General features: G+C 69.2%; 93 protein-coding genes, 1 tRNA gene and 4 pseudogenes (2 of these 98 running past the window's edge). 53 read left to right on the plus strand and 45 right to left on the minus strand.

Annotation, left to right across the window (positions count from 1 at the left end; genetic code table 11):
* The 4 genes in view from ABD209_RS00660 to crcB are tightly spaced (at most 50 nt apart) and all read left to right on the plus strand, a layout consistent with a single transcriptional unit that may run on beyond the window.
* Positions 1–1,005, plus strand: partial view of an ABC transporter ATP-binding protein gene (locus ABD209_RS00660; RefSeq protein ID WP_344060648.1) — the 3' portion only. 795 nt of this gene lie to the left of the window's left edge; only the last 1,005 of its 1,800 coding nucleotides appear in the window; its start codon lies beyond the left edge, outside the window; it ends in the stop codon at positions 1,003–1,005.
* Positions 1,002–3,002 carry an ABC transporter ATP-binding protein gene (locus tag ABD209_RS00665; RefSeq protein ID WP_344060651.1) on the plus strand — a complete coding sequence of 667 codons (2,001 nt, stop codon included), beginning with the start codon at positions 1,002–1,004 and terminating at the stop codon, positions 3,000–3,002. Before ABD209_RS00660 ends, ABD209_RS00665 begins: the two co-directional genes overlap by 4 nt.
* Before the next feature lie 50 nt (positions 3,003–3,052).
* Entirely contained in the window at positions 3,053–3,496 is a 444-nt protein-coding gene (locus ABD209_RS00670; protein ID WP_344060654.1) for a CrcB family protein, read from the plus strand.
* Complete coding sequence (gene crcB, locus ABD209_RS00675; RefSeq protein WP_344060657.1) at positions 3,493–3,864, plus strand: fluoride efflux transporter CrcB; 372 nt, start codon at positions 3,493–3,495, stop codon at positions 3,862–3,864. The genes ABD209_RS00670 and crcB overlap by 4 nt, the downstream gene beginning before the upstream one ends.
* Before the next feature lie 128 nt (positions 3,865–3,992).
* Here crcB and ABD209_RS00680 read toward each other — a convergent pair whose 3' ends face one another.
* From ABD209_RS00680 to ABD209_RS00715, 8 genes are all read right to left on the minus strand, one after another.
* A complete protein-coding gene (locus ABD209_RS00680; RefSeq protein ID WP_344060660.1) occupies positions 3,993–5,909 on the minus strand; it encodes a M3 family metallopeptidase in 1,917 nt (638 codons plus the stop codon).
* Between the two features lie 100 nt (positions 5,910–6,009).
* On the minus strand, positions 6,010–7,716 hold the full coding sequence (locus tag ABD209_RS00685) for an MptA/MptB family glycosyltransferase (RefSeq protein ID WP_344060663.1): 1,707 nt from the start codon (positions 7,714–7,716) through the stop codon (positions 6,010–6,012).
* A gap of 6 nt (positions 7,717–7,722) precedes the next feature.
* Positions 7,723–8,637: a glycosyltransferase family 2 protein gene (locus tag ABD209_RS00690; RefSeq protein ID WP_344060666.1), complete on the minus strand. Its 915-nt coding sequence runs from the start codon at positions 8,635–8,637 to the stop codon at positions 7,723–7,725.
* A gap of 11 nt (positions 8,638–8,648) precedes the next feature.
* Positions 8,649–9,524 (minus strand): DUF5926 family protein, encoded by an 876-nt coding sequence (locus ABD209_RS00695; protein WP_344060669.1) that lies wholly within the window; start codon positions 9,522–9,524, stop codon positions 8,649–8,651.
* An 8-nt stretch (positions 9,525–9,532) separates the two neighbouring features.
* A complete protein-coding gene (locus tag ABD209_RS00700; protein ID WP_344060673.1) occupies positions 9,533–10,132 on the minus strand; it encodes an ATP-binding protein in 600 nt (199 codons plus the stop codon).
* A gap of 85 nt (positions 10,133–10,217) precedes the next feature.
* Positions 10,218–11,681, minus strand: a complete 1,464-nt coding sequence (locus tag ABD209_RS00705; protein ID WP_344060676.1) for a flavin-containing monooxygenase — start codon at positions 11,679–11,681, stop codon at positions 10,218–10,220.
* 12 nt (positions 11,682–11,693) lie between these two features.
* A complete protein-coding gene (locus ABD209_RS00710; protein WP_344060679.1) occupies positions 11,694–12,755 on the minus strand; it encodes a PfkB family carbohydrate kinase in 1,062 nt (353 codons plus the stop codon).
* A 19-nt stretch (positions 12,756–12,774) separates the two neighbouring features.
* Positions 12,775–12,963, minus strand: coding sequence for a DUF5302 domain-containing protein (locus ABD209_RS00715; protein ID WP_324388361.1), 189 nt, complete (start codon positions 12,961–12,963; stop codon positions 12,775–12,777).
* A gap of 277 nt (positions 12,964–13,240) precedes the next feature.
* Here ABD209_RS00715 and ABD209_RS00720 point away from each other — a divergent pair.
* The 4 genes and pseudogenes from ABD209_RS00720 to ABD209_RS00735 form a co-directional block, all read left to right on the plus strand.
* Positions 13,241–13,486, plus strand: a pseudogene (locus ABD209_RS00720) (2Fe-2S iron-sulfur cluster-binding protein); the annotation flags it as partial.
* Positions 13,487–13,650: 164 nt separating this feature from the next.
* A complete protein-coding gene (locus tag ABD209_RS00725) occupies positions 13,651–14,568 on the plus strand; it encodes a catechol 2,3-dioxygenase (RefSeq protein ID WP_344060682.1) in 918 nt (305 codons plus the stop codon).
* 96 nt (positions 14,569–14,664) lie between these two features.
* The gene (locus tag ABD209_RS00730) at positions 14,665–15,102 is read left to right on the plus strand and encodes a GlcG/HbpS family heme-binding protein (protein WP_344060685.1); all 438 of its coding nucleotides are present in this window, start codon (positions 14,665–14,667) and stop codon (positions 15,100–15,102) included.
* 33 nt (positions 15,103–15,135) lie between these two features.
* Complete coding sequence (locus ABD209_RS00735) at positions 15,136–16,233, plus strand: NADH:ubiquinone reductase (Na(+)-transporting) subunit F (RefSeq protein ID WP_344060688.1); 1,098 nt, start codon at positions 15,136–15,138, stop codon at positions 16,231–16,233.
* A 25-nt stretch (positions 16,234–16,258) separates the two neighbouring features.
* Here ABD209_RS00735 and ABD209_RS00740 read toward each other — a convergent pair whose 3' ends face one another.
* A complete protein-coding gene (locus ABD209_RS00740) occupies positions 16,259–16,666 on the minus strand; it encodes a PIN domain-containing protein (protein ID WP_344060691.1) in 408 nt (135 codons plus the stop codon).
* Positions 16,659–16,892: a hypothetical protein gene (locus tag ABD209_RS00745; RefSeq protein ID WP_344060694.1), complete on the minus strand. Its 234-nt coding sequence runs from the start codon at positions 16,890–16,892 to the stop codon at positions 16,659–16,661. Before ABD209_RS00745 ends, ABD209_RS00740 begins: the two co-directional genes overlap by 8 nt.
* Before the next feature lie 170 nt (positions 16,893–17,062).
* Here ABD209_RS00745 and treY point away from each other — a divergent pair, with 170 nt between their 5' ends.
* Positions 17,063–21,190 (plus strand): malto-oligosyltrehalose synthase, encoded by a 4,128-nt coding sequence (treY, locus tag ABD209_RS00750; protein ID WP_344060697.1) that lies wholly within the window; start codon positions 17,063–17,065, stop codon positions 21,188–21,190.
* A gap of 24 nt (positions 21,191–21,214) precedes the next feature.
* Here treY and gdhA read toward each other — a convergent pair.
* A pseudogene (gdhA, locus tag ABD209_RS00755) lies at positions 21,215–22,533 on the minus strand (NADP-specific glutamate dehydrogenase).
* Between the two features lie 15 nt (positions 22,534–22,548).
* Between gdhA and ABD209_RS00760 the strand changes: the two are divergent.
* The 22 genes from ABD209_RS00760 to ABD209_RS00865 all read left to right on the plus strand — a co-directional run bounded on the left by ABD209_RS00760 (position 22,549) and on the right by ABD209_RS00865 (position 62,459).
* Positions 22,549–23,109 (plus strand): aldehyde dehydrogenase family protein, encoded by a 561-nt coding sequence (locus ABD209_RS00760; protein WP_344060970.1) that lies wholly within the window; start codon positions 22,549–22,551, stop codon positions 23,107–23,109.
* A 133-nt stretch (positions 23,110–23,242) separates the two neighbouring features.
* Positions 23,243–23,983 (plus strand): PP2C family protein-serine/threonine phosphatase, encoded by a 741-nt coding sequence (locus tag ABD209_RS00765; RefSeq protein ID WP_344060700.1) that lies wholly within the window; start codon positions 23,243–23,245, stop codon positions 23,981–23,983.
* Positions 23,980–25,608, plus strand: a complete 1,629-nt coding sequence (locus tag ABD209_RS00770; RefSeq protein WP_344060703.1) for an FHA domain-containing protein — start codon at positions 23,980–23,982, stop codon at positions 25,606–25,608. The genes ABD209_RS00765 and ABD209_RS00770 overlap by 4 nt, the downstream gene beginning before the upstream one ends.
* A 23-nt stretch (positions 25,609–25,631) precedes the next feature.
* Positions 25,632–27,206: a serine/threonine-protein kinase gene (locus ABD209_RS00775; RefSeq protein ID WP_344060706.1), complete on the plus strand. Its 1,575-nt coding sequence runs from the start codon at positions 25,632–25,634 to the stop codon at positions 27,204–27,206.
* 123 nt (positions 27,207–27,329) lie between these two features.
* Positions 27,330–33,497: an Ig-like domain-containing protein gene (locus ABD209_RS00780; RefSeq protein ID WP_344060709.1), complete on the plus strand. Its 6,168-nt coding sequence runs from the start codon at positions 27,330–27,332 to the stop codon at positions 33,495–33,497.
* 40 nt (positions 33,498–33,537) lie between these two features.
* Positions 33,538–34,506 carry an AAA family ATPase gene (locus tag ABD209_RS00785; protein ID WP_324385523.1) on the plus strand — a complete coding sequence of 323 codons (969 nt, stop codon included), beginning with the start codon at positions 33,538–33,540 and terminating at the stop codon, positions 34,504–34,506.
* Entirely contained in the window at positions 34,475–35,692 is a 1,218-nt protein-coding gene (locus ABD209_RS00790) for a DUF58 domain-containing protein (RefSeq protein WP_344060717.1), read from the plus strand. Before ABD209_RS00785 ends, ABD209_RS00790 begins: the two co-directional genes overlap by 32 nt.
* 53 nt (positions 35,693–35,745) lie before the next feature.
* A complete protein-coding gene (locus ABD209_RS00795; RefSeq protein WP_344060720.1) occupies positions 35,746–38,013 on the plus strand; it encodes a transglutaminaseTgpA domain-containing protein in 2,268 nt (755 codons plus the stop codon).
* A 144-nt stretch (positions 38,014–38,157) separates the two neighbouring features.
* Positions 38,158–44,229 (plus strand): Ig-like domain-containing protein, encoded by a 6,072-nt coding sequence (locus tag ABD209_RS00800; protein ID WP_344060723.1) that lies wholly within the window; start codon positions 38,158–38,160, stop codon positions 44,227–44,229.
* Between the two features lie 9 nt (positions 44,230–44,238).
* Positions 44,239–45,210 (plus strand): AAA family ATPase, encoded by a 972-nt coding sequence (locus tag ABD209_RS00805; RefSeq protein WP_344060726.1) that lies wholly within the window; start codon positions 44,239–44,241, stop codon positions 45,208–45,210.
* A gap of 6 nt (positions 45,211–45,216) precedes the next feature.
* Entirely contained in the window at positions 45,217–46,476 is a 1,260-nt protein-coding gene (locus ABD209_RS00810) for a DUF58 domain-containing protein (RefSeq protein WP_344060729.1), read from the plus strand.
* Positions 46,473–48,797 carry a transglutaminase-like domain-containing protein gene (locus ABD209_RS00815; RefSeq protein ID WP_344060732.1) on the plus strand — a complete coding sequence of 775 codons (2,325 nt, stop codon included), beginning with the start codon at positions 46,473–46,475 and terminating at the stop codon, positions 48,795–48,797. The genes ABD209_RS00810 and ABD209_RS00815 overlap by 4 nt, the downstream gene beginning before the upstream one ends.
* Entirely contained in the window at positions 48,794–50,221 is a 1,428-nt protein-coding gene (locus ABD209_RS00820) for an RDD family protein (RefSeq protein WP_344060735.1), read from the plus strand. Before ABD209_RS00815 ends, ABD209_RS00820 begins: the two co-directional genes overlap by 4 nt.
* 1 nt (position 50,222) lies before the next feature.
* Positions 50,223–51,080, plus strand: a complete 858-nt coding sequence (locus ABD209_RS00825; RefSeq protein ID WP_344060738.1) for a PP2C family protein-serine/threonine phosphatase — start codon at positions 50,223–50,225, stop codon at positions 51,078–51,080.
* On the plus strand, positions 51,077–52,594 hold the full coding sequence (locus ABD209_RS00830; protein WP_344060741.1) for an FHA domain-containing protein: 1,518 nt from the start codon (positions 51,077–51,079) through the stop codon (positions 52,592–52,594). Before ABD209_RS00825 ends, ABD209_RS00830 begins: the two co-directional genes overlap by 4 nt.
* Positions 52,591–54,237 carry a serine/threonine-protein kinase gene (locus ABD209_RS00835; protein ID WP_344060744.1) on the plus strand — a complete coding sequence of 549 codons (1,647 nt, stop codon included), beginning with the start codon at positions 52,591–52,593 and terminating at the stop codon, positions 54,235–54,237. Before ABD209_RS00830 ends, ABD209_RS00835 begins: the two co-directional genes overlap by 4 nt.
* Entirely contained in the window at positions 54,237–55,007 is a 771-nt protein-coding gene (locus ABD209_RS00840; RefSeq protein ID WP_324385512.1) for an FHA domain-containing protein, read from the plus strand. Before ABD209_RS00835 ends, ABD209_RS00840 begins: the two co-directional genes overlap by 1 nt.
* Positions 55,004–59,413 carry a type VII secretion EssC family protein gene (locus tag ABD209_RS00845; protein WP_344060749.1) on the plus strand — a complete coding sequence of 1,470 codons (4,410 nt, stop codon included), beginning with the start codon at positions 55,004–55,006 and terminating at the stop codon, positions 59,411–59,413. The genes ABD209_RS00840 and ABD209_RS00845 overlap by 4 nt, the downstream gene beginning before the upstream one ends.
* A 217-nt stretch (positions 59,414–59,630) precedes the next feature.
* On the plus strand, positions 59,631–59,912 hold the full coding sequence (locus tag ABD209_RS00850; protein WP_344060753.1) for a WXG100 family type VII secretion target: 282 nt from the start codon (positions 59,631–59,633) through the stop codon (positions 59,910–59,912).
* An 87-nt stretch (positions 59,913–59,999) separates the two neighbouring features.
* Positions 60,000–60,884, plus strand: a complete 885-nt coding sequence (locus ABD209_RS00855) for a hypothetical protein (protein ID WP_344060756.1) — start codon at positions 60,000–60,002, stop codon at positions 60,882–60,884.
* Between the two features lie 8 nt (positions 60,885–60,892).
* Positions 60,893–61,549 carry a hypothetical protein gene (locus ABD209_RS00860; RefSeq protein ID WP_344060759.1) on the plus strand — a complete coding sequence of 219 codons (657 nt, stop codon included), beginning with the start codon at positions 60,893–60,895 and terminating at the stop codon, positions 61,547–61,549.
* A 256-nt stretch (positions 61,550–61,805) separates the two neighbouring features.
* On the plus strand, positions 61,806–62,459 hold the full coding sequence (locus tag ABD209_RS00865; protein ID WP_344060762.1) for a hypothetical protein: 654 nt from the start codon (positions 61,806–61,808) through the stop codon (positions 62,457–62,459).
* Between the two features lie 283 nt (positions 62,460–62,742).
* Here the strand turns inward: ABD209_RS00865 and ABD209_RS00870 are convergent, their stop codons facing one another.
* Positions 62,743–62,922: a hypothetical protein gene (locus tag ABD209_RS00870; RefSeq protein ID WP_344060764.1), complete on the minus strand. Its 180-nt coding sequence runs from the start codon at positions 62,920–62,922 to the stop codon at positions 62,743–62,745.
* Between ABD209_RS00870 and ABD209_RS00875 the strand changes: the two genes are divergently transcribed.
* On the plus strand, positions 62,921–63,214 hold the full coding sequence (locus ABD209_RS00875; protein ID WP_344060766.1) for a hypothetical protein: 294 nt from the start codon (positions 62,921–62,923) through the stop codon (positions 63,212–63,214). The genes ABD209_RS00870 and ABD209_RS00875 overlap by 2 nt on opposite strands.
* 2 nt (positions 63,215–63,216) lie before the next feature.
* Positions 63,217–64,248 (plus strand): serine hydrolase, encoded by a 1,032-nt coding sequence (locus tag ABD209_RS00880; RefSeq protein WP_344060769.1) that lies wholly within the window; start codon positions 63,217–63,219, stop codon positions 64,246–64,248.
* Between the two features lie 15 nt (positions 64,249–64,263).
* On the opposite strand, the gene ABD209_RS00885 is transcribed toward ABD209_RS00880, so the two are convergent.
* From ABD209_RS00885 to ABD209_RS00895, 3 genes are all read right to left on the minus strand, one after another.
* Positions 64,264–66,129: a SelB domain-containing protein gene (locus ABD209_RS00885; RefSeq protein WP_344060772.1), complete on the minus strand. Its 1,866-nt coding sequence runs from the start codon at positions 66,127–66,129 to the stop codon at positions 64,264–64,266.
* Positions 66,129–67,451 carry an L-seryl-tRNA(Sec) selenium transferase gene (gene selA, locus ABD209_RS00890; protein WP_344060775.1) on the minus strand — a complete coding sequence of 441 codons (1,323 nt, stop codon included), beginning with the start codon at positions 67,449–67,451 and terminating at the stop codon, positions 66,129–66,131. Before selA ends, ABD209_RS00885 begins: the two co-directional genes overlap by 1 nt.
* Before the next feature lie 78 nt (positions 67,452–67,529).
* Positions 67,530–67,625, minus strand: a tRNA-Sec gene (locus ABD209_RS00895).
* Positions 67,626–67,661: 36 nt separating this feature from the next.
* Here ABD209_RS00895 and selD point away from each other — a divergent pair.
* Entirely contained in the window at positions 67,662–68,642 is a 981-nt protein-coding gene (gene selD, locus ABD209_RS00900; RefSeq protein WP_344060778.1) for a selenide, water dikinase SelD, read from the plus strand.
* A gap of 93 nt (positions 68,643–68,735) precedes the next feature.
* Here the strand turns inward: selD and ABD209_RS00905 are convergent, their stop codons facing one another.
* Positions 68,736–69,101, minus strand: coding sequence for a hypothetical protein (locus ABD209_RS00905; protein ID WP_344060781.1), 366 nt, complete (start codon positions 69,099–69,101; stop codon positions 68,736–68,738).
* Between the two features lie 505 nt (positions 69,102–69,606).
* Here ABD209_RS00905 and ABD209_RS00910 point away from each other — a divergent pair.
* The 3 genes from ABD209_RS00910 to ABD209_RS00920 are packed head-to-tail and all read left to right on the plus strand — an operon-like array spanning position 69,607 to position 71,123.
* A complete protein-coding gene (locus ABD209_RS00910) occupies positions 69,607–69,849 on the plus strand; it encodes a hypothetical protein (RefSeq protein ID WP_344060973.1) in 243 nt (80 codons plus the stop codon).
* A gap of 6 nt (positions 69,850–69,855) precedes the next feature.
* Positions 69,856–70,389: a hypothetical protein gene (locus tag ABD209_RS00915; protein ID WP_344060784.1), complete on the plus strand. Its 534-nt coding sequence runs from the start codon at positions 69,856–69,858 to the stop codon at positions 70,387–70,389.
* On the plus strand, positions 70,380–71,123 hold the full coding sequence (locus ABD209_RS00920) for a hypothetical protein (protein WP_344060787.1): 744 nt from the start codon (positions 70,380–70,382) through the stop codon (positions 71,121–71,123). The genes ABD209_RS00915 and ABD209_RS00920 overlap by 10 nt, the downstream gene beginning before the upstream one ends.
* Before the next feature lie 4 nt (positions 71,124–71,127).
* On the opposite strand, the gene ABD209_RS00925 is transcribed toward ABD209_RS00920, so the two are convergent.
* The 3 genes from ABD209_RS00925 to ABD209_RS00935 form a co-directional block, all read right to left on the minus strand.
* Complete coding sequence (locus tag ABD209_RS00925; RefSeq protein WP_344060790.1) at positions 71,128–71,790, minus strand: response regulator; 663 nt, start codon at positions 71,788–71,790, stop codon at positions 71,128–71,130.
* A 5-nt stretch (positions 71,791–71,795) separates the two neighbouring features.
* Entirely contained in the window at positions 71,796–73,109 is a 1,314-nt protein-coding gene (locus ABD209_RS00930; protein WP_344060792.1) for a sensor histidine kinase, read from the minus strand.
* Between the two features lie 134 nt (positions 73,110–73,243).
* Positions 73,244–73,960: a D-alanine--D-alanine ligase family protein gene (locus tag ABD209_RS00935; protein ID WP_344060795.1), complete on the minus strand. Its 717-nt coding sequence runs from the start codon at positions 73,958–73,960 to the stop codon at positions 73,244–73,246.
* 158 nt (positions 73,961–74,118) lie between these two features.
* Here ABD209_RS00935 and ABD209_RS00940 point away from each other — a divergent pair, with 158 nt between their 5' ends.
* Together ABD209_RS00940 and ABD209_RS00945 are read left to right on the plus strand one after the other, a co-directional pair.
* Positions 74,119–75,813 (plus strand): hypothetical protein, encoded by a 1,695-nt coding sequence (locus ABD209_RS00940; RefSeq protein ID WP_344060798.1) that lies wholly within the window; start codon positions 74,119–74,121, stop codon positions 75,811–75,813.
* Positions 75,810–76,916, plus strand: a complete 1,107-nt coding sequence (locus ABD209_RS00945) for a glycosyltransferase (RefSeq protein ID WP_344060801.1) — start codon at positions 75,810–75,812, stop codon at positions 76,914–76,916. The genes ABD209_RS00940 and ABD209_RS00945 overlap by 4 nt, the downstream gene beginning before the upstream one ends.
* A gap of 67 nt (positions 76,917–76,983) precedes the next feature.
* Here ABD209_RS00945 and ABD209_RS00950 read toward each other — a convergent pair whose 3' ends face one another.
* The 7 genes from ABD209_RS00950 to ABD209_RS00980 form a co-directional block, all read right to left on the minus strand.
* Positions 76,984–79,461, minus strand: a complete 2,478-nt coding sequence (locus ABD209_RS00950; protein ID WP_344060976.1) for a glycogen/starch/alpha-glucan phosphorylase — start codon at positions 79,459–79,461, stop codon at positions 76,984–76,986.
* 235 nt (positions 79,462–79,696) lie between these two features.
* Positions 79,697–81,163, minus strand: coding sequence for a UDP-N-acetyl glucosamine 2-epimerase (locus tag ABD209_RS00955; protein ID WP_344060804.1), 1,467 nt, complete (start codon positions 81,161–81,163; stop codon positions 79,697–79,699).
* Positions 81,164–81,184: 21 nt separating this feature from the next.
* Complete coding sequence (locus ABD209_RS00960) at positions 81,185–82,270, minus strand: sugar phosphate nucleotidyltransferase (RefSeq protein ID WP_344060808.1); 1,086 nt, start codon at positions 82,268–82,270, stop codon at positions 81,185–81,187.
* 67 nt (positions 82,271–82,337) lie between these two features.
* Positions 82,338–83,279, minus strand: a complete 942-nt coding sequence (locus ABD209_RS00965) for a DUF808 domain-containing protein (protein ID WP_344060811.1) — start codon at positions 83,277–83,279, stop codon at positions 82,338–82,340.
* A 79-nt stretch (positions 83,280–83,358) separates the two neighbouring features.
* A complete protein-coding gene (locus ABD209_RS00970) occupies positions 83,359–84,747 on the minus strand; it encodes a tryptophanase (protein ID WP_344060814.1) in 1,389 nt (462 codons plus the stop codon).
* A 91-nt stretch (positions 84,748–84,838) separates the two neighbouring features.
* The gene (locus ABD209_RS00975; protein WP_344060817.1) at positions 84,839–86,011 is read right to left on the minus strand and encodes a DNA glycosylase AlkZ-like family protein; all 1,173 of its coding nucleotides are present in this window, start codon (positions 86,009–86,011) and stop codon (positions 84,839–84,841) included.
* Positions 86,008–87,051: a MauE/DoxX family redox-associated membrane protein gene (locus ABD209_RS00980; RefSeq protein ID WP_344060820.1), complete on the minus strand. Its 1,044-nt coding sequence runs from the start codon at positions 87,049–87,051 to the stop codon at positions 86,008–86,010. Before ABD209_RS00980 ends, ABD209_RS00975 begins: the two co-directional genes overlap by 4 nt.
* A gap of 93 nt (positions 87,052–87,144) precedes the next feature.
* On the opposite strand from ABD209_RS00980, the gene ABD209_RS00985 reads away from it, so the two are divergent.
* The 4 genes from ABD209_RS00985 to ABD209_RS01000 are packed head-to-tail and all read left to right on the plus strand — an operon-like array spanning position 87,145 to position 91,163.
* The gene (locus ABD209_RS00985) at positions 87,145–87,600 is read left to right on the plus strand and encodes a DUF2871 family protein (RefSeq protein ID WP_344060823.1); all 456 of its coding nucleotides are present in this window, start codon (positions 87,145–87,147) and stop codon (positions 87,598–87,600) included.
* Complete coding sequence (locus ABD209_RS00990) at positions 87,597–89,228, plus strand: DHA2 family efflux MFS transporter permease subunit (RefSeq protein ID WP_344060826.1); 1,632 nt, start codon at positions 87,597–87,599, stop codon at positions 89,226–89,228. The genes ABD209_RS00985 and ABD209_RS00990 overlap by 4 nt, the downstream gene beginning before the upstream one ends.
* Before the next feature lie 10 nt (positions 89,229–89,238).
* A complete protein-coding gene (locus tag ABD209_RS00995) occupies positions 89,239–90,552 on the plus strand; it encodes a sensor histidine kinase (RefSeq protein WP_344060829.1) in 1,314 nt (437 codons plus the stop codon).
* Positions 90,549–91,163: a response regulator gene (locus ABD209_RS01000; RefSeq protein ID WP_344060832.1), complete on the plus strand. Its 615-nt coding sequence runs from the start codon at positions 90,549–90,551 to the stop codon at positions 91,161–91,163. The genes ABD209_RS00995 and ABD209_RS01000 overlap by 4 nt, the downstream gene beginning before the upstream one ends.
* Before the next feature lie 73 nt (positions 91,164–91,236).
* On the opposite strand, the gene ABD209_RS01005 is transcribed toward ABD209_RS01000, so the two are convergent.
* Both ABD209_RS01005 and ABD209_RS01010 read right to left on the minus strand, forming a co-directional pair.
* Complete coding sequence (locus tag ABD209_RS01005) at positions 91,237–91,635, minus strand: VOC family protein (protein ID WP_324387123.1); 399 nt, start codon at positions 91,633–91,635, stop codon at positions 91,237–91,239.
* Positions 91,636–91,638: 3 nt separating this feature from the next.
* A complete protein-coding gene (locus tag ABD209_RS01010; RefSeq protein WP_344060841.1) occupies positions 91,639–92,454 on the minus strand; it encodes an AraC family transcriptional regulator in 816 nt (271 codons plus the stop codon).
* 215 nt (positions 92,455–92,669) lie between these two features.
* Between ABD209_RS01010 and ABD209_RS01015 the strand changes: the two genes are divergently transcribed.
* The gene (locus ABD209_RS01015; protein ID WP_344060844.1) at positions 92,670–93,158 is read left to right on the plus strand and encodes a mycothiol transferase; all 489 of its coding nucleotides are present in this window, start codon (positions 92,670–92,672) and stop codon (positions 93,156–93,158) included.
* Here the strand turns inward: ABD209_RS01015 and ABD209_RS01020 are convergent.
* The 3 genes from ABD209_RS01020 to ABD209_RS01030 form a co-directional block, all read right to left on the minus strand.
* Positions 93,076–94,041, minus strand: coding sequence for a Gfo/Idh/MocA family protein (locus ABD209_RS01020; protein WP_344060847.1), 966 nt, complete (start codon positions 94,039–94,041; stop codon positions 93,076–93,078). The genes ABD209_RS01015 and ABD209_RS01020 overlap by 83 nt on opposite strands.
* 95 nt (positions 94,042–94,136) lie before the next feature.
* The gene (locus ABD209_RS01025; protein ID WP_344060850.1) at positions 94,137–94,622 is read right to left on the minus strand and encodes a VOC family protein; all 486 of its coding nucleotides are present in this window, start codon (positions 94,620–94,622) and stop codon (positions 94,137–94,139) included.
* A 24-nt stretch (positions 94,623–94,646) separates the two neighbouring features.
* Positions 94,647–95,072, minus strand: coding sequence for a helix-turn-helix transcriptional regulator (locus ABD209_RS01030; protein WP_324387128.1), 426 nt, complete (start codon positions 95,070–95,072; stop codon positions 94,647–94,649).
* 59 nt (positions 95,073–95,131) lie between these two features.
* On the opposite strand from ABD209_RS01030, the gene ABD209_RS01035 reads away from it, so the two are divergent.
* Complete coding sequence (locus ABD209_RS01035) at positions 95,132–95,737, plus strand: hypothetical protein (RefSeq protein ID WP_344060854.1); 606 nt, start codon at positions 95,132–95,134, stop codon at positions 95,735–95,737.
* Here ABD209_RS01035 and ABD209_RS01040 read toward each other — a convergent pair.
* Both ABD209_RS01040 and ABD209_RS01045 read right to left on the minus strand, forming a co-directional pair.
* Complete coding sequence (locus tag ABD209_RS01040; protein ID WP_344060857.1) at positions 95,649–97,301, minus strand: ABC-F family ATP-binding cassette domain-containing protein; 1,653 nt, start codon at positions 97,299–97,301, stop codon at positions 95,649–95,651. The genes ABD209_RS01035 and ABD209_RS01040 overlap by 89 nt on opposite strands.
* Before the next feature lie 102 nt (positions 97,302–97,403).
* A complete protein-coding gene (locus ABD209_RS01045; protein WP_344060860.1) occupies positions 97,404–97,835 on the minus strand; it encodes a hypothetical protein in 432 nt (143 codons plus the stop codon).
* Between the two features lie 180 nt (positions 97,836–98,015).
* Here ABD209_RS01045 and ABD209_RS01050 point away from each other — a divergent pair, with 180 nt between their 5' ends.
* The 3 genes from ABD209_RS01050 to ABD209_RS01060 all read left to right on the plus strand — a co-directional run bounded on the left by ABD209_RS01050 (position 98,016) and on the right by ABD209_RS01060 (position 101,101).
* Complete coding sequence (locus ABD209_RS01050; protein ID WP_344060863.1) at positions 98,016–98,507, plus strand: VOC family protein; 492 nt, start codon at positions 98,016–98,018, stop codon at positions 98,505–98,507.
* On the plus strand, positions 98,504–99,658 hold the full coding sequence (locus tag ABD209_RS01055) for a WD40/YVTN/BNR-like repeat-containing protein (protein WP_344060866.1): 1,155 nt from the start codon (positions 98,504–98,506) through the stop codon (positions 99,656–99,658). The genes ABD209_RS01050 and ABD209_RS01055 overlap by 4 nt, the downstream gene beginning before the upstream one ends.
* A 99-nt stretch (positions 99,659–99,757) precedes the next feature.
* Positions 99,758–101,101, plus strand: coding sequence for a GntP family permease (locus ABD209_RS01060; protein ID WP_344060869.1), 1,344 nt, complete (start codon positions 99,758–99,760; stop codon positions 101,099–101,101).
* A gap of 33 nt (positions 101,102–101,134) precedes the next feature.
* Here the strand turns inward: ABD209_RS01060 and ABD209_RS01065 are convergent, their stop codons facing one another.
* From ABD209_RS01065 to ABD209_RS01095, 7 genes and pseudogenes are all read right to left on the minus strand, one after another.
* Positions 101,135–102,214: a LacI family DNA-binding transcriptional regulator gene (locus ABD209_RS01065; RefSeq protein WP_344060978.1), complete on the minus strand. Its 1,080-nt coding sequence runs from the start codon at positions 102,212–102,214 to the stop codon at positions 101,135–101,137.
* A 55-nt stretch (positions 102,215–102,269) separates the two neighbouring features.
* Positions 102,270–103,166 (minus strand): annotated as a pseudogene (locus tag ABD209_RS01070) (carbohydrate ABC transporter permease).
* Between the two features lie 44 nt (positions 103,167–103,210).
* Positions 103,211–104,093: pseudogene (locus ABD209_RS01075) on the minus strand (carbohydrate ABC transporter permease).
* 76 nt (positions 104,094–104,169) lie between these two features.
* Complete coding sequence (locus ABD209_RS01080) at positions 104,170–105,099, minus strand: type 2 periplasmic-binding domain-containing protein (RefSeq protein WP_344060871.1); 930 nt, start codon at positions 105,097–105,099, stop codon at positions 104,170–104,172.
* 32 nt (positions 105,100–105,131) lie between these two features.
* Entirely contained in the window at positions 105,132–106,568 is a 1,437-nt protein-coding gene (locus tag ABD209_RS01085) for a family 43 glycosylhydrolase (RefSeq protein WP_344060874.1), read from the minus strand.
* Positions 106,569–106,745: 177 nt separating this feature from the next.
* Complete coding sequence (locus tag ABD209_RS01090; RefSeq protein ID WP_425564521.1) at positions 106,746–107,231, minus strand: SufE family protein; 486 nt, start codon at positions 107,229–107,231, stop codon at positions 106,746–106,748.
* Positions 107,228–108,151, minus strand: coding sequence for a sulfurtransferase (locus ABD209_RS01095; protein ID WP_344060877.1), 924 nt, complete (start codon positions 108,149–108,151; stop codon positions 107,228–107,230). The genes ABD209_RS01090 and ABD209_RS01095 overlap by 4 nt, the downstream gene beginning before the upstream one ends.
* A 189-nt stretch (positions 108,152–108,340) precedes the next feature.
* Between ABD209_RS01095 and ABD209_RS01100 the strand changes: the two genes are divergently transcribed.
* Entirely contained in the window at positions 108,341–109,303 is a 963-nt protein-coding gene (locus ABD209_RS01100) for an N-acetylglucosamine-6-phosphate deacetylase (protein ID WP_344060880.1), read from the plus strand.
* A 120-nt stretch (positions 109,304–109,423) separates the two neighbouring features.
* On the opposite strand, the gene ABD209_RS01105 is transcribed toward ABD209_RS01100, so the two are convergent.
* From ABD209_RS01105 to ABD209_RS01115, 3 genes are all read right to left on the minus strand, one after another.
* Entirely contained in the window at positions 109,424–109,942 is a 519-nt protein-coding gene (locus ABD209_RS01105) for a TrmH family RNA methyltransferase (RefSeq protein WP_344060883.1), read from the minus strand.
* Positions 109,943–110,317: 375 nt separating this feature from the next.
* The gene (locus ABD209_RS01110) at positions 110,318–111,073 is read right to left on the minus strand and encodes an urease accessory protein UreH domain-containing protein (protein ID WP_344060886.1); all 756 of its coding nucleotides are present in this window, start codon (positions 111,071–111,073) and stop codon (positions 110,318–110,320) included.
* 52 nt (positions 111,074–111,125) lie between these two features.
* A complete protein-coding gene (locus ABD209_RS01115; RefSeq protein WP_344060889.1) occupies positions 111,126–111,623 on the minus strand; it encodes a thioredoxin family protein in 498 nt (165 codons plus the stop codon).
* 172 nt (positions 111,624–111,795) lie between these two features.
* On the opposite strand from ABD209_RS01115, the gene ABD209_RS01120 reads away from it, so the two are divergent.
* Positions 111,796–112,623, plus strand: coding sequence for a response regulator transcription factor (locus ABD209_RS01120; protein ID WP_344060892.1), 828 nt, complete (start codon positions 111,796–111,798; stop codon positions 112,621–112,623).
* Positions 112,613–113,644 (plus strand): sensor histidine kinase, encoded by a 1,032-nt coding sequence (locus ABD209_RS01125; protein ID WP_344060894.1) that lies wholly within the window; start codon positions 112,613–112,615, stop codon positions 113,642–113,644. Before ABD209_RS01120 ends, ABD209_RS01125 begins: the two co-directional genes overlap by 11 nt.
* Here ABD209_RS01125 and ABD209_RS01130 read toward each other — a convergent pair.
* Together ABD209_RS01130 and ABD209_RS01135 are read right to left on the minus strand one after the other, a co-directional pair.
* The gene (locus ABD209_RS01130; RefSeq protein ID WP_344060897.1) at positions 113,622–114,035 is read right to left on the minus strand and encodes a type II toxin-antitoxin system VapC family toxin; all 414 of its coding nucleotides are present in this window, start codon (positions 114,033–114,035) and stop codon (positions 113,622–113,624) included. The genes ABD209_RS01125 and ABD209_RS01130 overlap by 23 nt on opposite strands.
* Positions 114,032–114,280 (minus strand): FitA-like ribbon-helix-helix domain-containing protein, encoded by a 249-nt coding sequence (locus ABD209_RS01135; RefSeq protein WP_344060900.1) that lies wholly within the window; start codon positions 114,278–114,280, stop codon positions 114,032–114,034. The genes ABD209_RS01130 and ABD209_RS01135 overlap by 4 nt, the downstream gene beginning before the upstream one ends.
* Positions 114,281–114,295: 15 nt before the next feature.
* On the opposite strand from ABD209_RS01135, the gene ABD209_RS01140 reads away from it, so the two are divergent.
* Both ABD209_RS01140 and ABD209_RS01145 read left to right on the plus strand, forming a co-directional pair.
* A complete protein-coding gene (locus tag ABD209_RS01140; RefSeq protein WP_344060902.1) occupies positions 114,296–114,583 on the plus strand; it encodes a hypothetical protein in 288 nt (95 codons plus the stop codon).
* A 230-nt stretch (positions 114,584–114,813) separates the two neighbouring features.
* Positions 114,814–115,343: the 5' portion of a DMT family transporter gene (locus tag ABD209_RS01145; RefSeq protein WP_344060904.1), read on the plus strand. The gene runs 172 nt beyond the window's last position; only the first 530 of its 702 coding nucleotides appear in the window; its start codon is at positions 114,814–114,816; the stop codon falls past the right edge of the window.

Here is a 115,343-nt window from a genome sequence, read left to right on the forward strand (position 1 = left end):
AACGGTCAGATGGAGGTCGGCGCGCTCACGGCCTTCATGACCTATCTGATGCAGATCCTGATGTCGGTGATGTTCGGGGTGATGATGTCGATGATGATCCCCCGCGCGAGCGTCTCGGCGGGCCGCATCACCGAGGTTCTCGATGCCGTCCCGACGATCGTGGACCCGCCCGCGCCGATCCCGATCGACCCGGAGCCTGAGCTGGCTGCTGAAGATGACGCGTCGGTCGATCCGGTGGCTGAGACGGGCGCGCCACCGCCGCCCATCGGCGTGGAGTTCCGCGGCGTCAGCTTCAGCTACCCCGGTGCCGACCACCCCGTCCTGACCGGTGTCTCCTTCGTTGCCGAGCCGGGCCGGACGACCGCGGTCATCGGCTCGACCGGTGCCGGCAAGACCACGCTCGTCTCGCTGGTTGCCCGCCTCTACGACGTCACCGAGGGCGCGGTCCTCGTCGGCGGGCTCGACGTGCGCGATGTCGCCCAGGAGGATCTCTGGCGTCATCTCGGCCTGGTCCCGCAGAAGCCTTTCCTCTTCAGCGGCACCGTCGCGAGCAACCTGCGCTATGGCGATGCCGACGCAACTGACGAGCAACTCTGGGAGGCGCTGCGCATCGCCCAAGCGGCGGACTTCGTCCGAGCCATGCCGGGCGGACTCGACGCGCCGATCGCCCAAGGGGGCACGAACGTCTCCGGCGGGCAGCGCCAGCGCCTCGCGATCGCCCGAGCACTCGTGCGGCGGCCCGCGATCTACCTCTTCGACGACTCCTTCTCGGCGCTCGACCTCGCCACCGACGCCCGCCTGCGCGCTGCGCTGCGCTCCGTCACCCACGATGCCGCGGTCATCGTTGTCGCGCAACGCGTTTCGACAATCATCTCGGCGGATCAGATCATCGTCTTAGAGGACGGGATGATCGTCGGGAGCGGGCAGCATACGGAATTGATCGAGACCTGCCCGACGTATGCCGAAATCGTGGCGTCCCAGGCCGTCATGGAGGACGCCGCATGAGCGACGTCATCAAGTCGGAGGAGGAGAAGGCCGCCGATGCGCGGCGCGGCCCGGCAGGAGCCGCCCAGCGCAGCGGCCCGCCGCACATGCGGATGGGCCAGCCGGCCGAGAAGTCGAAGAACTTCTTGCCCTCGGCCAAGCGCCTCCTCGGTATCTTGCGCCCCCAGCGCACGCTCGTCTGGGCGGCCATGGCCTTCGCCGTCGTCTCGGTCTGCCTCTCGGCGGTCGGGCCCAAGATTCTCGGCCGAGCCACCGACCTGATCTTCGCCGGCCTCTTCGGGCGGCAGATCCCCGCGAACCTCACGGTCGAGCAGTTCGCGACCATGCTCCGAGCCCGGGGTGAGGACAAGGTCGCCACCATGGTCGAGGCGATGGATCACGTCATCCCGGGGCAGGGCGTCGATTTCGGCGCGGTGGCTCGGGTGCTCCTGCTTGCGCTCGGGTTCTATGCCGTCGCCAGCCTGCTCAGCTGGGCCCAGGCGCGGATCATCGTCGAGGTCGTCAACGGCAGCGTCTACCGGCTGCGGCGGCAGGTCGAGGAGAAACTCGGGCGACTTCCGTTGTCCTACTTCGACTCTCAGCCGCGCGGGGAGTTGCTCAGCCGGGTCACCAACGACATCGACAATATTGCCCAGAGCCTGCAACAGACCCTCAGCCAGCTGATCACCTCCCTGCTGACCGTCATCGCGATGCTGGCGATGATGGTCTGGGTCTCGCCCCTTCTCTCCTTGCTCGCGCTGGCGACGATCCCGCTGTCCATCGGCGTCACGGCCGTGATCGGCAAGCGCTCACAACGATATTTCGTCCAACAGTGGAAGAGCACCGGAGAGGTCAACTCGATCGTCGAAGAGACCTTCACCGGCCACGGCCTGGTCAAGGTCTTCGGCCGTCAGGACGAGGTCGGCGCCCGCTTCGCGGAGAAGAACGACGCGCTGCGCGACGCCGGCTTCGGCGCCCAGTTCGTCAGCGGCCTGATCATGCCGATGATGATGTTCGTCGGGAACCTCAACTATGTGGCGATCGCCGTCGTTGGCGGTGTCCGCGTCGCGAACGGCTCGATGAGCATCGGCGACGTCCAGGCCTTCATCCAATATTCGCGCCAGTTCACCCAGCCGCTGACGCAGGTGGCGTCGATGGCCAACCTGATGCAAAGCGGAGTCGCTTCTGCGGAGCGGGTTTTCGAGGTGCTCGATGCTCCCGAGCAGGAGCCGGACCCCGCCGATCCGGTCCGGGTGGACGACCCGCGCGGCCGCGTCGCCTTCGAGGACGTCAGCTTCGCGTATGCCGCGGACCGCCCCCTCATCGAGCACCTCGATCTCGTCGTCGAGCCGGGTCAAACGGTGGCAATCGTCGGTCCGACCGGCGCGGGCAAGACCACCCTGGTCAACCTCATCATGCGGTTCTACGAACTCGACGGCGGCCGGATCACCCTCGACGGCGTCGACATCACCGAGATGACGCGCGACAACCTGCGCAGCGAGATCGGGATGGTTTTGCAGGACACCTGGCTCTTCGCCGGCACCATCCGCGACAACATCGCCTATGGGAAGCCGGGGGCCACGGAAGGGGAGGTGCTCGCGGCCGCCCAAGCGACCTACGTCGATCGCTTCGTGCACTCGCTGCCGGACGGCTACGACACCCTGCTTGACTCCGAGGCGAGCAATATCAGCGCAGGGGAGAAGCAGTTGCTCACGATCGCGCGGGCGTTCATCTCCGACCCCGCGCTGCTGATCCTCGATGAGGCGACGTCATCGGTCGACACCCGCACCGAGTTGCTCGTCCAACACGCGATGGCCGCCTTGCGCAGTGACCGGACCAGCTTCGTCATCGCCCACCGGCTCTCCACGATCCGCGACGCCGACCTGATACTGGTGATGGAGGACGGCCGGATCGTGGAGCAGGGCGGTCACGCCGACCTGCTGGCTGCCGGGGGACCTTTCGCCCGCCTGTATGCCGCGCAGTTCGCCGGCGCCATGGCCGAGGCCGAAGCGGGCTAGCCTCGAGCCATGGCCGGCTGCCTTCCGCAACAATCGCGCCTGGACTGTCCGTGACGACTGCCGGTCAGGGCTCGCGGGCGCACCCGGCCTATCGGCAACCGGGCATACTGGCCTTGGTCGCAGCGGGGGGCGCGGCCGGCACGCTGGCGCGCGCGCTGGTGGAGCAGCTCTTCCCCGCCCGGGCGGGGCAGTGGCCGTGGGCCACCTTCGTTATCAACGTCACCGGGGCCTTCCTTCTCGGGCTATTGCTGCAGACCCTCGCGCTCGGCGGCCCGGACACGGGGTGGCGGCGTTCGGCTCGCCTTGGCCTGGGGACGGGGGTGTTGGGTGGCTTCACGACCTATAGCACCTTCGCCGTCGAGACCATTCGGTCACCGGCTCTCCTCGCCATCACGTATGCCGTGGCGACCGTCCTTCTCGGCGGGCTCGCGGCGGCGGCCGGAATGCGGGTCGCGCAGCGGCGGGCTCGGCCAGGCGGGGTGGCCGCGGGATGAGTCTGCTGCTGGTGTGCGTGGCCGGCGGGCTGGGGGCCATTGCGCGGTTCACCGTCGACGGGCTGATCTGTCGGCACCGGCGTGGCGCCCTACCGCTGGGCACCCTGGTGATCAACATCGGTGGCTCTTTCCTTCTCGGCTTGGTCACCGGACTGGCGGTGCGGCATGCGGGCTTCCCAGCGGCAGTGGAAAGCGCTGTGGGGACGGGGTTTTGCGGTGGATTCACGACCTTCAGCACCGCCTCGGTCGACGTGCTAAGCCTGTGGGAGGCCGACGGTCCGCGGCCGGGGATCACGTATGCCGTGCTCACCCTCGCCGGGTCCGTGCTCGGCGCCGCCTTGGGCTGGTGGGCCGGCTCGATCGGCTGATGGCGGCCGTGTTTTGCCGGGTGCTACCGACCGGCGCACAACGGGCCGAGCGCTCCACACCTCTGCCCAAGGCCAACCCCTGCACGGACCGGCGATGGCCGGCTGCCCGTGCCTGGGCCAGCCGAGCGTCAGCCGGCGAGCCAGGCTCCGAAGGCGTCGAAGGAATAGGGCCGGCCCAGGAAGGCGGCGACCAGGTCGGCCGCATCGCGCGAGCCGCCGGGGGCGAGCACGTGGTCCCGATAGCGGCCGGCAACCCGAGTGTCGAAAAGCGCGGCGGGGTCGAAAGCCGTGAAGAGATCCTTGGCGATGACCAGGCTCCACATATAGGTGTAGTAGCCCGAGCCATAGCCGTCCAGATGCCCGAAGGAGGCCTGGAAGTGGGTGTCCGGGAGGCGGGCATACGCGTCATACGTCCGCTGCAGCTCCGCGACGCGCGCCGTGTGATCGGCCGGCCGCTCGAGGTGGAGATAGTAGGACGTCGCCGCATAGAACATCTGGGTGCCGGCCTGCAGTCCCTTGCCGAACTCGTGCGCCTCCACCATCCGCGCCACCAGATCCGCCGGTATGGGCGTGCCCTCGGCATCGCGGGCAAAAGTCGCCAGCACTCCCGCGTCCCACGCCCATTGCTCCAGCAGCTGCGAGGGGGCTTCGACGAAATCCCACTCGGTGGCCACGCCGCTGAATCGCACCCACTGCTGATCGCCGCCGAGCACGTGATGGATCAAGTGGCCGAACTCGTGGAAGAGGGTCACAACGTCCTGATGCTCCATCAACCCGCGCGAGAAATTGCAGACCAGCGCACCCTCGGGCAGGTTCCGACTCGAGACCCCCGAGACGAGATCAAATTGCGCAGCGTGCTTGAACTTCCCCTCTCGCGGATGGAGGTCGAGATAGATCCGGCCGATCGGCGCCTGGTCGCGCAGGACGTCGTAGGCGGTGACGTCGGGGTGCCAGACGGGCGCGTCGGGCCGCTCGGCATACGTGATCCCGAAGAGCCGGCCGGTCACATCGAGTAGCCCGGCCCGCACCGCGGCGAAGTCGAAGTAGCCGCGCACCGCCGCCGCATCCACGTCGAATCGTTCGCGCCGCACGAGCTCGAGGACGTAGGCGGAATCGGCGCTCGTGATCGACTCGATCGCGGCGTCATCGCGCTGGGCACGCTCGAGAAGCAGGGCGAGCTCGCGCTGGGCCGGAGCGTGTGCCAGGCCGGCGATCCGGTCGATGAACGCGCCGATGGCGCCGCCCGAGCCGATCATCTTGACTTCGGCGTCGTAGTCCGGCCAGTTCGGATAGTCCAACAGCCCGGCCAGCTCGGCGCGCAGATCGAGGATCTCGTGCAGGACGGCGTCGTTCTGCGGCCACGCGCGGTTGTTGAAGGCGCTGACCAATTCCTGCCGCGCCGCCCGGTCGTGGGCGAAGGTGCGGAACGGAATGACGTCGGGATAGTCGGTGGTGATCGTCACCAGGCCCTCGGCGTCGACGGGATGCGCGTCGATGAAGTCCTGCGGCAGCCCGGCGAGCCGATCGGGGGCGACGCGGATCGATCGCACGTCATCGCGGATGGCGCGTCCGAAGTCCTGGCCGAGTTCGGTCAGCCGCTCGCTGATCGCGGCCAGCCGCGTCCGCGTGGCCTCGTCCCGGTCGACGCCGGCACGCCGGAAATCCCGAAGCGTACGCCGCAGCACCCGCTCTGCGACGGCGTCCAGGCCGTCGGTGTCGAGCGCGGCGAGCACGTCGAAAAGCTCGCGATCGAGCGCCCGGCCGGTCAGGAAGCGTGCGATCTCGACGGTGCCGTCCTCCGCGGCCGTCCGGACACCAAGGTCTGGGTGGACCTGCGCGATCAGGCCCGCGGCACCACTGGCGTGCGCGATGGCGATGTCGCCGTCATTCCATAGAGCGAGAGTCTCGGCCGTCGTGCGCGGTGTGCCGTCCTTGAGGCGCTCGACGATCAAGCGCGCGGTCGCCAGGCTGGCGCCGACGCGCTCACGGACATACGGCTCCCACGCGGCCTGGTCGGCGGGCAGGGACTCAGGCTCGATAGACACGCCCGCAACCGTAACCCGAGCGCGCGCTCAACCCCTGTCCCTAAACTCTGCTAGCAGCGTTTAGGTCACGTCCGGCACGGTAGACCCTGCTGCAGGACGCCTAACCTGTACTGGGCGGGGTCGCAGGGGGCCGGTTGGGTTTCATGCCCGGCCGCCCGAGGGTCAGCCAGACCAGCACCACCCACACCGCGAGCGCGGCCAGGGGCGCCACGTCGCGGCGCCACATCAGCGTCAACTCCTCGACGCGCGCGCTCATCCCAACCACCCGTCCAGGGACGTATGCCAGCGCGACCACCACCCCGCGCGCGATCCACGCGCGCGTCAGCACCGCCACGCCCCCAGCCGCGCCTTGCGAGCCGAGCGCGGCCGCGCCGGCCAGGAAGCCGGGCAGCAACGCCCAGGCCAGTTGGTCGTACCACGGCAAGACATAGGGAGCCCCAACCGCATAGGCGAACGACAGGGCCAGGGCGATGGATACCGCAGAGCCAGCGCCCACTGCGCGTGTCGACGCGGTCGCACCGCTGCCGACCGGTCCGGCGCCCGGCGTCGACGCGGTCGCACCGCTGCCGACCGGGCCGGCGCCTGGCGCACCGGCGTTGTCGGACCGCGCCCGGTCCAGCACCTGCCAGCACAACCCCGCGAGCACCACGCAGACCACCCCCGCGACCGCGAAGACCACGGACCGCCAGGTCGCATCGGCCAGGTGCCCGCCACCCCATTCATAGACCTTGCGCCAGGGCGTCGCCAGCGAGATCGAGCGCCGCGCCCGCCCCAGTTGGTCGTAGGCATGCGGGCCCGCCCACCATTGCAGGGGGGCAATCACGACGAGCAGGCCCACGGCGGCGGCGACGTAGCGTCCCACGGCGAGCATGCCCCAGAGGTCCCCTGCGACGACCGCGCCACGACCGCGAGGCCCCCCGGGCGCTCGTGCCGCGAGGACCCTGCGCTCGGAGCGAGCGTCGCGAAGCCATCCCATCCATAGAGCGACGAGGACCACCCCGGAGGTCACCTTGATCCCGATCGCCAGCCCCGCAGCCATACCGGCCGCGACCGCAGGGCGCCACCCCGCCCGGCGACCAGCCAACAGAGCCGCCACCATCAGGGGAGTGGCGAGCGTGTCGACATGGGCCCCCAGCACCCCGGTCCCGACCACCAGCGGATTCAGCGTCCACAGCACGTCGACGTGCCCGTGCGCGCCGGGGAACAGGCGCCTCAGCAGCCACCGAGTCGACAGCCAGGCCACCACGATCAGCCACTGCCACACCCAGACGACCTGCCGCAGGTTGTCGCCGCCGATCCACGCCGCCAGGACCTGCCCGAGCGTCGCCAGCGGCCCATAGATGCTCGGCGTCGTCTGCCAGGGCGGCTGCACCGCGCTGGTCACCGGATCGTGCCCGCCCGCCCACGCGATCGGCGACTCCGTCCACGGATCGCCCCCGTGCAGCGCGATCCGCCCATAGGCTGCGTAATTCGTATGATCGGCCGACCCGACCGGCATCGACACCAACGCCGCCGCGGCCACCACCATCACGAGTGCCGTGGGTACGGCGCGCGGCGCCCGTAGCCCGAGCCACAGACCCACCCCGCCCAGCACGTATGCCGTGCCCACCAGCGCCGTCGTCGCCCCCGATCCGAGGGCCCACGGCAGTGCTCCCGGCGCCCAGCCGCGCTGCCCCAGCCCCACTTTGGCGGCGCTGTCGCCGAGCAGTCCGGCCAGGATGAGTCCGGCGAGCGATAGGCCCGTCAGGCCGGGCTGGACCCACCGGCTGCGCCGCGCATCCGCTGCGGGCTGGAGTGGCGCCGGCATGACCGGCTAGTCGCCTCGGCCGGCCGCGCGCTGGTCGTCCCCGCTGCCGCCCTGGTTGTCGCCAGCGCCCCGGTTGTCCCCGCCGCCACCCTGGTTGTCGCCGCCGGCCGCGCGCTGGTCGTCCCCGCCGCCGCCCTGTTTGTCGCCGCCGGCATCGTGCTCGGCGCCTCCGGCCGCATCGGCGCCGCCCATTCCTGCGACGTTGCCGCGACCACCCGCGCGACCCCGGCGCCCAGCGGCGACGCGCGCGACATCGCGCATCTGCTTGCCGCGATGCAGCACGCCGGCCAGGTCAGTCCCGGTTGCCCGATGGGTGAACTCGACCGGCACCTCGACCACCCGGTGCCCGGCCGCCAGCACATCGAGGAGCATCCCGACCTCGACGCCCCAACCACTGGCCAGGGGCAGCGCCGAGGCGAGAGCGGGCCGGGTGATACACCGCATCCCGTTGAGGGGCTGAGCGAACTGGCGACCGGTGCGGGCCGCCACTGTCCGCTGCGCCAGGCGGACGACCCGCCCGCCACCCCCGGAGGAGTTCGCCCGCGGGATGTTGGCGACGGTCAGGTCGGCTTCACCGGCCAACACCGGCCCGATCAACGCAGCCAGATTCGCCGCACTCGCCCCGAGGTCGGCATCGACGAACAACACCGCCCGAGGAGCGAGCGGATCGTCGTGCGCCGCAGCGTATTTCGCGCCCGTCATCATGGCCGCTGCCTTGCCGTGATTGGACTCGTGCCGCACCACGCGCGCACCAGCCGCCTCGGCCAGCCGCGCGGTGGCGTCGCCGCTACCGTCGTCGACAACGATCACCAGATCGACATGCGGCAATCCGGCGGCCGCCGTCACCGTGGGGGCGATCCGCTCCGCCTCGTCCTTGGCAGGGATCACAACGGCGACGCTCATGGGGACTGGAGAGGTCATGGCAATCTCGATCAGCGCAGCGTGACCTGGCGGCTGATCAGGCCCGACCGAGCACCCCGCTCGGCCGCGGTGAGGGGGGCGCCGCCGAGGGCGGCGGCATACCGGCTGGTGAACGCACTGATCCCCTCTTCGTAGTCGGCGGCGGTCGTCCCGGCGGTCAGCTCCCATACGGGAATCAGCAAGCCGGCGGCACGGAAGGCGCCCAACAGGCGGGTACCCTCGCCGAGGGTCGCGGTCCCGGCCGCGGCGAGGCGAGCGAGCGCATTCGTGGCGTCGTCCTCGTCCTCGGCGAGCACGAGCCGGATGTGCGGGCGGTTGCCGAGCAGGCACCAGTAGGCCGCGGGCGCACCCGACATCTTCACGGTGGGGATCACCGAGTCGTTGGCCCGGGCCAGCGACTCCTGCGCATCGGCGTCGAGATCCTGGCCCTCGACCCAGAAGTCATAGCCCTCGTGCACGGTGACCGCGAACGCCGCGTCGCCCTCGACCAGGTCCTGCACGCGTGGAGAGTCGTCGGTCGCCAGCGGCACTTGTGCCAATGGCGTGCCCGGGGCGGCGGCGAGCGCCGCGACGATGGCGCTGCCGAGGTCGCGCGAGGCGTCCCCGGTGGACCCGCCGCCCTGCGTGGCGACGAGCACGGCGCCGTCCGCGCGCCGTAGCGCCGGCCAGGCCATCGGCAGCACCGTCGCGATCGTCACCACGGCCGGCCCGTCGGCGGGGGCGACGCCGGCCTTGAGAGCGACCGTGGCGGTAGCCGCCGGCAGGATCTCGGTCAGCGCGACCCAGTCCGCTTCTCCGGCCAGTCCGGCGAACGGCCGGCGCACATAGGCCGCGGGGCGTGGCCCCTTCGGTGTGGCGGCGTGCTTTTTCCGTGCTGCTTTACCCATGCAGGGGATCATGCCCGACGACGTGAGGGTCCGCCCAAACTCGCCCACACGGTGACGCTGTCCTTCTTCTCTGTGACGCCCCACTCGTGGGCGAAGGAACGGACGATCCGCAGGCCGCGACCGGACACCGCGAAGACCGCCTGGGGACGCGGTTTGGGCGAGGTGTGGCCCCCGCCATCGGTCACCTCGACTTCAACGACGCCATTGCGTTCGGTCCAGTGCACGCGAACCGTGTTGTCGTGCAGCGGCTTTGCGTGGCGCAGTGCATTGGACACGAGTTCCGAGACGACAACGGCGATCTCGTCCACGGTCTCGTCGTCGACGCCGCGCGCCTCGGAGTCGGCGACGACCGCAGCGCGCACCCGCGCCACGGACGAGGTCCTCCACGGGGCGCGGATGGTCCGCGCGTTGCCGACGCCGATCAGCCCGCCGAACTCATCCACCGCCGGCGGCTCCGGCGCCGTCTTGGCGGCTTTGGCCGCGACCCGCGGCGCCTTCGCCGCCTTGGCCGGCGCGGTTGCATCCGCGGTCGCCGGCTCCGCGGGCGGCGTCGTGCTGCTCGGCGCTGCTGCTTTGTCGCTGCGCGTCGACGTCTTCTCGGTGGTCACGGGTGTCCTTCTCGCTGGTTGTGCTGCCTCGCCGATACCGGCGGGCTGCACTGCGGGCGGACCACACTTTACGTGCGGCAATCGCCTAGCGGCGAAAGATCACCCCGTCGTCCAGGCGCCCCCGCCGGCGCAGGCGCGCGCGGTCGACGAGATAGTTCTGCGGGACGCGCCACGGCCCTGAGCTGCCCTGGCGCGGGATCAGTGACGCACCCCGCTGCACATAGCCAGCGGCGAAGTCGATGATCGGCCGGGTCGGCTCACCCGCCGGAGGCTCCTGCGGCCACACCTGCGCAAACCCGTGCCGCTCCATATAGTCCAGCAACCGGCAGACATAGCGCGAGACCAGGTCGACCTTCAACGTCCACGACGCATTCGTATACCCAAGTGCCAGAGCGAAATTCGGCACGCCCGAGAGCATGATCCCCTTGTATGACACCGTCGAGGGCAGGTCCACATCCACGCCATCGACCGCTAAAGCGGCGCCCCCGCCCGGCAGCAGCCGCAGGCCGGTCGCCGTCACCACGATGTCCGCCGGCAACTCCCGCCCACTCGCCAGCCGCACACCCGTCGGTGTGAAGGTCGCGATGGTGTCCGTGACCACCTCCGCGCGGCCGTCACCGATCGCGGTGAAGAGATCGCCATCGGGCACCAAGCACAGCCGCTGATCCCACGGGTCGTAGGCCGGGTTGAAGTGCTCGTCGACGGGATAGTCCGCAGGCAGCGCCTTCGCCGCCTCGCCGCGGATCAGCTTGCGGACCAAGCCCGGCGCTCGCCGGCTCGCCTGAAACAACCCCCAGGACATCAGGATGTGATTCCACCGGGTGAGGGCGTAGGCCGCCCGGTCCGGCAGCGCACGCCCGGCGAGCGTCGCGATGCGGTCCTGGCTCGGCATACTCAGGATGTAGGTGGGGGAGCGCTGCAGCATCGTGACCTTCGACGCGGTCGCGGCGAGTGCCGGCACCAGGGTGACGGATGTCGCACCGCTGCCGATGACGACCACGCGCTTGCCCGCGTGGTCGAGGTCCGCCGGCCAGAACTGGGGATGTACCACCTGGCCGCGGAACTCCTCGACCCCGGGGAACTCGGGCGCATGGCCCTGTTCGTAGTCGTAATACCCCGTGCAGGAATAGAGAAACTTCGCCGTGGTCAGGCGCACCGCGACACTGCCATCGGGTTGGCGGACCTCGGCAGACGCGGTCCAGCGCGATGTCACACTCGACCACTGCGCGCGAACAGCCTTGTGCCCGTAGTGAATATGGCGCTCCACGTCATACTCGGCCGCGGTCGCCCGGATGTAGTCGAGGATCTCCGGGCCACCGGCGAGCGCCTGGGTGCCTGCCCACGGGCGGAAGGCATAGCCGAGGGTGTACATATCGGAGTCCGAGCGCACTCCCGGGTAGCGAAACAGATCCCATGTCCCGCCCATCCGCTCGCGCATCTCGACGATGGCGTAGGACGTGCCGGGCAGCTCCCGGGTCAGATGACAAGCCGCTCCGATCCCTGACAGACCGGCGCCGATGATGAGGACATCGACCTCGAGAGGGTCCATGCCGTCATGTTACTAGGCGGTAGGAAAAGTCCGCGCCGTGCCCACTATGCCCCGTGAAACCGCTGCGCCCCCTTGGCTTGACCCGCCCGCTCCGCCCGAGACGCCGCGGCCGCCGGACCCCCAGGATGAGTCGGGCACCGATCCGACTCCCGAATCCTGAACCGCCAGGAATTCGTCGATCTCGCGTGCGGTCGGTGCGGTGGCCGGGCCGCGGCGGGTCACCTTGATCGCGCCCGCCGCGTTGGCGCGCCGGGCTGCGGTGACCCAGTCCAGGCCAGCCGTGCGGCCGGCGACCAGAACGCCGGTATGCGTGTCGCCCGCCCCATTGGTGTCGACCGGACGTTGCGGATAGCCGGGCAGCATCGTCGTCGCGCCGTCGACATGGACGACGCACCCCACCGGCCCGTCCCGCACGATGGCCACCCCACCGCTCGGCAGTCGACCGGCAACGGCCACAACGGAATCGGCGATCGCGCCGACGCCGACGAGCGCGCGCGCCTCGTCGGCATTGGACGTCCATACCGTCGTCTGCGCGAGCACGCGGTCCTGAACCGCCGGCTCCAACTCGCCGAACGTGGCCCCGGGATCGAGCACGACGACAACGCCCGCCGGCAGGGTGTCTAGCCATGCCAGCAGCGGGTCACGGGTCCGCCCCACGAGCGAGAAGCCGCTGATACACACCACGTCACCGGTCTCGGGCGCGCTGGTCTGCAGGCTCGCCACGCTGATCCGGCGCTCGGCGCTCTGCGTCGTGACGAAGGTCCGCTCCGCGCTCGGCTCGATCATCACGAAGCAGACACCCGTGTCGATTTCGGTGACGGCGGGCGCCGACCAGGTGATGCCCTCGCGCGTCAACGCGGCGCGCACCAGATCGCCATTGGGTCCGGTCCCGATGGCCCCGGCGTGGACGCACCGGGCGCCAGAGCGGGCGGCGGCGACGAGGATGTTCACGGCCCCGCCGGCATACAGATAGTGCGCGCCAGCCATGACATTGCCGCCGCGTTCGGGCAGGGCCGGCACCTCGACCACTTCGTCGATGAGCGCCTGGGCGGTGTGGATCACGCGCGGCTGCATGCGCGCATCTTGCCAGTGATCAGCCTCCGGACTTGCGCCGGAACATCTTCTGGTGCGCCTCGGGCCCGTGGGCATGGTCGACCTTGCCGTGGTCGTGCGAGTCGGAGACGTCGACCCCGGCCCCCGACTTCTTGCGCTCGAGCGCCTCGCGGAACTTGCGCTTCACGTCGTCGTCGGGCAGGGCGCGCTTGCCGGAGTCGTTAGCCATGCTCGCCATCCTCACACGCTCCCCTGGGCGACGCCCGCGGTTTTCCGCCGGATCGCCGTATGCCGTTTCCCCGCCCGCCGCGTGTCGGTCACCGATGCGGCCGCGTCCGGCGGGTAGAAAAGTACCGACCCGGCCACGTATGAGATGGCCGGGTCAAAGTATGTTCCGGGGCGGTTACCCCCGGGGGTTCCGCATCAAGGAACACGGCTCGGACCTCACGCGGGCATACGGGCAACGTTGGGGGTGCGCCCATCGGGCGCACCCGACCGACTTGCCGATGCAAAGGAGCACCGTGCCGACCGTGACCATCCACCCCACGGGTGAGGTGATCTATCTCGAACCGGAGGAGACCGTGCTCTACGGCCTCTACCGTGCGGGCTACGCCTACGCCGTCGGGTGCCGGCGCGGCGGCTGTGCGATCGGCAAGGTCGACTGCCGCGAGGGAGAGTTCCACTACAACCGGCCCGTCGCCGACACGGTCATCACCGATGCGGAGCGCACCAACGGGACCTGCCTGTCGTGCCGGGCCGTGCCCGAGAGCGACATCACGATCGAGATGCGCGGCGAAAAACTTCGCCGCGTCAATCCCGTTCTTCGTCAGATCAACGAGAAGGCGCGGCTGCGGGCAGCAGCCCTAGCAGCCGAGCGTTCTCACCTGACCGGCACCACCACCAAGGAGGAACTGCAATGGCTGTCATGCGCATGGGATACGTGCACGCGCGCGTCACCGACCTCGCCGAGGCGAAGAACCACTACGCCAACACCTTGGGCCTCTACGAGACCCTGGCCGAGGACGGGAAGGTCTACTACAAGGCCTGGGACGAGTGGGATCACCACTCGGTCGTCCTGGAGGAGGGCGGCGTCGGTGTCGTCAAGTTCGGCTTCAAGGTCGAATACGAATCCGACATCGACCTGATCGAGAAGAAGGCCCAAGACTTCGGCCTCACCGTCGAGCGGATGAGCAAGGGCGAGAACCCCGAGGTCAGCGACGGGATCCGCTTCATCGCCCCGTCAGAGCACGTCTTCGAGGTCTACCACGGCCAGACGCTCATCGGCACCGAGGTCGGCACCCACAATCCGGACGCCTTCCCCCGTCACCTCGTCGGGGTCGGCGTGCCCGCGCGGGACCACGCGCTGATCCTCGCCGAGGACGTGCGGACGATGGAAAATATGTTCGGCGCGGTCTTCGACTTCTTCCCCACCGAGCGCGTCCAGACCGACCTCGAGGACAAGGATGCCCACTTCATCGCCTCGTGGATGACGGCCAACAACCAGATCCACCAGATCGCCGTGCTCGAAGGTCCGCAGGCCAAGTTTCACCACTTCGCCTTCAAGCTCGGCGACTGGACCGAGGTCGGACGGGCCGGCGACATCTTCGCCATGGACGACGTCCCGATCGACATCGGCCCGACCCGCCACGGCATCACCCGCGGCCAGACGATCTACTTCTTCGACCCGTCCGGCAACCGCAACGAGGTCTTCGCCGGCGGCTACCCGGCCTATCGCGACCGGCCGATCAACAAGTGGACGCCCGACCAGATCGCTAAGGGCACCTTCTACCACGCCCGCGAACTCAACGAGCGCTTCACCTCCGTCTACACCTGATCGGACGCGCAACTCCCGGTGGCGGCGTCACGGACAGCCGCGTCGCCACCGGTCGATCCGTGCTGCCCGCCACCCGCCGAGAGGAGCCGACCCGTCATGTCCGACGCTTTCACCGTCACCGCCGCGACCTTGACGTATGCCGGCGCCCGCCGCGCGCTTGATGCCGCCCTGGCCGCGGCCGCGGAGATCGGCGGCGCCTTCAATATCGCGGTCACCGATGCGGCCGGCCGGCCGCTCGCCTTCGCCCGGATGGACGGGGCGTTCGCCGCCTCCGGTCCGATCGCCGCGGACAAGGCCTGGACGGTGGCCAACTTCGGCGGTCTCGCCTCGGATGCGCGCTATGCCGCGATCGCCGCCGAGCCGGATGTGCGCGACGGGATCCTCGCGCAACCCCGGGTCGCCGCCTTCCCCGGCGGGGTCGGCATCGTCGTCGACGGCCACCTGGTCGGCGCGATCGGCGCCTCCGGTGGCTCGGCCGCGCAGGACAAGCTGGTGTCCGCGGCCGGGGCGGCGGCCGTCGACGGGGTCGGCTGACCCCTTCCACTTCTCCTGCCGCTCGCGCACGTCATGAGCGAATCCTTCGTCGTCACCGTCGAACCCCTCGGGCGCCAAGTCGTCTACCGAGGCGACCAGACGATCCTCGACGCGTGCCTGCGCGCCGGCGTCTGGCTGCCGCATTCGTGCACCCACGGCACGTGCGCGACCTGCAAGTCCGAGGTGCTCGACGGCGACGTCGACCACAGCGATGCCTCGAGTTTCGCGCTCATGGACTTCGAGCGCGACGAGGGCAAGCTGCTCACCTGCTGCGCCACGCCGCGCTCAGATGTGACGATCGAGGCCGAAATCGACATCGACGAGGACATCGAGATGGCCCCCGTCGAGGACTACCTCGGCACCCTGGTCGAGAAGAGCGAGATCGCGAAGGACACCCTTCGCCTGATGGTCGAGCTCGTCCGCGACATCGCCTTCAACGCCGGCCAGTACATGAAGTTCACGGTGCCCGCGTCGCAGTCCGGAGCCGCCGTCGACCGCACCTGGTCGATCGGCTCGCCCCCCGCGGACTCGCGTCGGCTGGAGTTCCACGTCCGCATGGTGCCCGGCGGGCGTGGGACGGCAGGCTGGGTCTTCGACGGCCTCGCCGTCGGCGACACCTTCTCGATGAGCGGCCCGTATGGTCGTTTCGTCCTCCACACCGGCGAGGACAACCACACCATCATGGTCGCCGGCGGCACGGGGCTGGCCCCGATCAAAGCGATGCTGCGGCACGGGCTGAAGCACGCGGCATACGGCGGCGAGATGAGCCTCTATCAGGGCGGCCGCAGTCGCGAATGGCTGGATGACGTGGACTACTTCACCGCTCTCGCAAGAGAATTCGAGCAGTTCACCTACCGTCCGTGCCTGTCCGAGGAGACCGCGGAGGAGGTGGCGGCCGACGGGGGCGACCCGACGGCATACGCCTATGGGATGGTCACCGACGTCATCGCCGCCGATCACGCCAGCCTGTCCGGCTGCAAGGGCTACCTCTGCGGGCCACCGCTCATGGTCGAGGCCGCGCTGAAAACGCTGATGTCCAAGCGGCTCTTCCCGCGCGACATCTATCGCGAGGAGTTCTTCAACGCCGGCGACAAGGCCGCCGGCCTCAACAGCCCGCTCATCAAGCGCTGACCCGACGGGCCACCGTGTCTCGGCGTCACGTGGCGAACGGGTTCTGGACGGTCACGCCGCGCACGATCAGGCCGTCCTGCAGGTCCTCACTGTAGAGCGTCGCACACCCCGCGAGTCGCGCCGTCTCGATGATCATGGCGTCCCAGATCGAGACCTGGTGCGAGGTCGAGGTCTCGGCGGCCCGGACGACGAGCTCCGCATCGGCCGGCACGACCTCGAGATCCGCGAGTGACGTCAACGCCTTCAGGGCGATGTCGGTCGGCAGCGAGGGCGAGAACGTGCGGGTCACGACCGAATAGAACTCGAGGAGGACCTGGGTGCTGATCACCGCGTCGGGATGATCGCGCATCAAGCGACGGGCAACCGCTTGCTTCGCCGGTTCAGCGTTGTCGAAGGCATAGACCACCACGTTGGTGTCGAAGAAGTCAGCCACGGTGCAACTCGTCGCGCGTCCACGCCCTTCCGTCGGGGCCGCTGCGAGCGGTGGACGCTTCGGCGATCGTGAGCACCCGCGCCATCTTCTCGTCGGCCTCGCCGGCATCGGCATAGCGACGCAGAGCCTGGGCGAGGTAGGCGTTGACCGACTCGTTCCGCTCGAGCGCCCGCAGGCGCGCACGCTTGAGGGTCGCGTCGTCCACCGTAATCGTGAGATTGGCCATGCAGCGGTGTAGCGCGGAATCCGTGTAGCACGGGGTGATAGACAACGGGCTGAAGGTCGGTGTCGTCGGCGAGGACGACACCGAAGGGTGCCGCCAGGACCTCGTAGCCCGCGGGGATGGCCTGGCCGAGCGCGCCCGCACCTGGGAGAACCGCATACGGTTGGTGATCGATGCGCACTCCCACGAGCACCTACCGACTCCAGATCACTGAGGACTTCGACCTGCGCGCGGCCGCGGGCATCCTCGGCTACCTGCACGACCTCGGCGTCGACTGGGTCTATCTCTCGCCGCTGCTGGCCAGCGAGTCCGGCAGCGAGCACGGGTATGACGTCGCCGACCACAGCGCCGTCGACCCGGCGCGCGGTCGCTCCTCCGGCCTCTCGGCGCTCTCGGCGGAGGCGCGCCGGCTCGGTATGGGCGTGCTCGTCGACATCGTGCCTAATCACGTCGGCATCGCCCAGCCGTGGCAGAACACCTGGTGGTGGCACGTGCTCACGCACGGCCAGGAGAGCCCGTATGCCGCGGCCTTCGACATCGACTGGCCGTTCGGCAACGGCCGGGTGCGGATCCCCGTCGTCGGCGACGACGACCTGCGCGCGGATGGCACCATTGCCGGGCTGCGGGTCGAGGCGGGGGAGCTGCACTACCACGACCAGCGCTTCCCGCTGGCTCCCGGAACGGTCGGGCCGCTGGACGACAACGCCGACGCCGTGCACGGCCGCCAGCACTACGAGCTCGTCTCGTGGCGGCACGCCGACGACGAGTTGAACTACCGTCGCTTCTTCGCGGTCAACACCCTCGTCGCAATCCGCGTCGAGGACCCCGAGTGGTTCGCGAAGTCGCACGAGGAGGTCGGGCGTTGGTTCGCCGACGGGCTCGTCGACGGGCTGCGGATCGACCATCCCGATGGGCTCGCCGACCCCGGCAAGTATCTCGACGATCTAGCCGTGCTGACCGACGGTGCGTATGTGCTTGTCGAGAAGATCCTGGAGCCGGGCGAGACCCTGCCGCACCAGTGGGCGACCGCCGGCACAACCGGGTATGACGCGCTCGCCCTGATCGATCGCCTCCTCACTGATCCCGCCGGCGAGTCCGGCCTGACCGCCCTCGAGACCGAACTCCGCGGGGTGGCGCTCGACTGGCAGGCGCTCACCCATGGCACGAAACGCGTTGTCGCGGAAGGGATCCTGCACTCCGAAGTCCGCCGCATCGTCCGGGATCTGTGGCCCTTGCTGGAGGCCCTCGATCCGCTCGACCCGGCCGTCATCGAGGACGCGATCGCCGAGTTGCTGGCTGCCTTCCCGGTCTATCGCTCCTACCTCCCGCTCGGGCGCGAGCACGTCGACCAGGCCTTCGCCACGGCGCTGACGAGGCGGCCCGATCTGGCCGCCGCCTTCGATGCCCTTGCCCCGCTGCTCGGCGACGGCGCGGCCGCCGGGACTCAGCGCTTCCAGCAGACCTCGGGCATGGTGATGGCCAAGGGAGTCGAGGACTGCGCCTTCTATCGGACCTCGCGGCTGAGCAGCCTGACCGAGGTCGGGGGCGATCCGTCCTTCTTTGCGCTCGCGCCCAAAGACTTTCACGACGCCATGGCGATTCGGCAGGCCGAGTGGCCGGTGGCCATGACGACGGCGACCACGCACGACACCAAGCGCGGCGAGGACGTGCGCGCCCGAATCGCCGTGCTCGCGGAGGTGCCGGAGCGGTGGAGCGCATGGCTCTCCCGGTTGCTCGACCTCGCACCCGTGCCCGACCGGTCCTTCGGCAACCTGCTTTGGCAGGCGATCATCGGGGCCTGGCCCGCCTCCCGCGAGCGCCTGCACGCGTATGCCGTCAAGGCCATGCGCGAGGCCGGCGATCGCACCGCCTGGACCGCGGTCGACGCGGACTACGAGGCGGCCGTCCAGGCAGCTATCGACGCGGCATACGACAATCCCGAGGTGGCCGCCGTGGTGGCCGAGATCCTCGATGCCGCTGTCGATGCGGGCTGGTCGAATGCCTTGTCCGCCAAGCTGATCGGCCTGACAATCCCGGGCGTGCCGGACGTCTATCAGGGCGCTGAGCTGTGGGAGCAGTCGCTGGTCGATCCCGATAACCGGCGCCCCGTCGACTACGCCATGCGACGCGCCGCGCTCGCTGACCTCGGCCCCGGCACCGCACGCCGGCCCTCAGGTCTCGATGATCTCGGCGTCGCCAAACTGCTGGTCACTTTGCGCGCCCTGACCGCCCGGCGCGACGAGGGGGAGCGATTCACGGCATACGCCCCGGTAGCGGTGCAGGGCGACGCGGCCGATCACGTGGTCGCCTTCGATCGCGGTGGCGCGGTGACGCTCGCGACCCGACTGCCCGTGGGGCTGTCGGCGCGCGGCGGCTGGGGCGATACCACGATCGCGCTGGCCCCCGGCCGCTGGCGGGATGCCTTCACCGGAACGATTCTGGAGGCCGACGACGCCGGCGTCGCCGTGGGCGAGGTTCTCGCCGCGCTGCCTGTCGCTCTCCTGCTTCGCCTGCCCGAGCAGCCTTCTGCCAGAGGCCAATTCGATGTGTGGGCGCCGGTTGCGCAGCAGGTCGACCTCGTCGTCGCCGACGAGAGCATGCCGATGCGGCGCGGCCCGGGCGACTGGTGGTCGCCGGTCCGGGCGGTCCCGGTGCCCGCCGAGGGCGTCGACTATGGCTACCGCCTTGACGGCACCGAGGAGATCCTGCCCGATCCGCGATCGCGGTGGCTGCCCAGCGGCGTGCATGCGCGCTCGCGGACCTGGGATGCGTCGACTTTCGTGTGGACCGATCAGGCGTGGCGGGCTCGTCCTCTGGCCGGCTCGGTCATCTACGAGCTGCACATCGGCGCCTTCACGCCCGCGGGCACCCTCGACTCGGCCATCGGCCGGCTCGACCACCTGGTGGACCTCGGCATCGACATCGTCGAGGTCATGCCCGTCAATGCCTTCAACGGTCAGGCCGGCTGGGGTTATGACGGTGTCGCCTGGTGGGCCGTCCACGAGACGTATGGCGGCCCGGACGCCTACCAGCGCTTCGTCGACGCCTGCCACGCCCGGGGCCTGGCCGTGGTCCAGGACGTCGTGCACAATCACTTCGGCCCGTCGGGCAACTACCTGCCCCGCTTCGGGCCCTATCTCAAATCCGGCGAAGTGACCTGGGGCGATCCGGTCAACCTCGACGGCGAGAACTCGACCGAGGTGCGCCGCTTCATCCTGGACTCGGCGCGCGCCTGGTTCACCGACTTCCACGTCGACGGCCTGCGCCTCGATGCCGTGCACGCGTTGCAGGACGCATCCGAGATGCACCTACTCGAGGAAATGGCGATCGAGACCCAGGCCCTGGCCGCGCACTTGCGCCGGCCGCTGATCCTGATCGCCGAGTCCGACCTCAATGAGTCCTCACTCGTGACCTCGCGCGACGGCGGTGGGTACGGACTCGACGCGCAGTGGAGCGACGACTTCCATCACGCCCTGCACGTGGCTCTGACCGGCGAAACCGACGGCTACTACGCCGACTTCGCGCCGCTGTCGGCCTTGAAGCGGGTTTGCGAGGAGGGCTTCTTCCATGCCGCGACGTGGAGTTCGTTCCGCGGCGCCGACTGGGGGACGCCGATCGCGCGCGAGACGCTGCCGGCATCGCGGCTGGTCGTCTACAGCCAGAACCACGACCAGATCGGCAACCGCGCCCGGGGCGACCGGCTCACCGAGGTTCTCGATGACGACCAGTTGCTGGCCGCCGCCCTGCTCACGCTGCTCGGCCCGTTCACCCCGATGCTCTTCATGGGCGAGGAGTTCGCGGCCGGCACGCCCTTCCAGTTCTTCAGCTCGCATGGCGAGCCGGACTTGGGGCGCGCGATCTCCGATGGTCGGCTTGCCGAGTTTGCCCGGCTGGGCTGGGACCCGGCCGTCGTGCCGGACCAGCAGGATCCGGCGAGTTTCGCTGCGTCGCAGTTGGATTGGCGGGAGCTGTCCGGCGAGCGCGGTCGCCGTGTGCACACGGCATACCGGGAGTTGATCGCCTTGCGACGGGAGCTTCCGGCGCTCACCGACCCGCGGCTGCTCGATGTCGCCTGCGCGGTCGATGAGGCCGCCCGCACCTTCGTGCTGCGTCGTGGCAGCGACGCGAGCGCCGTGGTCATCGTCGTGAATTTCTCGGCCGAACCCGTCACGGTCGGCCTCGGCGAGGACATCACGTATGCCGTGCGTTGGGCCACCCCGTCCGGCGCCACCGTGCGCGTCTCGGCTGTGGAGCTACCGCCGCACGTCGGCGCGCTCCTCGTGCCTGCCGTCGGCCGGTGACGCCCACGCGCGCGACGACACCGGTCAGATGACGCCTTGGGCGACCATTGCGTCGGCCACCCGGATGTAGCCGGCCAGGTTGGCGCCGACGACATAGTTGCCCGGCGCCCCATACTCAGCGGCCGTATCCACGCACGTGCGGTGGATCTCGCTCATGATCGCCGCGAGCTTGGCCTCGGTCTCTTCGAAGCCCCAGGTGTCCCTGCTGGCGTTCTGCTGCATCTCCAGGGCTGAAGTGGCTACGCCGCCGGCGTTGGATGCCTTGCCCGGCGCAAACAACACCCCGGCCTCCTGCAAAATCGCGATCGCCTCGGGCGTCGCGGGCATATTCGCACCCTCGGCCACCAATCGAACGCCATTGGCCACCAACGACTTCGCTCCATCTGCCGGCAACTCGTTCTGGGTGGCGCAGGGCAAGGCGATATCGCACGGGACATCCCAGATGGACCCACTCGGGACGTGCGTCGACGACGCGCCGCGCTCCGCGGCATACGTGCTCGGGCGCTCGCGCCGCCGCTCCTTGACGTCCTTGAGCAAGGCGAGATCGATCCCCTCAGCATCGACGACAAAGCCGGCGGAGTCGGAGCAGGCGATCACGGTGCCGCCGAGTTGGTGGACCTTCTCGATGGCATAGACGGCGACATTTCCGGCGCCGGAAACGACGACCTTCTTGCCCTCGAAGGAATCGTCGGCGTCCGCGAGCATCTCGGCGGCGAAAATACCGTGCCATAGCCAGTCGCCTCGGTGCGCACCTGCGAACCGCCCCAGGTCAGTCCCTTGCCGGTAAGGACGCCCGACTCCCATCGGTTGGTGATCCGCTTGTACTGCCCGAAGAGGTAGCCGAGTTCGCGGCCGCCGACGCCGATATCGCCCGCGGGCACGTCGGTGTATTCGCCGATGTGCCGATAGAGCTCGGTCATGAAGGACTGGCAGAAGCGCATGATCTCGGCGTCCGTGCGGCCCTTGGGGTCGAAGTCGGAACCGCCCTTGCCGCCGCCGATCGGCATACCGGTCAGAGCATTCTTGAAGACCTGCTCGAAGCCGAGGAATTTGATGATCGACCGATTGACCGACGGGTGGAAACGCAGCCCGCCCTTGAATGGCCCGAGCGCGGAGTTGAACTCCACGCGATAGCCCCTGTTGATCTCGACGCGTCCCTGATCGTCGACCCAGGGCACCCGGAAGATGATCTGCCGCTCCGGCTCGCACATGCGCTTGAGGATCGACCACTGCGCATACTGGTCATCGCGGCCGGCGATCGGCGTCAGGCTGAGCATCACCTCATAGACCGCCTGATGGAACTCGGGCTCGCCGGCATTGCGCGCCAGCACCGCGCCGAACATCGGGTGCATGCTGGGGTGGAGGGATTCGGCCGTGCGGGCACGTTACCCAGTGCCGTATGCCGTGCCCGCGCCCAGGGCCGCCCGCCCCGGCCGGGGGTCAACCGGCTACGTGACTTTCCAGCGGGCAGCGACCTCGGCAGAACAACTTATGTCGACGCGGCAGAGGCACTCGGCGGCAAGATCCACACCGGGGGCGTCGCCACGGACGGGTCCTGGCTGGTGCGACCGACCATCATCGACGGCCTCGCCCTCGACGCCGCGCCCTACTGCGAGGAGATCTTCGGGCCCGTATGCGTGGTCAATCGCTTCGCCACCGAGGAGGAGGTCGTGCACCTGGCCAACGACACGCGATACGGCCTCAACGCCATGCTGTTCACCGAAAACCTCTCCCGCGCCCACCGTGTCGCCTCCCGACTGCGCGCCGGCACGGTGTGGGTGAACTGCTTCTTCATCCGCGACCTGCGCACGCCCTTCGGCGGCGTCGGCGACTCCGGTGTCGGCCGCGAGGGGGGCAACTTCAGCCGCGAGTTCTTCACCGAGCCCAAGGCCGTCGTGATGCAGATAGCTCGCTCCTGATCGCTGATGTGGACGTTTCGGACGCGCGCGTCCTCGAAATCGACGACTAACGCTTCTACCGCTGGTCAATAGAGTCCGGAGTGTGGTCGGAGTACACGCGGGCGCGGCTACCGACGTGGGCAGGGTCCGAGAGGTGAACGAGGACGCCGTCCTCGTCGGTGAATGGTTGTTCGCCATTGCCGACGGCATGGGGGGGCAGGCGGCGGGTGAGGTCGCCAGTCGCCTCGTCGTCGAGTCCTTGGCCCGAGGCGATTGTGCGTCGCTGTCCGGCGACTCCGTCCGGCAACTCATCCTGGACGCCTCGGTGGCGATCGGGGATTACGGCCGCACCAATCCCGATAGCCACGGTCTGGGCACGACGGTGGCGGGATTTGCCGTCATCCCGGGCCCGTCAAATCTCTTGGCCGTCTTCCATGTCGGTGACTCCCGCGTCTACCGCCTCAATGAACGATGCTTGGAGCGACTGACGACCGACCACTCGGAAGTCACCGAGTTCCTCGAAGCCGGGCACGTCTCGCCGGAAGAGGCTCGACACCATCCGAGTCGACATGTGCTGACGCGGGCAATCGTGGAAGAGCTCCCGCCGCAGCCCGAGATTCGGATGGTGCCGGCCGGCCCCGGAGATCGTTGGATGATCGCGAGCGACGGGCTCACGGGCGAGGTCGAGGAGGCCGAAATAGAGGCGATCCTTCGCCGGCACGCGTCTCCCCAGGAGTGTGCCGACGCGTTGGTCAGTGCCGCGCTTGCCGCCGGTGGGCACGACAATGTCAGTGTCGTCGTGGCGGACCTCGCCTTCGGCGACGACTATCACGGTGATCTCGCGGTTACGGCGCCGCGGGCCGTACGCCGTCAGAACGAGGAGCACCAGAGTTGAACATCGACGACTTCGCGCATTACCTTCCCGGCGACGGCGTTGCCATCGTTCTCGGAGCGCGTGCGATCCTGCTGCCCGGTTCACCAGGGGACACCCTGTCCACGGAGTGCCTCACGGCGCTCGCCGGCAGCGGCGTCGAGGCCGCCATCGATGCCCTCTTCGCCCGGGGTCTACGCGCCGCCCCCGACTTCGCGATCTGCGAGATCGACGCGGACGGGCGCGCCCGGGCACTGACGCGCGGCCAGGGCCGAGTGGAGGTCGAGACGGCGAGCGATCGTCACGTCCTGGACGACGGGCGCCTCGTGGCGGATCACGAATACACCGATGTCGTGATGGCCACTCTGTCCTTGGCGCATGGGTCGGCGACGCCGGCGGTGCCCGTTCAAGGCGGCGTTGTCCCTGCTGCAGCGGTGCGCCTGACGCCGATGATCGCCGCCGCGCATCGACCACAGCCAGATGAGCTCGAGGTGCTCCCGCTGTTTCCTACCGACGACGCCGAGCCCGCGGTCGAGGCTTCCGATCCCGTATGGGCGCTTGCCGACCCCGCGCATTCCCCGCATCCTCCCAGCGTGGCCGAAGGCCCATCCGACGACGGCGTTGCTGTTGACGCCCAACCGATGACGGATGCTGGTGACGGTGTACTGGGCGTGGCGAATGCGTCCTCGGAGCTGGCCGTTGGGGTCTCGGATTCCTGGTTCTCGCGATCCGAGGACGCGGAAGCGGCCGCTACCGACGCGGACGTCCGGCAGCGGCCCGTCGATCTGAGCAAGGCGGCGTCCCACTCCGAAGACCTTGGCGAACCTGCGCTGGACGAGCAGTCAAACAGCTCACCTGTCGATGACCCGCTCGATGACGCCGTGGATCTCGTCGACGCGGGGTGGGGCAGTACGCAGTCGAACTCGGACACCGACGCCGACGACAGCGATGACGGCTTCGTCAATGCCGGCCCATCCTGGAACCCGGCGGACTGGCGAGTCACGCCGCACCCGTCGGGCGGCACCGCAGACGCGGTGGATGTCTTCGACAACCAGCCCGCCTTCACCTTTCCGCCCCCACCCGGAGAGCAAAGGCTCCTAGGCCCCGATCCCGATGGGGACATGGAGCTGACCATCGCCCGGGGTGACCTCTTGGCTGCGCTCGACTCTCCGCCGGGGGCCTGCACGGGACCGATGGTGCTGGCCAAGAAGTGTGCGCAGGGCCATTTCACGGTGGCTTTCCAGCCGACCTGTCGCGTTTGCCACGCGCCGGTTCCCGAGCAGGAGCCGGTGGAGATCAGCCGCCCGGCCCTGGGCATCCTGCGTCTGGAGTCGGGTGAAGTGATCACCGTGGACAGGGACATCGTGCTCGGCCGTTCGCCGCGGGAGATCCCCGGTCACCAGGGTGAACGCCCACACCTGGCGCGGATTGTCGACCCCCAGCACGAGGTCTCCGGCCAGCATGCCCTGATCTCCGTGAACTACTGGCTTGTTAGTGTCACGGATCTCGGTTCGACGAATGGCACCGAGATCGTCGACGCCTTGGGTGTGACGACCCGGCTCACCTCGGACACTCCCGTGGTGATCGAACCGGGAAGCACCATCATCCTGGGTGAGGTCTCTCGGATCAGTTTCGAGGCAACGGCGTGATGGCGGCCCAATCTGGGCCGCCCGTGATTCGTGGTCTAACCTTCCGCCACCTGCTCAGCAGCAGCGGGGGGTACGGCGACGTCTATCTCTATCGCGAGGATCGACTAGGTCGTGAGGTCGCGGTGAAGGTACTCCGCGACCGCACGCTGGACGAGCTTGCCCGGCAGCGCTTCGAGACCGAGGCGACGACGATGGCGGGCCTGCAGCACCCCAATGTCGTCACCATTCACTCCGTCGGCGTCACGGACGATGACCGGGCCTATATCGTCATGGCGTATTGCCCGGAGGCCACCTTTTCCGAGCGCGCCGTCGGTGGTGAGTTGGCGCTCGCCGATGTGCTGAGCGCTGCCATCGAGGTCAGCGGTGCCCTCCACAGCGCGCATCTCGCAGGCATCATCCACCGCGACGTCAAGCCCGCAAACATCCTGACCCAGCCGTGGGGCGGGCCCGGCTTGACCGATTTCGGTGTGGCTACCACGTTGACGCCGACGCCGGAGGACGATGAGGAGGTCGGTGTGTCGATTCCCTGGTCGTCACCGGAGATGCTCTTCACCGAAACGCGCGGGTCCGTGGCCACGGATGTGTATTCCCTGGGCGCTACCGTGTGGCACCTCCTGGTCGGACGTTCGCCCTTCGAAGTCCTGGGTGGGGACAACTCGCGCATCGGCGTGATGGGGCGAATTCGCGACCTGCAGCCGCCACGGACCGGGCGCGCCGACGTTCCCGATTCGCTGGAGCGGATCCTGGCGCGCGCCATGGCGAAGAAGCCAGAACTGCGTCATCCCTCCGCCGCTGCTTTCGCTCAGGCCCTGACAAGCGTCGAGAGCGAGCAACGCCTGCCTCGCACCCGGATGATCGTGACGCACCGTCGAGCACCCGGTATGTACGCCGAGATCGCCGACGACGCGCTCGCCAAGACGCGCGTTCGTCGGTCAGGTGCTGCCGGACCGGGGGCACCGGGGCAACCGAAATCGAAGACAGCAACGACCGGCGCAGGAGCAGCGCAACGTTCGCGACCGCTCGGTGCGGGGAACGGTCATACCGAAGCCACCGGTCCGAGCTCGACCGAGGCTCAATCCCGGGCCAACCGATCGGCGTCGGCGCGACGGGTGGGCAGGTTGGAGGCCCCGATCCACGGGGGAACGACATTGCCGCCGCCCAGGGCGGTGACCCAGACGAGTGCTCGCCGCGGCCCGTTGACGCTCAAGGTGGTCGGGGCGCTGCTGGGCGTCGCTGCGGCTGTCGGCGTTGGCTACGCCGTCGTGGCGCGCGATTCGCCCCAACCCTCGCGCGCCACCCTGACTGAGGGTACGGGGACGCCAGACGCAGGGTCCGGCGTCGCCGGGCTCCCACCCGGACCCGTCGCCATCACGTGGACGCGCACCAAGGCCGAGGTCACCTTCCGGTGGACCTACTCGGCGCAACTGGCCACGGACACCTTCAGATGGCGAACGGACGACGATCGCGAGGGCGTCGTCAAAATCCCTACGCTCACCCTGAAATCCGCTGCCAGGCAACCCATTTGCCTCGCCATCCTGGTCGTCAGGCAGGACGGGGGTGGCTCGGTTGCCTACTCGCCGCCGGTCTGCGCGGACTGACGTGACGAACGAGGGATGACGCTTCCAGAAGCCACTGACCCCACATTTGTGGACAAGACGGTCGAGGCGATTCGTGGGCAGACTTGGGCGGGCTATTGATCTGCGAAACGGAGGGCCCGCGCCATGGGGTTTGCTCGGCATGGCCGAATGCTGGCGGGCGCCTTGGTCGTGGTGCTCGCGGTCGTCGCGCTGGTGGGTTTTGCCGTCCGATCGCCGGGGGTGGCCGTTCGAAGCATCGACCTCAACGACGCCGGCGTCTGGGTCACCAACAACAAGGATTCGCTCTTCGGCCGACTCAACCGGGCCGCGGGCGCCCTGGACTCGGGCTTCTATGCGCCCGGCGGCGCCCGCGCGGGCGACACTTCGAGGCTCGACGTGCGCCAGGAGGCGGGCACGGTCATCGCGATCGACCGCACCATCTCGACCGTCTACCCGGTCGATGTGCGCGCGGGACTGCCGCTAATCGATCAAGGTGCCGTCATCGCGCAGGACGCTGTCATCGATATGCGCGGCGGAACGGTTGCCGCTCTCGACATCAAGACCGGACGGATCTGGGCCACCCGCTATCGCGATGGCGAAGCTTCTCCGACCGTGCCTGTGTTGCGCGATCTCGCCTCGGCCAGCGAACCCATCGCGTCGTTGACCGCTCTCTCGGGGGCGTCCTCGGACCGTGCTGCTCTCGCGGTCGCTATGGACGGCACGATCTACGCGGCCGATGTCACCGGACGCACGGTGACGATCACGCCCGCCGAGGGCGGGTTCGCCGAGCCACGGATAGGCACCAGCGTCACACGCAGCTCCGTCGCGGTCTCGGCGGTCGGACGGCATCGCATCCTGGCGGAGCCGGACTCTGGAGCCGTCCAAGTCGATGACGCAGCCCCGGTGGTGCAGCGAGCAGCAGCCGGGCTGGTGCTCCAGGAACCCTCGTCCGAAGGGACGGCTGTCATTGTGGCCACGCCGTTGGCCCTGTGGCAGTTGCCCCTTGACGGCAGTGCCGCGAAAGCGCTTTTCGCCGCAGGCACCGGCCGCCCGGCCCGGCCCGTGATCGTCAGTGGCTGTGCATTGGGCGCGTGGGGCGGTGACCGGGGAACGGCCGCCCGCTCCTGCGGCGGCCGTCAGGCCGTCGAGACACCGGTGTCGCGGAACGCCCCCTTGCGGCAACCCGTCTTCCGGGTCAACCGCGACCAGGTCGTGGTCAACGACCTAACCAATGGCGCGCTGGTCGACGTCGAACGCAAGACGGCCAGTGACGACTGGGCGGGAATCGTGCGGCCCCTGAAGGCCGACAAGGACGCCAAAGGCCCGAAGAAGACCGGCGCAAGCTCCTCCTCACAGGCCCCAACCGTGACCCGCGGAGAATTCGGCGCACGCCCGGGCCGCACGACCGTCCTGCACGTTTTGGACAATGTGCAGGACATCGCGGGTCATATTCGGGCGATCACGAGCGTGGAGCATGTCACGGGTGGCCGCGCTCAAATCTCGCCGGACTTGCAGACGGTCAGTTTCACCCTTGATCCCAAGGCGAAGCGGGCGGGATTCGATTTCGTGGTCGACGCCGGAGGGCCGTCACGCACCGGCCATGTCGACGTCACTCCCAAGCCGAGTGGCAATGCGGCGCCCCTCCGGCGCGAGCAGGCGGCCGATCCGATCTGGACCGTGCCGGCCGCCGGAGTCATCAGTGTTCCCGTGCTGGGGCAATGGCGCGACGGCGAAGGTGATGCCCTCGCCTTGTTCGATGCGAGCGTGTCGGACGGGGTTGTTCGGACGACCGGTGAAGGCAACCTGGAACTTGCGGCCCCGGCTACCGGGGGCGTCGTGGACATCACCTATCGGGTGACGGACGGTCGATCCAAGAGCCAGCCGGCCCACGTCCGAGTCGATGTTCAGGATCCGCAGGCGACACAGCGTAAATCCGCCGTCACCCGTCCCGATGTCGTTGCGGCCGAGCCGGGGTCCCCCGTGACCTTCCGTCCCACCGTCAACGACCTACCCGGGTCGGATCCCACGGACCCCTCGGCGACTATCTCGCTCGACGGAGACGTCACCTTCACGCGCTCGGCCAAAAGGCCACTCAATGTCACGACGGACCCCGCCACCGGGACGGTGACCGTGACGGCCGCCAAGGAGGGGTCGTACACGCTCGGCTACCGCGCGGCATACGGAAGCGCGGATCCGGCACCCGGGCAGGTCCGTTTGGAAGTGCGCCCGGCCAAGCGGGCAGGTGCCCCCGTTGCGATGCCGGATACCGCGTCGGTCCGCGGCTTAGCGCCCGCGCTCGTCGATGTCATCGGCAATGACATCGACCCGGCCGGCCGCGTGCTGACCGTTCAGTCGGCCACGGTGGAACCGAAAGATGCGATGACCGCAGCCACGGTCGGTGGCCGATGGCTGCGTCTGATGCCGACCGGAGTCAAGGCGAGCGCGCCTCCGGTCGTCAGCTATGAGGTGAGCAATGGCGAAGAGACCGCGACCGGACAGGTTTCGGTTGCCCTGCTCGCGCCCTTGGAGAGCGATCAGGTCGTGGTGCGAGCGGACGCGGCGGTCGTGCGAGCGGGTGACTCCACCCTGATCCCGGCTCTGGAGAACGACTCCACCCTCTCCGGCGGCCCGCTCACGCTCAAGGCGAATGTTCCCGGCGCGCCGGGACCGGGACAGTTGCTCGTCACCGACCCCGTCGACCCGACGTCGAAGGACGTCGGCGCCGCCTATGTCTCGGGGTCGGCCATCCGCTTCCTGGCACCGGCCAAGGTCGCTTCCCCACGCACTCTCGCAATCGACTATGTCGCCGTCACCGACACCGGCGAATCGGGATCCGGCCGGGTCATGGTCATCGTGCAGCCGCTGCCGTCGCAGGCGCAGGCCAATGCGATACCGACCCCGGAGCCGCTGGAGGCCCGAACCGTGCAAGGCGACACGGTGACGATCCCGGTCGCCACCTCGGGCCATGACCCCGACGGTGATTCGTCCGTCGTCACCGGGATCGCATCGGCGCCGAGACTGGGTCGGATCATGGGCTTCGGGCCGAACAGCATTGTCTACCAGGCTTATCCGCAGTCGCGTGGCACTGATGTCTTCACCTATTCGGTCAGCGACGCCTTTGGTGCCATGGCGACGGCGAGTGTCCGCGTGGCGGTGGTCCCGGCCGGTGATCCACAACTCGCCGTGCCGCTGCCCGACACCATGACGGTCGCCCCGGGCGCCCACGTGACGATCAACCCGCTCGCCAACGATCTGTTTGCCAAGGGCGATCCGGTCACCATCGTCCCGCTCGCACAGAACAACCCGAAGTTGCCGGCCGGCGTCGCATTGCAATCCCCGCAAGGACCAGTCACGGCCACTGCCCCGCCGATCGGCAAGAGCCTGACGGTCACCTACGGCCTGACCGGGAACGCCGGCCCGTCGTCCTTGTCGACGGTGACGATCCGGTCGGCGGAGGATGCCCAGTTGCCCCCCCGGATTACCGACCACGTGGCGAAGGCGACGTCGGTCGACTCGGCCACCGTCGACGTGCTGACCGGTGCGTCCGACCCGGACGGCGACTCGGCCAAGCTGCAGGTCACTTCGGTCGCGTCCAGCAACGCCAGGATCGCCGGCGCCAAGGTGGTGATCTCAGTCACCGATGTGCCGCAAGCGATTCCGTATGTCGTCACGGACGAAGCGGGCTCATCGGCGGCCGCGGTGATCTATGTGCCCGCCGCCGGGTCCGGGGGACCCTTCGCCATCCCGGGCAAGGCCATCGCCTTGCCCGAGGGCGGTTCGGCCGACATCCGCCTCGGTGACTACATCGACTCGCCCACCGGCTCCCGGGTGGTGCTCGCCGACGGCCGCGATCCGGTGCTCACCTCGCCGGCCAAGGCGCTGCGTCCGCGAGTGACCAAGCCGGGAGCCACGAGCGTCACCGTGGCTGCCGAGAAGGGTTTCTCCGGTCCGGCGGCCCTGCTGTTCTCGGTGACGGACGTCCCGAAGGGCGCGGCCGATGCGGCGCCACCCACTCTCGTGAGCATCCCCGTCCAGGTCGGTGATGACCAGCCCCTCCTGCGTTGCCCCCCGAGCGCGTTCGATCTGGTGGCCGGTGCCGAACCGATGACCCTCGACGTCGCCAGCCTGTGCCACGTGTGGACCTCGGACCCCGCGGCCGCCGCCGGTTTGACGTATGACGCGGCGTGGGTGGACGCCGCGGCCGGGATCGACCTCGCCGGATCCGGGAGCAACCGCATCTCCTTGAGCGCGCGGGCGGACGCCAAGGCCGGCGTTACCGGAAAGTTCAGCATCGCCGTGAGCGGAGCCACGGGCCCGGGTGCTGTCATGAGCGTCCGTGTCACCAAAGAGCTTCCGCCGCCAACGATTTCGCCGATCCGTCTCGACCACGTCAAGGCCGGCGAGTCGGTCTCGGTCGACCTGGCCGAGGCCATGACCTCGCCCTTGCCAGCGCCGACGTTCGCCGCTCTCTCGGTGTCCCAGGCGCCGGGTGCCAAAGTCTCTGCCTCCGTGCAGGGATCGCGGATCACCCTGACCCCCGCAGCGAATGCGACCGGTGTGCTCACGGTCGGTGTCACGGCCACCGACTCCGCGGGGAGCAGGGATCGCATCGTCACCGGGTCGATCACTCTGTCGATCTTTGCCAAGCCCGACCCACCGAGCCGCGTGGTTGCGCAGATCTCGACTCTGGCAGCGTCGGCCGAGGTCTCCTGGCAGGCCGGTGCGGCCAATGGTTCGCCGATCGACTACTTCGAGGTCAGCGGGGTCGGCAGCCCGAAGCGGTGTGCCGCCTCGCCCTGCGCGATCACCGGGCTGCCGGTAGGCGACGAGGTCTCCTTCACCGTCCGCGCTCACAACGAGGCCGGCTTCAGCGACCCCTCGCCTGCGTCCGCCCCGGTCACGATCGACGAGGTGCCGAAGCCGCCGACCGGGTTGCGAGTAACGCCCGGAGGCGACGGCGAACTGAACCTGTCCTGGACTGCGGCACAGACCACTGGCTCGCGTCTGACGGGCTACGACCTATCCGTTCAACCCGGTGTTACCGGGGCCGGCCAACAACTAGGTCCGGGGGCCACGTCGACGACCGTTCGCGGGCTCACGAACGGTCAGAAGTACACCTTCACCCTGGCGGCTCGCAATGCCGTCGGGTCCAGTGTTCCGGTCACGGCCTCGGGGACACCGGTCGGCCCGCCGAGCGCCCCCGTGCTGGCCGAGCCGAGTGTCCGAGACAATGGCGACGGGATCAACGGCGTCGTCGATCTGTCCTGGTCCGCGAGTAGCGCGAACGCGCCCGGCGCGGTTTCCTACACGCTATCGATGAACGGCAGCCCGATCTCCTCGTGCTCCGGGATCTCCGCAACGTCGTGTTCGTCCCCACCCGTGACCTACGGCGCCTCGGTCAGTTTCCGGGTCGAGGCCAAGAACTCCGCCGGCATGACCGCATCCTCGGACTCCGTGAGCGTCACGCCCGAGGGCCAGCCATCCCCCTGGTCGAGCGTGCCGACGTCCAAGGCGACTGGGTCGAGCGGAGAGGTCACGATCTCCTTCACGACGCCACCGACCAATAGCGGGGTGAACACCCTGACCGCCTTCTTCCTCGGCCAGCGGCTGGCCATCAGCAGCTATGGCCCGAGTGCCCAGTCCGACACCGTGACCCTCAACGTCGGGGTGAACGTGCCGGTCACGGTCAAGCTGCAACTGTGCAATGCCAAGGGCCTCTGCTCGACCTCGGACGGCATCATCGTCGAGCCTTATGGCGCTCCCGACACCCCCGTCGTCAGCGTCCGGGCCGAGGGCACGGTCATCTATTGGTCGGTCAGTTTGCCCGGTGGTGGCATGGGGCGGCCCGCCACCATGAGCGTCTCGAGCAGCGACCCGAACTTCGGTGGCCCGTCCAGCCTGAAGGTGCCCGCCACCGGCGACTACGCCAGCGGCGAGTACTCCTTCGACACCGGGCAGTACGACACCACCGTCGACGTCACGGCAACGGTGGCGGCCGAAGGCGGGACAAGTTCCAGTACGGGCTCGGCCATAACGGGTTCGAAGCCGGCCGACGCCACCATCGATCTGCAGCGCGGCACCGAATCGACCGATCCGGCGGTGTGCGGCGTCGAGGGCACGTGCTACCAAGTCGTGATCGTCGCCGAGAACTTCGATTCGGGCGGCGCCACGTGCACGGTGGATGTCCTTGGCCAAGTCGCGGTAGGCAACGGGGCGAACACCTTCGGCTACGTCTTGGCAGCGCCAACGCTGTCGGCCAGCTGCTCCGATGGCGTGGAAAGCGCTTCGGACACCGAACCGTGGGGCCTGTGATGGCCCCGACGAAGTCCACCACCCAACCCGGAGGCCACCCATGCCACTGACCGATGACGAGACCCGGCGCTTTGCCGAGACCTTCGAGGCGATGGTCGGCAATATCGAACGCGGCGTGCGCGGCAAGACCCACGTCACCCGCCTGACGCTGACCTGCCTGTTGTCGGGCGGGCACCTGCTCATCGAGGACAACCCGGGCACCGGCAAGACGCAACTGGCCAAGGCGCTCGCCAACACCATCGAGGGCAGCCACAGCCGGATCCAGTTCACTCCGGACCTGCTGCCCACCGATATCACCGGAGTGACGGTCTACGACCAGAGTAGCCAGCGGTTCTCCTTCCGCCCGGGCCCGATCTTCGCCTCCATCGTGCTCGCCGACGAGATCAATCGGGCCTCCCCGAAGACACAGTCCGCCCTCCTGGAGGTCATGGAGGAGGGACAGGTCACCGTCGACGGCACGCGGCACAGCGTGGGCAAGCCCTTCATGGTCATCGCGACCCAGAACCCCATCGAGCAGGCGGGTACCTACCGGCTGCCCGAAGCCCAGCTCGACCGCTTCCTAATGAAGACGGCCCTCGGCTACCCCGATCACGACACGACGGTCGAGTTGCTCGCGGATGCCGAGAACCGCGACCGCAGCAGTGGCGTCCAACCGATCATCCGGGCCAGCGCGGTCGACGCCATGGCTACCCTCGCGGGGCAGGTGCACGTCGACCCGACCATCTTGAGCTATGTCGCGCGTATCGCTGAGGAGTCCCGCCGCAATCCCCACATCGCCCTGGGCCTGAGTGTCCGCGGCGGGCTAGCCTTTGTGCGCTGCGCCAAGACCTGGGCGCTGGCCTCCGGGCGCGCGTATGTCACTCCCGACGACATTGCCGACCTCGCCCAGCCGATCCTCGGCCATCGGGTACTCCTCGGCGATGAGGCCCAGTTCTCCGGCGTCCGGGTCGCCGATGTCATCGACGATGTGATGGCCAGTGTCACTGCGCCTGCCTACCGTCCCGCCTGAGCTGCGGGCCAGGACCGAGCGCGTGCTGGGTCCGGTCTCGCCGTTGGGTTGGGGTGTGCTCGTCGCCGCAGTGTTGAGCGGTCTGGCCGGCTGGTCGCTCGGCTGGATCGAGTTCACGTATGCCGCAGCAGCCCTCGTCACTCTCTTTGCGCTGGCGTGCCTGCTCACCATCGGCCGGACCCGGCTCGAGGTGCGCCTTCGCGTGCATCCGACGCGGGTGCGGGCCGGCGACGCGGCGGCTGCCGAAGTCCAGGTGCGCAATCTCGGCCGCTTCCCGCTTCCGCCCATTCCCCTCGAGCTGCCGACCGGTGACTCTGCGACGGTCCTGCTTATGCCGATGCTCTCGCGCGGCGGGGTCCACGACGAACTCGTCATCCTCCCTACCGAGAAGCGTGGGGTCTATCCGATCGGCCCCGCAACGACCCTGCGTGGTGATCCCTTCGGACTGGTGCGCCGAGCGGTCGCGTGGACCCCGACCATCGAACTCTTCGTGCACCCGCGCACCGTTTATGTCGACCCGTTCACCAGCGGCGTCCTTCGTGACCTCGAGGGTCAGACGACCAACGATGTCTCGGCGAGTGACTTGGCCTTCCACGGCCTGCGCGAGTACGTGCCCGGAGACGACCGCCGCCATATTCACTGGCTCTCCACGGCCAAGCGGTCCAGCAGCGGGGGACAGGCGGATCTGATGGTGCGCCAGTTCTTGGACACCCGTCGCACGCACGTGGGCCTTGTCGTCGACTGCAACGAAACGGCATACGCTGTTGCCACCGATTTCGAGGCAGCGCTGGAAGCGGGTGCCTCGATCGCGCAGCGCGCCGTCGGCGACAAGGTCGATCTCACCCTGGGGACCGGGCCTTTCGTGTTGCGATCCCCTAAGGGACACACGGCCATGGACGTCCTCGCGCGTGCCCGACTCGGCGGGGAACGGGTCGACCTGGTTGCCGGGACGCTGACGCGGCTCTCCCCCTCCATGAGCACCGTGGTCATCGTGACCGGGGCGGCCGCCGACCTGACCTCGGTCCATCGCGCCATCGCCTCCTTCCCGCCGGGGATGCGGGTGCTGGTCTTGCGCTTCGATGCCGGATCGGAGATCCGGCGGCAGCGCTCCTCGGGCGCCATGCTCATCACCTTCGGTGACCTGGGCGACCTCAACAAGGCGCTCGCGGGGAGTCGCCGTCCATGACCACCGATACCCTCACAACCGCCTCCCGGAGGGTGGCTCGCGGCGCGTCGCCGATGAGCCGTCTGCTCTTGCCGCCGGCCCTCGACACCGCCCTCCTCCTGGTTGGCATCACCGTGGCCTTCACGGCCTGGCGACCGGCCTTCGCCTCCTTCGGCTATCTGGGCCTCGGACTGGCCGGGGCCGTGCTCGGGGCGCTCGCGTCGGCGGCCGGCAGGCTGGCCGGACGTCGGCTGCCGGCCGCTATCGGCTCGTCGGCGGCACCGCTGCTCGGCGTGACGCTCACCGCGCTCGCATACGTACTCCTCGCACCGACCGTCGTCCTGCACCGTCCCGATGCCGTGGGACGGATGCTGCCGGTGCCCGTTGCCGGCTGGAAGGAAATGCTCACCACCTTGGCTCCGATCGACACGGCCGGCACTCTCGGCGGCCTGCCATTCACGATCGGGCTGTTCGCGGGTTGGCTGGGCGCGACGCTGTCCCGGAGTCGGCATGCGGCCGCGACCCTCGTCCCGATCGGAGTTCTCGCGGCCGCGATCACCCTGGGCACCGAGGACCGCCGGTATGCAGCCCTCGCCGGGTTAGGCACTGCGGCCATCGTCCTGGTGTGGGCGGCGGTGCGTCGTCGTCGCGGCCGGCGGATGATCGGAACGGGCGGCTCCCGCCTGAGCCAACTCGCGATCGGCTCTGCCTTGCTCATGGTGGCCGGCGGGGCGGGCTTCCTTGTGGCACAGCACCTCCCGGGCACCGAGACGCGCTCGCGGCTGCTCGCGCGCAGCCAGGTCGAAGCGCCCTTCGATGTTTCGCAGTTCGTGAGCCCGCTATCCGGTTTCCGCAAATACGGCGAGGGCCTGAAGCTGCTGTGGGATCAGGAGTTGCTGACGGTCCAAGGCGGTGCATCCGGGCAACGCCTGCGGTTCGCGGTCCTGGACACCTACAACGGAACAGTCTGGAGCGCCGGCACTACCGACGCGGGGGGCGGCGTTTTTCAGCGCGTCGGACGGGTGATCGCCGATCCGATCGTCCACCAAATGCGCGCGCAGCAGATCGAGGTAACCATCGGCGAGGCGTATGCCGCGCTCCCCGAATTGCGCGCCTGGGTGCCGGGGAATGGCCTGCCCATCAAGGTCGACTTCGTCAATGACCAGGACTGGAAGCTGACCGACACCCTCCGCTACAACCTCGCCACCGGCCAACTGCTCGTCCCGGGCGGGTTGCCGGCCGGCACCCGCATCCAGATGACGGCCTACCCCGTCCCGGAGGTGCCCAAAGCCGGTGTCGTCCCGGACCCCACGGTCCGGATCGATCAGGGTGCCGGGGCGTTCACAGCCACGTGGGCGACCGAGTGGTCCCGCGAAGCGATCAACCCGTGGGATCGCCTCGCCGCGATCGGCAAGCACCTCAGTGAGGCCGGCGCCTTCAGCGACGGCACTCGGCCGGGCGAGGAGGAGTATTGGCCGGGCCACAACCAGGGCCGCCTGATGACGCTGCTCGGTGCGCCCCAGCCGGTCGGCAGCGACGAGCAATATGCGGCGGCCTTCGCCCTGCTCGCCCAGCAAACCGGCGTCCCGACCAGGGTTGTTCTCGGCGCGGTGCTCCCGCCGGGCGGCCAGATCCGTGGCCAGGACGTCCATGCCTGGGTTGAGGTTCGCTCGGAGTCCGGCGAGTGGCTATCCGTGCCGAACGACTTCTTCATGCCTCAGCGCTCCCAGCGGCCCAAGGCCACGGACCCGGAGTCGGCCCCACCACTCGATCAGGCCGTTGTTCCACCGGCCGTCGGTCGCCGGCCCCCGGGCACGGTCGAGTCGCTGATCGAAGGTGTCCCGCCGCTGCAGAAGCCGCGGTCGAACGCGACGACAGGCACCAAGGCGCAGGGGCCGGCCATCAGCATCCCGGTCCCGTCGTGGGCCGGCACCGTCGCCCGGTATGCCGCGCCCCCCGCGGGGCTGATAGCCGGGTCCGCGATCCTGCTCGCGGCCGCCCGGATGCTGCGTCGGCAGCGTCGGCGTTCACGCGGCCAGGAGAGTCGACGGCTGGCAGCCGGTTGGCGTGATCTGGTCGACCATGCCCGCGATCTCGGCGTAGCGGTCGAGCCACGGGCCACCCGGCGTGAGCAGGCCCGCGTCGTTGGCCACCGGGATCTGGCAGCGCGCGCCGACCGCGCCGTCTTCGGGGCGGGCGAGCCGGGGGCAGAGGCGATCGGCGCCTTCTGGGCCGATATCGGCCAGGCCAAGAAGTCACTGTCGCGCAATGCTTCCCGACCGGCGCGCCTGCTGCGGCCGTGGCGCTTGCGCAGCCTGGTGATCCGTGATCCCGCGTCCTGACCAAGCCGCGCCAGGACGCCGCAGTGGTCAGCCTCGGGGCGTCGTGTCGTGCAATCTGAGGACTTCCCACCCGGGGTGGGGCTGAGCAGGGTAGACCCGGCGTCGTACACGCGCCCGTCGACGCTCGAGGTTCAGGAGGCCCACTTGCGCCGCCTCCGGATCGGATCCACGCGGGCGGGCGTGGCGGTGCTGGCGGTCGCCGGCCTCGTCTTGAGCTACTTCGCGGTGGCCCACCGCGGCGTCGAGGCCACCGAGATGCAGTTGAACGACGGCGGCGTGTGGGTGACGAACGGCAATCTGCGACAGGTCGCCCATCTCAACTACCCGTCGCGCACGCTCGATGGCGGACTCAGCGCCGTGGGGGGAAACCCGGGCGAGGTATTCGATATCAGCCAGGAGGCCAGGGACGTCCTTGTCTCCTATGCCGAGAGCGGCCACGCCGACGCCGTGGACACCGCGCGGCTGGTGTACAGCACCAAGGCCCAGGTGCCCGAGGGCATGACGCTCGTGCACGGTGGGCCCAATGTCGCGGTTCTCGATCCGTCCGGCGGGCGGGTCTGGGCCATGTCCATCGCCGACGTCAGCCGCTTCTCACCGGAAACTGAGCCGAGCCTGAAGGGAGCCGCGGGCGTCCGCGGCTTAGTCACCCGGTCCGGAATCGTGCATACGGTCGATGCGTCCGGTCACCTGCGGACGCTGCGACCTGCCGGGTCGGGATGGCAGATCGACGATGCGGGCAACTTCTCGGCATACGACGCGAAGGCCGAGCCGCAACTGTCCCTGGTGGGGGAGGAGTTGGTGGCTTTCGACCCGAAAGGGCATCGGCTCTTCTCACGCCACGGCGAGCGGAAGCTGGCCGACAACGGACTGCTTCTGCAACAGCCGGGACCGGCCGCCGATGCCGTCGTACTCGTGGGCCCAGCGACCCTCTTGCGCGTCCCCCTCAGCGACGCGGCCGAGACTCGGACCGCGGTAGCGTCCGGGCAACCCACGGCGCCCGTCGTCGTCGGTGGGTGCACGTATGCAGCGTGGTCGGGCTCCGGTGCCTACGTGCGGGACTGTCCGGGGTCGGCGGACGATATCTCGCGCACCGTCGACAAGCTCGCTGGAGCCACCGATCTCGTGTTCCGGGTGAACCGATCGGTCGTCGTCATCAATGACATCTCCGATGGTTCCGTCTTCCTCCCCGACGACAACTTCACGGTCGTCGAGAACTGGCAGGACATCAGCCAGCAGATCGAGTCTCAGGAGAAGGGCAATGACGCACCGTCCGAGGAAGTCGTCGAAAAGGTCGATACCGAGAGGTCGAAGGACAATCACCCGCCCACCGCCGTGAACGACGACTTCGGCGTCCGGGCCGGTCGGGCGACGAAGCTGCCTGTGCTTGTCAACGACTCCGATCCCGACGGCGACCTGATCACCGCCTCGGTCGCAAAGTCCCCTCGACTAGGCAAACTCGCCCAGATCCGCGGCGGTGAGGCATTGCAGATCACCATTCCCGAGGGTGCGACCGGCGCCGAAAGCCTCACCTATCTGGCGACGGACGGTCGAGGTGGCGAGGACGAGGCCGTGGCCAAGATCTCGATCCATCCCGAGAGCGTCAATGGGGCGCCGAAGATCAAACGCGAAAGCCGACTCGTGCTGGCCGCGGGACACGAGGGCAGCTACAACGTCCTGCCCGACTGGCTCGATCCGGATGGCGATGACGTGATTCTCGGTGGCGTGGCCGACGTCGACGGCCTCCAGATCCGTTGGCGTCCCGACGGGCTGGTCACCATTCGTGACGTCGGCGGTGACGGCGCAGCTCGCAAGGTCGAGGTGATCGTCACGATGACCGACGGCCGATCGAATGGGTCGGCCGAAGGCTCCTTGACCGTCGATATCCGAAGCAAGGAGAAGAACCAGGAGCCGACGGCGAATGCCGATCACATCCGGGTGGCCGTGGGCGCAGACGTCGTTGTCTCGCCGATGACCAATGACACCGATCCCGAGTCCGACCCCCTGCGGCTGGCCATGGTGGGGGCGGCCGGGCGGGGCGCGCGCCTGCGCAAGGATCTCAGTGCCGGCACCTTCACCATCAGCAGCACCAAGCCGGGAACCGTCTACATCCCCTACGACATCACCGACGGCCCAAACCTGGCCCATGGTGTCGTGCGCCTCGACGTCATCGAGGTGGAGAGGGCCGCCGCACCAGTGACCGACAACGATCTGGCCCTGCTGCCTGCCGGTGGCTCGGTGCTCGTCGATGTCCTCGCGAATGACGACGACCCCAATGGTGGGGTGCTCGTCGTCCAGTCCACCGAGGTTGCTGCGGATCTCGGCATTTCCGTGGAGGTGCTGGATCACTTTCTCCTCCGGATAACGGCGCCGTCAGGTTTGACCAGGACGGTGTCTTTCGCCTACACCGTGGCCAACGGGACGGGGGCGGCGCAAGGCCAGGTGACCGTCGTGCCACTCGCTCCGGTATCCGAGCCCGAACCGCCCGTAGCCAAGGACGACGTCGGCGTCGTCCGGGCCGGGGACGTCATCACCGTGCCCGTGCTCGGCAACGACACCTCGCCGGCCGGCCTCGATCTGAGCGTCAGCCCCGAGCACGAGGTCATCGCCGGCCAGGACCTCGGCGAGTTCTTCGTCTCCGAGAACACCGTCCGATTCAAAGCCGGCGGCAAGGCCGGCCGGGCCCGGGCGACCTATACCATCCGCGACGCCCGTGGCAATTTCGCCTCGGCGGACGTCATTCTCACCATCCGGGGGCTGGCTGAGAAGAATGCCCCGCCGGAGCCGAAGCCCCTTATCGCGCGGCTGGTCGGTGGGTCGCAGGTAGGCATCGCGGTCCCGACCGACGGCATCGACCCGAATGGCGACTCGGTCACGCTGCTCGGCATCGAGAATCCGCCCGGGCTGGGGACCGCGACGGTGGAGAAGGGGAAGATCGTCTTCCGGGCCGCGCTGGGCGTTGCCGGCACGGATTCCTTTACGTATGCCGTGGCTGACCGGTTCGGCGCCAAGGCGACCGGGACGGTCCAGGTCGGGATTGCCCCTCCGGCCACCGGCAATCAGCTGCCTGTCGCGCTCGCGGACACCCTGACAGCCCGGCCGGGCGTCGAACTGGCGCTACCGGTGACGGCGAACGACTTCGACGGGGACGGTGACCCGCTCACCCTCGGCTCGGTGCAGCCCGTGGACAAGACCACCACGACACCGGCCAAGGCCGACGGGCAACGGGTCTGGCTCACCACCCCCGAGAACGAGGCAACGCTCCTCTATTACTACGACATTGCCGACGGCCGGGGTGGCACGGCTCGCGGCGCCTTGACGGTCGAGGTCACCAAGACAGCGCCGCTCCTGCCGCCCATCGCCCGTGACGACATCGTCGACCTGACCCAGGTGATCGGGAAGGAGAGTGTCGCGGTCGAGGTGCTGGGCAATGACGAGGATCCGGACGGTGTCAGCGACAAGCTCACCGTCACGATCGGCGAACCGGGCATTGTCGTCGACAAGGGCACCTTGACCATTCCGGTTAAAGAGGATCGACAGGTGCTCGTCTACACGGTGACCGACAAGGACGATCTGACGGCGAAGGCGGTCGTCATCGTCCCCGGGATCGGCCGCGAGGCTCCGAAAGACGATCCGCAGCAAGAACCGCCCGGGCCGCCGCCCACGCTGCGATCGGAGAAGTTGCCGGTGCGTGTCAAGGCCGGCGCGGCGCTGCGACTTCCCCTTGATGACTATGTGTCGGTTCGCGACGGGCACTCGCCGCGGCTGACCTTCGAGAAGAACGTCCACGTGGGGCCGGGAGCCGACGGCTCCTCGCTGGTCGCCGACGCGAGCACGCTGACTTTTACCTCGGCCAAGGACTTCGGCGGGGACACCTCGCTGACCTTCGAGGTGACCGATGGAAAGTCGGCCGACGACCCCGCGGGTCTGCGGGCGACGCTGACCATTCCGATCGTCGTCGAGGCGACCAAGAACTCGCCACCGGTCTTCCAACCGTCCCCGGTCATCGTCGAGGCCGGCGGCCCGAAAACGACGGTCGATCTGCGGCCGATGGCCACCGATCCCGACCCGGACGACCAGACGAAGCTGACCTTCACCCTCACCGGGGCCCCGGGTATTGGTGCCTCGCTCAGCGGGTCGACGCTAACCGCGTCCGCCCCGCTCAGCGTGGAGCCGGGGACGGCGGTGACGGCCAAACTGACCGTCTCGGACGGGACGAATCCGCCCGTCGATGCCAGCTTGACCATCCAGGTCGTCGCCACGACGAAGCCCATGATGACGACGCGAGATGCCGAAGTCGAAGCCAAGGCGGGCGAACCGACAACCGTGGACATTGCGGCATACGTCACGAATCCCTTTGCGGCGGAAGGAAAGCCGATCACACTCGTCGGCAGGCCCACGATCGCCGGCGACGGCGCCCTAACGGGCGCGACCGGCACGGAGATCACCGTGACGCCCGGCGGGACCTTCCATGGCCAGCTGACGGTCACCTACCGCGTAGGCGACGCCACCGGCCGTCCGGAGCGTCAGGTTGACGGCCGGATCCTGCTCACGGTGCGCGCCAGGCCGGACCCGCCCACCAATGTCTTCGCCGAGACCAAGGCGTCGCGCACGGCGTCGGTCTCGTGGACACCAGGGCCGGCCAATGGCGCACCGATCACGGGCTTCACCGTGAAGTGGGCGGGTGGGAGCAAGACTTTTGGTCAGGTGACCAGTGGCACGATCACCGAGCTGAAGAACGACACGGAATACAGCTTCACCGTCACGGCGACCAATGACGTCGGCGAGTCTGAACCCTCCAAACCCTCGCCGAAGGTGCGCCCCGATGTCCGGCCCGACGCGCCGGCAGCACCCACGGCGACATTCGGAGACCGGCAGGTCGCGTTGACGTGGACCGAACCGCACACCGACGGTTCGGCGATCCTCTACTACACCGTCGAGATCAGTCCGCCGGCCGGGGGCAGCGCGCAGCAGAAGGCGACGGGGACGTCGTACACCTGGACGGGCCTGACCAATGGCACCGCCTACCAGTTCCGTGTCCGCGCGCATTCCAATGCCGTGGACCCCTCCGATTTCGGGCCCTACTCGAGTGCCGAGATCCCGGCGGGTCCACCGGCAACTCCGGCGGCACCGACCGCCAAGGGCAATGGCGATAAGACCCTGCCGCCGTCGGCTGCGGTGTCCTGGGCGGAACCGAACGGCAATGGCGATGACGCGATGACCTACGAGGTCCGGCTGACCGGGGGGAGCACGCTCTATACGGGCTCGGCCTTGTCGAGCAATTTCAATCTGACCGTCGGGACCTCTGCGCAGACCTTCCAGGTGCGGGCGACCAACAAGGCCGGCACGAGCGACTGGTCGGCTGCCTCGAACGGGGTGCGCCCGTTCATGGCACCGGGCGCTCCGACCGGGGTGCGGGCCGAGGCGACGGGCAATGACAATGAGGTTCGGATCAGCTTCACGCCCGGTGCCGCCAATGGTGCGCTGCCCGGTGAGATCACGTATGCCTGGGCGGCCGGTGGCCGCACCGGGACGCTGCCCGCGGGTGGCGGCTTGGTGCGCGACGGGGCCTTCGTCAATGGGAATGATGTCGGGGTCACCGTGACCGCCACGGCGCACGTCGACGGCACCGATGCCACTGGCACGCCCTCGGCCTCGGCCGTGGCCAACGCCTACGGCCCCCCGCGTGTCCCGTCGGTGAGCGCGAGCGGCAACATCAACAATGTGACGCTCAGATGGGAGGCCGGGGCCACGACGAATGGTCGGCCCATCGAAGCCGTACAGATCCAGACTGCCGACGGCGTCTTCGACGTCCCGGTCAACGGCAGCCGGGACGAGGGCAATGGGCGCTCACAGGAGCGCTGGATCAAGGCGCAGGTAAAGGCCGGTGGTATCTGGTCGGGTTGGTCGAACATGGCGTCGGCACGGACGTGGGAACCGCCATACAGCTCAACGCGGCACAACGGCGACACCCCCTGCCCCCGTGGCGTTGCTGGGCCGTGCCGAAAGGTAGAGATCGCGCTGTCGCGCTGGGACCCGGGCCGGAGGGTCCACTGCTGGGTGCCCGGCGTGAGTGCGTCCTCGTGGAACCAGTATCGCGCCGTCGACGGTAACGGAAACGCCGGATGGGACGGCGTGGGCCGGGAGGGACAGCTCTTCGATACCGATCGATCTCCGATCCCCGACGGGGACAACACCATCGACTGTGACTACGGCTGAGGAGACGTCATGACACTAGCCCCCGAGAACGCCGCGTGGTTCGCCAATATTTTCGGCCAACTCACCGACAACGTCGGGCAAGCCTTGCTCGGCAAGGCGCCGGTCATCCGGCTGGCGTTGACTTGCCTGCTCAGCGAGGGCCACCTGCTGCTCGAGGATGCTCCGGGAACCGGCAAGACCATCCTCGCCCGTGCCCTCGCGGCGACGGTCCAGGGCAGCCACTCCCGCATCCAGTTCACTCCTGATCTGTTGCCCTCGGATATCACCGGCATCACGATGTACGACCAGCGCAAGGGGGCGTGGGAGTTCCACAAGGGGCCGGTCTTTCATGCCATCGTTCTGGCCGACGAGATCAACCGGGCCTCGCCGAAAACGCAATCGGCCCTCCTGGAGGCGATGGGCGAGAGTCAGGTGACCGTCGATTCGGTCCGCTACCCAATCGAGCGGCCCTTCATGGTCATCGCCACCCAGAACCCGATCGAGCAGGCCGGCACCTACCGCCTGCCCGAGGCACAACTGGACCGCTTCTTGATGAAGGCATCGGTCGGCTACCCGGACCGGGCCGCGTCCGTTCAGGTGCTCGCCGGTTCGGCGAATCCCGACCGGACCGCCTCCCTCAAGCCTTTGATCACCACCAAGGCCGTCGCAGAGATGGCCGACGCCGTCAAGGGAAACCACGTCGACGAGGCCGTCCTCGACTACGTCCAGCGCCTGGTCGAGGCCACCCGTGACGACCCGGACACCCAGCTCGGAGTCTCGACCCGCGGCGCGATCGCCATGGTGCGTTGTGCGCGTGTGTGGGCTGCGGCCCACGGCCGCAACTATGTGCTGGCCGACGACATCAAGGAACTCGCCGCCCCGGTCTGGACGCACCGCCTGGTGCTGACGCCCGAGGCGGACTTCGCCGGCTGCACGTCGACGACCGTGATCGCTCGCGCTCTCGCCGGCGTCCAGGCCCCGATGCAACGGGCAGCTCGGTAGGTCTCGATGACGACGGCTTCGGTGGGTCTGGCCTGGCGGCGGCGGGTCTGGTCGCTGCGCGACCGCGCAGTCGACCTCGTCGGCCCGCGAACTGCGCCCGTCCTCGCCGCCGTGCGCCCGTGGACTCGGTCGGTCACCGGGCTCGGTTGGGTCGTCCTGGGCGGCGGTCTGCTGGCCCTCGTGGTCGGCCGTGATCAGGGCTGGACCGAACTGACCGTTGTCGGGCTGACCTTTCTCGTCGTCACGATACTGGCCCTCGCGTGGACGCTCGGGCGGGCGGCCTACGACGCCGACATCGTTCTCGACCGGGACCGGGTGTCCGTCGGCGAGAAGGCTTTCGGGGCCGTGACTGTGCGCAATCGCGCGGGCCGGATGCTGCTCCCTGCCCGGATGGAGCTTCCCGTCGGATCCGGAGTGGCCTCCTTCGACCTGCCTGCCCTGGCCAAGGACGCAGACCACGAGGTCCTCTTCTCGGTCCCGACCAGGCAGCGGGGTGTGATCGCGATCGGACCGGTCCGCTCGGTCCGGGGCGATCCCCTCGGGCTCCTGCGCCGGATGCGGGAATGGACCGGCGCTCATACGCTCTATGTCCACCCGGCCACGGTGCCGATCGAGGCCAGCACCAAAGGCTTCCTCAAGGACATCGAAGGCGTGACAACGCACGACCTGGCCTCGTCCGATGTGGCCTTCCACGCCTTGCGTGAGTACGTCCAGGGAGACGATCTGCGCACGGTGCACTGGCGGACCACAGCACGCGTCGGTCGGCTGATGGTGCGCCAGTTCGAGGAGACCCGGCGCTCCCATCTGCTGCTCATCCTCTCCGTGGCCGAGGCCGACTATGCCGATGCGGATGAGTTCGAGGTGGCCGTCTCGTCTGTGGCTTCCATGGCTCTCCAGGCCCTGCGCGAGGAGCGGCAGGTCAGCGTGGTGGCCGGTCGTGGCCGAATCCGCTTCGCTACCGGGGCCGCACTGCTCGATCAGCTAGCCCCGTTGAGCACGGATGGTCGCGCGAAGCCGTTGCGTGACCTCGCCGCGGACGCCGTCGCCCTGGTGCCCAGCGCATCGATGGCGGCCCTGGTCACCGGGTCGCTCCCCACACCGCGCGTGCTCCGCGCTGCACATTTGGCGGTGCCGGCGCAGGTCGCGGCCTTTGCCGTCCGATGCGTGACGGACGGCCAATGCACACGCCGCCGGATCAGCACCCTGACCGTGATCGACGTCCCGACCCTGGCCGATCTGCCGAGGGCGGTGCGATCGATCCGATGATCGAGAGTCCTCCGCTGAGCGTCGACCCGTCGATACCGCCACCCGACAATCGTGGCGGGGTCCGGGCACTCTCGCGCGCCGCTGCGCTGGACCTGATGGCCATGGCCGGCCTGCTCGGCGTCGGTGCCTGGTCATTCGGCTCTGTTTACGACTCGACGCTGGGCTACCGCGCGGCCTTCGGCGGGCTCCTCGCCGGCCTGACGATCGCGCTGATCGGGGCATGGCGACGGCTCGGTCTGCTGGCCACGGCGGGAGTGACGGCGCTGGCCTACTTCGGCTTCGGCACCGCACTGGCGCTTCCCTCGCTCGGCGTCGCTGGGGTGATCCCGACCCTGAGCTCGCTGCGGCGGCTGCTGCTCCTCGTCGTTCAGGGCTGGCGGGACCTGCTGACCGTGAGCGTGCCGGCCGACGACTTCGTCGGCCCGGCGGTCGTGCCCTTCCTGTCGGCTCTGGTGCTTGCCACGAGCGCGGGCAGCATCGCCCTGCGTGCACGCCGCTACCTCTGGGCGCTCGTGCCGAGTGCCCTGCTGCTCGCGGTCGGCATCCTGTGGGGAAGCAAGAGCGCATCGGGCGCCCCGGCGCAAGGAGTCCTGTTCGGGGCGACGGCACTGGGGTGGGGTTCGTGGCGAGGATCTGCCGCGCGGCGCGCAATAACGTCGGAGTACCTCGAAGGCGACGCCGGCTTCTCGGGTACGGCCGTGCGCCGCGCCGCTGCCGCGGTGGCGACGATCGCCGTGGCCGCCGGTTTGGCCAGCGTCGTCGCTCCCGCATGGGGCGCGACGTCGAATCGACATGTCCTGCGAGACAATGTCATTGCCCCCTTCGATCCGCGCGCGTATGCCAGCCCACTCACCCAGTACCGCTATCTCGAGACCGATCTCAAGAAGCAGGTCCTGCTGACCGTGACCGGCCTCCCCGCCGAGGCGCGACTACGCCTGGCAACCCTGGACACCTTTGACGGCGATGTCTATGCCGTTGAGGCGGCTTCCGCCGGCTATCTGCACATCGGTTCACGCGTCGACGTCGGTTCGCGGCAGGGGAAGCCGACCACCATCGGGGTAAGGGTCGGGAAGTACGCGGGGATCTGGCTGCCCGGCGGTGGCGATGTCCGAGCCGTCCGGTTCACCGGCGACGACGCCAAGCAATGCGCCGACGGGCTCTACTACAACTCGGCGACCGGCACGGTGGCGACCACGGCGGGCGTGGGGGAGGGAACGGCATACGAGATCTCGGTCGTGCTCCCGACCCGGCCCCCGGACGCGCAACTGTCCAGCGCAACGATCCGTCCAGTCGAACTGGCCGTGCCGCGCGCAGTGCCGGACGCCGTGGCGCAAACGGCCGCCGATCTCGCGGGTGAGGCGAGCACGCCATACGGTCAGTTGTCGGCGATCGCCGACCGACTACGCACCGAAGGCTTCTACGCGAACGGCGAGGACGCGGCTTCGCGAAGCGGACACACCGCCGAGCGGATCGGGGTCATGCTCGCGCAACCCGCGCTCGTGGGGGACGACGAGCAATACGCCGTCCTGATGGCACTGATGGCGCGGCAACTCGGGTACCCGGCCCGAGTGGTAATGGGGTTCTATCCCGGGGCGACGTCGAGCCGTGCAGCGGACGGTTCCGTGGCCTTGACGGGCGCGGATGCGCACGTTTGGGTGGAGGTGGCGTTCCAGCCGGACGCGTGGGTGGCCTTCGACCCGACACCGGATCACGACCGCAAGCCGCAGAAGGAGATCAAGAAGCAACGGCTCTCGCCGATGCCGCAAGTGCTCAATCCGCCCGATCCACCACGCAGCGATGCGGATCGGCCCCTCGACTACGAGGGCGTGGCCAAGCCACCCCAGGATGACGAAGGCACACCGCTTTGGGCGCGGATCGGAAAGTATGTCGTGCTCGGGGCCGGTATCTGCCTGGCCTTGGCCAGCCCGCTGCTCGTGCTTCTCCTGCTCAAGCATCGCCGCCGCCGCCGGCGGCTGACTGCACCCACGCTCGCGGAACGCGTCAGCGGCAGCTGGGAAGAACTCCGTGACGCGACGGTCGATCTCGGGGCGCCCCCGTTGCGGTCGGCGACGCGCAGCGAGCACGCAGTTGCCCTGCGTAAGCACTTCCCGGACACCGACGCCGCGCCCATAGCCACCGCGGTCGACGCTCTGGTCTTCTCCGCTGCCGAACCGACACCGGACGACGTGCGGCGCATGTGGTCCGAAGTCGACGTACTCCTTCGCGGCATCCGCCGTTCGGTGCCCACCCGGCGACGGCTCCGGGCCGTCACCTCCATCTCCTCGCTGCGAGCAAAACGCCAATCGAAAGGGCTGTCATGACCATGTCCGCGAGCATTCCCGCCGACGACACCGGCCACCATCCGGCACTGGCCGGCTATGCCCCGGCGTCGACCGGCGAGCGCATCCTCGGGTATCTCCTGGATGCAGTGGTCGGCGGGGTGATCGGCTTCATCGCATTTGTGCCCCTGTTCGCTGCCTTGCTCAGTGTGGGCGGCTCCTCGAGCAGCGATGAGGTGGGCGGCGCGCTGAGCATCGGCTTGGTGGGAGCGATCGCCGTCAACGTCGTCTTCTGTGTGCTCGCCCTCTACGTCCTCTTTGCCAAAGGGTCGCGGGTCGGGGCGATCCTCCTGGGGCTGCAGAATGTCGATGTCCAAACCGGCCGAGTGTCGGGCGGCAAGACCTTTCTGAAGTACCTCCTGCAGAGTCTGGTCATCGGCCTGACCCTCGGGTTAGGCGCCATCCTGCTCGTGGCGACGATCCGCCCAGGTCTAGGCCGCAACTGGTTCGACCGGGCGACTGGCGTGGTCGTGATCAACAACCGGCGAGGCCGCAAGCCTGGCGCACGGGCCGCCGAGACCCCGACGGGCGTGCCAGAACGGATGCCCCCGCCGGCTATTCAGCACGTGGCCTTCCCCGGTTCCGCATCGCCCTTCGGTCAGGGTGCGCCCGCCATTGGCGCCCCGGGAGCCGTCGCTTCCGGCGGTATGCCGTTGCCCTCGGCCCCGCAGCCGGCTCCCGTTTCGCCCCTGGACAGCTGGCAACCCGCCACGGGCCCGTCGGGACTGGCGCCGTCGAACTCTCCGTTCGTCCCGTCACCGCCCAATTCTCCGTTTGCGCCGCCGTCGGCCGGCGGGTTCCCGGGTACGTCAGCGCCATCGGCCTCCCCCCATTCTCCGTCGCCATCCGATGTGTTCCCGGGAGAGCCGGTGGCGCCGGCGTTCGACGTCGGTTACGTCGCTCAACCGGCGGCACCGAGTTTCCCGAACGCCCTGGACTTCGGCGTACCGGCACCGACGCCCACTTTCGCCGAGCCGGCACCTCTCGTGCGGGACATGCGCCCGCCGCAGGAGCCGGTGAGCGCCCCGGTGGCCGGCGGCGGCAACGAACTGGACCGGACCCTGGCCCGCTCGTTCACCACCGTCCGCATCCGCATCGACAATGGCGAGGTCCTGGACATCGACACCCCAGTTCTCCTGGGGCGGAACCCCGGTCAGCTGCCCGGGTTCGAATCGGCGCGCTTGATCCCGGTCGCGGATCTCGCTCGTTCCATCTCGAAGACCCACCTGGCCGTCGGTCCGGATGGAGCCGGCGTCTGGGTCGAGGACCTGAACTCGATGAACGGCGTGCGCGTCACGGTTCCTGGGGGTGCGCCGACGAAAGCCATTGTCGGGCAGCGTTATCCAGTTCCTCCGGGCGGCCGCGTGGAGTTCGGTGATCGCAGCTTCGTCGTCGTTGCCGGCTGATATGACGCAGCACGAGATGATCTTCACGGTCGCCGCAGGTGTTGCGACCGATCGTGGACGGCGACGCCAATCGAACGAGGACGGCTATCTGGCCAGTGCGCCCGTCTTTCTGGTCGCGGACGGTATGGGTGGGCACGTCGGCGGCGCCGCAGCATCTCGTGCCGTCGTGGCGGCCTTTGTCGACAGCATCGCGGGAACGTGGGTGACACCCGCCGGTCTTGATGAGGCTGTCGCGCGAGCGGCCCGCGAGGTGTCCGCCCTACCGGCCTCGGCCCGCTCGGCACCCGGCTCCACAGTCACCGGTGTCGGTATGGCGGAGCAGAATGGGACGCCCTGCTGGCTGGTCTTCAATATCGGGGATTCGCGCACCTATCGGCTCTCCGACGGGGAACTCGAGCAGGTGACGATCGACCACTCCCTCGTGCAGCAACTGCTCGATCACGGCGCAATCGATGCGGTTGAGGCCCGTAGCCACGGCGAACGTAATGTCATCACGCGGGCTCTCGGCGCCGGGATGTCGACTCGGCCGGCCGTCGACCAGTGGCTCCTCGTGGCGGCGCCCGGGGACCGGATACTGATCTGCAGCGACGGCCTGCACGGCGAGCTGACCGACCAGCTGATAGCCGCCACCTTGCTGTCCGTCCCGGAACCGGTGGCCGCGGCGCGGAGTCTTGTGGCCGCGGCGATCGAGGCGGGGGGCCGGGACAATGTCACCGCCATCGTGGTCGACGCGATCGAGGTCGTCGCTGCGCCCCGAGAGTCTACCCCCGCCGCCGACCCGGATGACGTCATGGATCTCGACGGGCCGACCCTCCCCAGGACGATGCGTGTACCCGAACCCTTGGCGGAGTCCGAATGACGCCGGTCGAGGTGACATGGATTGCCGGTGACGACCACGGCCTGGTCTGGCCTGATGGGTTGGCGCTGGTCGATGGTGATCTGGAGTTGTCGGTTGCCGAACAGCTGTGGTCGGTCATGTCCGACGGCAGCGATCTAGCGGGATTCCTCGAGGGGTTGAGCACCGCCTGCGGTGGTCTGTTGGCGATCCCCGGCTTTGCGATCGGCCTTCGATTGTCCGATGGGGTGCACTTCGCCGTCCGTGGAGATTTCCGCGTCCACGCGACGGACGCTGCCGGTGAGCCACTCGACATCAGCGGTGGCGAAGCGGTGACCTGGTCCGAGCGGCTGGTCCCGGGCACAGTGGCGTTCATGCTCTCGGGGCCTGCCGATGCGGAGGGCGTCGCTCGTCGGCTGGCGAACGGTGTCGTGCCCGCCAGCCGGCTCACGAGCGGTCTTCGAACCGGGCAGGACGCCGAAGGAGCGCGCGACGACTTGGTAGAGTCGCCGGAGACCTCCGAGCCGGTGGGCCGAGCCCTCGAGGACGAGGGACTGGTCGTGGGGTTCCCGGGCAACGAGGACCTCGGGGCCACCGCCGCGCCGAACGATCTCGATGTCACTCGACTGCCGGAGGACGACCTGGTCACCCTCCTCCCCGGCGAACTGGATGTGGACGGGCCGATCCCCGGAGCCTTCGACGATCTGTGGGACGCGACCATCGCGCGATCGGTGGAGGAGGCCGCGGTCCGGAACGCGGGCGAGGAACACACGTCCGCAGGCGTGCCCAATCGTCCCTCCGGCCCTGGCGCGCCGTCGCCCGGTACCCCCGCAACCGCGGGTCCGACCCCGGGGACGGGCTCAGGTGCCGATCCATGGTGGCGCAACGCCGACGGACTGATCTCCGGTGTGCCGGTCGGACCCGGCGTCGGCGGCGCCGGGCCCTGGCAGCAGCCCGCCAGGCACGGCGACCACGACGGCGAGACCATCGGCCGCCTGGATCTGGAAGGCCTGGTCCCGGGCATCAGCGATCGACGGGCGGTCGGGCACCCGGGACCAGGCGGCGGGGCATCCGTCGCCCCGGACCCGACAGCTGTCCCTGCTGTCTTCTGCAGCCGTGCTCACCCGAACCCACCTCAGAGCACGGCGTGCCGCATCTGCCGGGAGGCCATCCCGCCTGATGTCGGCCGGCGAGTCGCGCAGCCCGTCGTCGGCCGGATGCGCGCGTCGACGGGCGCGACCTGCGAGTTGATCGGGATCGTCCTGGTAGGCCGCAAACCCAGTGGTGCACGAGGGCACGGCGCGGACCTGCCGCAACTGCTCGTCATACCGGGCTATCCGCACGTGTCGAGCAACCATCTGGAGATCCGGGTGGACGGGTGGACGGTGTTCGCGCGCGATCTCGGTTCGCTGAACGGCACCTTCCTGCGGCGCCGGGGCGAGCAACCCAGCAAGCTGACCGAGCCGATCCCGATCTACAACGGGGACATTCTCGACCTGGGGCACGGCGCATCGGTGGTCTTCGAGGAAATGCCATGAGGCGGCAACAATCCGAGCCGCCGCACATTGAGGGATATGACTTCGTCCGGTTTCTCAAGGGCGGCGGATTCGCCGATGTCTTCATCTATTCCAAGCACCAGCGCAATGTGGCGGTCAAGGTGCTCCTGCGTGATGTTGGAGGCAAGCAAGCGACCTTCGAAGCGGAGGCGCAGGCAATGGCCCGGTTGTCGAACCATTCCAGCATCGTCACCATCTACGACGCCGGGGTCGCCGCCGGCGGTGCGCCCTACCTCATCATGGAGTACTGCAACCGGGGCGACGTTTCACTCGATCTGGTTGCCCGGCCTTACGCCTTGGATCGGGCCCTGGAGATCGCGATTGCGGTCGCGGGTGCCGTGGAGACGGCCCACCGGATGGGCATCCTGCATCGGGACATTAAACCGGCGAACATCCTGTTCACCCAAGGCGGCAAACCCGCGTTGACAGACTTCGGGATCTCAGGCTCGCTGACCGGGCAGAGCGAGGGTCCGGACGCCTTCTCGACGCAGTGGGCGCCGCCAGAGCAGATATCCGGTGGGGCGATGACCCGGGCCGGCGATGTCTATTCGCTGGCGGCGACCTTGTGGACCATGGTGGTAGGGCGCAGCCCCTTCATTCTCGCGGATGGCCCGAACGACAATCTGGCTCTCGTTCGCCGCGTCATGACCGCGCCCGTGCCGCCCACCCGGGTCGTCGGCGTCCCCGAATCCCTGGAGCGCGTGTTGGCCATCGCGATGGCGAAGGATCCCGACCAGCGCTATCAGAGTGCTGCCGAATTCGCATTCGCGCTCAACGCCGTTCAGAACGAGATGCACACTCGCCCCACGCCCTTGGAGGTCCTCACCGACGATGAGGAGATAGAGGCGGACTCGGGCGAGCGAAGCGGAACCGTGGTTTCCGGATACACGCCCGTCGACCCGAGCGGGACGAGCCAGCCGGTCGAGACCAATCGGCATACGTCGCCACGTGCGACGCCCACCTCGCAGCCGGTCGCATCGACTCTCGATCGCGGCGCACCTCACGCCGTCACCGAGAGTTCCACGCACGTGGGTGGTGATCGCCGACTACAGCCCGGTGTCATCGATGCTTTCGGTTCGGGCTCGCCGACGCGAGTGACGCAACTGCCCGCCCTACCGGTGCCCGGGCTCATCGAGGGCGACACCCAGCGGGCCGACCGGACCGGAGATGCTCGGGTGGCGCGACCGCCCGACCCGCCTGTCGATGCCCCCCCGCACGGTGGTTCTCGGGTCGGCGTCATTGCTGCCGCTATCGCGGCCCTGTTTGCAGTCGGCGGAGTCAGTGCGTACCTCATTCTCTCCCAAGGGGACTCAGGAACAACTGCCGGGCAGACGACCAATACGACTGCCGCCCCTGTGGATCCGATCGGCGATGTCGTCCCGCCCCTGGTCGGGTTGACGCTGGCCAAGTCGGGCAGCAAGGTCACGGCGAAGTGGTCGAATCCCGCGCCGCTACCGGGGGATGTCTATCTCTACGGCGTCCTGGATCCGTCGACCGAGTTGACGCTGGTTCAGACGAGCGAGACGCGGGTGACGGTGCCCGCCGTCAAGGGGCGCACGTGTGTGTCGGTCCAGCTTGTCCGACAGACCGGATCCAAGTCCGATCCCATCAAGGAGTGCGTCTGATGACTGACGAAACATATTCCCTGACAGTCGATTTCGCGGGCGAGGTGCATCAACTCGACGGCTCGACCAGCTTTGTCATCGGCCGGGAGGGTGACCTCGTGATCGACGACAATCCGTATCTCCACCGGCATTTCATCGAGTTCAGCCTGGTGGACGGTCTGTGGTGGGTGCGCAATGTGGGATCACGGATCGCGGCCTTCCTCACCGATGGGCAGGGGCTGATGCGGACATCGCTCGCCGCGGGGGCGCGGCTACCGCTCGTCTTCCCGAGCACGCTGCTGACCTTCACAGCGGGTGCCACGGCGTACGAGGTCATCCTGACCACGGACGTGGCGACCTATGAGACCCAGCAACACCGCGTGGTCACGACGGGCGACACCACCATCTCGCCGACCACGTTCACCGAGACTCAGCTGTTGGCCATCCTCGCCCTTGCCGAACCACTCCTGCGGCGCGCCGGATCGGGAGCGGCCGAAGTACCTGCTGCGGTGGATGCCGCGCGTCGTCTCGGCTGGGCGCAGACGCGGTTCAACCGCAAGCTGGACAATGTCTGCGACAAGCTGACTCGCGCCGGGGTGCGCGGCCTGCACGGTAGCCCCGGTGCCGAGGCAAGCAATAGGCGCCTACAACTCGTCGAGTATGCCGTTTCCACCCTCCTCGTCACGCGCTCCGACTTGCCCCTCCTCGATCGTGAGGCACGCAAGAACGCCACCGTCCTGGCCCGCGCCGCTCAAGGCCACCCGATCGAGGACCCGGGAGACGACGAATGAGAATCCGGCTCACCCTGCGGCGTCCCGACGGCAGCCGCGCCAATGTGCAAATCGTGGCGGACGGGACGGCGACGGCCGGGGATATGGCGGCGGCGCTCGCGGCGGGGGAGGACGGCAGGGCCGATCCGGGACGACGGGACCTGACCTTGCGCTTGCTCGGATCGCGCGGCGAGGGGGCGACCCTGGCGCCGGCGACGCCGGTCCTGGAGGCCGGGCTCCGCTCCGGGGCAACCGTCGAACTGGCTCATGCCGCGGCAGCCGGCAAGGCGGATCGGGGCAGCGTGGGCGCGCTGCTGCGCGTCGTGACCGGGCCGAACTCCGGGCTCGAGGTGCAACTGCCCATCGGATCGAGCGACTTCGGTCGTTCTCACGATTGCGATGTTCGCGTCAACGACCCGCTTGTCTCGAAGCGCCACGCACGAATCAACGTCGGAGATCGAGTGGACATCGTCGACACAAACTCGGCCAATGGTGTCGTGATCGGGGGGGTCCGCGTCGCGCGGGCCACGCTGGGCAATGGGGACTTGGTCACCGTCGGGGCGACGACGTTCACCGTGTCCCAACTGCAGACGTCCGTGCAGGGTGAGGCAACCAGCGATGTGGCCTTCGTCCGTCCGCCGCGGGTCCTGGAACGTCCCAGGTCTGAGTCCATGGCATTGCCGGATGCGCCGCGGGCGCCCCGAGCGAGCTTCTTCCCCTGGGTGGCGATGATGGCGCCCCTGCTGATGGGGACGGTCATGTTCGCCTTCAACCGCACACCGCAGGCCGTGCTCTTCATCATGATGAGCCCGGTGATGATGGCGGGGAGCTTCTTCGGCCAGAAGGTCGACTCGCGGCGCCAGCTCAGGCTCGACCTCGCGACCTTCGAGAAGGATCTTGAGCGGGTGACGACCGAGGTGCGCCACGCGCATGATCGAGAACGCGAACAGCTGCTGAACGTGCACCCATCAGTGGCCCAGTGCGTGCAGGCCGCAGCGAGCCTGAGCCCGGTGATGTGGTCCCGCCGTCCCGAACACCCGGAGTTCCTCCAGACCCGACTCGGCATCGGCGCAGTCGAGCCCAAGTGCATTGTGGAGCGGCCGAAACGCGTCGGTGTCCCGGAGTGTGTGGACAAGGTCGTCGCGGCCCACCAGTCGTTGCTGACGCTACGTGACGCCCCCGTGGTTGCCGACCTGCGCTCGGTCGGCGGAATCGGCCTCAGCGGTGACCGGGGGCCAGTGGACGATGTCGCCCGCGCCCTCGTCGCGCAGATCGCCATCCTGCATTCGCCGGCCGAGGTCGTGCTGTGCGTTCTGACGTCGAGCGCGGGCAGGCAGCGCTGGTCGTGGCTCGAGTGGCTGCCCCATGTGGCCTCGCCGCACTCACCCGTCAGCCAACACCTGGTGGCCGACGCCATCAGCGGGACGAGCCTCTTGGGTCAGATCGAGGACGTGATCGACGTGCGTCGGCAAGCGTCCGGAGCGACGGCGGCGGCGAGGGGCCCCCTGGTCAAGGACGAGGACCGCCCGCAATCTCCGTTGCCGGCCGTCGTGGTCATCGTTGATGAGTCGCTGGTGGATCGCGGCCGGTTGACCCGCGTGGCCGAACGCGGTCCGGATTTCGGTGTTTTTGTGGTGTGGGTCGCCACCAGCAGACACGTGATTCCGGGTGCCTGCCGGACGTTCGTGGACATCGGTTCGACGAACCCGGTCGCGGGCATGGTCCGCACCGAGAAGACGCTGAACCCCTTGCATTGCGAGGGTCTGGACCTGGCCACGGCGGCGCAAGTGGCTCGACAACTTGCGCCGGTGACCGACAGCGGGGCACCCACCGACGACGATAGCGATGTGCCACGGTCGGTCCCTCTCGTCGCTCTTTACGACGACGCCTCTCCCGACGATCCGGAAGCGGTGCTGGCCGGCTGGCGCGAGAACGGCTCGCTCACCGTGCGCGACGGAACGCCCGCGCTGGCCGTGGGCCGCCCTGCCGGCTTGCGGGCGTTGGTCGGGCATACCGGGTCGGAGAAGTTCGCGCTGGACTTGCGCACCCAAGGGCCGCACGCCCTGGTGGGGGGAACTACGGGTGCCGGCAAGAGCGAATTCCTGCAGGCCTGGGTCCTCGGGCTGGCGCGTGCCTACAGCCCGGACCGAGTCGCCTTCCTGTTCGTCGACTACAAGGGCGGAAGCGCATTTGCCCGGTGCGTGGATCTGCCGCACACGGTGGGGATGGTTACCGATCTCTCGCCCTACCTCGTCCAGCGCGCGCTGAAGAGCCTACGGGCGGAGTTGCGCTTCCGCGAGCACCTGTTGAACGACAGGGGCAAGAAGGACCTGATCGATCTCGAACGCACAGGAGATCCGGACTGCCCACCCAGCTTGATCATCGTCGTAGACGAATTTGCGGCCCTCGTCGGTGAGGTGCCGGAGTTCGTCGACGGCGTGGTCGACGTCGCCCAGCGTGGTCGCTCCCTGGGGCTGCATCTCATTCTGGCGACCCAACGCCCCGCGGGTGTCATCAAGGACAACCTGCGAGCCAATACCAACCTGCGGATCGCCCTGCGGATGGCCGACGAATCCGACTCATCGGATGTGCTGGGCACCCCGATGGCGGCCCACTTCGATCCCGGCACCCCCGGGCGCGGCGCGGCCAAGACCGGGCCGGGGCGGATCATGCAGTTCCAGTCCGCGTATCCGGGGTCACGCACACCAGCGACGCCCCAAGCGCCACCGATCCAGGTCTCAAGCCTGGACTTCGGTGCGGGGCGAAGCTGGACCCCGCCGGCTGTGAAGTCTGCGCCCGCCCCGGTCGCCACGGACCTCGATCGGATTACGGCCTCGATCGCCGCGGCGGCGCAGTTGGGGCGCGTGCCGGCGCCGCGAAAGCCTTGGCTGGACTCCTTGGCGGATATCTACAACCTGCGTCTGCTCACCCAGCGCAGCGACGATGCGCTCGTCCTTGGCGTGCTCGACGATCCAGAGAATCAGCGGCAGATCGCGGAGCATTTCCGGCCCGACGTCGACGGGAACATCCTCTACTACGGAGCGACCGGCTCGGGGAAGTCGGCGGCACTTCGGACGTTGGCGGCGGCCGCGGCGATCCTGCCTCGTGGAGGCGTGATTCACGTCTATGCCCTGGACTTCGCCAGTGGCGCGCTGGCGTCGCTCGAGACCTTGCCGCACGTCGGTGCAGTGATCCGCGGCGAAGACGAAGAACGAATCCGTCGCCTCATCAGGCGGCTGGTGGCCGTCGTGGACGAACGCACCGAGCGCTTCTCCGCGGTGCGTGCGGCCACTCTCAAGGACTACCGGGAGTTAGCCGGCGCGCCCAACGAGCCGCGGATCCTGGTGCTCGTCGATGGTTTCGGAGCCTTCCGGTCGGAGTATGAAGGCTCCATCCATCTCGACGCTGTCTACACCGCCTTCCTGAAGATTGTCGGCGAGGGGCGCGCACTCGGCATCCACGTCGCCATGACGGCCGACCGCCCGAATGCCGTCCCGACGACGGTGGCGGCAAGCTTCCTACGCCGAGTGGTGCTGCGCCAGGCCGACGAGGATGGCTACCTGGCCCTGGGCGTGCCGCGTGACATCCTCACGCCCGCCAGCCCACCCGGCCGTGCCCTCCAGGCCGACAAGCCGCAGGAGTTGCAGTTGGCGATCTTCGGTGGCGAACGCAGTGTTGCGGTCCAGGCCCGGCTCCTGGAGGAACTCGCTCAGACGGTGGCTCACAAGCTGCCCGTGCGGCCCGAGCCGGTGCGCGCGCTGCCCGCACTGATCACGGCGGCGCAAGTGCCCGCGAGCGTCGCCGGCCGTCCGGTGGTGGGCGTTTCGGACGAGTCCCTGCAGCCCATCGGATTCGACCCGTCCGGTCCCATACTCGTGGCCGGCGGTGCTCAAGTTGGCAAAACGTCGGCTCTTCGCTGGTTTGCTGAGTCCCTGCACCGCGCGTATCCGAGAGCGGAGCTTTTCCACTTCTCGCATCGCAAGTCGCCCCTGTCGGGATTGGCACTTTGGCGCGAGTCGCAGCACGATCCGGAGCAATCAGTGCAGCTCGCGTCCCGCTTGGCGTCGAGCCTTGCGAGTCCGCCGCCGGACACCGGACCAGGCGTGGTTGTCATCATCGAGAATCTGCCTGCCTTCGTCGATGGGCCCGTGGATGACGCATTGCGTGAGCTGGCGGTGCTCGCCAAGAAGCACGGACACCCGATCGTGGCTGACGGCGACACCTCGGACTGGACGACCTACTCCGATTTGCTGCGTGAGTTCCGTTCGGCACGAACGGGTTTGGTTCTGAAGCCCAGCACAGACGATGCCGACAACCTGCTCAACACGCCGACGCCGCGAACCCGTCCCGCGGACTTCCCTCCCGGGCGGGGCTACTGGATCGCGTCCGGGAAGTACGTCAAGGTGCAGATTCCGGTCGCCGAATGACGTGCTTGTGTCGTCAAATCTGAGGACTGGCGAGACCTCGCGGCTGGTGCCAATGTCAACCCGTGGCCAAGACAACAATCGAGCATTGGCTGCTGGTCTCGCGCCTCGGTGCGTTCGTTGACTCGGCGTGGGTCGCCGAACCCATCGACATTCCGGTAACGAGTCCGTAGGTTCATCAACAGCCAGAGAGCCTGGTTCAGATTCAAGGAGGAAAGTCATGGCCAGTATCACCCATGGTATGAACGTCGAAAGCGTTCGCGACATTGCCAAGCAACTTGACGGGCAGGCGCACGTCGTGGATCAAGTCATTGGCGCCGTTGACAAGCTGATCAGCCAGACGCAGAGTGACTGGGTGGGCAAGGACTCGCAGCAGTTCCAGCAACTTTGGCACGGCCAGTACAAGGGGCAACTGCAGAAGCTCAAGCAGGAACTTTCCGATCTCGCGGTGAAGGCGCGCAGTAGCGCTCGGAGTCAGGAAGACGCTTCGAACCAGCTCTGACATCTCTCCCGCGCGGGGTCGAGCAATCGGCCCCGTCGGCGGGCTTTGGTGCATCGCCAATAGTGAGACAAAGGAGGTGAATCGCCAGTGGCAATCACGCATGGCATGAACGTCGACTCGGTCAAGAGCATCGCTCGTGGCCTCGATCAACAAGCGAACTCTCTCGACCGCGTGCTCCAGGACGCCGGCCGTGCTCTTGGGCAGGCTGAGTCGATTTGGCGGGGCAATGACCGAGCGAGCTTCAGCGCTCGCTGGACGGGCGTGCATCGACCCGCACTCATTGGTCTTCGCGACGATCTGAGGCACCTCGCGAAGCGCGCTCAGGACAATGCCGCGGCGCAGGAGCGCCACAGCGATCATCTCATGGCGACCGCGGGAGGTAGTTCTGACGGCACCGGTGGCGGCGCCGGTCCCTTGACCCCCGAATTGCTCGACGTCTGGCGTCAAGTCGTCGGTGGTAAGGACGCCGAGCTTCAACAGTGGCTCGACGACAGCGGCTTATCCAGCGCCAACGACATACTCCGATTCTTCGACAACGTCCTCAGCAGTTCGGTCGCAAAGAACATCGCCGACTTTGGTCCACTCAAGTACGCAAACCTCGCTGCTGATACCGTCGCCGTCACCAATGATCTGACTATCTTGTTCGACGGGACGAAGTCCTTTGAAGACCGCTTCTTCGCCTTCACGGATGCCACGTCGAAGATCATCGACAAAATGGGGCCGGTCGGTCAGCTCGGTTCCATGAGCATTGACATTTGGACATTCAACGCGCAGATGGCGATGGAGACGGACTGGTCCGCGCAGGGCTTCGAAGACTTCAAGAATGGCCTGTTCCCACCCGGAACCGATTACAGCCCCCAAGGTATCGCGGACACCTTTACCTACGCGTGGCAGCACCCAGGTGAGACGGGTGAGGCCTTCAACGAAAGCATCTACGACCTTTGGGGATGGAAGTTTTGGCCCAAGAATTGATGTCCAAGGTGTCATCCGTCGTCCTCACGGACGACGAAATTTGCGCGATTTCGTACGCCGTCAAGCGGCCCTGGCCGACCCCCTTGGCCACGGTGGATTTGGGCCGGTACGAAGCCTTGATCGCGGCGGTCGCCCGGGGATCGAGGTCGCTCATTGCGCGAGGAATTCTCGCGGCCGACGGTGGGAGCGAGGCACTGGTCCTGGCCACCGAGCCGCTGCGTCGCAGCGCGGTTGTCACCCTGGGAGATGTCTCCGCAGATCTCGCGCCTGTGTCCGATGGGGTCCGCGTCGTCGTGTTCGAGCGTTCGACTCCTGAGTGCGCCACCTGGGCCATTCTCCCCGGAGGGTTGCACTCGTTTGCGCCGGGTGAGCGTGCGGACGTCATCGCTGAAATCGCCGGTTTGCTGGCCGCCCGCGCCTCAACCGCGGCTGCGGACCCTGATGCTTCCGCCCCAGAGCTGCTGATCACGGGCCATAGCTCGTCAAGCGGGTCCGTCGGCCTGGTCGCCGGACGGGTTTGCCGGCGGCTGACCGATTGGGACGCGACGACCGGGCAGTTTGGGAAGGCGGAACCGCTCCCGTCGACGCTTGTCACAGATCGCACGTGGTGGCAGGAGGCCGTAGCCGTCCTGTGGCCCGGCGAGGAATCGAGCGGCAGGCTCTAGTGAACCCCCGCCCGCCTGCTCGCGGACTGGCCGGAAAGGCCCCAACCACATGACGGCCAAAGCACCGACGACATACTGCTCGGGGTGCGGGGCGCCGGTGGCCGGGGAATTCTGTGGCGTCTGCGGGACGAGGCTGACCGGGGCGGGGGGCCGGTTGGGCGACGGCCGTTTGGACGGGCCTACGCGGGCAACTGACGTGGAGGCCGTCTCGTTCAGCGGTGGGCCAACGCCTCAGCCCGGTCGTGGTCCGCTGCGTATGGTCACGATTTTCCTCGGCGCGCTGGTCGCGTGCCTGCTCGGCGTCTTGGGCTATGTCGTACTGCGCGGCCGCGGGTCGGAGCTCGCCGCGAGTGGCATAACGACTTCATCCGCGGCTGGGGCGACGTCCAGCCCGTCGAGTGTCACGTCATCCCAGACGACACCCACCGAGGACGAAATTGCGAGTCATGAGCCCAAGCCGACCGAGTCCGAAACCAGCGAGACCAGGTCACCCGGCGCGATTGCGCTCGCCGAGCTGAAGTCGCTGCGCCGGGACGGCCTGGCGGGCCTGCGACTGGACGGCCGCTGGGTGATCCAGTTGGCCAGCAAGTTCAACGGGGTGTCGGACAAGAGCCTCGTCGCCGCCAACGGCAGCCATGTCTTCTATTACCCGGACATCGTGGCCGAGTACCGCGACCTGGAACAGCGGATGGCGGGGTACGGCTATCCGACCATGATGCTTCTCGCCAGCGATTTCGGGAGCCGACAGCGCCCCGAGAACCGGACGATCTGGGTGACGCTCACGGACCCCGGCGGCATCAGCAACTTCGAGTCGGGACAGTATTTCTGCGCGCAGATCTACCCCGAACTCAGTGGTAGGGATCGCGAAAACGTCTGCATGCCGCGGCGATTCATCCCGCCGGGAGACTGACGATGGCTACCTGCGTCATTTGCGGAGATGCGCTGTCACCTGATTCCGACTTCTGCGGCGGTTGCGGGTCGCCGAGAGCGCTCGCATTGGCCCCGGCCACCGGGCACCCGAGAGAATCGCCAGCGGGCCGTGCACACCGGACACCGGGCCCTTCTGCTGAGGAACCTCATTGGACGCACGGAATCGAGACAAGCCCGACTCCGCCGTCCCGCAGGTCGAACCCCGGGCGTGGGCTGATTGCTGGACTGGCAGCCCTGGTACTCGGGGGGATGGGTGCGGGCGGCTACCTGCTGCTTCGCGGATCCGCCGATCCGCTCTCGGCCACGAACTCGAATGCACCCGCTTCCAGCGCCACGGCCGTACAGCCGACGTCGCCCTCGAGCGCAGGCGCCGTCGAGTCGACGTCGGCCGCTTCGACCCACTCGAACTCGGGTGCGACTGCCGAACGGCGGGTCATCACCATGCTGGAATCCGCGACGGCGTGTCGGGCCTTCGACGACAGTCGCCTCTCGACGGCATACAGCGGGAATGACGTCACCAGTTGCCCGTTTGCGGAAGCCGTACGGACGGCGTATGTCCGCGCTCTCGGTTCTAAGCGCTATTCGGACGACGTCGTCGGCACCCTGAAGATCCGCGCACACAGCCCGGTAACGAAGAAGGACTACGTCATGACGTGCACCGACACCAACCCGGTGATGTGCCGCGGCGGGAACAACGCGGTGGTCTACATCGCGTCCTACCAGGATGCGGGCTGAGCGTGAACCGCACTCGGTCGCGGCGCCCACGCTTCCGGGCTCTGCCGGTAGCGCGAGTGATGGTCTTCGCCATCGTGGCCTTGGCGGCCGGACCGGCCATTGTGATCGGCTACGACCGGCTCCATCCGGTGGCAATGTCGTCACCGACCGCCGGCCCGAACTCGGCCAGCTCAGCCATTTCATCAACCGGTGTGCCCCGGCTGACGCCGGCTCGGTCGCGGGCTCCGTCCGGATCGGTCACGACGATTTCCCCAGCCGAGTCAACGACGTCCGCCCCCTCTGCGACCGGATCGTGGGAGGTCCGGGGGGCCCCGGCCGAGGTGGCGGCGAGCTTCGAGGAAGCGACTCGGGGCCTGGGCGTGGTCGGGGTGGCATACGCGGTCGTGGGCCGTGGCGGGCTGATTCGGACGCTCGGGACGTGGCGCACCGGCCCGGCCTGGTCGACCTCGAAAGTACCCGTCGCCATTGCCGCCGGCCGCCACCCGACCGGCGAAACGCAACAGCTCATCCAGGCCGCGTTGACGCGCTCCGACAACGCAGCGGCCGAGGCGCTCTGGGCCAACCTCGGCGGCGGAGGGACTGCGGCCGCGCTGGTGGATGACCAGCTGCGCCGGCTCGGTGATGACGAGACCCGCGTTCAGGCCAGCCGGGTGCGCCCGCCCTTCACACCATTCGGTCAGACGATGTGGTCGCTCGAGGCTCAAGTCCGAGTCGCGGCCACGCTCTCCTGTAGCCCCGACCGGACTGACCGAGCCATCCTCGCAACGATGGGAAAGGTCGTGCCAGAACAGCATTGGGGCCTTGGCCGCTTCGACGGTGCGGCCTTCAAGGGCGGGTGGGGTCCGAATCCCGCGGGTCGCTACCTCGTCCGGCAATTCGGGCTGATCAAGCTGAACGGGGTCACCCTCGCGGTGGCGATGGCCGTCGAGCCCAGTAGTGGCAGCTTCGCATCCGGGACAACAGCCCTGGGTGTGGTGACGGGGTGGCTTGCCCAGTCGGGTCTGCCTGGAACGATGCCTGTCCCGGGCTGTTGAGTCCCACGCGGCGGGTCACGTGGAGCGGGCGGGGGTGACGACCTCGCGATGGGTCGTGTCAATGCGGCGGGTCCAGCCGCGCGCGTCCAGGTGCTCGAGCAGGGGGATGACCACGCGGCGGGTGGTGCCGAGGGCGGCGCGGGCTTGGCTGGTGGTGAAGGGTTGCGGGAGTCCGGCGAGCACCCGCATGGCTCGCGCCGGGCCATCCGGAGCGAGGACGATGTCGCCGGGCAGCCGGACGATCTGACCGTCCGCCTCGGCTGCCGCGAGGTGCGCCGAATCCAGCCCGGCAGCATCGAGTTCGGGCTGTTCCGGTGCGGCACAAGGACTTTCGGCGAGCCGATCGAGGATTTCGTCCAACGCCGTTTGCGCCTGGCCTAAGGCGGGACGGGCACCGGGCAGTCGAACCCGGGCGCCGGCCACCTGCAGGCCCGCCAGGCCGGCGACGGCCTTGACCATCCCGAGGTCCGGGATCCCCACCGCGCGACGGGCCGACTCCAGCGACAACGCCGGATCGAGCAAGTGGGTGCGCGCGCGCGTCGACGCCACCTCCAGCAGGCGCTTCTCCCAGCCGCGGAGATGGTCGATCGAGACGAGAAATTCACCGAGCCGGACCATGCCGGCCAGGGCATCGCCCGCCATCACGACGGGAGCCGTCGCCACACTGACAGCCGCCTCGAGCCCGTCGCGCCCGTGACCGAGGAGGTCTGCAAGCGTCGGCGCCTCAAACCCCAGCAGAGCGGCATCGCGCAACCCGAGAATCCCGCGCCGGGCCACCTCGACGGCAAGGGGGTCTAGTTGCTTTCCTTCCAGCGCAGCCAGTTCCGCGGCCCGAGCCGAAGCGGCGCCGCGTCGTCGAAGGGAAGGCGGTGCGCTGGCCAGCACTTCTGCGCCGACCAGAACGCCGTCGTCGCCGGGGTCGCGCAGGATCGCCCGATCGCCCCGCTCCAACGGCAAGGTCCCTTCCCAACTCACCCGCGCATACGCGCCGTCCAGCGAACGGACCCTGGCGGGCACGGCGGCCGAGCCCACGTGCAGGGTCAGATGCGTGGGAAGGTCGGTCGCCGGCCTACCGACGCGGACGTCGATCGCCGACGTCTGGGCCCACGCGCCGGGCGTCAGCAGGGCGTCGCCACGGACGACGTCATCGGGCGAGAGCCCGCGGACGTTGACGGCCACGCGCGCCGGCCCGGTCACCATCTCGACCGCCGTGCCCAGCGTATGCAGCCCGCGCACGACGTATGCCTGCTCCGCCACCTCGACCCGGTCACCCACCCGAAGCGTCCCGTCACCCAGCGTCCCGGTGACGACCGTCCCGCTGCCGCGGATCGTGAACGCCCGGTCGATCCACAGGCGCAGCCGAGCGCTCGGATCGGGTTCCGGCACAAGCGAACACGCGGCATCGAGCGCGGCGCGCAGATCCTCCAGGCCGTCGCCGGTCAGCCCTGAGACTGCGACTGACGCGACCTCGCCCAGGGACGTCTTGGCGATCCGCGAGGTCGCGTCGGCGAGGACGGGCGCGGGGTCGGCCAGATCGCTGCGGGTGACCGCCAGCACGCCATGCTGGATCCCGAGCGCGTCGATCGCCTGCAGGTGTTCGGCCGACTGCTCGCACCAGCCGGAGTCCGCGGCGACGACGAAGAGCACCACGGGCACCGGGCCGAGCCCGGCGAGCATATTGCCGATGAAGCGTCGATGGCCCGGGACGTCGACGAAGGCAACATCGCCCGAGCCGGACAAGGTCGTCCACACGAAACCCAGGTCGATGGTCAGGCCGCGCCGTCGCTCCTCCGCCCACCGATCCGGCTCCATGCCGGTCAGCGCGCGAACCAGCGTCGACTTGCCATGGTCGACATGCCCCGCGGTGGCGACGACGAACATCAACTTCCCCCTTCGGCGATCTCCCGCACGCGGGCGGCCAATGCCGGCTCGTCGACGGGATCGATGCAACGCAAGTCGATGAGGCACCGGCCGGCGTGCGTGCGCGCGACCACGCACGGCCGACCCGTGCGCAGGGGCACGGCATACGTCTCGGGGATCGCCACCGCCCACCCGGGGAGCGGGACGCCGGGCGCGCCACCACCGCCGACGGCACCCGTGGCAGCGACGACCTCAGCGTCGATGTCGCCGAGGGCCCGAGCGAATCCGATTGTGCGCGAATGCATTTCATCGGCAGACGTGTGAAGTGCGCGCTCGACGCCAGTCGGCGGCCCCGTCAGGGTGGACTCCAGGGCGGCCAGGGTCAGCTTGTCCACGCGCAGTGCGCGTGCCAATGGGTGACGCCGCAACCGCTCGATCAGATCGGCCCGCCCGAGCACGATCCCGGCCTGCGGGCCCCCGAGCAGCTTGTCGCCGCTCGCCGTCACCAGGTCGGCCCCGTCGGCCAGCGTGGACGCCGCGTCGGGCTCCTCGGGAAGCATCGGATCCGACTGCAGGAGGCCGCTCCCGATGTCGACCACAAGGGGAATCTCGTTCTCCGACAAGGCATGTGACAGCTCGGCGCAGCCGACTGTGCGCGTGAAGCCGTTGACACGGAAGTTGCTGGGATGCACCTTCAGGACGAAGCCGGTGTCCGGACCGACCGCGGCCCGGTAGTCCGCCAGATGGGTCCGATTGGTCGTCCCCACCTCGCGCAGCCGTGCGCCGGTCGATTCCAGCAGGTCCGGCAGGCGGAAGCCGTCGCCGATCTCGATCAGCTCGCCCCGGCTCACCACGACCTCGCGCCCCGCGGCCAAGGCGCTCGCGGCCAGAGCAAGGGCTGCCGCGCCATTGTTGACGACCAGCGCAGCCTTGGCGCCGGGCACGGCGGACAGCAGGGCATCCAACGCCCCCCGCCCCCGCTGGGCGCGCGCACCGGTCCCCACATCGAACTCGACGTCGACGTACCCCGCCGCCACCCGGATCGCCTCGATCGCCGCCTCGGTCAGAGGAGCGCGGCCGAGATTGGTATGCACGAGCACTCCGGTCGCGTTCAGCACTCGCCGCAGGCTGATGGGCACCTCTCGCGCGTGGGCGATCTCCGATCGGGCCGAACCGGCTACTTCGTCCGGGCCGATCTCGCCGGACCGGGCCCGAGCCTGCGCGGCGCGGACGGCGGCCCGGACTCGCGGCATACCGAGTTCGGGGATCGCGGCAGCGAGCGCGGGATGGGCGAGCAGCACGTCCGTGCGCGGGATCGCCCGGCGCGGATCCGTTGTCGTCACTGACCCTGCTCCCATCTGCACCCTTGTGCCTGTGACGCCGCAGCGTCCCGGTTGGTTGCCGTCGGCGTGGCTCGTCGGTGGCGGAGGTGGACGGGAATCGAACCCGCCTGCGACGGCTGCCGCCGCACACCGGTTTTGAAGACCGGGGGGACCACCAGGAACCCACACACCTCCCTGCCGACCACCCTAAGGTGCGTAGGGTTCTGGGTCGTGATCAGGTTGACGCACTATGCCACGGGGGGTGGCTGCGCCTGCAAGCTCCCGGCCGGCCGGCTCGAGGAGTTAGTCGCTGGTCTGGGTGGGCAGGCGCACCCCGACCTCCTCGTCGGCCTCGACACCGGCGACGATGCCGCGGCCGTGCGCATCGCCGGCGGACGGGCCGTGCTTTCGACGGCGGACTTCTTCACGCCGGTGGTGGACTCGGCATACGACTGGGGACGGATCGCTGCAGCGAATGCGCTCTCGGACATCTACGCCATGGGCGGGGAACCGATTCTGGCCATCAATCTGCTCGCCTGGCCCGCCGAGTTGGACGCGCCAGACCTCGTGCGCGAGGTCTTCCGCGGCGCTCTCGACGTGGCAAGCGCGGCTGGTTGCCCGGTCGGCGGCGGGCACAGCATCACCGGCCCGGAGCCGGTCTTCGGGATGGCCGTCACGGGTCTCGCCGACCCTGATCGCCTGCTGCGCAATGACACCGCCCTGCCCGGTATGCCGTTGACCCTGACCAAACCGCTCGGCGTCGGCATCCTCGGCAACCGGCACAAGGCGACCGGCGAGGTCTTCGCGGCAGCGATCGAGTCGATGACCACCCTCAACGCCGGCGCGTCGCGGGCCGCCTTGGCGGCTGGGATCGAGGCCGCGACCGATGTCACCGGATTCGGGCTTCTTGGGCACCTGTTCAAGCTGTGCCGGGCCAGCGGGGTGGGGGCCGTCATCGACCTCGAAGCCGTCCCGCTCCTGCCCGATGTGCGCGCATCGCTGGCCGCGGGCTATGTGCCCGGGGGGTCACGGCGCAATCTCGATTGGGTCCGCCCACACCTGAGCGCGACCAGCCACATCACCGAGGACGACCTACTCGTCCTCGCCGACGCCCAGACCAGCGGCGGTCTCCTGCTCGCCGGGGAGATCCCCGGGGGGACCGTGATCGGGCATACGGTCAGCTCGCCGGCGCCCACGATCGCGGTGCGCTGACCGTCCGGAGCCGGCCGCCGGCGCAAACGACCGGGGCCGGCACGCGGGCGTCGAGTGACGTCCCGGCGTGCCGGCCCCGGTCGAAGCGGCAGGTCAGATGACGAGCTGCTTCTCGATCGACGCGAGCTTGAACCGGGCCATGGCCAGGTTGGAGCGGGCCTTGTCCAGCACGAGGTAGAGGAAGATGCCCTCCTCGCGCGAGAAGGTGCGAATGATGTGGTACTGGGTCTCCAGCGTGATCAGGATGTCTTCGAGCTTCTGGTTCAGGCCCAGGTCGCGCATGGTGCGCAGCTTGGCCTGGACGACATTGGAGTTGCCGGCGGCGGCGACACCGAGGTCGAGACCGTCGGGGTTGCCGGCGGTGGCGAGCGCCATCCCGCTCTGGGAGTCGACGAGAGCGACGCCGAGGGCGCCGTCGATCTGCATCGCCTCGTTGAGGGAGGACTGGTAGTCAGCCATGGGAGCGTGCCTTTCGGGGGAGGTTTGGGCCGAAACGTCGGCGACCTGGGAGCGCGACCGGGGATCCTAGCGTGTCCCCGGCGGGCCGCGGTTCGACCGCAAGCGCGGGCGATGGGACCTCTGGAGCCTCCTGGGGGACTGCCGGCTGCCCCTCCGGGACAGGATCCGGGGGCGCCGGTTCGGCGCTGGCACCGGGTCGCTCACCTGCGCGTTGGTCCCCGCCCAGCCAGTAGGCGCCCGGGCGATCATCCGGTTCGGGCGGCCCGGTCACGGGCGCACCACCGCCCGGGGTCGCCTCGCTCTCGTCGGAATCGACGCGTCCCCACCACACCACGACGCGTGACGGTAGCAGAGTTACTCGCGGTCGCCGCTAGAATCGCCCGGCCCCCTTGAGCCCCGTTTGGAATCCCCCGTGCGCGAGCAGTTCCGCGTCGATCTACGCGGCATCGTCGACATCCTTAGCCATCATCTGTACAGCAGCGAGCGCGTCTAGCTGCGCGAGCTGCTGCAGAATGCCCGGGATGCGATCGAGGCACGCCGTCGCCTGGACCCCGCGTTGGTTCCGGTGATCGAGGTGGTGCCGTCCGAGAACAACGCCCCGATGGTCGTGCGCGACAACGGGATCGGCTTGACGGATGCCGAAATGCGCTCGCTCCTGGCCACCATCGGGGGCTTGTCCAAGCGGGACGACTTCGCCGTCGCAGGGCGCAAATTCCTCGGCCAGTTCGGCATCGGCCTGCTCTCCTGATTCCTCGTGGCGGACACCGTCGAGGTCCGCTCCCGCTCGGCGAAGACACCGGATGCGCCCACGATCTTGTGGATCGGCCGCGCGGACGGCACCTTCACCATCGGCGAGAGCGAGACGCCGCTGGACCAGCCGGGCACCGAGGTCCGGATCCAGCCGCGGCACGGTGATCTCGAGTGGTGCAATGAGTCCACAACGCGCAAGCTGACCAGCGACGTCGCCGAGATTCTCGATGTGCCTGTCCGCATCAAGGGCGATCTGCTCTCCTTGAACACCCCGCCCTGGGACCGCACGATCGAGGAGCAACTCGCCTGGTGCCGCGAGCGGCTCGGCTTCGACGCGATGGGCATCGTTCCCCTCGACTCCTCCTTGCTCACTGTCCGCGGCCTGGGCTTCGTCCTGCCCTACACCACGGCTCCTGGGCACCGCACGGGCGACCGGATCTACTCCAACGGCATGCTCGTCGCCGACAGCGTCCGATCAGTTGATCCCCGAGTGGGCCTTCTTCTGCCGCGGTCATCGACGCCGGCGAGTTGCCGCTGACGGCCTCCCACGGGCTGCGCGCGGACGTCTATCAGGACATTGTCCGGCTGCACGCGACCGGTCTGCGCGCGCTCGCCGTCTCGGGCATAGACATCCGCGATCTGCTGCGGACCACGCTGCCCTTGGAGACCACCCTGGGCCAGCGCACCATCGACCAACTCCTGGCGCTCGACCAGTCCACGGTGCCGTATGTCGTGAACTCCGACGCCCACGAAGCCGTCCGGGATGTTGCGGTCCACGCCGAATCCCTCGTCATCAACGCGAGCGGGGCGCACGAGGCCGAGTTGCTGCAGGTCATCAACACCACCGAAGGCGAGCGCTTCGTGGAGATGGCCCGCTTCGAAATCGCCCACCTCGCCCGCCCGGAGCCCTATGTCGATATCGACCGCGGCTCGCGCCTGGTCAAGGCCGCCGACGAGACCTTCGGGCCCAATTCGGTCGCCGTCGAGTTCGCTCATTTCGCCCCGGCGCACCGCCCCGTCCTGTGGTGGCCGGCCGCCAACACCAAGGGCACGCGGCGCCGCCTGCCCACCCTCGTGCTCAACGCCGACAACCCGACGGTCATCAGCCTGCTCGAGAACCCCGAGGCCGCGCGCGTCCCCGATCTGCTGCGGTCGCTGCGCATCACCGGCCTGCTGCTGGCGCGCTCGGACGTGACGGTCGAGGACGCGATGGAGCTGGCCCGGTCCTTGGAAGGCCTCGCGATAGCGGTGCCAGCCGGCTCCGACGCCTGACGCCTCAGCCGTCCGCGAGCCCGTGCTCGTGGGCGAAGACGACCACCTGCACGCGGTCGCGCAGACCCAACTTGCGCAGCACGGCCCCCAGATGGGTCTTGACCGTCGATTCGCTCGCGAACAACTGCGCCGCGATCTCGGCATTCGAGAGCCCGCGAGCGACCGCGACAAAGACCTCCCGCTCGCGCTCGGTCAACTGCCCGAAGCCCGCCGGTACTGGCTTGGGGGCCTGGAACTTCCCGTCCAGCAGCGTGGCCAAGTCGGTCGGTGCGAGGACGGCGTTGCCGGCATAGACCGTATGAATGGCCTCCCGCAGCATCGCGGGTGTCGCATCCTTGAGCAGGAAGCCGCTAGCGCCGTAGCGGATCGCCGTCGCGGCACGATCGTCGAGATTGAAGGTGGTGAGCACGACGACGCGCACCGGGGTTGCACGAGCCGCCACCCTTGCCGGCGCGAAGATCTGGCGAGTCGACTCGACGCCGTCCATCACGGGCATACGGATATCCATCAGCACGACATCGGGAGTCAACTCATCGACCAGGGCCACAGCCTCGAGACCGTCGGCGGCCTCGCCGACGACCTCGATGCCGTCCTGAGCAGCGAGGATGCGGGCAATACCGGCCCGGAAGAGCTCCTGATCATCCACCAGCAGGACTCGAATGGCCACGACGGTCAATCCTCTTCGACTTCGGCGGCACGCAGCGGGAGGGTGGCGGTCGCCGCATACATGACCCCCTCCGACGTCGGGATCCTAACCAACATTAGCCGGCCGCCGATCGACTCCAACCGGTGGCGCATCGACTCCAGGCCGATCCCGCCACCCGCCGTCTGCGGGCCGGTGGGCCGGGCCTCGATAAGGTTGTGGACCTCCAGGACCAGCGCGTGCGGGCTGTCCGGCGGCCAGATCTGCCGCACCCAGACCGGCCCGCCGGTGCGGCCGTGCTTGAGCGCATTGGTGAGCATCTCCTGCAGCACCCGGTAGGCGACCTGGTCGATCTCGGGCGGCAGCGGCCGCGGGGAGCCGTCGGTGCGGTCCACGACCTCGTTCCCCGCGGCGCGCACGCCGCCGATCAGTGATCCGAGCCCGTCCGTCGGCGTGGCCGTCCGCGGATCGCGGGTCCCGGCGAGGACGCCGCGCACGTCGCCGAGCGAGCGGCGGGCGGAATCCGCGACATGCCCCAGCGTCTCGCGCATTTTCTCGACCTCGTCGTCGCCGAGATACTGCGCCGACTGCGCCTGGGCGAGGATCACGGCCAGCGAGTGCCCCACGACATCGTGGACATCCCGCGCGAGTTGCGCCTGACCGGCCCGCAGGTCGGCGACCTCCTGCGCGTATGCCGCTTCCCGCGTCGCCTCGTCGCGCGCCACCTCAGCGCGCGCGCGGGCCTGCCGCGAACGGACCACGCTGCGCATGGCCAAACCGCACGCCCAGCCGATCACCAGCGGTCCCCCGAGGGTCACCAGGCTCTGACCGGCGCCGGAGTGCATGAACTGATCGAGGATCAGGCGCAGCGTGCTGCCGGTCGGCGCCGTCCGGACGTGCTCCCACACCACGGACGGGCCGTATCGGGCCAGGACGCGCAGGCTGATCACTGCGGCCGGGACGGCGATCAGCCCCAGCCCGCTGAGCACCATGGTGACCCGCCGGCCATACGCGGCGGCACCGAAGAGCAGGACGAGCGCGGCGAGCCAGGTCTCGATGCGCGGCGCCGTCCCGAGAACGAGGGAGAACATGCCGAGGCCGCCCAGGATGGCCAGACCGAGCGCCGGGATCCGGTCGAAGAGCAGGACCGTGGAGGCGATGGCCAGCCAGACCCCGAGGAAGGTCACCAGGCCGATTAGGCCCACGCCGCTGGACCGCGCGCTCAGGAGGAGGCCCGACAAGAAGCCCACACCCAGGACCGCACTGGCCAGGAGAGGTGCCACCCAGAAGGGGGGATAGCCCGGCCGCCGGGTCTGCGTCCAGCGGTTGAGCCAGTCGGTCACACCGCCGCTGGGGAGGTCTGTTGCGTAGGCCGATGGCAGGCCGCCAGGGGAGGGTGCGCTGGGCGCTGGCCCAGCGTGGTGCGCACGCATGGGTGATGAGGGCGCGTGCGGTGTCGAAGAGTCCATGGCCAGCCTCAGTATCCCCGCGCGGCCGCCCGGACAGCCGCCCCGGACCAGCCGGCGGCCGCGAAGGCGGCCATGGCCCGAGAGCCGGGGTCAAGCCTCGGGTCGGGATCGATGGCCAGCACACGCACGCGCGGACTGTCCAGGACCACGCTCACACACGCGATGCCGCGCAGGTCGAGCGCGTCATACGCGGCCTGCGCGACCCGGCGCACACGCCCCTGGTCGAGGTCGGTGATCCCCTCGGCCGCGGTGAACTGCGCGTTGCCGCCGACTCCGCGGTCCTGGGCGAAGAACGTCCCCACCCCGGCGTCGTGCGCTGCGCCGACCAGGCAGGTCCCGTCGGCCAGCCGCACGACAGGCTGCTCCAACTCGCGGCCCTCGGCGAGTTCCTCGACCCACGCGTGGCTGTCGACGGCGAACGCCCGCACCAGCGCCGCGCGCAGCTCACCCGGACTGGTTGCCACCGACCAGGCCGGTCCGCGCCCGCCATGGACGGGGCGAACCCGGACGGGGTCCAGGAAGTCCACGCCGCGGCCGCGTCGCACGCAGATCCCCGGCACGGTCTCCAGGCCGGCGTCGGCCAACACCAGCGCGGTGAGGGCGGCGTCGGCGGCGATGACGCCCCCGCGGTCGGTGATGTGGGGGGTCGCGGCGAGGCCGGGTTGTGCTCGGCGGCGGGCGTGGATCGCAGGCCGGACGGGCACGGGGAGGGTCAACTCAGGCATACGCCCACTGTGCGATGCCCAGGCGGACGGGCACCTCCACCGGAAGTACCGAGGAACTGGCCGTTGAGCCAGTGGCGTTACCCTCTTCGTCGGGCCTACTCGGCCCCCCATCCCATGTGAGAAAGTGCGCTCGACGATCGGGCCAGGAGGTGCTCGACGTGTCGCCCGTCCTCGGTCTCGTCGCGCTCGTCCTCGCCCAAGTCGGCCTGATCGCCTGGCTGCGCCGGCGTGCTGCCGTGCCCGCCGCCGTCGCACCGGCCCTCGCCGCCGCCCTCTCGCTGCTGATCACGTATGCCTGCGGTCTCGCCGGCCGGTTGTCCGACGCCCCCTGGGCCGTGCTCGTCGCGGGCGGGCTGGGCCTGCTGTGGGAGCTGATCCGCTCACCGATCGACCTGGCCAAGACGCTGGTGCACCCCGCGGTGCTCAGCCTGGCCGTCGCGATGGGCGCGTTGTCGTGGCTGTTGCGCGGGCGACTCTTCCAGCATTACGACAACTTCAGCCACTGGGCACTGGTCGTTCGCGTCATGCTGCGCGATGCGCGCTTGCCCGATGCCACCGATCCGCTGGTCACCTTCCACTCCTACCCGCTGGGCACCGCCAGCTGGGAGTATGCCGTCGCCCGGCTGACCGGACCCGACGAGTGGCACCTGATGCTGGCGCAGGACTATCTGTTGGCCGCCTGCGCGGTGAGCCTCCTGGCTGTCACGCCGCGGCGCTGGTGGCTTGGGCTGCCGGTCGCCGCCGGCTTCGGCTGGACTCTCGCGACCCACGGGCCGGCGCTGGACACCCTGCTTGTCGACTCGGTGCTCGCCGGCTGGACCATCGCCGGCCTGGCCCTGTTGGCCGCCCACCGCGGGCAGGTCGGCCGGGCAACCCTGCCCCTGGCAGCGCTCGTCGCCGCCCTCGTGGCGACCAAACAGACGGGCGTCTACTGGGCCCTGGTGGTGATCTTGGCCGCCTGCCTGCTGCGGACGGGCCGCTGGTGGCAGCGTCTGGCGGTGCTCGTCGTGCCCACCGCTGTGGGTGCGGCGACGCTGATGGCGTGGCAACGGCATACGGCCCTGGTCTATGGTGCGGAGCCGGCGACCAAGCATGCCATCTCGGTCAGCCGTTTCCGCGACGTCCTTGCCGCCAAGACGGAGCAGGAGCGGGCGAGCATCGGCTCGGCCTATCTGCACGCGGTTGCGACCAACCGTCAGACCTGGTTGGTGCTGGCCGTTCTTGTCCTGAGCCTGCTGCTGTTCATGCTCGCGCGGCCGGGACGCGGCCGGCGCGCCGCCGCCGCCGGCGCGGGCGTGCTCGGCGTGACCCTCGTCTATCTGGGTGGGCTCTACGCGATGTACCTGCTGTCCATGCCGACCGGCGAGGCGCTGGCGCTGGCCGGATTCACCCGCTATCTCTCGACGCTGACGCTGGTGCTCCTCGGGGTGGTCGTCCTGGTCGGCCTGCACATCGCCGAGCACGCCGAGTGGACGTGGGCGCCGGCCGCGCTGGTGGTGAGCCTGGCCGGCTGCGCCGTTCTCATTCCGCGGGGGCCGCTCCTCGACCCGGTGCCGGCGGATGACGTCCGGGTCCGGGTGGCTGCCGCGTTCGGCCAGTTGACGATCAAGCCCGACGCGTCGGTGTGTGTCTTCAGCGATGTCCGCGACGGCGGCTATCGCACGGCCCTGGTGCGCTATCTCCTCCTTGACGAGCACGTCGCCACGTTGCGGGCACCGGACCGAGCCCGCGCCACGCTCCCGGTACCCTGCGACTATGCGGCCGTGGTGGACCCCTATCCCGCGGGCGATGCCTATTTGCGGTTGCGTGGCCACGTGCTGACGCCCGGCCGGCCGGTCGTGGTCGCGCGATGAGCACGTATGCCGACACGATCGTCGTGATTCCCTCGCTCCACCCCGAGCCCGCCTTCGTCGACCTCGCGCGCGAGCTTACTGCGGCCGGCTTCGGTGAGGTGCTGGTGATCGATGACGGCTCGGGGCTGGCCTTCGGCGAGGTCTTCGCCGCGATCGCGGCCTCACCGGGCTGCCGGGTGCTCACCCATCCGGAGAACCGCGGCAAGGGGGCCGCGTTGAAGACGGCGTTCGCCGATATCGCGGCCCGCCGCCCGGATGCCGTGGTCGTCACAGCGGACTCGGACGGCCAGCATACGGCCCAGGGCATCCGCACGGTGGCCGACCGGGTGCAGGCCGCGGACGGGGAGCGGATCTTCGTTCTGGGAGCGCGCGATGTCGACCTGCCGCATGTGCCGCTGCTCAGCCGGCTCGGCAACAAGCTGACGACGCTGGTGATCAAGGCGCTCTACGGGCAGACGCTGCCGGACACGCAGACGGGGCTGCGCGGCATACCGGCGGCGTTGCTGGAGCCGATGTCTCGGGTGCCGGGAGAGCGTTTCGACTACGAGATGAACGCCTTGACCTGGGCGTTGTCCGCCGGGGTGCCCATCGTTGAGGTGCCCGTGGCGACGATCTATCACGACAAGAGCAATAGCGTCAGCCACTTCCGGCCGGTGCGCGACTCGGTGATCATCTACCGGAGCATCTTCGCCCGGGCCGGGTCGTATTTCGCGTCCTCGGGGGTGGCGGCGCTGATCGACCTGAGCGTCTTCACCTTGGTGATCGACAGGGTGTTCGACGGCCGGTCCTACCTGCGGGCCGTGGTGACGGCGACGCTGGCCGCGCGGGTGGTCTCGTCGGCGGTGAACTTCCTGATCAACCGGCATCTGGTCTTTGCGCGTCATGGCTCGGCCTGGCGCTATTACGCGCTCGCGTTCGGCGTGCTCGCGGCGTCCGCGCTCGGCACGACGGCGATGTCGATGCTGCTGGCGGGACACGTCATCTGGGCGAAAATCATCGTCGACATCGTGCTCTTCGCGGTGGCCTATCACGTGCAGCGCACATGGGTCTTCCACGGGAACCCCGGCGCCCCGAAGGGGCCTGACTCAGCGCAGGTTAGGTGACGTCGAGCAGGGTAGACCGTGCTCGACGTCACCTAAATGCTGCTAGAGCAGAAGGTAGGACCAGGGGTCAGACGCCGGTCTTGACGTGCCAGATGCGGTCGATGTAGTCGCGCATCGAGCGGTCGGAGGAGAAGTAGCCACTGCGGGCGACATTGAGGATCGCCGACTTCGTCCACGCCTCCTGGTCGGCGTAGTAGGCCTCGACGCGGGCCTGAGCGTCCATATAGGACTGGTAGTCCGCGAGCGCCAAGAAGGCGTCATTGGAGAGCAGATCGCCGACGAAGAGCCCGGCCGCATCCCGGTCACCGCCGGTGAAGTGCCCGCTGGCGATCAGGTTGATGGCGCTGCGCAGGTTCTCGTTGGTCTCGTAGTAATCGGCCGGCCGGTAGCCGCGGGCCTGCAACTCCGCGACCTGGGGCTCGTCCATGCCGAAAAGGAAGAAGTTGTCGTCCCCGACGAGCCGGCGAATCTCCACATTGGCGCCGTCGTCGGTGCCGATGGTCAGGGCGCCGTTCAGGGCGAACTTCATATTTCCCGTGCCGGAGGCCTCCTTGCCGGCGAGCGAGATCTGCTCGGACAGGTCGGCCGCGGGGATCAGCCGCTCGGCAAGGGTGACGTTGTAGTTCGCCGGGAAGGCCATGAAGAGCCGGCCTTCGACACGAGGGTCGGCGTTGATGACCGTGGCCGCGGAGTTGATCAGATAGATCGTCTCCTTGGCCATCCGGTAGCCGGGGGCCGCCTTGGCGCCGAAGACGACCGTGCGCGGGGTGACCGACGCCGGGTCGAGGCGGCCGCTGATGATGCCGTCATAGAGCGTGACGATGTGCAGCAGCTTCAGCGACTGGCGCTTGTACTCGTGCAGGCGCTTGACCATGACATCGAGCAGGTGCCCCTCGGGCAGGGCGATGCCGTCGCGCCGCTGCAGCACGCGGGTGATCCGCTCTTTGTTCGCGGCCTTGACGGCGCGGAACTTCTCGCGGAAGTCCTCGTCCTCGGCGTAGACCTCGAGTTCCTCGAGCCGGTCGAGGTTGGCGACCCAGCCGACGCCGATGGTGTCGGTGATCAGCTTGGACAGGTAGGGATTGGCCTGGCGCACGAAGCGGCGCGGGGTGACGCCATTGGTGACATTGGTGAACTTGTCCGGCCACAGCTCGGCGAAGTCGTTCAGCACCTTGTCGCGCAGCAGTTGCGAGTGCAACTCAGCAACGCCGTTGACCTTGACGCTGGCGACGGTGGCCAGATGCGCCATTCGGACCGAGCGCTCGGGGTGGTCGCCGATGATCGACATCCGCCGCACGCGCAACTCATCGCCGGGGTAGGCCTCGCGGACCTCGTCGAGGAAGCCCTCGTTGATGCGATAGATGATTTCCATATGCCGCGGCAGCAGCCGCTCCATGAGGCTGACCGGCCAGACCTCCAGGGCTTCGGGCAGCAGGGTGTGGCAGGTGTAGGCGAAGCACTGGCGGGTGATGCCCCAGGCGTCCTCCCACTCCAGGCCGTAGTCATCGACGAGCAAGCGCATCAACTCGGGGATCGCGATGACCGGATGCGTGTCGTTCAGCTGGAAGATGATCCGCTCGGGCAGGTCGCGCACGTCGAAGTCGGTGGGCTGGGTGTGCTTGATGAAGTCGTAGAGGCTGCACGCGACGAAGAAGTACTGCTGCTGCAGACGCAACTCCTTGCCCTGAGGGGTGGAATCCTCGGGGTAGAGCACCTTGGAGATGTTCTCGGCGAAGGTCTGGCTGCGCACCGCCTGCGCGTAGTCGCCGGCGTTGAAGATGTCGAGGTCGAAGGCCCGTGTCGCCCGCGCGCGCCACAGGCGCAGCGTGTTGACGACGCCGTTCTGGTAGCCGGGGACCATGTAGTTGTAGCGGATGCCGAGGACGTCCCAGCCGTGGATCCACTTGACGCGGTCGCGACCGGCCTCGTCGACATACCTTTCCGTATGCCCGCCGAAGTGCACTGGGACTTCCATCTCCGGGTGCGCGATCTCCCAGGGGTCGCCCATCGAGAGCCAGTTGTCCGGGATCTCGATCTGGCGGCCGTCGACGAACGTCTGCTTGAAGATGCCGTATTCGTAGCGCAGGCCGTAACCGATGCACGGGGCGCCCATGGTCGCCATCGAGTCGATGAAGCAGGCGGCCAGGCGGCCCAGCCCGCCATTGCCCAGGCCCGGCTCGACCTCGACCTGGCGCAGCGCATCGAGCTCGATTCCGCAGGCGTGGAGGGCGTCCTCGGCGATCTGGGTCAAGTCGGTCGCCAGGAGGGCATTGTCGAGTTGACGGCCGAGCAGGTATTCGGCCGAGAGGTAGCCGACGGCGCGCTCGGTGTGGGAACGCCGCTTGCGCGCGGTCTCGAGCCACCGGGCGGTCAGGTAGCCACGCACCGTCCGAGCGAGCGCGAGGTACTGGTCGTTGAGGGAGGAGCGGGAGAGCGGGACGCCCTGCCCGTAGTTGAGCTCCCGGAGGAACTCCTTGACGAAGGCGTCGACCGAGTGGGGCGGCGAGGCCACCGGGCCGCGGGCCAGCGGGTGGCTCGGCTCCAGTGACGCGCCGCGCTCGTGGAGGTAGGCGTGGCCCTCGCCGGGGGTGGTCTGGGTCGCGACCTGGGGAAGGTCGAGTTCCTGGGCGGTGTCGGTCACGCTAGCTCCTTGTTGATGGGCATGGGGTGCCCTCCGAACGTGGAGGACCGGTGGGACGTCGATGTAAGCGGTTTCTCGACGTCCAGGATACGACCACGCCCCATGGCGAGCGTAATCTCGGCCAGGTTCTGGGCGCCCGTCAGCCGCCCAAGGAGGTGACGCTCGACTGGGGTAGGTCCCGCACTGTGATGTCCGGCCAGCGCTCGCAGTCCCAGCCGAGCAAGTCCTCTTCGGTCCGGAAGAGGCCGTCGCCGAGCGTGACGCGGGCCAGGACCGCGTCCACCAGCTGCGGTGCGCAATCGGTGCCGTAGATCGGCTCGGGCACCAGATCGCCACGGTTGGCCACGGCGCAGGAGATGACGGTCGCGACGAAGTCCGCGGACACCGGGGGAGCCAGGACGTTGCCGCCGGCGAGGAAGGACTCGCCGCGATCGGATCCGAAGCGCAGCGTGATGCACGGAACACCGAGAGCGTTGGCCTCCTCCTGCATGCTTCCGGAGTCGGTGGCGATCGCCGCGCAGTTCATCATCGCCGCGATCACATCGCCGTAGAGCGCCCACACCTCGGTGCTGATGAAGGTGTCCGGGAACTCCTCGACCAGGGCATCGAGACGCCCCTGCAGGCCGAAGCGCTCGATGGCACCCAAGGTTCCGAAAAGGCTGACCCACAGCACGCTGTGACCGGAGCGGACGAGTTGCTCCACGGCATCGAAATAGACGCGGAAGCGGCGCTCGTCGGTGGTGTTCTCGCGGCGGTGCAGGCAGACGCGAATGAACTCGCCGGAGCGCAACTGGGGGAAACGTTCGAAGATCGTTGATTCGCCGGCCCGGTCCTTGGCGCGGGTCATCTCATCGACGACCGTGTTGCCGATGACGACGATGGAATCGCCGGGAAAGCCCTCGTTGAGCAGGAAGCGGCGATCGAGCGCGACCGGCGCCATGTGCAGCCCGGTGCCGGCATCGGCCACCCGGGTGTTGAACTGCTCGGGGAAGGGCTCGCGGCTGCCGAGACGGAAGGTGTCGATCTCGCGGTGCGCGGACCGATAGCTCTCCCAATCGAATTCGCCGGCGGAGACGGCGTCGAACTGGGCCATGAGGAATTCCCGCGAGAGCGAAAGAGTTCGGATGCCAGCCTCGACGTGGACGCACGCGATGCGGTTGAGGTAGGCGGCGACCGAGCCTGCCATCGCCGTCATCGTGTCGCCATGGGTGTAGGGCAGCAGGGTATGTCCGGCGGCGACGCCTTCGGCGAAGAGCACATTCGCGCAGGCGATCAGCGCGGCGGCCTTGGCGCCGAGGTCCGGCTGATCGCTCATGTCGATGTGCAGCCCGACGGTGATGCCGAACTCATCGAGCATGCCGCCGGAATAGGCGTAGTCGGTGTGCTGGCCGCTGTGGCAGACCAGCACTTGCAGACCACGGTGGGTCAACTCGCGGATGACGGGGGCCTGCTTGATGATGTCCGGCTTGGTGCCGATGAAGACGACATGGATCGGCTCTCCGGTCTGGTAGCCGGCGAGCACCCGACGAACGGTATCCCGGTCGGCATCGGTCGCCGCGCTGGTGATCGTGACATCGAGGGTGGAGGCGAGGGGCTCGGCCTGCATTACTGCGACTTCTCCTAGGGGTCATTTCCGGTTCGGCGCGCCGGCGCTGCGTCGCAGCCGAGCGAGGACTTCTGGCGAACGCTCAAGCAACTCCAGCGGCACGACCAGCACGGTGTCGTCGGAGGCGACGACGGCGAGCCCGGTCAGTCCAGCCGTCATGATATCCATCGTCGAGCCGTTGACGACGAGAGTGTCGCGGCTGCCCTCGTCGGTGCCGGAGCCCAGGAAGACCCGGTCATGACCGGTCGTCTCGGCGAGCATCCGGTAGACCGACGGCCAGGTGCCGATGTCGTGCCAGCCGAAACCACCGTCGATCACGCCGATCGGGGAGCCATTGGCGATGAAGGCGTCGAGTTCGTGCTTCGGACCGCCCGCGCCGTCGTAGGACGCGATCTCGCGCATGTCGTGGACATAGCGGTCAATCTTGGCGAAGAAATCCGGGGCCGCCTGCTGGTAGACAGAGAGCAAGGTGGTGGCCGCGAAGCAATAGTGCGAGGTGTTTGAGTAGAGCGTGCGGGTGGCGGCCAGCTTTTCGAGGGTCGCCTTGTCGGGCTTCTCGATGAAGTCGCAGGCCTCGAAGAGGCCGGGCACCTCGAGGTCGCTCTCCTCGACCCCGATGTAGCCCAGGGATGTGTCGAGTTCGGTCGGTTTGACGCCGAGGAGCAGGATGCGCTCGCGATGCTCCTCGACGATGCGGAAGGCCCGGTCGGCCGCCTCCTGGAAGGCCGACAGGGGGGTGACGGAGCTGTCGGTCGCGGCCGTGAGAACGACGGCCTGCGGATCACGTCGGGCGATAGCCGCGGCCGTGAGGTGGTAGGCGGCGGGCTTGCCCTGTGGGTTGGGCTCGAGGATGAGGTTGCCCGGGTCGAGTCCGGGGATCGCCTCGAGGGCGCCGCCGGCATACTGCCGGGTGGTGGAGATGAAGATGTTCTCGGTGCCGACACAACTAGCCAGCCGCTGGAAGGTCTGACCGATCAAGGAGAGCGATTCGCCAAGGCCCTGGAACTGCTTGGGCGAGGTGTCGGTGGACAGCGGCCACAGCCGCGAACCGCGGCCGCCGGCGAAGATCACGGCGTAACGATGCGGGCCGGCAATAGCGGGGGACATGCGTCGGGCTTTCTCGTGGTGGGAGTCTTGGAAGGATGCCCGGGTTTACCGCTCAGGTCAAAACCGCTCAGTGTGCGGCTGCCCCCGGTCGGCGGCGATGGATCAGGCTCACGATCAGGACGACGACGGCGCCCACCAGGCCTCCGGCGAGCGCCGAGGCCAGGGTGTTGGCGAGCCAGCCGAGAAGTCCACCGATCCCACCGACGCCGTGGAGACTTTCTTCGAGGTGGTGCACCGCGGCATACGGGGCATGCCAGCCGAGTTCGTCGACGCCCTTGAGGAGGATGTGCCCGCCGACCCAGAGCATCGCGACGATCCCGACGGTCGAAAGGACTGACAACACTTTGGGCATGCCCGCGACCAGCGCGCGTCCGATCCGTTGGCTTGTGGCGGAAGGGCGTTCGGCCAGGCTCAGGCCGATGTCGTCCATCTTGACGATCAGCGCGACAACTCCGTAGACGAGTGCGGTCATGGCCAGGGCGACGACGATGAGGATCATCGTGCGCATCAGGAACGGCTCGTGGGCGACCTCGTTCAAGGAGATGACCATGATCTCGGCGGAGAGGATGAAGTCCGTGCGGATGGCGCCCTGGGTCATTGTCTTCTCGTGATCGACACCCTCCATCGCGGCGGGCTCGGCCTGCTCCTCGTGCCCGGCGAGCTTCTCGTAGATCTTCTCGGCACCCTCGAAACACAGATAGGTGCCACCCAGCATGAGGATGGGCGTCAGCAGCCAGGGCGCGAACTGGCTCAGCACCAGCGCCGCCGGGGTGATGAAGAGCAGTTTGTTGCGCAGCGAGCCGATCGCGATGCGCTTGATGATCGGGAGCTCGCGATCGGCGGTGAAGCCGTGGACATAGCGCGGTGTGACGGCGGTGTCGTCGACGACCACCCCGGCCGCCTTCGCTGTGGCACGTCCCGCAGCGACACCGACATCGTCGATGGACGCGGCCGCGACCTTGGCCAGGGCTGCGATGTCGTCAAGCAGGGCGACCAGTCCGCCGGCCATCGTCTGAAGTCTCCTTGGCTGCGGCGGGCCGCGTCGGTGTGTGTCGAGGGCAGCCACCAGGGTAGCGGCCAGGACCGCGTCAGCCGATCGGAGCGAACGCCGCGGTGAAGTGGCGCAGGGCGGGCGGTTCGTCGACGATCCGGTAGCCGGGCAGATCGGGCGCCTGCGCCTTGACCCGCTCGGCGACCTCGATGACATAGTCGATATGGCTTTGCGTATAGGTGCGCCGCGGGATCGCCAGTCGCACTAATTCCATAGCCGCCGGCCGCTCCGAGCCGTCGGGCTGCCGCCCGAACATCACCGATCCGATCTCGCAGGAGCGGATCCCTCCGGTCTCGTAGAGGGCCACGGCGAGGGCCTGCCCCGGATACTCCAGCGCCGGGATGTGCGCAAGGAGCGCCGCCGCGTCGATATAGACAGCGTGCCCGCCGGCCGGTGTCAGGCACGGGATGCCGAGCCCGACCAGAGCGTCGGCCAGATAGGCCGTCGACCGAATCCGATAACGCAGGTAGTCCTCGCTGACGACCTCTTTCAGGCCCTGTGCGAGGGCTTCGAGGTCGCGGCCGGCCAGGCCGCCATAGGTGGGGAAGCCTTCGGTGAGGATGAGCAGATTGCGGCACTGGAGCGCGAGGTCGTCGTCGTTGAGGGCGAGCCAACCCCCGATATTGCCCATCGGGTCCTTCTTCGCCGACATCGTCATGCCGTCGGCCAGTCCGGCCATCTCGCGGATGATGTCGGGGATGGTGTCGTGCTCGCGGCCGGGCTCGCGGGTCTTGACGAACCACGCGTTCTCAGCGAAGCGGCAGGCGTCGAGGAAGAGCGGCTTGCCGGCCGCGCGGCATACGTCCGCGACGGCGTGCAGGTTCGCGAGCGAAACTGGTTGCCCGCCACCGGAGTTGTTGGTGATCGTCATCATGACGACCGGGATCTCGGCGCCCCGCTCCGCCAGGAGCGCCTCGAGCCGCCCGATGTCCATATTGCCCTTGAAGGGGTGGTCCGCCTGCGGGTCGCGGCCCTCGGCGATGACCAGGTCGACCGCCTCGGCGCCGGTGAACTCGATATTGGCGCGCGTGGTGTCGAAGTGGGTGTTGCTCGGCACCACCTTGCCCGGGCCGCCAAGGACCTGGAAGAGGATGCGCTCAGCCGCTCGGCCCTGGTGGGTCGGGATGACGTGGGCATAGGGGAAGAGCTCCTGCACGGCATCGCGGAAGACGAAGAAGCTGGGCGAGCCGGCATACGACTCATCGCCGCGCTGGATGGCCGCCCATTGGTCGCGGCTCATTGCGCCAGTCCCGGAGTCGGTGAGCAGGTCGATGAGCACGTCGTCGGCGTGCAGTTGGAAGAGGTTGTAGGCCGCGTCGGCAGCCTTGGCCCGCCGCTCGGCGGCGGTCGTCATGCGCAAGGGCTCCACGGAGTGGATGCGGAAGGGCTCGATCACGGTGCGGAACTCGACGTCGTTGTCACTCACCCTCGGACGCTATCGGGCCCTCCTGGGGCCAGGCTGATGGCCTGCGGGGAGTGTCTGGTCACCGAGACACTGCCCGCCGACGCCACCCGTTTCAGTGGCGGGCGATCGCCACGTCGGTGACCGGGAGACCCAGGGCGCTCGCGAGCGCCGACACGGGCGCGTCCAATTCCGCCTTGTGCGGTCGCCGCCTGCCGGCAAACCAACGCACGTCCAACCCGCGCCGCCGCCCGGATCCGGTCAAGCGCCAAAAGCCACCGAGGCGGCCGTCGATCAGCAGTGGCGCGAGAAGTTGTCCGTTGTCCTGCATCCACAGCACGCGGTAGTTGTCGGGATCGACGAAGCGGGCGCGGGCGGGCGGGTCGTAGCCGCACAACAGCGCATCGAACTCGGGCAACAGGCGAATCCCGTTGGGCACCAACGACTCCCACCCGTCCTCGGCCCGTATGCCGGCGGGCTCGTGATAGTCGCGCCCGTCGGGTCCCGTCATGGTCACCAAATCAGTGCGCCGGGCGAGCGCCGCGTCGACGGCGCGCAGCCCGAGGCCCGACCACCAGGCGACGTCATGGCGGCTGCTGGGCCCGTGTGCGCGCAGATGCAGGTCGAGTGCGGCATCGGCCATGGCCTCCGGGTCGGCCTGGAGGGCGCGGCGAGCCTCGCCATCACCGAGAAGCGTTGCCGCCGTGCGATATCCGGGTGCGCCTTGACCGGACCAGGCGCCCGCGAGCGGACGTCGCAGCAGTCCGCCGTGGCCGAAGGAGAAGTAGCGGCCGGCCGGCCCGGCCAGCCGCGGTGTCGCCTCCGGGTCCTCGCTGGCGATCCACCCGGTGAGGTGGGCCTGGAGCTCGGCGGGCGTGCGCCATTTGGTCGCGGCATACGACTCGGTGCCGGCCCAGGCGTCCTCCAACGTCCGGTCGACAAGACGTAGCGTGCGCGCCCACAAGGCGCGCTGCCCGATGCGGGTTGTCGCGTCGAGGACTCGATGATGCTCGGGGATGCTCGTGTGGACGGTGCCGCGGATCGTGCTGCTGCGCACAATCATGATGGATTCGTATGCCGCAGTGAGAGTTTCGTGATCCGCCCCGGGTAGGCGGGCGGCGAGGGCGAGGAACGGCGAGCGTGCGGTCTGGGACTGGATCGGGCCGATCGCGGAGATCGCCTCGACGACCTCGTCGAGGGTCCGCTGCCGGCAGGTCCCGTCCCGGCCGGCCGCGGGGAACTGCCGCGCCAGGCTGCGCCCGGCCAGCTCGGCCCAGTCGGCCGTCAAGCCAACTCGCCGCGCACGACCGCTGACGCGGGATCAGGCTCGGGTGCGGGCGCGTCCGCGAGGGCGGCAGCGATCTCCTCGCCGAACTCGGTCAGCTCGGCCACCCCCGCGACCGGGCCACCGGCGAGCATGCCGTCCGCGCCGACGAGCAGCGCCACCGGGTCGCCGGCCACGCCGAGGCTGCTCCACGCCTGGGCGTCGGGGTCGCGCAGCCATCCGTGCGGCCAGTCGAAGCCCCTCAGATCGAAGTCCATCGGCACCGAGGCGATCGCCCGGACATCGATCGCCGGCATCCGCTCGCGCCAGTTGCGGGCGAGGGCGATGGCCTCGTGGCTGCGCCCGCACCCGCAGGTGATGAAGACGAGCAGTTGGGCGCGCTCGAGGGCCAGGCCGCGCATGGTGACCGGCTGGTTGCCGTCGAGGAACATCAGCGGCGGAATCGTTTCGCGCACATAGTCATCCGGATCGGCCGTCTCGGTCGCTGCCGGCGCGGGCTGTCCGTGGGCGCCGTAGGCGGGCACTCGAGGCCGTCGCTCGCCGACGATCCAACGGGTGATCGCGGCGGTCACGGCCAACGCACCCAGCCACGTCCACGTCGCCCGGCTGCCCGGCAGCAGCGTCCCCGGCACCGTGTGCCCGCGTGCGCCCCAGACCACGGCGGCCAGGGCGAGTGCGCTGAGCACGACGTTACGAACCAGCGTGTCGATGGTGATCGGGGCACCGATCGTCCCGAAGCACCCGCAGGAGGGCCGGGGGCTGAAGGTCAGCCCGCGGGCGACGACCGCTGTATACGCGAGCATCAGCCCCAGCGTGAGCGCGGCCACGACGGTGAACGCGGAGGCCCACGGCAAGACAAAGAGCGCGACCCCGAGAACGGCCTCGATCGGCGGCAGCCACTGGACCGGGCCTTCGAGGGCGCTCGGCAGCCGGAGCAGCCGCGTGGCCGACACCAGGGAGGGCCGGTTGTTCCACTTGGCCTGGGCAGCGAGCAGGAGAACGACCGCCAGGAGAAGAGGAGCGGCCACGAGCGCGTCGGTCACCGGTGAAGTCTACTTTTGCCGCGGCGGCGCATCCGCCGAAGGGATGATGCCCGGCGGTGGCCCCGGTGAGGCTGCCGAACCTACCGTCGAAGCATGACGAGTTACCTCTACCGCAGCGCCGCCACCTGGGCCGGAATCGGACTGGCCGGCGGCCTCTTCTATCGCACGCTGACCCACTCGCGCGACTTCGACGGCCGCACCCAGCTCGCGGTCGTGCACACGCACACCCTGGTCTTGGGCATGGTCACGCTGCTCGCGGTCCTCGCCCTCCACCTGGTCCTCGCCCTCGACGCGGATCGCCGCGGCCGGTGGGCCCTCCATACCTGGAACGCCGGCTTGGCGGTCACCAGCGGGACGATGTTGGTCAAGGGCACCCTGCAGGTGACCGGACGCGCCTATGACCTGCCGGCGCTCGCCGGCGTCGCCGGGCTCGGGCACATCGCCCTGACGGCGGCAGTGATCCTGCTCTTCTTGACGATCGGTGCGCGCCTGCGCGCACGACGCGAGGACGCGGCCCAACCGTCCGCCGAACGGGTGACCGTCGCGTGAGCACCGCGGCCGACCGCAAGTGGTTCGCGCTCGGCACGCTCGCCCTCGGGCTGTCGATGATCGTCCTCGACGGCACCATCGTCGGCGTCGCCCTGCCGCGGATCATCACCGATCTCCACCTCGACCTGACCGACGCGCAGTGGGTCAACAGCCTCTACTCGATGATCTTCGCCGCCCTGCTGCTGACCTTTGGCCGGCTCGGGGACCGCTTCGGGCGGCGCCGGCTCTTCCTTGTCGGTGTCCTCGTCTTCGTCGCCGGGTCGATCACCGCGGCGCGCGCTGACGCGGCAAGCGCCCTGATCGCGAGCCGCGCCCTCCAGGGCGTGGGTGGCGCGATGGTGTTGCCCGCCACCTTGTCCACGGTCAACGCGACCTTCCGAGGGAAGGACCGCGCCGTCGCCTTCGGCGTCTGGGGCGCCGTCATGGCCGGTATGGCGGCGGTGGGCCCGCTGCTCGGCGGCTGGCTGACCACCAGCTTCGACTGGCGCTGGATCTTCCTGGTCAATGTGCCGCTCGGCGCGCTCGTCCTGGTGGGCACGTTGCTCTGGGTCCCGGAGACCCGGTCCGCCACCAAGGCCCGCGGCTTCGACGCCGACGGCCTGCTCACCAGCGGCATCGGCCTGGCGCTGGTGGTCTTCGCCCTCATCGAGGGCACCGACCTAGGCTGGTGGAAGCCCTTGCGGGAGTTCACGATTGCCGGTATGACGTGGCCCGCGACCGCGCCCGTCTCACCTGTCCCGGTGGCCGCCCTAGTCGGCGTCGTCTTCATCGCGCTGTTCGTGGTCTGGGAGCGGCACCGGGCGCGGGTGCAGCGGGACGCGATCCTCGACCTGAGCCTGTTCACCTTCCCGACCTTCACGTGGGGCAACCTCACCGCCTTGACCGTGGCGGCCGGCGAATTCGCCCTGGTCTTCGTCATGCCACTCTTCCTGGTCAATGCCCTGGGGCTGAGCATCATGGGCGCCGGCTGGGTGCTCGCCGCGATGGCCGGTGGTGCCTTCCTCGCCGGAGCGAGCGCACGGCACTTGGCGGAGCGCTTCAGCGCGACCATGGTCGTGCTCATCGGCCTGAGCCTGGAGCTCGTCGGGGTGCTGTCGACCGCCCTCGTCTTGGGCCGGGGCACCTCGTCGTGGCTGATCGCGGCGACGCTCACGGCATACGGGGTGGGATTGGGGCTCGCGTCGGCGCAGCTGACCTCGACCGTGCTGGGCGACATCCCGGCCGACCGCTCCGGCTCGGCATCCGCGACGCAGTCCACCGTTCGGCAGGTGGGCTCGGCACTCGGCTCCGCGGTGGCCGGTGGAGCGCTCGCCGTGGCGCTTGCGCACACGCTGCCCGACCGGCTGGCGGCCATCGCCGGTCTGCCGGCGGGCAAGGCGGCCGAGCTCGCGGCTCAGACCAGTCAGAGCGCCGGCGGCGTCATCCCCGGGCTGCGCGCGCAGGGGGCACGCGGCCCGTGGGGTGACGCCGGACCCGCGATCGCGGACGCGCTGGCCGCGGGCTTCGCCGATGCGACCCGCCTGGCCATCCTCGTCTCGGCAGCTTTCCTGGTCGCCGGCTTGCTCGGCGCCTGGCAGGTGCACCGCCGCGCCCACCGGTCCACCGGCGTCCTCGTCCCGGCGGCGTAGCCTCGGGTGGGTGAGTCAGGACGTGGCCGGTGAACGCACCATCGCCGTATTGCGCAATCTGACGACACTGCAGCACACACTCTTCGTCACCCTCGTCGCCATCGGCGTGGCCCGCGCCTGGCCCACTGCGAACCGCGTCACGCTCGTCGTCGCCATCACTGTTCTGACCTGCTGGTATGCCGTCGGCGCGCGCCGCGCCGAGCATCGCCCGGCCGCGTCGTCCAGCGAGCCCGGGGCGGCGGGTCCGGCCCGCGCGGCGATCGGGTGGCTGCTGATCCTGGCGGTGCTCTGGATCGCCTGCGTCGCGGTGTCGCCGCACCTGATCTGGGTGGGCTTTGCGCTCTGGTTGCTGGCCGCGCACCTCCTGCCCTTGGCCGGTGCCGCGGTCTTCGCCGCGGGCGTGCTTGCCGTCGTGATCGGCGCGCCCGTACTCGCGGGCCAGGGCTGGTCGGTCGGAGGTGTCGTCGGTCCCACGGTCGGCGCCATCTTTGCGCTCGCGCTCTCACGGGGGCAGGTGCTGCTGGCACGCGAGTCCATCGAGCGCGCGCGACTGGTGCGCTCGCTCGTCCGGGCCCAGGACGAGTCGGCCGCTCTGCAGGAGCAGTTGGCGGCCGCCCAGCGCGATGCGGGTGCGCAGGCCGAGCGGACCCGGCTCTCCCGCGAGATCCACGACACGCTCGCTCAGGGTTTCTCGTCCATCCTGCTGCTAGCGCGGGGGGCGTCGGTCGCCGGCGACGAGGTGCACCTGCGGCACCTGCTGGACCGGATCGAGGAGACAGCGGCCGGCAACCTGGCGGAAGCGCGCCGCGTCGTGGGCGCGCTCGCGCCGGAATCCTTGCAGGACAACGGCCTTGCGGCCGCCCTGCGGCGGATCGTCGCCGACCTCGCGGCCGACACCGGTATCGACACCGACGTCCGGGTCGACCCCGACCTGCCGCTGCTCGACACTGGCGAAGAGGTCGTGCTTCTGCGTAGCGCCCAGGGGGCGTTGGCGAACGTCCGCACTCATGCCCGGGCCGCGCGGGTCGTTGTCTCGCTCACCGGTGCCGGCGATCAGGTCCGGCTCGATGTCGTCGACGACGGTGTCGGTTTCGACCCCGGGCAACTCGCGGCTGAGGCTTCCGCGTCGGCCGGCGCGGCGTCCGGCGACCGGCCTGGGGCCACGCGGGTGGACTACGCGCGGGGCGGCTACGGGCTGGCATCCACGACCGCGCGGCTGCGCGAGCTCGGTGGCGGATTGACGATCGAATCGGCACCCGGCGACGGGACGGCGGTATCGGCATACCTGCCGGTGCGGCGCGCCCAACCGGAGGTCGCGCGGTGACGCGGGTGCTGGTCGTCGACGATCATCCGATCGTGCGCTCGGGGCTGCGGACGCTGCTCGACGGGCAGCCGGGCATCGACGTGGTGGGTGAGGCCGCAGACGGGGCGACGGCCCGGAAACTCGCCGGTGCGCTCGCCCCCGACGTTGTGCTGTGCGATTTGCGCCTGGGCGACGGGATGGACGGCGTCGGGGTCGCCCGTGCCCTGCAGCGGCCGGGCGGGCCGGCCGTGGTCATCCTGACGACCTACGACCACGACACCGACATCGTGCGCGCGATCGAGGCCGGGGCCGCGGGCTATCTGCTCAAGGACGCCGCGCCGGCACAGATCGTCCGGGCCGTCGAACTGGCAGCCGCGGGCGAGACCGTCCTATCAGCGGCGCAGGAGGCGCGGGTCGTCGCCACCCAGCGCAGCGCCCCTCGGGCCCTGAGCGAGCGCGAACTGGACGTGCTTCAGTTGATCGCCCTCGGCTTGACCAATCGGGAGGTCGCGCGCCGCCTTTTTGTCAGCGAGGCGACGGTCAAGACCCACCTGGCCCATGTCTACGACAAGCTCGGCGCTCCCAGCCGGACCGCGGCGGTCGCCGTCGCCCGCGAGCACGGCCTACTCTGAGCGCCGCGACCCCCCCACTCGACAGGGCTGAACCGGCCACTCGACGTGAGGGGAAAATGCCTGGCGCCCGCGGTCACGCCTGGCCGGGGTAGGAGCCGAAGCTCCACTGGTTGCCCTCGGCGTCGCGCACGGTGCACGTGCGGCCGCCGTAGTCGGGGTCCATGGGTGCCTGAACGCTGGTGCCGCCGGCAGCGAGCGCGCGGTCATAGACGGCGTCGACCTCCTCGTCGGTCTCGACGACGCAGTAGCAGGACGAGGTGCCGGGGAGCTCCAGGTGCTCATCGTCCGCGGTGCGGCGCCCCGCGGAGCCGAACATGATCCCGCCCCGGTCCCCCCAGGCGTATTCGGCGTGGTCGACGACTCCCGGTGCGCTGGTCATGAGGGCTCGCCGGGTGAAGCCGACGGCCTCGAGAAAGGCGACCGCTGCGTCGGCGTCGCGAAAGGTCAGGGTGTGGAAGAGCGTTGTCGTCATAACTCAACCCTGCCCGGTCGGATGCGGGGATTCTTGAACAAATCGGAAGTCCGCGGAGTCCGTCGGGGGATGGCCGGTCAGCGCACGCCAGTCGCGAGTCAGGTGTGACTGATCGGCATAACCCGCCTCGGTGGCGACGTCGGACAGTCGGATTCCCCTGCGGCGCAAAGCATCGGCGTGTTCGAAGCGACGCAAGCGGGCGACCCGCTTGGGGCTCAGCCCGAACTCGGCACGGAAGCAACTGCCGAGATGACGCTCACTCATGCCGACCCGCCCGGCCAACTCGCGCACTCCCAGTCGTCCGCGACTGGCCCGCAGCAACTGCCAGGCCCGGCCGACCTCGGGCCGCGGCTCGTGCCCGCCTGGCTGTGCCAGTGCGCTCAACAAGGCGGCATCGAGGGCATCGAAGCGCGCCGCCCAGGTCGGTGCGGCCGCCAACCGCTCGACGTCGTCGGCCCGCAGGCCCAGCGGGAGCTCGCCGTGTTCGACGAGGCTGAAGGCACCGAGCCCACCCATGGGCAGCCCCAGCAGACGACGCACGCCGGCAGGGCTGAGCGCCAGTTGGATGCCGTGCAGCCGCCCGTGCGCATGCACGAGTGCCGGCGCATCGTGGAGGCCCGACGCCAGCGCCCAGAAGGTGTCCGATCGGCGCGGCGTCGCGAGCCAGCCGACATCCAGCGGCTTGCCGAAGGCGAGGATCACGGTCGCCGTCGTGGACGGTATGCCGTGGTGCACGGCGCCCTCCGGCACCGACTCGTCATACCCGTCGTAGGCGCGCACCAGCCCGCGAAGGGCGGGATGCGGGGCGCGCTGCGGCATACGGCCAGGGTAGAGCGATGCGGGCGAGCACGGGCCGCGTCGGGCGAGGCCGCGCACGCTCGCTGCCCCCTGCGTACGGTGGAGGCCCACGACCGAAGGGGGACCCGTGACCAAGGCATCCACACCCGCCGAGCCCGATCGCGAGATCCTGCGCCGAGCCCTCGGCGGCGCGCGCCGCCATTCTCGCCCAACTCGACGGCCTCGACGACGAGCAGTTGCGCCGGCCGGTGCTGCCGTCCGGCTGGAGCTGCCTGGGCCTGGTCCGGCACCTGACGCTGTCGGACGAGCGCTACTGGTTCGAGAGCGTTGCGAGCGGCGGTGAACTGGATTTCTGGCCGGACGGCGAGAACGCCGACTGGGTCGTCGGACCTGAGGAGGCTGCGGCAGACGTGATCGCGGCCTATCGCGCGGCCTGCGCCGCGTCCGATGCGTTCATCGCCGCCACCGCGCTGGACATACCGCCCGCTCGGCCCGAGTCCTGGTGGGAGCAGGCGGGGCTGGCCTTTCCCGACCTGCGGGCCGTGATCGTGCACGTGATCGCCGAGACCGCGACGCACGCCGGGCCACCTCGACGCCGTCCGCGAGATGATCGACGGACGTCAGTACATCGCCTTGTAGAGCTCACCCCGCCGCGTAGGCGCGGACCTGGCCGAGCACGTCAGCCATCAGCCGCTGCACGGCGATCGTGTCGTCCAGCGGCATGACCGGACTCTCCGTGCGGCCGGCCGCCAGGCACTCGCCGACGTGCGCGATCTCGTACTGATAGCCACCGGGAAAGGTCAGGTGCTCGGGCGTCTTGCCGCGCCACACGGTCAATGACGGGGAGCGGTGGAAGCGCGAATGGACGTCGATCCACCCCTGAGTCCCGAGCAGCATCATCCGCCCCGGCCCGTATGCCGTGAACCCGCCCGACAGCGTCGCCGACCGGCCGTCGCGGTAGCCGAGGAGGACGCCGAACTTGCCCTCGACGCCGGTCGGGAAACTCCCGCCGACGGCGTGGACGACATCGGGTGTGCCGAGGAAATGCTGGGCGAAGGAAAGCACATAGACCCCGAGGTCGAGCACCGCACCACCGCCCAGCGCCGGGTCGAAGAGCCGGTCGTCGGGGTCGAAAGGCCGGAAGGCGGTCAGGTCGCCCTGGACCCCGCGCAGCGCGCCGATTTCGCCGTCGGCGATGATCCGGCGGGCGTGCGCGATCGCCGGGTTGAAGCGCGTCCACATCGCCTCCATCGCGAAAACCCCTGCGGCGCGCGCGGATTCGACAACGCGCTCGGTGTCGGCGAGGGTCGCGGTGAAGGCCTTCTCAACGAGTATCGGCTTGCCGGCCGCGATCGCCGCGAGCGCGATCTCCGTATGCTGCGGGTGCGGCGTCGCGACGTAAATCGCGTCGATCTCGGGGTCGGTGACAAGTGCGTCGTAGGACCCGTGGGCCCGCGGTATGCCGTGCTCCGCGGCGATCGCCTGGGCACGATCCAACGAGCGGGACCCCACGGCGACCACCTCGCCCTGGGGCACCTCGGCGAAAGCCTCGGTCATGACGGCCGCCATCCGGCCCGGCCCGGCGATACCCCAGCGCACAGTGGTCACGTCACCAACCCTAGAGTCGGGGCCAGCCTGGGCGGCGGGCGGAAGCGGGGGAAGGGGACGATCCCAGCCGGGGCGGCACACGGCATACGTCCTGATCAGTTGTCGGCGGATGCGGCGTGATCGGTCCAGCCGGTGGTGTCGGGTCCGCTCGCGAGATCCTTCTTGAAGCGGATCATGTTGCCGGCCGGGTCGCGGAAGGCGCAGTCGCGCACGCCATAGAACTGATCGGCCGGCTCCTGCAGCACTTCCGCGCCGCTCGCGGCGACGCGCTCGAAGACTCCATCCACGTCGTCGGTGCCGAAGATCAGGGCGCCGAGCATGCCCTTGGCGAGCAGGTCCGCCATCGCGGCCTGGTCCGCCTCGCTCATGCCGGGGTAGATGCCGGTGTTCTGCAGGACGATCTCGAGCTCCGGCTGGGTCGGCGTTTTCAGGGTGCACCAGCGGAAGCCGCCATTGCTGACGTCGGTGGCGACAGTGAAGCCGAGGGTGTCTCGGTAGAAGGCCAGGGACTTTTCGTGGTCATCGGTGAAGACGAAGACGTTGGCGACGGACAGGGTGCTGACTGCGCTTGGTGTGGTCATGACAACGACATTGGGGCCGCTCCGTCAGGCGCGCTTCTCCGAAAGTGATCGCTTCGGCGTGACCCGGACGGGGCGGGTGATCTGCTTGGCGATGCACCCCGGTATGCCGCGCAGCTCCTCGTGCGAGCGCGCGCGATAGGCGCTCGGTGTCTCGCCCATCAACTCGGTGAACCGCGCGCTGAACGAGCCGAGCGAGGTGCAGCCGACGGCCATGCAGACGTCCGTCACGCTGTGATCGGTGTTGCGCAACAGCGCCGCTGCGCGTTCGACCCGGCGCGTCATCAGGTGAGCATGCGGCGTCTCGCCGAAGGCCTCCTTGAAGCTGCGCTGGAAGTGCCCGACCGACATCAGGGCATCCCGGGCCAGGGCGGGGACATCCAGCGGCTCGGCGAACGCGCGATCCATCCGGTCGCGGGCCTGCCGCAGCCGGATCAGATCGTCGCGCTCCATGCCCGACAGGGTAGGCGGCGACGCCCACACCCGGGCGGCTGCGGTGCGATAGTCGAGAGATGACCGATGTCGAGGCCGGCCCCTGGATCGCCGTCGATGCCGCCGGTTGCGGGGCCGACGATCTCTCCTTCTGCGGCGCGGTCGGCGTCACCGTCGCGGCGCAGACACCGTGGGACGAGGTCGTCGCGGCGAGCGTGGCGCAGGGATGGGTCGGGCTGGAGTGGCTCTCCGGTCTCCCCGGGACTGTCGAGGCGGCGGTGGTCGGCAACCACACGGCATACGGGCACTGGGTGGGGGAGTCGGTTGCCCGCGTGCGCACGCGGATGGTTGCCACCAGCCGTCAACGGACGTATGCCGCGGCCGACTGCGCGTTCGAACCGCACCGTTCGCGCTTCCTGGCCGACCCCGCGGCCCACGTCCTTCTCGACGTGAACTTGCTGCTGCGCCAAGGCGATCTAAGCGACCCGGTGGTCGACGAGGACTTCGCGCGACTCGCCGGCGTGCCCCTCGGGGCGCGGCTCCCGGCGGTCGACGTGCGGGCCCTGATCACGTCGAGACGGCAAGCCAGGGGCAGGGTCAGGGGGCGATCTCGCGGACCTGGCCGGCGTCGACCTCCCAACGGCGGGTCAGGCGGACGGTGGCCAGCATCCGGCGGTCGTGGGTGACCAGCAGGACGGTGCCGTCGAAGGCGTCGATCGCCTGCTCCAACTGCTCGATGGCCGGCAGGTCGAGATGATTGGTCGGCTCGTCCAGGACGAGCAGGTTGACGCCGCGGGCCTGCAGCAGGGCCAGCGCGGCCCGGGTCCGCTCGCCCGGTGAGAGCGAGTTCGCCTGGCGCGCAATGTGATCGGCTCGCAGCCCGAACTTCGCCAGGAGGGTGCGCACATCGGCGTGCGACCAGTCCGGCATCTCCTCCTCGAAGGCCCGCACGAGGGTCAGCTCCGACTCGAAGCTCGCCCGGGCCTGGTCGACCTCGCCGACGACGACCGACGACCGCAGGCCAGCACTCCCGGCGGCCGGCGCGATGCGGCCGAGCAGCAGCCCAAGCAGGGTGGTCTTGCCCGACCCATTGGGGCCGGTGATCGCGACCCGGTCACCAAGATCGAGCTGGACATCGACCGGGCCGAGACGGAAGGCACCCCGCTCGACGACGGCACCGGAGGCGACCGCGACGATATCGCCGGACCGGCCGGCCGAGGCGATCGTGAACTGTAGCTCCCACTCCTTGCGCGGCTCTTCCACGACCTCCAGGCGCTCGATCATCCGCTCGGTCTGGCGCGCCTTCGCGGCCTGCTTCTCCGAGGTCGCGACAGCGTGGGCACGGATGAACTTGTCCCGCTCCGAGCCAGACTTCTTCTTGCGCAACGCATTTCGCGTGCCCTTGTCCATCCAGGCGCGCTGCCGTCGGGCGCGGTCCGCAAGCGCGGCCCGACGTGCCGAATACTCCTCGAAACTCTCCCGAGCCCGGCGCCGGGCGATCGAACGCTCCTGGAGATAGGCGTCATACGTCCCGCCATAGGTCGCGACGGTCAGCAGCGACCGGTCGATCTCGACCACGGCGGTGACGGTCCGCGAGAGAAACTCCCGGTCATGGCTGACCACGACACAGGGGGCATCCAGCCCGGCGACGAAGTCCTCGAGCAGGTCCAGGCCGGCGGCGTCGAGGTCGTTGGTCGGCTCGTCCAGGAAGTAGGCGTCATACCGCGAGAGCAGCAGGCCAGCCAGTGAGACGCGCGCAGCTTGCCCGCCGGAGAGCGTGTCGGCGAAGCGGTCGAGATCGATCGCGAGCCCGAGCTGCGCGGCGACGATCTCCAGGCGCTCGTCCAGGTCACCGCCGCCGAGGGCGAGCCAGGTTTCCAACGCGTCGGCATAGGCATTGTCAGCGCCCGCCGACCCCGAAGCCAGCGCGTCGGCCGCAGCCTCCATGGCGGTGCTCGCGGGCCCGACGCCGGTGCGGCGCAACAGTTGCGCTCGGATGGTCTCGCCGGTGCGGGCGTCGGGCACCTGCGTCAACAGCCCGAGGCGCGCGTGCCGAGGAGAGCGGCTGAGGGTGCCGCGGTCCGGCGCGCGCACCCCTGCGAGGATGCGCAGCAGGGTCGACTTTCCGGCGCCATTGGGCCCGACCAACCCGATGACATCCCCGGGGGCGACGATCAGGTCGAGCCCGGAGAAAAGCTCCCGGTCACCGAAGGATGCGCCCACCCCGCGGACTTGGATCGTCGCGCTCACGCTCGGCAGTCTCGCACTCCCGCGAGCCCGGGCTCACCTGTGTTTCGGCGGGACGCGGCCTAGGCGGCGCGATGCCGGGCATTCGCGCCGCCCAGGTTCGGATCAGCCGGCGACCGGGAGGGTGGCCACGCACACCTCGCCGGTGCGCAGGTCGATGGCGGACGCGCCGACATTGTCGGTGCCACTCTGGTCGGCCGTGCCTCGGCTGACCGCGACATCGCCCGCGGTGTTCGAAACGCGCACCCCGGCATACACGCCGGTGAGGTTGTCGGCGACCCCGACGGCCCACGGGTGGTAGGCGCCGGACCCGTCCACGCCGACCGTGATGGCGATGGAGCCGCCCGAGGCGCTCGCGGTCAGCGCGATCGTGGATCCCTTGGTGCACGTCGCGACCACGGGGACCTCGATAGCGGTGGCGGATGCGGCGGGGGCATAGGCAAGGGCGGCGGTGAGGGCGCCGGCGAAGGTGATGGCGGTGGCGGAACGACGAGCGGTCATCAGGATGCCTTTCACTAACAATGGGTTGCTGGGCATGGTCTTTCCTATGCCCGATGAGCTACCCGCGGGAACACGCAGCGGCTACGGAGACCGGTGGCCGGCCGGGGGAGCCGTGCGCACGGCATACGGAAGTCGACCCATTCGCGTATGACGGTTGCGCACCTTTCACCCCGCGTCACCCGCCGCTCCGGGCGCCGCCGGGGGTAGCGTCGCAGGATGGTCCAGATCACGCCCAACCTGTGGTTCGACGACAATGCGGAACAGGCGGCGCAGTTCTATGTCGCGATCTTCCCGGGCTCGCGCATCACGAATATTGCCCGCTACACCGCGGCCGGCCCAGGGCCCGAAGGCCAAGCGGTGACGGTCGATTTCGAACTCGACGGCCAGCCCTTCACCGGCATCAACGGCGGGCCGATGTTCACCTTCAGCGAGGCCGTCTCCTTCGCCCTACCGTGCGCCGACCAGGCCGAGTCCGACCGCTATTGGGAGGCGCTGCTGGCCGATGGTGGACAGCCGTCCCAGTGCGGCTGGCTCAAGGACAAGTTCGGGCTCTCCTGGCAGGTCTACCCGCGCGCGCTGGGCGACTACACCGCGGACCCCGACCCAGAACGCGCGGCGCGGGCGACCGCGGCCATGCTGCAGATGAGCCGGATCGACCTGGCTGCCGTCGCGGCCGCGGCCGACGGACTCCCGCAGGAGCACTCGTGACCGGGGCCGCCGCGCGCATTCTGGTGGGCACCACCAAGGGTGCCTTCCTGCTGGACGGGGACGCCGACCGCGCGACCTGGCGCGTGCGCGGGCCGTTCTGCGACGGCTGGCCGATCAACCACATCGTCGGCGATCCCGCGACCGGCACGATCTGGGCCGGCGGTGGGGGCGACTGGACCGGTGCGGGGGTCTGGCGCTCGGCCGACGACGGAGCAACCTGGGACGTATGCCGACTCACGTCCGGTCAACTCGACGAGTGGGCTGCCGGCGACCCCGCATTCGCCGAGCAGATCGGCTGGTCCGAGGACGCGCTGCCCTTTGGGACGCGGTTCAGCCAGATCTGGTCCTTGGCGCGCGTCGGCGAGCGAGTCTTTGCCGGCACCAAGCCGGCCGTCCTGCTGGTCAGCGATGACGACGGGCGCAGTTGGTCGGAGGTCAAGGGACTAAGCGATCACCCCTCGCGCCCGGACTGGGCGCCGGGGGCGGCGGGGCTGGTGCTGCACACGATCACCAGCGACCCCGTCGACCCGGACCGGATCTGGATCGGCATCTCCTCCGCGGGCGTCTTCGCCTCGACGGACGGGGGTGTGACGTGGGAGCGGCGCAACGACCTGGCCGACCCCACGGCATACGGCGATCCGGGGCACCCGGCGGCGCCGAGCGGTGGTCAGGTCGGGCACTGCGTCCACCACATCGAACGGGCCGCGGACGGCACGCTCTATCAGCAAAACCATTACGGCACGTGGCGATCCGGCGACGCGGGCGAGACGTGGACCGAGATCGGGTCCGGTCTGCCATCCACCTTCGGTTTCCCACTCCTGGTGCATCCGCGCGATCCGCAGACGATCTGGACCCTGCCGCTCAATGGCGACTCGGCGGGGCGGTTCCCGCCCGACGCGGCCGCGGCGGTCTGGCGCTCAGTCGACGGCGGCGCTACCTGGCAAGACCAGCGCGCCGGCCTGCCGCAGGAGGCCTGCTTCTTCACGGTGCTGCGGCAGGGGATGGCGGGCGACAGGCGCACGCCCGCCGGGGTCTACTTCGGGACCAACTCGGGGTCGGTCTTCGCCAGCCGCGACGAGGGCCAGACGTGGACCGAGATCGCCCGGCACCTCCCGACGATCCTCGCCGTCGAGGTGCTGGACCGGGGCTGATTCTTACCAAGAGGTAGAGCGTCGAGGACGCGGTGACGCGGGCAACTTCGGCAGACTGTGGCTACCGAGGCTCGGCGGCGCACGCGAAGGGGAGTTCTGATGATCGCGCTACACACCACGATCGCGATAGCGGCCATCATCTTGTTGATCATCCGGGCCAAAGTGGATCCCATCATCGCGCTGGTGCTCGGCTGCCTCTATCTGGGCCTGGCATCCGGCATCGGCTTCGAGAAGACCGTCGACGCGATCACCTCGGGCTTCGGCGACATCATGGCCAAGATCGGATTATTGATCGGCTTCGGGGTGCTCATGGGCGCCTTGCTGCATCGCCTTGGCGCCTTCAAGGTGATGGTCGAGGCGCTCGTGCGGGTCGTTCCCGCCAACCGGCTGCCTTATGCCCTCGCGATGGCGCTCGCAACCATCGCCCCGTCGATCTATGTCGATGTCCAGGTTGTGCTCGCCGCTCCCGTGGCCCGCTCGTCCTCGAAGTTCATCAGCAAGGACGGCCTCGCCTGGCTGTCCGGCGCCCTCGGGACCGGCATCTTCTGCGGCTACGTTTTCGTCATCCCTGGCCTGGCCGCCATCTCGATTGCCGGTCTGCTGAAGGTCCCGCTCGGGACCTACCTGATCTACGGCATCGTGATCGGCCCGTTGACCGCGCTGATCACCGTCTGGATCTTCCGCCGGATGCTGGCCCTGGGCTGGTGGGACGCGACCAAGGACGAAGAGGAGTCGGAGGCCCTCGCCGAGGAGGAAGCCGCCGGGGAGGTCCGGGACGGCGGCCGGCGGCCCTCCCTGCTGCTCGCGATCTCTCCGATCATCGTGCCCTTGCTGATGATCGCCTTCGGCGCCTTCGCCGACCTCGCCGGCAAGTCGAATGCGTTCATCGCCTTCATCGGCAATGCGAATGTCGCGCTTTTCCTCGGCCTGCTCGGGGCGTATGCCATTGCCCGCCGCTTCGTCGGCACGACGGCGAGCGCCGACGCCTTCAGCGACGGGCTGCACACCACCGGCGAGATCCTGCTCGTCACCGGTGTCGGTGGCTCCCTCGGTGCGGTGATCAAGGCCACCGGCCTAGCGAAACTCCTCGGCGGGCTCTTCTCGGTGAACGCCGGTGCCCCCATCGTCTTGAGCCTGCTGCTCGCCTGGTTCATCGCCGCGGTGCTGCACCTGGCCATCGGTTCGGTGTCCGTCGCCGCGATCACGGCCGCCGGCATCATCGCGCCCATCCTCGGGTCGATCCCCGTCGCGCCCGTGGTCGTCGGCCTAGCGATCGCCTCGGGTTCGCTGTTTGCGCTGCAGGTCAACAGCAACTTCTTCTGGATGTTCACGTCGTTGCTCGGCCTGTCCACACGTGGCGGCCTCAAGACAATGACCACGGTGACCTCGATCGCCTCGCTCGTCTCGCTGCCACTGGTCGTGGTGGCGGCTCTCGTCTCCTGACGCGGCTCGCCTGCCCGTCCTCAGGCCAGGGGGTCAGGGCTGCGCAGCTGCGAGGACGTATGCCGGCGGCGCCGCCACCGATGACCGCGGCACCGCCGGGCAGATCACCGAGACGATCCCGTCACGGTCCGTGGCCACCGGGCCCGCTGACGATGCGGCGCCCCGGACATCACCGCTCGGGTCGGGCCCCTCGGCGGGGCCGAGGCCCATCAGCAGGCGCACGCCCAGCACGCCCAATTCGTAGTGCGGCAGGGCCACGGTCGACAGCGGCGGCCGCAAGTGGGCCGCGATGACCTCCTGGTTGTCGAAGCCGACAACCGAGACGTCATCGGGGACGCGCAAGCCGCGATCGCGAAGCGCGTCGTAGACACCCATGGCGACCCGGTCGTTGTGACAGAAGACGCCGGTGACACCCAACTCGGGCAGGTCCAGCCCCGCGGCATACCCGCCTTCCTGCTCGGGCGAGGTGTCGATCACCAGCGCGGGGTCGAAGGCCACGCCGGCGTCCGCGAGTGCCTCGCGGTAGCCGGCAAGCCGACCCGTGCGCGCAGGTGACGGCGTCGTCGTGTTGAGGAAGGCGATCCGTCGGTGCCCGGCGTCGAGCAGGATCCGAGTGGCCGTGCGCCCGCCACCCCCCTCGTCCGGCACGACCGCCCGAACCCCTGGGGTCGATGAAAAGCAGTTCACGAGAACGTGATCCGCCGAGGACAGCCCGGCTGGGACGACCACCTCACGGTGGTACCACGTCGAATAGAGCACGCCCTGGACCTGGTGATCGAGCATCATCTCCAAGGCCTGTGCCTCGGCCGCGGCGTTGTCCTCGGTGTTGGCGACCAGCAGGCTGCAACCGAGACGCCACGCTTCGTCCTGAGCGCCCCGGATCACGGCGCCCGCGAAGGGCGTGGTCGCGATCGAGTCGGCGAGCAGGCCGATGAACCGCGACTCGCCCTTGACCAGCGCCGCGGCGCTCAGGTTGGGCCGGTAGCCCAGCTCGGCGACCGCCTCGCGGACCCGGCGCCGGGCATCGGGGCCGATGCGCACACCCTGCTTGTCGTTGATGACGTGCGAGACGGTGGCGGTCGACACCCCCGCGAGGGCGGCCACCTCTCGCATGGTCACCCGTCCCGAGCCGCCCGGCAGCCGGCCATCGGGTGTGTCGCTCACGTGGTCAGCCCTTCGTCGCACCGCTCTCCAATCCGTACATCATCGCCTTGTTCAACGCGAGGAAGACCAGCAGGAGGGGTGTCACGGTCACACAGACCGCGGCGAAGGTCGCCGTCCAGTCCGTCTTGCCCATCGCGCCGATGTAGTTCTGCAGACCCAGCGGCACCGTCTTGAGGTCCTCGGACAACACGAAGGTGTTGCCGAAGACGAAGTCGTTCCAGATGAAGATGGCGTTGATCATCACCACCGTCACGATCGTGTTGACCGACATCGGCAAGGTGATCCGGGTGAAGATCGCGATCGGGCCGGCCCCGTCGATGGAGGCCGCGTCATACAGCTCGCGGGGGATGTATTCGAAGAAGCTGATGAACAGATAGAGCGACATCGGCAGGGCGAACCCGGCGAGCGGGATGATCATCGAGGCGTGCGTGTCGAGCAGCCCCACCTTGGCGTAGTCGACGAAGAGCGGCACCAGGGCCACCTGCACCGGGACGATGATCCCGATCAGGAACAGCCCGCGCACCAGCTTGCTGCCGCGGAAGCCCAGCACCTGTATCGCCTAGGCGCCCATCATCCCGCAAACCACGATGAGGGCAGCCGAACCGAGCGTCACCACGAGGGAATTGACGATATTGCGCAGCAGGTCGCCCTGAGCGAAGGCCCGGCTGAAGTTGTCGAGCGTGAAGCTTTCCGGCAACCCAAAGGCGCCATTGCGCGCGAAGTCCTGCTCGTCGCGGACCGCGGTCAGGAAGATCCACGCCAGCGGGTAGACCTGCACGATCGCCAGGGTTGCGAGCAGGGCGCGCGAAATCGCCTTACCGAGGTGAAGTCGTCGCGTGCGAGCCGTATGCCGTGGGGCCGGCCCATCGGCATACGTCTCGGCGTCCTGGGGAGCGGACATGCTGCGGGCGAGGCTGGTGTCGACGGGGCGGATCGGGGCCATGGTCATCGATCGGCCTTCCGGTAGAGCAGGAGATAGACCAGGCCGACGGCGACCAGGCACTCGGCGACGATGAAGACCGACATCGCGCTGGCATAGCCGTAGTTCGTGCTGGTGAACGCGGTCTTGTACATATAGGTCGTCACCAGTTCAGAGGAACGGCCGGGGCCGCCATTTGTCAGCAGGTAGGGGATGTCGAAGCCGCGCAAGGCGAAGGTGGTCGCCATGACGGTCATGGTGATCCAGACCGGGCGGATGTAGGGGAAGCGGATCTTGGCGAAGACCTGCCAGGCGTTGGCCCCGTCGAGGCGCGCGGCTTCCTCCAACTCATTGGGCACCGCGAGGAGCGCGGCGTAGATGATGATCGTGTAGAGCCCGACGAAGCGCCAGCCCTCGGGGACCGACACAGCGGCCAGCACGGTGTCGACATCGGAGAGCCAGGGGCGCGCCAGCGAGCCGAGGCCGACGCCCTTGAGGATGCCGTTGAGCAGGCCGGTCGGCTCGTAGGAGTAAATCCGTTGGAAGAGTAGGCCGATCGCAACGGTGGAGATGACGGCCGGCAGGAGATAGAGGACCTTGAGGATCTCTCGGCCCTTGGTGATGGTCAGCAGCAACGAGGCGATCAGCAGCGCGCCGCCGAGCTGGAGGATCAGGCAGATCGCGACAATAGACGAGCTGGTTAACGAAGGCCGTGGTGAAGGTCGGGTTACCGCCGACCATGTGCGCGTAGTTGTCGAGGCCGACGATCTGCATATCGGTGATGCCGTCCCACTCGAAGAGCGAGAGGTAGACCGACTGCAGAATCGGCAGCAGCACGGCGCCGCCGAAGAGCAGGAGGGGCGGCGCGAGGAAGAGGGCGACCGACCATCGGGATCGATAGGGAAGCAAGGGTGACCTCCGTCGGGCTCCGGTGGGTCGTGCGCGAGCGGGCGCAGGCACGACCCACCGGCCGGGCAGGGCTCGCTCAGCCGAAGAACTTCGGGGCGTTCTGGGCGAGGGTGGTGACCATCGTCTCGATGGACTGCTGCGGGGTGACGTCGCCCTGGACGAGCAGGACGAGCTCCTGCTGGAGCTTGGTGTTCGTCGTCGGGTCGAGCTGGGTGTCCCAGGGCATAGCCAGTTTGCCGACGGAGTCGGCGGTGGTCAGGGCCTTCTGGTAGAGCGGGGTGGCGTTCGCCGGGATGGTGACCTCGGTCTTGGTGGGAGCGAGGGCGCCGGCCGCGGCATACCGGCTGGGGTAGTTGGTGAGCGCGAACTTGAGGAAGTCGCGCACCAGCGGGTCGTAGGTCTTGGCGTTGATGGCCATTCCGATGCCGGACGGAGCGACATAGTCGTTGGGACCGGTCTTGGCACCCGCGATGGTCGGCAGGGTGAAGAAGTCGACGTCATCGCGGATGTCGGCGGGGAGTTTGTCGGTGGCGAGCGCCGGGAGTTCCCAGGTGCCCATGTTGTAGACCGCGGCCGTGCCGGCCGTGAAGAGGTTCTCGGCGTCGGTGTAGCCGAGCGAGGAGAAGCCCTTCTGGAAACAGCCGGCCTTGCCGAGGTCGGCGAGCCAGGTCGCGGCCTTGGTGCCGGCCGGGTCGCTGAACTTGGCCTGGCCCTTCTTCAGCTTGGCGACATAATCCTCACCCTCCATGCGGAAGGGCTGGTAGGCCATGAAGCGCTCCAGCGGCCACTGCTCCTTGCCAGCCATGGCGATCGGCGTCACACCGGCCTTGGCGAGCGCGGTGCACATGGCGGGGAAGTCATCGAGGCTGGTGGGGATCGCGATGTCTCGGCGTCGACCATCTGGGTTGACGTTCCCGGGGCAGACGCCGGTGGTCGAGCTTCCGCCGCAGGCGCTGAGCGTCAAGGCGGTGGCGGCCGCCGCGGCGGCCAGGGCGAACTTCTTCATGAGTGGTGCACTCCTTCGTGCGAAGGTCCGGTTCAGGCCGGGCGCTGGGTGAGATTGACCTCGACGACCTCGAGTCGTCCGTCGCTGACGAACAGACCGAGCCGTCCGCAGGAGTGGTCGTAAAGGGGAGTGCTCAGGGTGACCACGCCGTCCAGGGTGAGGACCGCGAGGTCGCCGTCGACGACGGCGTCGAGCACATGGCGACCGGGGGCTAGGTGGGCCGGCCGTTCGAGTTCGAGAATCTGGGGGACATCGCCGCTGATCTGCCACTGCGCCGGGCCGGTGGAGCGGCGCGGCCAGCGGTCGAGGACCATGCGGCCGGCGTGCGGCTCCAGGCGCAGGACGTAGCCCGTGTCGCCGTCAGCCGAGCAGCGCAGGAGGAGTCCGAACTCCCGGGTTCCCTCCTCGATGTCGACGACGACTCGCGCGTGAAACTGTTGTGGCAGTTCGTTTTCCGAGACAACGCAGGCATATCCGTCGAGCGCGGTCAGCGGGCCTTTGGTCAGGCCGAGCTGCGCCGCGTGGTCCTGGGTGAAGCTGGCGAGCAACTCCGGCGCGGGCGCCATCGTCAGCGTGCCGTCGGGTTGCTGGGTGGCTTCGAGGATCGAGAGCGTGCCCGCCCACAGCCAGGCGCCGTCGTCGCGGTGGCCCTCCCGGGTCGCGATCCAGCCGAAGAAGAAGCGGCGCCCGTTGCGGGCGGCCGACTTCGCGGCATACCAGGCGCGCCCGTCGAGGGTGTCCTGCGCCGGAGCGAGCCACGGGCCCTCGGGGGAGCGCGCCATCCGGTAGCGCGTGACGAAGCGGTCGGAGAACTCGGAGTAGACGAGATACCACCAGCCGTTCCACTCGAAGACCTCGGGGCACTCCTGGGTGACATAGCGGCGGGGGTCCCAGATCGGGTCGGCGATCGCCCACGTCACGAGGTCGTCGGAGACCAGTCGCGCGACCGTGCCGCGGCGCCGCTCCGCCCCGCCCGTATGCCGTGCCGCCAGCAACAGATGCCAGCGTCCGTCCGGGTGCCTGAAGACAAAGGGGTCCCGCCAGTCCGCGGACTCGTAGCCTGCGGGTGCGCCGACGGTGTGCTCCGGGTGCTTGGTCCAGGTGGCCATGCCATTGGTGCTCGTGGCATGGGCGACGCGCTGGAGCGGCTGGCCGTCGGCGCCGCGGATCACTGGGTTCTGCGCGGTGTAGAAGAGGTGATGGACCCCTGCGTCATCGCGCACGACGCTGCCGGTGTAGCAGTTGTGATCGTGGCTGTCGGGGCTGGTGCCTGTCGGCAGCGCCAGGCCCGCGTCGATGAAGGTGACCAGGTCGTCCGTCGTGACCCGGTGCCACGGCATACCGGCGGGGTTCTCGGCGCGACGGTCAAGGAGATAGAAGAGGTGGAAGCGGCCGTCCTCCGCATACGGAATGACGTCGCCCACCCAGCCCGCCTCGGGCCGGAAGAACACCGGCGGTGGTGTGTGCATGTGTGGTGGCCCCTGGGTGGCTTAATCGCTCAATTCCCCGATACGGGAGACTTAGGGCGTGGTCAAGCGCTTAACCAGGAGGGTTCGGAGGTGACATGGCAGGCGTCGTGGCTCCTGGCGTCGCCGGCCTCTGCACGCATTGTCGACCCCTCGCGCGAGCCCGGGGGCTGACCAGGCTCAGGCGCCGTCGTCCCGGGCGGCGATCTGGAGTCTCACCTGGCGCTTGATCCGGCTGAGCATCGCCACCATGCCACGCATCCGCAGCGGCGAAATCACCTCCGCCAGAGCAAAGTTCATCGGCGCGTGCTCGGGCGTAGCCAGGATCTCCGCCGCGCTGGCCCCGTCGAGGCCGGCGTGCAGGATGCCCGCGAAACCCCGCGTCGTGGGCGCCTCGCGCGGGGCGGAGAAGAAGAGCCCGACGCGCTGATCGTCGCTGCGCACGCCGGGTTGGGCGCCCACCTCGACGGCGAGGAAAAGGGGCGACTGGCACTCGTGGACCTGTTCGAGCTTCTCGGGCGCATCGGCATACCGGGGCGGGAGGTCGGGCAGGTCCTCGCCGAATTCCAACAACAACTGCACCCGGTCCTTGGCGCTCGCCTCGCGGAAGTCGGTCGCGATCTCGGCGAGCGCGGGCGGCATACCGGCGGTGGGGTCCGCGCTCACCGCTCGATCGGCATACGCACCGCGTTGCCCCACTCGGTCCAGGAGCCGTCATAGTTGCGGACCTTCTCGAAGCCGAGCAGGTGTGTCAGCACGAACCAGGTGTGGCTGCTGCGCTCGCCGATACGGCAGTAGGCGACGACCTCGTCCTCGGGCGAGAGCCCCTGCTCCTCGAGGTAGATCGCCTCGAGCTCGGCGCGCGACTTGAAGGTGCCGTCCGCATTGGCCGCGCGGGCCCACGGGACCGACTTCGCGCCCCGGATGTGGCCGCCGCGCAGCGACCCCTCCTGCGGGTAGTCGGGCATGTGCAGCAGTTCGCCGGAGTATTCACCGGGCGAGCGAACGTCGACCAGCGGCTTGCCGAGGTGGGCTAGAACGTCCTCCTTGAAGGCGCGGATCGCGGCGTCGTCGCGTTCGATCACCGGGTAGGCCGCGTCCCCCGTCGCGGGGCTCACCGTCGGCACGTCGCGGGTCAGCTCGCGTCCTTCGGCGATCCACTTCGCCCGGCCGCCGTCGAGCAGACGGACGTCGTCATGCCCGAAGAGGGTCATCACCCACAGGGCGTAGGCCGCCCACCAGTTGCTCTTGTCGCCATAGATGACCACGGTCGTGTCGCGGCCGATGCCGCGCTCGGTCATCAACTGCGCGAACTGCTCCCCGTCGACATAGTCGCGATTGATCGGGTCGTTGAGGTCCTGCTGCCAGTCCAGCTTGAGTGCGCCCGGGATGTGCCCGGTCCCGTAGAGCAGGACGTCCTCGTCGGACTCCAGCACCGCGATCGGCGTGCCCGCGCCCGCCTCCCCGTCGGCGAGCTTCGCGGCCAGCCAGTCGGTGGTCACCAGCCGCTCGGGATGGGCGTATGCCGCGTGTCCCGCCTCCGAGGTCGGCTCGGCGGAGTCGGTGCTGGGCTGGGCGTCAGTCATAACTCCACGTTACCCCGCCGCCAACGCCGGGTTTTCGGTCGTCGGGTTGGCCGTTGGGTTGGCCTATCGGACGGCCCCTCGGGCTGCTGCATCGGAGGGCCGTCGGACGGCCCGTCGGACGGCCCGTCGGACGGACGTCAGGCCGGGCGCGCGGCATGCGTCGCCCGCTCCGCTGTGACACTGTCCTGCGTGACCGCTGCCGCGCTCGTGACCCCCGGGACTTTGGTCGACATTCATGCCCATGGGGGCGTCGGGCACCAGTTCGGCGCGGATTGCCGCGGCACCCTGCTGGCGATCGCGCATCACCGGGCGCAGAGCGTCGAGCGGGTCGTCGCCTCGCTGGTGACCGCCACGGATGCCGCGTTGATCGATCAGGTGGGTGTACTCGCCCCGCTGGTGGCCGAGGGCGTGCTGGCCGGCATCCATCTGGAGGGACCGTTCCTCTCCGTCGCGCGATGTGGGGCCCACGACCGGGCATTGGTGCGCGATCCCGACCCCGGCCTGATCGAGCGGCTGGCCGCGGTCGCCGCCGCGGCCGGTGCGCCGCGGGCGATCCGGCACCTGACCTTTGCGCCCGAACGGCCGGGGGCCGCCGCGTTGGTCGAGACGTGCGCGCGCCTCGGCATCGTGCCGGCGATCGGGCATACGGACGCGGATGCGGGAACGATCACGCGGGCGATCGGACGGATCGCCGAGCGCACCGGGAGTCCGGCTTTGGTGACGCACTTGTTCAACGGGATGCCTGCCTTCCATCACCGCGCGGGCGGGCCGGCCGCCGCCGCCCTTGCCGCGGCGGCGCGTGGTGAGGCGATCGTGGAGCTGATCGCGGACGGGGTGCACGTGTCTCCTGAGGTGGTGGCGATGGTCTTCGATCTGGTTGGGCCCGACCGGGTCGCCTTGGTCTCGGACGCCATGGCCGCGACCGGGCTCGGTGACGGGCGCTACCGGATCGGTGCCCTTCCGGTCGACGTGCGTGCGGGGACCGCGCGGCTGGTGGGCCCGGACGGCTCGCTGGGCCCGATCGCCGGCTCCACGCATACGCTCGCCGACTGTGTCGCGTGGGCGGTCGGTGTCGCCGGCATCGCGCCCGCCGATGCCCGCCGCGCCGCGAGCATCACGCCGGCGCGCGCTATTGCGCTCAGCCTCGGCTAACAGCCCGCGAGCCTGCCTGACAGCCGTCGAGAGTCGGCGACACGCCGACGGACCGGCCCGGCGCTGCGCGTGTCGCCGACTCTCGACACGAGGACCCGCGTCGATAGCCAGGAGTCGGTGTCACGAGAGCCCGGCGAGGCGGTAGAGCACCAGGCTGCCCGCGACGGCGACGTTGAGGCTGGCCCCCCACCCCACCATCGGGATCTCGACGCACCCGTCGACACCGGCGAGCACCTGGTCGGGGATCCCGTGGTGCTCGTGGCCAAGGAGCAGGACCGTGGGCTCACGGGCCGGGCCCAGCCGGGGCAGCGGGGTGGCGTCGTCGGCGAGTTCGACGGCGAGCAGGCGCCGGCCGGCGGCTCGTTGCTCGGCGAGCCACTCCTCCTTGGTGGGCGCCACCCAGTGGATGCACGGCCGACGACCCCGGAGGGTATCGCCGACGGTTAGCGCCTTGCGGTAGTGCTCGGTGCGCGGCACCGCCAGGCACGCGCCCACCGCGTCGCAGGTGCGCAGGAGGGTGCCGAGGTTCGCGTCATACGCCACCCAGAGCGGTGCGACGATCAGGTGATTCCAGCACCCGTGGCGCGAGCGGCGGCGCTGGCTGCGCAACTTCCGCGGATTGGTCTTGGCGCCGGTCATCGGCGCGTGGCGGGGACTCCCGAGAGGCTCAAGTCTGTGGCGCCTTTCAGCGGCGGCGCCGGTCCATCGACGAGGAGCCACCCAGGATAGCGCGGCACCGACTGTCGGCCCCGGAGCGGTCCGGGCCTAGGACGCCCCCCGAAGTATGCCCACGCAGAGCGTGGGACCCAGCTCCAACACGTCGCGGGGACCGCTGTCCGTCCGTGGTTTGGTCACCCGACGTCGGTTTCTTGGGCCACGGGATGCACGCCATCAGGTAGGCACGGACGACGGCGCACGCATCGGTCACGTCCGATCGCCGGAGGAGGACGCTCGTCGACGTTGTTGTTACGCAGCCAGCGCTGCGGGATCACCGCTCCCGGATGGCGCGCGCAGTCAGGGCGCCGGCGTCGATGCTCCGCCCACCGGCAGGTTCGGCTCCCACGACCATGGCCCGAATCTCGAGCGCTCGACGATCCACGTCTCGACATCGTGCACGACGCCGGTGGCGATCAGCAGCCCGACGATCATGACGAGCACGCCGAGTGCCCGGCGCCAGGCTGCGTGCGGGTCCGCGGCCCAGCGCAGGCGTCGGACGGCCCGCTGCCCCACAAGGCCGACGGCCAGCAAGACCGCGCATAACCCGAGAACGTATGCCGCGAGCAGCCCCAGCCCGCGGGCCGGCTCGGCCGGCAGGACGGTGACAACGACATACGCATAGAGCGGGCTGCACGAGGTGAAGACGGGGCCGAGGGCGGCACCGGTCAGGGCGGCCCCAGCGATCCCGCGCCGCTGGTGGGACCGTGAAAGCCCTTGTGCCGTAGCACTACTCAACCGTGTGGCGATGGCCACGCGGTCCCATAGCTCGGGTGCTGTGGCGGCGACTCCGAGACCGACCAGCACGCTGCCGCTCACGAGCTGCCAGGCACGGGGCGGGACGTCGATGAGCGCGGTCGACACGCGGAGCAGCAGGGTGAACACGACCACGCTGGCGCCGAGCGCTGCGGTGATCACCACGGCGCGCCGGCGCGCCTCGCTGGTCACGGCGCCCTGCAGAGACCCGCCGACAACGACCGGCAGCAGGGTAAGCGCACACGGCGCCAGCGTCGTCAGGGCGCCGGCCAGCAAGGCACCGGCCAAGGCGGCGATCATCGGCCACACCTCGCGCCGCGCCCGGAGCACTGTCGTGCCGCCGCCCCACGGGTCATACCGTCTTGGCCTTAATCTCCGCGCCCGTCCGGGTGCCCGTCCATTTCGCCAGCTCCATGCCAGCGCCGTCGATCTGGACAAAGGTGTGCTGCTGGGTGATGCCGTACTTCTTCTTCAGGTCGGTCATCGTGTCGTAGTCGACCTTGACGACGGTCAGCCCGGCGGGCACGCCGTCTGTCGTGAGCGAGGTGTCCGTGGCCTTGCAGTCGGGGCACCACGTGGCGTGGAAGAACAGGACGACCTTGGTGTCATGCCGTTCGGCCATCTGCTTTTGGTAGGCGTCATAGGGCAGGTAGGCGCCGGGCAGCATCGCGGTCCCGCTGCCCGTCATCTCGTGCGTCATGGACGAGGATGACGCGCTCGCCGGGGCGGTCGCGCCGGGGGCGCCCGCTGCGCCCGTGCCGCTAGCGCTCGTCTGTGTCGACGAACCGCAGGCGGTCAGGGCGAGGGTGGCGGCGAGGGCGGCGCCGGTGAACAGGGCTGGCATACGCATGGTGACTCCTTGGTGGATGGTCACTCCAGCCCAGCCATCCGCTCCGGGCACCGCAAGGAATCCGTTGCACGCGTAAGGGATCTGTAACGGCGATTGCGCGGATATTACGAACTTCGGACGGCGTGGAGCGCTAAAGGTCGCGATTGTCGACGGCCTACCTAGTCTTGACATCGTGCCCAGCCTGCTCCTTATCGAGGACGATGCGACGGTGCGGGAGGCGACCGCGACCTACCTGCGCCACGCCGGGTATGCCGTGACGACCGTTGCGAACGGAGCCGCCGCTCTCGACGTCGTCGCGCGCGAGAGCATCGACCTGGTCCTGCTGGACCTGATGCTCCCCGGGCTAGGCGGCCTTGACGTCTGCCGTCGCCTGCGCGACCTGCGCCCCGGCCTGCCGGTCATCATGGTCACCGCTCGGGGGCAGGAGCACGAGCGGGTGCAGGGGCTGTCCGCCGGTGCCGATGACTATGTAACCAAGCCCTTCTCCGCGCGCGAGTTGGAGTTGCGGATCCGGGGCGTGCTTCGGCGGGCGCTGGGTGTCGGGCCGGGTGTGCCGGCGGTGACGGAGTTGGTCGACGGTGGCCTTCGGCTGGACGTCGTCGGTCGGCGTGTCTATGACGGTGAGGCCGAGATTTCCTGCACGGCAAGGGAGTTCGACCTCCTGCTCTTTCTGGCGCGCAATCCGGGCGCGGTGTTTTCGCGCGACGACCTCATGCGCCAGGTGTGGGGCTGGGAGGTCGGCGACGCGACCACGGTCACCGTTCACGTGCGCCGGGTGCGCGAGAAGATCGAGGCCGACCCGAGCCGGCCGGTCCGGTTGGTGACGGTTTTCGGTCGCGGTTATCGCTGGGATCGCGCCAATTCGGCTGCGGTTGATCGGCCCGGGCCCGGCCCGGTGGGCGGGGCCGGCCCGGTGGGCGGGGCCGGCCCGGTGGGCGGGGCGGCGGGCCTGGATGGGGCCGGCCCGGTGGGCGGGGCGGCGGGCCTGGATGGCGAGTGAGTCGGGTGCCGTCCTGGTCGCGGCCGGCGTGACGAGCGCCGTGGCGCTCGCCGGGTTCGGGTTGACGTCCTGGCTGGCGCGTGGGCGGCCGACGCGGGCCGCGTGGGGCGCGCCCTTCGTTGTCGTCGCCGCGCTGGCCGCCGGTGTGGCCGCGGCCAGCCGCATGATGCTGCTGGCCGAGGACGCGCGCGGGTTGATCTTCGTGCTGCTGAGCGGGGCGCCTATCGCTCTGCTGTGTGGGCTGCTGTTGGCGCGCCGGGTGCGGCGCATCGAGGAGCGGTTGCAGCGCGAGCGTGCCGATCGGGAGCGGGCCGCGGCGGTGGAGCGGGATCGGCGCGAGATGATCCAGTGGCTCTCGCACGATCTGCGAACACCCTTGTCCGGCATCCGGATTCTCGCCGAGGGCGTCGGCGCAGGGGCCACCGGCCCCACCGAGGCCACGGCCCGGATCGCCCGGGAGGTCGACCGGCTCGACTCAATGGTCGACGACATCTCCGAGTTGTCGCGGCTGCAATCTCCGGCGCCACCAGAGTTCGTCACGCTTCCCCTGGTCGACGTCGTCTCCGACGCGGTCGCGGCCGTGCACCCACTCGCAGGGGCAGCCGAGGTCGAGGTGGCCCAGGGCCGGCTCGACGACGTCCTGGTGCCGGTGGCTCCGCGGGCGGTTGCGCGGGCGGTGACGGACCTGCTGCGCAATGCTGTGCGGCATACGGGACCGGGGGGAAGAGTGCAGGTATCCGTCACTGCGGCAACGGATTTCGCCGTCATCGAGGTGGCGGATCAATGCGGTGGCATCGCGCCAGAGGACCTGCCGCGGGTCTTCGACGCCGGGTGGCGAGGCGACCCGGCCCGCGGGGAGCAACCTGGAACGGCCGGTATGGGCCTGGGGCTGGCGATCGTCCGTGAGGTCGCGCTCCGTCACGGCGGCAGCGCCGACGTGCTCAATCTCGCGGACGGTTCCGGCTGCGCCTTCAGGCTGTGCCTGCCGTGCCCGCAGGTCAGACCGACCAGGGGTCGATGACCGGCAGACCGAGCCCGGCGAAGCCCGCCGAATCTCGCGTCGCCAGTGTCGTCCCGGCCTCGAGGCAGATGGCGGCGATGAGCGCATCGAAGCCGCCGATCGGCGCGCCGGCCGAACGGCGTGCAGCGAGCACGTCGGCATACCGGGACGCGCACGCGCCGGTCAGCGGCAGGCACGCCCCGAGGACCTCGAAGGCGCGTTCGGCGGCGGTCCGCAAGACATCGGTGCGCCGACCGGGAGGCAGTATGGCGATGCCCGCAAGCACCTCCGCCCGGTTGACGACGGTGGTGACCGGTGTCTCGGGAAGCCGTCGAAGCCAGCGGAGCACGCCCTGGTCGGCGTCCGGACCGCGCATCACCTCGGAGATGACGTTGGTGTCGAGCACGATCATCGGCCGGTGAAATCCGCTGCGGGTGCCGGCTCGTCCTCGGGCGTGGTCAGGTCAACGCCACCCACTGCGTCACCGGCGGCGATCAGTTGCTCGATCCAACTCACGTCAGCGAGCAGCGGGGCGTTCAAGCCATCGATCAGGATTTGGCGCGCTTCAGCCTCCATCGACCGGCCGCGGGCGGCGGCCCGCAGGCGGAGCCGCTGCTTGGCCTCGTCGGGGAGTTGTCGAATGGTGATCGCCGCCATGCAGCAATGCTATCAATGCTGCATTCTCAGCGGATCTCGGTGCTCAGTCGTTGCCGCAAGCGACGCGAACAGGGATGCGCCTGGGGCTGCTGCTCGATGCTCTGGTGCGAGCCTTCGCTGGCCTCCGCGCGCCGGCCGCAGCACCGCCGGCCTGGCTCGGACCGGCACCCGGCCCTGGCCGGGCAACTCGGTCGCGACTGGAGCGACATCGACGCTGAGTTCGACGCCGCCCTCGATGTCGTCCTGCGCGGCGTCGACGCGCAAGCGCGGGCAGCGCGCGTGCCGGGCGTCGGCTCTTCCTGACAACGGCCCTCACATCGGTCTGGACTCGAACGACTACCCGGCAGACCCCAAGCGCAGCCCGGTGTCCCGCAGATTTCGCCCGGGCCGACCGCACCAACGCATTCGGCAGTACCCCGAGGAGCACCAGGACCACGACGCGCCCCCCTGCGCGCCTCATACCGGCCCAGTTCGCCGCGCTGGCGGCCATCTGGGGTGCCAGCTTCCTGTTCATCAAGGTCGGGCTGGAGGGCGTGTCACCGGCGCAGGTTGTGCTCGGCCGACTCCTGGGAGGCACCGTCGCGCTGCTGGTCATCTCGCTGGTGACCCGGACCCGACTGCCCACAGGGCGGGGCGTGTGGGCGCACTTGAGCGTCGTCTCGTTGTTGCTGTGCGTGGTGCCCTTCCTGCCCTTCGCCTGGGCCGAGCAGCACATCGACTCCGGCCTGGCGAGCATCTTCAACGCGACGAGTCCGCTGATGACCATAGTCGTGGCCCTGCTGGCCCTCCCAGAGGAGCGGCCGACCCGGGCCCGCCTCGCCGGCCTGGCCACCGGATTCGTGGGCGTGCTGGTCGTTCTCGGCCCATGGCGCGGACTGGGGGGAGGCAGCGCTGCGGGCCAACTCGCCTGCCTGTGGGCGACGGCCTGCTACGGCACCGCCTTCGTCTACCTGCGCCGCTTCGTCGCGCCGCGTGGCCTGCCCGCGATCTCGGCCGCGACCGTCCAGGTCGGCGTCAGTGCAGTGCTGATGCTGGTGCTCACTCCGTTCCTTCCGGCGCACCC

This window comes from Nostocoides vanveenii, from assembly GCF_039531165.1.
GTDB lineage: Bacteria > Actinomycetota > Actinomycetes > Actinomycetales > Dermatophilaceae > Nostocoides_A > Nostocoides_A vanveenii.

Excerpts from the sequence above, each read along its gene's own strand:
- ABD209_RS00665 (WP_344060651.1), top strand. The coding sequence starts at position 1,002 with ATGAGCGACGTCATCAAGTCGGAGGAGGAGAAGGCCGCCGATGCGCGG.
- crcB (WP_344060657.1), top strand. The coding sequence starts at position 3,493 with ATGAGTCTGCTGCTGGTGTGCGTGGCCGGCGGGCTGGGGGCCATTGCG.
- ABD209_RS00685 (WP_344060663.1), bottom strand. The coding sequence starts at position 7,716 with ATGCCGGCGCCACTCCAGCCCGCAGCGGATGCGCGGCGCAGCCGGTGG.
- ABD209_RS00690 (WP_344060666.1), bottom strand. The coding sequence starts at position 8,637 with ATGACCTCTCCAGTCCCCATGAGCGTCGCCGTTGTGATCCCTGCCAAG.
- ABD209_RS00695 (WP_344060669.1), bottom strand. The coding sequence starts at position 9,524 with ATGGGTAAAGCAGCACGGAAAAAGCACGCCGCCACACCGAAGGGGCCA.
- ABD209_RS00705 (WP_344060676.1), bottom strand. The coding sequence starts at position 11,681 with ATGGACCCTCTCGAGGTCGATGTCCTCATCATCGGCGCCGGTCTGTCA.
- ABD209_RS00710 (WP_344060679.1), bottom strand. The coding sequence starts at position 12,755 with ATGCAGCCGCGCGTGATCCACACCGCCCAGGCGCTCATCGACGAAGTG.
- ABD209_RS00715 (WP_324388361.1), bottom strand. The coding sequence starts at position 12,963 with ATGGCTAACGACTCCGGCAAGCGCGCCCTGCCCGACGACGACGTGAAG.
- ABD209_RS00725 (WP_344060682.1), top strand. The coding sequence starts at position 13,651 with ATGGCTGTCATGCGCATGGGATACGTGCACGCGCGCGTCACCGACCTC.
- ABD209_RS00730 (WP_344060685.1), top strand. The coding sequence starts at position 14,665 with ATGTCCGACGCTTTCACCGTCACCGCCGCGACCTTGACGTATGCCGGC.
- ABD209_RS00735 (WP_344060688.1), top strand. The coding sequence starts at position 15,136 with ATGAGCGAATCCTTCGTCGTCACCGTCGAACCCCTCGGGCGCCAAGTC.
- ABD209_RS00745 (WP_344060694.1), bottom strand. The coding sequence starts at position 16,892 with ATGGCCAATCTCACGATTACGGTGGACGACGCGACCCTCAAGCGTGCG.
- treY (WP_344060697.1), top strand. The coding sequence starts at position 17,063 with ATGCGCACTCCCACGAGCACCTACCGACTCCAGATCACTGAGGACTTC.
- ABD209_RS00780 (WP_344060709.1), top strand. The coding sequence starts at position 27,330 with ATGGGGTTTGCTCGGCATGGCCGAATGCTGGCGGGCGCCTTGGTCGTG.
- ABD209_RS00785 (WP_324385523.1), top strand. The coding sequence starts at position 33,538 with ATGCCACTGACCGATGACGAGACCCGGCGCTTTGCCGAGACCTTCGAG.
- ABD209_RS00795 (WP_344060720.1), top strand. The coding sequence starts at position 35,746 with ATGAGCCGTCTGCTCTTGCCGCCGGCCCTCGACACCGCCCTCCTCCTG.
- ABD209_RS00805 (WP_344060726.1), top strand. The coding sequence starts at position 44,239 with ATGACACTAGCCCCCGAGAACGCCGCGTGGTTCGCCAATATTTTCGGC.
- ABD209_RS00810 (WP_344060729.1), top strand. The coding sequence starts at position 45,217 with ATGACGACGGCTTCGGTGGGTCTGGCCTGGCGGCGGCGGGTCTGGTCG.
- ABD209_RS00815 (WP_344060732.1), top strand. The coding sequence starts at position 46,473 with ATGATCGAGAGTCCTCCGCTGAGCGTCGACCCGTCGATACCGCCACCC.
- ABD209_RS00820 (WP_344060735.1), top strand. The coding sequence starts at position 48,794 with ATGACCATGTCCGCGAGCATTCCCGCCGACGACACCGGCCACCATCCG.
- ABD209_RS00825 (WP_344060738.1), top strand. The coding sequence starts at position 50,223 with ATGACGCAGCACGAGATGATCTTCACGGTCGCCGCAGGTGTTGCGACC.
- ABD209_RS00830 (WP_344060741.1), top strand. The coding sequence starts at position 51,077 with ATGACGCCGGTCGAGGTGACATGGATTGCCGGTGACGACCACGGCCTG.
- ABD209_RS00835 (WP_344060744.1), top strand. The coding sequence starts at position 52,591 with ATGAGGCGGCAACAATCCGAGCCGCCGCACATTGAGGGATATGACTTC.
- ABD209_RS00840 (WP_324385512.1), top strand. The coding sequence starts at position 54,237 with ATGACTGACGAAACATATTCCCTGACAGTCGATTTCGCGGGCGAGGTG.
- ABD209_RS00845 (WP_344060749.1), top strand. The coding sequence starts at position 55,004 with ATGAGAATCCGGCTCACCCTGCGGCGTCCCGACGGCAGCCGCGCCAAT.
- ABD209_RS00850 (WP_344060753.1), top strand. The coding sequence starts at position 59,631 with ATGGCCAGTATCACCCATGGTATGAACGTCGAAAGCGTTCGCGACATT.
- ABD209_RS00865 (WP_344060762.1), top strand. The coding sequence starts at position 61,806 with ATGGTCACGATTTTCCTCGGCGCGCTGGTCGCGTGCCTGCTCGGCGTC.
- ABD209_RS00875 (WP_344060766.1), top strand. The coding sequence starts at position 62,921 with ATGCTGGAATCCGCGACGGCGTGTCGGGCCTTCGACGACAGTCGCCTC.
- ABD209_RS00870 (WP_344060764.1), bottom strand. The coding sequence starts at position 62,922 with ATGGTGATGACCCGCCGTTCGGCAGTCGCACCCGAGTTCGAGTGGGTC.
- ABD209_RS00885 (WP_344060772.1), bottom strand. The coding sequence starts at position 66,129 with ATGTTCGTCGTCGCCACCGCGGGGCATGTCGACCATGGCAAGTCGACG.
- ABD209_RS00905 (WP_344060781.1), bottom strand. The coding sequence starts at position 69,101 with ATGGCTGACTACCAGTCCTCCCTCAACGAGGCGATGCAGATCGACGGC.
- ABD209_RS00935 (WP_344060795.1), bottom strand. The coding sequence starts at position 73,960 with ATGCCTGAGTTGACCCTCCCCGTGCCCGTCCGGCCTGCGATCCACGCC.
- ABD209_RS00945 (WP_344060801.1), top strand. The coding sequence starts at position 75,810 with ATGAGCACGTATGCCGACACGATCGTCGTGATTCCCTCGCTCCACCCC.
- ABD209_RS00955 (WP_344060804.1), bottom strand. The coding sequence starts at position 81,163 with ATGCAGGCCGAGCCCCTCGCCTCCACCCTCGATGTCACGATCACCAGC.
- ABD209_RS00960 (WP_344060808.1), bottom strand. The coding sequence starts at position 82,270 with ATGTCCCCCGCTATTGCCGGCCCGCATCGTTACGCCGTGATCTTCGCC.
- ABD209_RS00965 (WP_344060811.1), bottom strand. The coding sequence starts at position 83,279 with ATGGCCGGCGGACTGGTCGCCCTGCTTGACGACATCGCAGCCCTGGCC.
- ABD209_RS00985 (WP_344060823.1), top strand. The coding sequence starts at position 87,145 with ATGACGAGTTACCTCTACCGCAGCGCCGCCACCTGGGCCGGAATCGGA.
- ABD209_RS01005 (WP_324387123.1), bottom strand. The coding sequence starts at position 91,635 with ATGACGACAACGCTCTTCCACACCCTGACCTTTCGCGACGCCGACGCA.
- ABD209_RS01010 (WP_344060841.1), bottom strand. The coding sequence starts at position 92,454 with ATGCCGCAGCGCGCCCCGCATCCCGCCCTTCGCGGGCTGGTGCGCGCC.
- ABD209_RS01025 (WP_344060850.1), bottom strand. The coding sequence starts at position 94,622 with ATGACCACACCAAGCGCAGTCAGCACCCTGTCCGTCGCCAACGTCTTC.
- ABD209_RS01030 (WP_324387128.1), bottom strand. The coding sequence starts at position 95,072 with ATGGAGCGCGACGATCTGATCCGGCTGCGGCAGGCCCGCGACCGGATG.
- ABD209_RS01035 (WP_344060854.1), top strand. The coding sequence starts at position 95,132 with ATGACCGATGTCGAGGCCGGCCCCTGGATCGCCGTCGATGCCGCCGGT.
- ABD209_RS01045 (WP_344060860.1), bottom strand. The coding sequence starts at position 97,835 with ATGCCCAGCAACCCATTGTTAGTGAAAGGCATCCTGATGACCGCTCGT.
- ABD209_RS01050 (WP_344060863.1), top strand. The coding sequence starts at position 98,016 with ATGGTCCAGATCACGCCCAACCTGTGGTTCGACGACAATGCGGAACAG.
- ABD209_RS01060 (WP_344060869.1), top strand. The coding sequence starts at position 99,758 with ATGATCGCGCTACACACCACGATCGCGATAGCGGCCATCATCTTGTTG.
- ABD209_RS01065 (WP_344060978.1), bottom strand. The coding sequence starts at position 102,214 with ATGCGAGAGGTGGCCGCCCTCGCGGGGGTGTCGACCGCCACCGTCTCG.
- ABD209_RS01080 (WP_344060871.1), bottom strand. The coding sequence starts at position 105,099 with ATGAAGAAGTTCGCCCTGGCCGCCGCGGCGGCCGCCACCGCCTTGACG.
- ABD209_RS01085 (WP_344060874.1), bottom strand. The coding sequence starts at position 106,568 with ATGCACACACCACCGCCGGTGTTCTTCCGGCCCGAGGCGGGCTGGGTG.
- ABD209_RS01095 (WP_344060877.1), bottom strand. The coding sequence starts at position 108,151 with ATGACTGACGCCCAGCCCAGCACCGACTCCGCCGAGCCGACCTCGGAG.
- ABD209_RS01105 (WP_344060883.1), bottom strand. The coding sequence starts at position 109,942 with ATGACCGGCGCCAAGACCAATCCGCGGAAGTTGCGCAGCCAGCGCCGC.
- ABD209_RS01110 (WP_344060886.1), bottom strand. The coding sequence starts at position 111,073 with ATGATCGCCGCCTTGGCCGGTGCCTTGCTGGCCGGCGCCCTGACGACG.
- ABD209_RS01115 (WP_344060889.1), bottom strand. The coding sequence starts at position 111,623 with ATGCGTATGCCAGCCCTGTTCACCGGCGCCGCCCTCGCCGCCACCCTC.
- ABD209_RS01125 (WP_344060894.1), top strand. The coding sequence starts at position 112,613 with ATGGCGAGTGAGTCGGGTGCCGTCCTGGTCGCGGCCGGCGTGACGAGC.
- ABD209_RS01130 (WP_344060897.1), bottom strand. The coding sequence starts at position 114,035 with ATGATCGTGCTCGACACCAACGTCATCTCCGAGGTGATGCGCGGTCCG.
- ABD209_RS01135 (WP_344060900.1), bottom strand. The coding sequence starts at position 114,280 with ATGGCGGCGATCACCATTCGACAACTCCCCGACGAGGCCAAGCAGCGG.
- ABD209_RS01140 (WP_344060902.1), top strand. The coding sequence starts at position 114,296 with ATGCTGCATTCTCAGCGGATCTCGGTGCTCAGTCGTTGCCGCAAGCGA.